Source organism: Paenibacillus sp. NAIST15-1 (assembly GCF_001894745.1).
GTDB lineage: Bacteria > Bacillota > Bacilli > Paenibacillales > Paenibacillaceae > Paenibacillus_B > Paenibacillus_B suaedae.
In genome coordinates, this window is the sequence record NZ_BBYF01000001.1 from 1 (window position 1) to 115,343 (window position 115,343).

Annotated in this window: 106 protein-coding genes, 2 tRNA genes and 1 other annotated feature (1 of these 109 running past the window's edge); of the genes, 43 read left to right on the forward strand and 65 right to left on the reverse strand. The window is 48.1% G+C overall.

The window, feature by feature from the left end; translation table 11 throughout:
* Positions 1 to 55 precede the first annotated feature (55 nt).
* Positions 56 to 448, reverse strand: a complete 393-nt coding sequence (locus PBN151_RS00005) for a spore coat protein (protein WP_021254573.1) — start codon at positions 446 to 448, stop codon at positions 56 to 58.
* Positions 449 to 475: 27 nt separating this feature from the next.
* Positions 476 to 745 (reverse strand): hypothetical protein, encoded by a 270-nt coding sequence (locus PBN151_RS00010; RefSeq protein WP_072727163.1) that lies wholly within the window; start codon positions 743 to 745, stop codon positions 476 to 478.
* Positions 746 to 852: 107 nt separating this feature from the next.
* Here PBN151_RS00010 and PBN151_RS00015 point away from each other — a divergent pair, with 107 nt between their 5' ends.
* A complete protein-coding gene (locus tag PBN151_RS00015; RefSeq protein WP_072727164.1) occupies positions 853 to 2,067 on the forward strand; it encodes an NAD(P)/FAD-dependent oxidoreductase in 1,215 nt (404 codons plus the stop codon).
* Positions 2,068 to 2,165: 98 nt separating this feature from the next.
* Here PBN151_RS00015 and PBN151_RS00020 read toward each other — a convergent pair whose 3' ends face one another.
* The 4 genes from PBN151_RS00020 to PBN151_RS00035 all read right to left on the reverse strand — a co-directional run bounded on the left by PBN151_RS00020 (position 2,166) and on the right by PBN151_RS00035 (position 7,046).
* The gene (locus tag PBN151_RS00020) at positions 2,166 to 3,371 is read right to left on the reverse strand and encodes an MFS transporter (protein WP_072727165.1); all 1,206 of its coding nucleotides are present in this window, start codon (positions 3,369 to 3,371) and stop codon (positions 2,166 to 2,168) included.
* Positions 3,372 to 3,458: 87 nt separating this feature from the next.
* Positions 3,459 to 3,977, reverse strand: a complete 519-nt coding sequence (locus PBN151_RS00025; protein WP_021254569.1) for a hypothetical protein — start codon at positions 3,975 to 3,977, stop codon at positions 3,459 to 3,461.
* A gap of 259 nt (positions 3,978 to 4,236) precedes the next feature.
* On the reverse strand, positions 4,237 to 4,656 hold the full coding sequence (locus PBN151_RS00030; protein WP_021254568.1) for a DUF350 domain-containing protein: 420 nt from the start codon (positions 4,654 to 4,656) through the stop codon (positions 4,237 to 4,239).
* Between the two features lie 26 nt (positions 4,657 to 4,682).
* A complete protein-coding gene (locus tag PBN151_RS00035) occupies positions 4,683 to 7,046 on the reverse strand; it encodes an endonuclease MutS2 (protein ID WP_072727166.1) in 2,364 nt (787 codons plus the stop codon).
* 154 nt (positions 7,047 to 7,200) lie between these two features.
* Here PBN151_RS00035 and PBN151_RS00040 point away from each other — a divergent pair, with 154 nt between their 5' ends.
* Both PBN151_RS00040 and PBN151_RS00045 read left to right on the forward strand, forming a co-directional pair.
* Positions 7,201 to 7,557, forward strand: a complete 357-nt coding sequence (locus tag PBN151_RS00040) for a phage holin family protein (RefSeq protein WP_021254566.1) — start codon at positions 7,201 to 7,203, stop codon at positions 7,555 to 7,557.
* A gap of 144 nt (positions 7,558 to 7,701) precedes the next feature.
* Positions 7,702 to 8,079: a cupredoxin domain-containing protein gene (locus tag PBN151_RS00045; RefSeq protein ID WP_072727167.1), complete on the forward strand. Its 378-nt coding sequence runs from the start codon at positions 7,702 to 7,704 to the stop codon at positions 8,077 to 8,079.
* Positions 8,080 to 8,178: 99 nt separating this feature from the next.
* Here the strand turns inward: PBN151_RS00045 and PBN151_RS00050 are convergent, their stop codons facing one another.
* The 4 genes from PBN151_RS00050 to pheS form a co-directional block, all read right to left on the reverse strand.
* A complete protein-coding gene (locus PBN151_RS00050) occupies positions 8,179 to 8,793 on the reverse strand; it encodes a CvpA family protein (RefSeq protein ID WP_072727168.1) in 615 nt (204 codons plus the stop codon).
* Positions 8,794 to 8,829: 36 nt separating this feature from the next.
* A complete protein-coding gene (locus PBN151_RS00055; protein ID WP_072727169.1) occupies positions 8,830 to 12,387 on the reverse strand; it encodes a cell division protein ZapA in 3,558 nt (1,185 codons plus the stop codon).
* A gap of 416 nt (positions 12,388 to 12,803) precedes the next feature.
* A complete protein-coding gene (pheT, locus tag PBN151_RS00060; protein ID WP_072727170.1) occupies positions 12,804 to 15,248 on the reverse strand; it encodes a phenylalanine--tRNA ligase subunit beta in 2,445 nt (814 codons plus the stop codon).
* A gap of 45 nt (positions 15,249 to 15,293) precedes the next feature.
* Positions 15,294 to 16,328, reverse strand: coding sequence for a phenylalanine--tRNA ligase subunit alpha (gene pheS / locus PBN151_RS00065; protein WP_072727171.1), 1,035 nt, complete (start codon positions 16,326 to 16,328; stop codon positions 15,294 to 15,296).
* 50 nt (positions 16,329 to 16,378) lie between these two features.
* Positions 16,379 to 16,658 (reverse strand) — a binding site (T-box leader).
* A 245-nt stretch (positions 16,659 to 16,903) separates the two neighbouring features.
* Here pheS and PBN151_RS00070 point away from each other — a divergent pair.
* Positions 16,904 to 18,232 (forward strand): NCS2 family permease, encoded by a 1,329-nt coding sequence (locus tag PBN151_RS00070; protein WP_175560578.1) that lies wholly within the window; start codon positions 16,904 to 16,906, stop codon positions 18,230 to 18,232.
* Between the two features lie 222 nt (positions 18,233 to 18,454).
* On the opposite strand, the gene PBN151_RS00075 is transcribed toward PBN151_RS00070, so the two are convergent.
* Genes PBN151_RS00075 through PBN151_RS00125 form a run of 11 tightly spaced genes read right to left on the reverse strand, consistent with a single transcriptional unit; the run spans position 18,455 to position 28,494 of the window.
* Positions 18,455 to 18,607: an XkdX family protein gene (locus PBN151_RS00075; RefSeq protein ID WP_072727172.1), complete on the reverse strand. Its 153-nt coding sequence runs from the start codon at positions 18,605 to 18,607 to the stop codon at positions 18,455 to 18,457.
* Between the two features lies 1 nt (position 18,608).
* Positions 18,609 to 19,220, reverse strand: coding sequence for a hypothetical protein (locus PBN151_RS00080; protein WP_072727173.1), 612 nt, complete (start codon positions 19,218 to 19,220; stop codon positions 18,609 to 18,611).
* A 12-nt stretch (positions 19,221 to 19,232) separates the two neighbouring features.
* The gene (locus tag PBN151_RS00085) at positions 19,233 to 21,797 is read right to left on the reverse strand and encodes a hypothetical protein (protein ID WP_072727174.1); all 2,565 of its coding nucleotides are present in this window, start codon (positions 21,795 to 21,797) and stop codon (positions 19,233 to 19,235) included.
* Positions 21,797 to 22,081: a ketopantoate hydroxymethyltransferase gene (locus PBN151_RS00090; RefSeq protein WP_072727175.1), complete on the reverse strand. Its 285-nt coding sequence runs from the start codon at positions 22,079 to 22,081 to the stop codon at positions 21,797 to 21,799. Before PBN151_RS00090 ends, PBN151_RS00085 begins: the two co-directional genes overlap by 1 nt.
* Entirely contained in the window at positions 22,078 to 22,665 is a 588-nt protein-coding gene (locus PBN151_RS00095; protein ID WP_072727176.1) for a putative phage tail protein, read from the reverse strand. The genes PBN151_RS00090 and PBN151_RS00095 overlap by 4 nt, the downstream gene beginning before the upstream one ends.
* Entirely contained in the window at positions 22,658 to 23,758 is a 1,101-nt protein-coding gene (locus tag PBN151_RS00100) for a baseplate J/gp47 family protein (protein ID WP_072727177.1), read from the reverse strand. The genes PBN151_RS00095 and PBN151_RS00100 overlap by 8 nt, the downstream gene beginning before the upstream one ends.
* A complete protein-coding gene (locus PBN151_RS00105; RefSeq protein WP_072727178.1) occupies positions 23,751 to 24,173 on the reverse strand; it encodes a DUF2634 domain-containing protein in 423 nt (140 codons plus the stop codon). Before PBN151_RS00105 ends, PBN151_RS00100 begins: the two co-directional genes overlap by 8 nt.
* Complete coding sequence (locus tag PBN151_RS00110) at positions 24,170 to 24,472, reverse strand: DUF2577 domain-containing protein (RefSeq protein ID WP_175460694.1); 303 nt, start codon at positions 24,470 to 24,472, stop codon at positions 24,170 to 24,172. Before PBN151_RS00110 ends, PBN151_RS00105 begins: the two co-directional genes overlap by 4 nt.
* A gap of 2 nt (positions 24,473 to 24,474) precedes the next feature.
* On the reverse strand, positions 24,475 to 25,452 hold the full coding sequence (locus PBN151_RS00115; protein WP_072727179.1) for an XkdQ/YqbQ family protein: 978 nt from the start codon (positions 25,450 to 25,452) through the stop codon (positions 24,475 to 24,477).
* 31 nt (positions 25,453 to 25,483) lie between these two features.
* The gene (locus PBN151_RS00120; RefSeq protein WP_072727180.1) at positions 25,484 to 26,167 is read right to left on the reverse strand and encodes a LysM peptidoglycan-binding domain-containing protein; all 684 of its coding nucleotides are present in this window, start codon (positions 26,165 to 26,167) and stop codon (positions 25,484 to 25,486) included.
* Complete coding sequence (locus PBN151_RS00125) at positions 26,164 to 28,494, reverse strand: phage tail family protein (RefSeq protein WP_072727181.1); 2,331 nt, start codon at positions 28,492 to 28,494, stop codon at positions 26,164 to 26,166. The genes PBN151_RS00120 and PBN151_RS00125 overlap by 4 nt, the downstream gene beginning before the upstream one ends.
* 110 nt (positions 28,495 to 28,604) lie before the next feature.
* On the opposite strand from PBN151_RS00125, the gene PBN151_RS00130 reads away from it, so the two are divergent.
* A complete protein-coding gene (locus PBN151_RS00130) occupies positions 28,605 to 28,811 on the forward strand; it encodes a hypothetical protein (RefSeq protein ID WP_072727182.1) in 207 nt (68 codons plus the stop codon).
* Here PBN151_RS00130 and PBN151_RS00135 read toward each other — a convergent pair.
* The 6 genes from PBN151_RS00135 to PBN151_RS00160 form a co-directional block, all read right to left on the reverse strand.
* A complete protein-coding gene (locus PBN151_RS00135) occupies positions 28,808 to 29,230 on the reverse strand; it encodes a phage tail assembly chaperone (protein WP_021262028.1) in 423 nt (140 codons plus the stop codon). The two genes, PBN151_RS00130 and PBN151_RS00135, sit on opposite strands and share 4 nt — an antisense overlap.
* Positions 29,231 to 29,276: 46 nt before the next feature.
* Positions 29,277 to 29,738, reverse strand: coding sequence for a phage tail tube protein (locus PBN151_RS00140; protein WP_072727183.1), 462 nt, complete (start codon positions 29,736 to 29,738; stop codon positions 29,277 to 29,279).
* 1 nt (position 29,739) lies between these two features.
* On the reverse strand, positions 29,740 to 31,056 hold the full coding sequence (locus PBN151_RS00145; protein WP_072727184.1) for a phage tail sheath family protein: 1,317 nt from the start codon (positions 31,054 to 31,056) through the stop codon (positions 29,740 to 29,742).
* A complete protein-coding gene (locus tag PBN151_RS00150) occupies positions 31,056 to 31,268 on the reverse strand; it encodes a hypothetical protein (RefSeq protein WP_072727185.1) in 213 nt (70 codons plus the stop codon). The genes PBN151_RS00145 and PBN151_RS00150 overlap by 1 nt, the downstream gene beginning before the upstream one ends.
* Positions 31,261 to 31,683 (reverse strand): phage tail terminator family protein, encoded by a 423-nt coding sequence (locus tag PBN151_RS00155; RefSeq protein WP_227774229.1) that lies wholly within the window; start codon positions 31,681 to 31,683, stop codon positions 31,261 to 31,263. The genes PBN151_RS00150 and PBN151_RS00155 overlap by 8 nt, the downstream gene beginning before the upstream one ends.
* Positions 31,684 to 31,977: 294 nt before the next feature.
* Positions 31,978 to 32,400: an ArpU family phage packaging/lysis transcriptional regulator gene (locus PBN151_RS00160; protein WP_021254542.1), complete on the reverse strand. Its 423-nt coding sequence runs from the start codon at positions 32,398 to 32,400 to the stop codon at positions 31,978 to 31,980.
* 272 nt (positions 32,401 to 32,672) lie between these two features.
* Between PBN151_RS00160 and PBN151_RS00165 the strand changes: the two genes are divergently transcribed.
* The 5 genes from PBN151_RS00165 to PBN151_RS32465 all read left to right on the forward strand — a co-directional run bounded on the left by PBN151_RS00165 (position 32,673) and on the right by PBN151_RS32465 (position 35,355).
* Positions 32,673 to 33,107, forward strand: a complete 435-nt coding sequence (locus PBN151_RS00165) for a helix-turn-helix domain-containing protein (RefSeq protein WP_072727186.1) — start codon at positions 32,673 to 32,675, stop codon at positions 33,105 to 33,107.
* Positions 33,108 to 33,146: 39 nt separating this feature from the next.
* The gene (locus PBN151_RS00170; protein WP_072727187.1) at positions 33,147 to 33,581 is read left to right on the forward strand and encodes an ImmA/IrrE family metallo-endopeptidase; all 435 of its coding nucleotides are present in this window, start codon (positions 33,147 to 33,149) and stop codon (positions 33,579 to 33,581) included.
* Between the two features lie 102 nt (positions 33,582 to 33,683).
* Positions 33,684 to 34,634 carry a GDP-mannose 4,6-dehydratase gene (locus PBN151_RS00175; RefSeq protein WP_072727188.1) on the forward strand — a complete coding sequence of 317 codons (951 nt, stop codon included), beginning with the start codon at positions 33,684 to 33,686 and terminating at the stop codon, positions 34,632 to 34,634.
* Between the two features lie 163 nt (positions 34,635 to 34,797).
* Positions 34,798 to 35,037, forward strand: a complete 240-nt coding sequence (locus tag PBN151_RS00180) for a DUF4318 domain-containing protein (protein WP_083544736.1) — start codon at positions 34,798 to 34,800, stop codon at positions 35,035 to 35,037.
* A 240-nt stretch (positions 35,038 to 35,277) separates the two neighbouring features.
* Complete coding sequence (locus tag PBN151_RS32465) at positions 35,278 to 35,355, forward strand: putative holin-like toxin (protein WP_227774339.1); 78 nt, start codon at positions 35,278 to 35,280, stop codon at positions 35,353 to 35,355.
* 291 nt (positions 35,356 to 35,646) lie between these two features.
* On the opposite strand, the gene PBN151_RS00185 is transcribed toward PBN151_RS32465, so the two are convergent.
* From PBN151_RS00185 to PBN151_RS00215, 7 genes are all read right to left on the reverse strand, one after another.
* On the reverse strand, positions 35,647 to 36,267 hold the full coding sequence (locus tag PBN151_RS00185; protein ID WP_072727189.1) for a hypothetical protein: 621 nt from the start codon (positions 36,265 to 36,267) through the stop codon (positions 35,647 to 35,649).
* Positions 36,268 to 36,431: 164 nt separating this feature from the next.
* Positions 36,432 to 36,677 (reverse strand): hypothetical protein, encoded by a 246-nt coding sequence (locus PBN151_RS00190; RefSeq protein ID WP_072727190.1) that lies wholly within the window; start codon positions 36,675 to 36,677, stop codon positions 36,432 to 36,434.
* Between the two features lie 400 nt (positions 36,678 to 37,077).
* Positions 37,078 to 37,151 (reverse strand) — tRNA-Gly (locus PBN151_RS00195).
* A 48-nt stretch (positions 37,152 to 37,199) separates the two neighbouring features.
* Positions 37,200 to 37,276 (reverse strand) — tRNA-Pro (locus PBN151_RS00200).
* Between the two features lie 123 nt (positions 37,277 to 37,399).
* A complete protein-coding gene (locus tag PBN151_RS00205; protein ID WP_072727696.1) occupies positions 37,400 to 38,056 on the reverse strand; it encodes a response regulator in 657 nt (218 codons plus the stop codon).
* 47 nt (positions 38,057 to 38,103) lie between these two features.
* Positions 38,104 to 38,922, reverse strand: coding sequence for a sensor histidine kinase (locus PBN151_RS00210; RefSeq protein ID WP_072727191.1), 819 nt, complete (start codon positions 38,920 to 38,922; stop codon positions 38,104 to 38,106).
* 122 nt (positions 38,923 to 39,044) lie between these two features.
* Positions 39,045 to 40,052 carry a LacI family DNA-binding transcriptional regulator gene (locus tag PBN151_RS00215; RefSeq protein WP_072727192.1) on the reverse strand — a complete coding sequence of 336 codons (1,008 nt, stop codon included), beginning with the start codon at positions 40,050 to 40,052 and terminating at the stop codon, positions 39,045 to 39,047.
* Between the two features lie 274 nt (positions 40,053 to 40,326).
* Between PBN151_RS00215 and PBN151_RS00220 the strand changes: the two genes are divergently transcribed.
* Positions 40,327 to 40,653: a YbjQ family protein gene (locus PBN151_RS00220; protein WP_021254534.1), complete on the forward strand. Its 327-nt coding sequence runs from the start codon at positions 40,327 to 40,329 to the stop codon at positions 40,651 to 40,653.
* Positions 40,653 to 40,913, forward strand: coding sequence for an HD family phosphohydrolase (locus PBN151_RS00225; protein ID WP_072727193.1), 261 nt, complete (start codon positions 40,653 to 40,655; stop codon positions 40,911 to 40,913). Before PBN151_RS00220 ends, PBN151_RS00225 begins: the two co-directional genes overlap by 1 nt.
* 99 nt (positions 40,914 to 41,012) lie before the next feature.
* Here the strand turns inward: PBN151_RS00225 and PBN151_RS00230 are convergent, their stop codons facing one another.
* A complete protein-coding gene (locus PBN151_RS00230; protein WP_072727194.1) occupies positions 41,013 to 41,978 on the reverse strand; it encodes an aldolase catalytic domain-containing protein in 966 nt (321 codons plus the stop codon).
* A gap of 273 nt (positions 41,979 to 42,251) precedes the next feature.
* On the opposite strand from PBN151_RS00230, the gene PBN151_RS00235 reads away from it, so the two are divergent.
* The 3 genes from PBN151_RS00235 to PBN151_RS00245 are packed head-to-tail and all read left to right on the forward strand — an operon-like array spanning position 42,252 to position 44,739.
* Positions 42,252 to 42,515, forward strand: coding sequence for a FeoA family protein (locus PBN151_RS00235; protein ID WP_083544738.1), 264 nt, complete (start codon positions 42,252 to 42,254; stop codon positions 42,513 to 42,515).
* Positions 42,512 to 44,548, forward strand: a complete 2,037-nt coding sequence (gene feoB / locus PBN151_RS00240; protein ID WP_072727195.1) for a ferrous iron transport protein B — start codon at positions 42,512 to 42,514, stop codon at positions 44,546 to 44,548. Before PBN151_RS00235 ends, feoB begins: the two co-directional genes overlap by 4 nt.
* Before the next feature lie 17 nt (positions 44,549 to 44,565).
* Positions 44,566 to 44,739: a FeoB-associated Cys-rich membrane protein gene (locus PBN151_RS00245; protein ID WP_021254529.1), complete on the forward strand. Its 174-nt coding sequence runs from the start codon at positions 44,566 to 44,568 to the stop codon at positions 44,737 to 44,739.
* Positions 44,740 to 44,915: 176 nt separating this feature from the next.
* On the opposite strand, the gene pepF is transcribed toward PBN151_RS00245, so the two are convergent.
* Together pepF and PBN151_RS00255 are read right to left on the reverse strand one after the other, a co-directional pair.
* On the reverse strand, positions 44,916 to 46,730 hold the full coding sequence (gene pepF / locus PBN151_RS00250) for an oligoendopeptidase F (RefSeq protein ID WP_072727196.1): 1,815 nt from the start codon (positions 46,728 to 46,730) through the stop codon (positions 44,916 to 44,918).
* A 234-nt stretch (positions 46,731 to 46,964) separates the two neighbouring features.
* Positions 46,965 to 51,623: an S-layer homology domain-containing protein gene (locus PBN151_RS00255; RefSeq protein ID WP_072727197.1), complete on the reverse strand. Its 4,659-nt coding sequence runs from the start codon at positions 51,621 to 51,623 to the stop codon at positions 46,965 to 46,967.
* Between the two features lie 390 nt (positions 51,624 to 52,013).
* Here PBN151_RS00255 and PBN151_RS00260 point away from each other — a divergent pair, with 390 nt between their 5' ends.
* From PBN151_RS00260 to PBN151_RS00270, 3 genes are all read left to right on the forward strand, one after another.
* Positions 52,014 to 53,759, forward strand: coding sequence for an ABC transporter ATP-binding protein (locus PBN151_RS00260; protein WP_072727198.1), 1,746 nt, complete (start codon positions 52,014 to 52,016; stop codon positions 53,757 to 53,759).
* Entirely contained in the window at positions 53,756 to 55,549 is a 1,794-nt protein-coding gene (locus PBN151_RS00265; protein WP_072727199.1) for an ABC transporter ATP-binding protein, read from the forward strand. The genes PBN151_RS00260 and PBN151_RS00265 overlap by 4 nt, the downstream gene beginning before the upstream one ends.
* A gap of 122 nt (positions 55,550 to 55,671) precedes the next feature.
* Positions 55,672 to 56,415 (forward strand): YwaF family protein, encoded by a 744-nt coding sequence (locus PBN151_RS00270; RefSeq protein ID WP_072727200.1) that lies wholly within the window; start codon positions 55,672 to 55,674, stop codon positions 56,413 to 56,415.
* 493 nt (positions 56,416 to 56,908) lie between these two features.
* Here the strand turns inward: PBN151_RS00270 and PBN151_RS00275 are convergent, their stop codons facing one another.
* On the reverse strand, positions 56,909 to 57,814 hold the full coding sequence (locus tag PBN151_RS00275) for a LysR family transcriptional regulator (protein ID WP_072727201.1): 906 nt from the start codon (positions 57,812 to 57,814) through the stop codon (positions 56,909 to 56,911).
* 203 nt (positions 57,815 to 58,017) lie between these two features.
* On the opposite strand from PBN151_RS00275, the gene PBN151_RS00280 reads away from it, so the two are divergent.
* Entirely contained in the window at positions 58,018 to 59,022 is a 1,005-nt protein-coding gene (locus tag PBN151_RS00280; protein WP_072727202.1) for a DMT family transporter, read from the forward strand.
* Between the two features lie 91 nt (positions 59,023 to 59,113).
* On the opposite strand, the gene PBN151_RS00285 is transcribed toward PBN151_RS00280, so the two are convergent.
* The 3 genes from PBN151_RS00285 to PBN151_RS00295 form a co-directional block, all read right to left on the reverse strand.
* Complete coding sequence (locus PBN151_RS00285; RefSeq protein WP_072727203.1) at positions 59,114 to 60,619, reverse strand: leucyl aminopeptidase; 1,506 nt, start codon at positions 60,617 to 60,619, stop codon at positions 59,114 to 59,116.
* Between the two features lie 133 nt (positions 60,620 to 60,752).
* Positions 60,753 to 62,093, reverse strand: a complete 1,341-nt coding sequence (locus PBN151_RS00290) for an ATP-binding protein (protein ID WP_227774231.1) — start codon at positions 62,091 to 62,093, stop codon at positions 60,753 to 60,755.
* Between the two features lie 347 nt (positions 62,094 to 62,440).
* On the reverse strand, positions 62,441 to 62,848 hold the full coding sequence (locus tag PBN151_RS00295; RefSeq protein ID WP_021254519.1) for a hypothetical protein: 408 nt from the start codon (positions 62,846 to 62,848) through the stop codon (positions 62,441 to 62,443).
* 180 nt (positions 62,849 to 63,028) lie between these two features.
* Here PBN151_RS00295 and PBN151_RS00300 point away from each other — a divergent pair, with 180 nt between their 5' ends.
* From PBN151_RS00300 to PBN151_RS00320, 5 genes are all read left to right on the forward strand, one after another.
* On the forward strand, positions 63,029 to 63,262 hold the full coding sequence (locus PBN151_RS00300) for a KTSC domain-containing protein (RefSeq protein ID WP_021254518.1): 234 nt from the start codon (positions 63,029 to 63,031) through the stop codon (positions 63,260 to 63,262).
* 124 nt (positions 63,263 to 63,386) lie between these two features.
* Positions 63,387 to 63,944: a DUF4912 domain-containing protein gene (locus PBN151_RS00305; protein ID WP_072727205.1), complete on the forward strand. Its 558-nt coding sequence runs from the start codon at positions 63,387 to 63,389 to the stop codon at positions 63,942 to 63,944.
* Positions 63,941 to 66,904: a 1,4-alpha-glucan branching protein domain-containing protein gene (locus PBN151_RS00310; RefSeq protein ID WP_083544740.1), complete on the forward strand. Its 2,964-nt coding sequence runs from the start codon at positions 63,941 to 63,943 to the stop codon at positions 66,902 to 66,904. Before PBN151_RS00305 ends, PBN151_RS00310 begins: the two co-directional genes overlap by 4 nt.
* A complete protein-coding gene (locus PBN151_RS00315; RefSeq protein WP_072727206.1) occupies positions 66,901 to 69,330 on the forward strand; it encodes a sugar phosphate nucleotidyltransferase in 2,430 nt (809 codons plus the stop codon). The genes PBN151_RS00310 and PBN151_RS00315 overlap by 4 nt, the downstream gene beginning before the upstream one ends.
* Before the next feature lie 4 nt (positions 69,331 to 69,334).
* A complete protein-coding gene (locus tag PBN151_RS00320; RefSeq protein ID WP_072727207.1) occupies positions 69,335 to 71,323 on the forward strand; it encodes a glycoside hydrolase family 15 protein in 1,989 nt (662 codons plus the stop codon).
* 74 nt (positions 71,324 to 71,397) lie between these two features.
* On the opposite strand, the gene PBN151_RS00325 is transcribed toward PBN151_RS00320, so the two are convergent.
* The 3 genes from PBN151_RS00325 to PBN151_RS00335 all read right to left on the reverse strand — a co-directional run bounded on the left by PBN151_RS00325 (position 71,398) and on the right by PBN151_RS00335 (position 73,942).
* The gene (locus PBN151_RS00325; protein WP_021254513.1) at positions 71,398 to 71,943 is read right to left on the reverse strand and encodes a peroxiredoxin; all 546 of its coding nucleotides are present in this window, start codon (positions 71,941 to 71,943) and stop codon (positions 71,398 to 71,400) included.
* Positions 71,944 to 72,170: 227 nt separating this feature from the next.
* Positions 72,171 to 73,250, reverse strand: a complete 1,080-nt coding sequence (gene leuB / locus PBN151_RS00330; RefSeq protein ID WP_072727208.1) for a 3-isopropylmalate dehydrogenase — start codon at positions 73,248 to 73,250, stop codon at positions 72,171 to 72,173.
* Between the two features lie 128 nt (positions 73,251 to 73,378).
* Positions 73,379 to 73,942: a CmcI family methyltransferase gene (locus tag PBN151_RS00335; RefSeq protein ID WP_083544851.1), complete on the reverse strand. Its 564-nt coding sequence runs from the start codon at positions 73,940 to 73,942 to the stop codon at positions 73,379 to 73,381.
* Between the two features lie 274 nt (positions 73,943 to 74,216).
* Here PBN151_RS00335 and PBN151_RS00340 point away from each other — a divergent pair, with 274 nt between their 5' ends.
* The 4 genes from PBN151_RS00340 to PBN151_RS00355 all read left to right on the forward strand — a co-directional run bounded on the left by PBN151_RS00340 (position 74,217) and on the right by PBN151_RS00355 (position 79,062).
* The gene (locus PBN151_RS00340; protein ID WP_072727210.1) at positions 74,217 to 75,308 is read left to right on the forward strand and encodes a glycosyltransferase family 61 protein; all 1,092 of its coding nucleotides are present in this window, start codon (positions 74,217 to 74,219) and stop codon (positions 75,306 to 75,308) included.
* Positions 75,309 to 75,550: 242 nt separating this feature from the next.
* Positions 75,551 to 76,192, forward strand: coding sequence for an acetyltransferase (locus PBN151_RS00345; RefSeq protein WP_072727211.1), 642 nt, complete (start codon positions 75,551 to 75,553; stop codon positions 76,190 to 76,192).
* 40 nt (positions 76,193 to 76,232) lie between these two features.
* On the forward strand, positions 76,233 to 77,339 hold the full coding sequence (locus PBN151_RS00350) for a DegT/DnrJ/EryC1/StrS family aminotransferase (RefSeq protein ID WP_065290410.1): 1,107 nt from the start codon (positions 76,233 to 76,235) through the stop codon (positions 77,337 to 77,339).
* 31 nt (positions 77,340 to 77,370) lie between these two features.
* On the forward strand, positions 77,371 to 79,062 hold the full coding sequence (locus tag PBN151_RS00355) for a DUF4214 domain-containing protein (RefSeq protein WP_072727212.1): 1,692 nt from the start codon (positions 77,371 to 77,373) through the stop codon (positions 79,060 to 79,062).
* On the opposite strand, the gene PBN151_RS00360 is transcribed toward PBN151_RS00355, so the two are convergent.
* Positions 79,059 to 80,234 (reverse strand): glycosyltransferase, encoded by a 1,176-nt coding sequence (locus PBN151_RS00360; RefSeq protein WP_072727213.1) that lies wholly within the window; start codon positions 80,232 to 80,234, stop codon positions 79,059 to 79,061. The two genes, PBN151_RS00355 and PBN151_RS00360, sit on opposite strands and share 4 nt — an antisense overlap.
* Positions 80,235 to 80,387: 153 nt before the next feature.
* Here PBN151_RS00360 and PBN151_RS00365 point away from each other — a divergent pair, with 153 nt between their 5' ends.
* On the forward strand, positions 80,388 to 81,497 hold the full coding sequence (locus PBN151_RS00365) for a glycosyltransferase family 4 protein (RefSeq protein WP_072727214.1): 1,110 nt from the start codon (positions 80,388 to 80,390) through the stop codon (positions 81,495 to 81,497).
* Positions 81,498 to 81,525: 28 nt separating this feature from the next.
* Here the strand turns inward: PBN151_RS00365 and mnmH are convergent, their stop codons facing one another.
* Positions 81,526 to 82,557: a tRNA 2-selenouridine(34) synthase MnmH gene (mnmH, locus tag PBN151_RS00370; protein ID WP_072727215.1), complete on the reverse strand. Its 1,032-nt coding sequence runs from the start codon at positions 82,555 to 82,557 to the stop codon at positions 81,526 to 81,528.
* Between the two features lie 166 nt (positions 82,558 to 82,723).
* Here mnmH and PBN151_RS00375 point away from each other — a divergent pair, with 166 nt between their 5' ends.
* The 4 genes from PBN151_RS00375 to PBN151_RS00390 are packed head-to-tail and all read left to right on the forward strand — an operon-like array spanning position 82,724 to position 86,776.
* Entirely contained in the window at positions 82,724 to 83,842 is a 1,119-nt protein-coding gene (locus PBN151_RS00375) for a mannose-1-phosphate guanylyltransferase (RefSeq protein WP_227774233.1), read from the forward strand.
* 18 nt (positions 83,843 to 83,860) lie between these two features.
* Entirely contained in the window at positions 83,861 to 84,961 is a 1,101-nt protein-coding gene (locus PBN151_RS00380) for a glycosyltransferase (RefSeq protein WP_072727216.1), read from the forward strand.
* A gap of 19 nt (positions 84,962 to 84,980) precedes the next feature.
* Positions 84,981 to 85,739, forward strand: a complete 759-nt coding sequence (locus PBN151_RS00385) for a glycosyltransferase family 2 protein (RefSeq protein ID WP_072727217.1) — start codon at positions 84,981 to 84,983, stop codon at positions 85,737 to 85,739.
* The gene (locus PBN151_RS00390) at positions 85,736 to 86,776 is read left to right on the forward strand and encodes a glycosyltransferase family 4 protein (RefSeq protein ID WP_072727218.1); all 1,041 of its coding nucleotides are present in this window, start codon (positions 85,736 to 85,738) and stop codon (positions 86,774 to 86,776) included. Before PBN151_RS00385 ends, PBN151_RS00390 begins: the two co-directional genes overlap by 4 nt.
* Before the next feature lie 62 nt (positions 86,777 to 86,838).
* On the opposite strand, the gene PBN151_RS00395 is transcribed toward PBN151_RS00390, so the two are convergent.
* From PBN151_RS00395 to PBN151_RS00405, 3 genes are read right to left on the reverse strand one after another with little or no spacing between them, the layout of a single operon-like run.
* Positions 86,839 to 87,471, reverse strand: a complete 633-nt coding sequence (locus PBN151_RS00395) for a DUF1796 family putative cysteine peptidase (RefSeq protein ID WP_227774237.1) — start codon at positions 87,469 to 87,471, stop codon at positions 86,839 to 86,841.
* A gap of 20 nt (positions 87,472 to 87,491) precedes the next feature.
* On the reverse strand, positions 87,492 to 88,142 hold the full coding sequence (locus tag PBN151_RS00400; protein WP_072727220.1) for a glycosyltransferase family 2 protein: 651 nt from the start codon (positions 88,140 to 88,142) through the stop codon (positions 87,492 to 87,494).
* Between the two features lie 47 nt (positions 88,143 to 88,189).
* Positions 88,190 to 90,565: a DUF4214 domain-containing protein gene (locus PBN151_RS00405; protein WP_083544741.1), complete on the reverse strand. Its 2,376-nt coding sequence runs from the start codon at positions 90,563 to 90,565 to the stop codon at positions 88,190 to 88,192.
* Positions 90,566 to 90,762: 197 nt separating this feature from the next.
* On the opposite strand from PBN151_RS00405, the gene PBN151_RS00410 reads away from it, so the two are divergent.
* Genes PBN151_RS00410 through PBN151_RS00420 form a run of 3 tightly spaced genes read left to right on the forward strand, consistent with a single transcriptional unit; the run spans position 90,763 to position 92,621 of the window.
* Positions 90,763 to 91,332, forward strand: a complete 570-nt coding sequence (locus PBN151_RS00410) for a class I SAM-dependent methyltransferase (RefSeq protein ID WP_072727221.1) — start codon at positions 90,763 to 90,765, stop codon at positions 91,330 to 91,332.
* Between the two features lie 23 nt (positions 91,333 to 91,355).
* The gene (locus PBN151_RS00415) at positions 91,356 to 91,904 is read left to right on the forward strand and encodes a CatB-related O-acetyltransferase (RefSeq protein ID WP_072727222.1); all 549 of its coding nucleotides are present in this window, start codon (positions 91,356 to 91,358) and stop codon (positions 91,902 to 91,904) included.
* 18 nt (positions 91,905 to 91,922) lie between these two features.
* Positions 91,923 to 92,621, forward strand: a complete 699-nt coding sequence (locus PBN151_RS00420; protein ID WP_072727223.1) for a class I SAM-dependent methyltransferase — start codon at positions 91,923 to 91,925, stop codon at positions 92,619 to 92,621.
* 69 nt (positions 92,622 to 92,690) lie between these two features.
* On the opposite strand, the gene PBN151_RS00425 is transcribed toward PBN151_RS00420, so the two are convergent.
* Positions 92,691 to 93,389, reverse strand: coding sequence for a class I SAM-dependent methyltransferase (locus PBN151_RS00425; protein ID WP_021254493.1), 699 nt, complete (start codon positions 93,387 to 93,389; stop codon positions 92,691 to 92,693).
* A gap of 174 nt (positions 93,390 to 93,563) precedes the next feature.
* On the opposite strand from PBN151_RS00425, the gene PBN151_RS00430 reads away from it, so the two are divergent.
* The 3 genes from PBN151_RS00430 (at position 93,564) to PBN151_RS00440 (ending at position 96,196) form a co-directional block, all read left to right on the forward strand.
* Positions 93,564 to 94,886 (forward strand): hypothetical protein, encoded by a 1,323-nt coding sequence (locus PBN151_RS00430; protein WP_072727224.1) that lies wholly within the window; start codon positions 93,564 to 93,566, stop codon positions 94,884 to 94,886.
* Between the two features lie 13 nt (positions 94,887 to 94,899).
* Entirely contained in the window at positions 94,900 to 95,394 is a 495-nt protein-coding gene (locus PBN151_RS00435) for a hypothetical protein (RefSeq protein ID WP_072727225.1), read from the forward strand.
* Between the two features lie 166 nt (positions 95,395 to 95,560).
* Entirely contained in the window at positions 95,561 to 96,196 is a 636-nt protein-coding gene (locus PBN151_RS00440) for a hypothetical protein (RefSeq protein ID WP_072727226.1), read from the forward strand.
* A 75-nt stretch (positions 96,197 to 96,271) separates the two neighbouring features.
* Here the strand turns inward: PBN151_RS00440 and PBN151_RS00445 are convergent, their stop codons facing one another.
* From PBN151_RS00445 to PBN151_RS00455, 3 genes are read right to left on the reverse strand one after another with little or no spacing between them, the layout of a single operon-like run.
* A complete protein-coding gene (locus tag PBN151_RS00445; protein WP_072727227.1) occupies positions 96,272 to 96,727 on the reverse strand; it encodes a M67 family metallopeptidase in 456 nt (151 codons plus the stop codon).
* A complete protein-coding gene (locus PBN151_RS00450; protein ID WP_072727228.1) occupies positions 96,699 to 98,324 on the reverse strand; it encodes a hypothetical protein in 1,626 nt (541 codons plus the stop codon). Before PBN151_RS00450 ends, PBN151_RS00445 begins: the two co-directional genes overlap by 29 nt.
* 35 nt (positions 98,325 to 98,359) lie before the next feature.
* Positions 98,360 to 99,655 carry a hypothetical protein gene (locus PBN151_RS00455; protein ID WP_072727229.1) on the reverse strand — a complete coding sequence of 432 codons (1,296 nt, stop codon included), beginning with the start codon at positions 99,653 to 99,655 and terminating at the stop codon, positions 98,360 to 98,362.
* A 107-nt stretch (positions 99,656 to 99,762) separates the two neighbouring features.
* Between PBN151_RS00455 and PBN151_RS00460 the strand changes: the two genes are divergently transcribed.
* Both PBN151_RS00460 and PBN151_RS00465 read left to right on the forward strand, forming a co-directional pair.
* Positions 99,763 to 100,425: a BMQ_0737 family morphogenetic spore coat protein gene (locus PBN151_RS00460; protein ID WP_072727230.1), complete on the forward strand. Its 663-nt coding sequence runs from the start codon at positions 99,763 to 99,765 to the stop codon at positions 100,423 to 100,425.
* A gap of 81 nt (positions 100,426 to 100,506) precedes the next feature.
* Entirely contained in the window at positions 100,507 to 101,490 is a 984-nt protein-coding gene (locus tag PBN151_RS00465; RefSeq protein WP_072727231.1) for a CgeB family protein, read from the forward strand.
* A gap of 161 nt (positions 101,491 to 101,651) precedes the next feature.
* Here PBN151_RS00465 and PBN151_RS00470 read toward each other — a convergent pair whose 3' ends face one another.
* Positions 101,652 to 101,999 carry a DUF1360 domain-containing protein gene (locus PBN151_RS00470; RefSeq protein WP_072727232.1) on the reverse strand — a complete coding sequence of 116 codons (348 nt, stop codon included), beginning with the start codon at positions 101,997 to 101,999 and terminating at the stop codon, positions 101,652 to 101,654.
* A 157-nt stretch (positions 102,000 to 102,156) separates the two neighbouring features.
* Between PBN151_RS00470 and ytxJ the strand changes: the two genes are divergently transcribed.
* Complete coding sequence (gene ytxJ / locus PBN151_RS00475) at positions 102,157 to 102,531, forward strand: bacillithiol system redox-active protein YtxJ (RefSeq protein ID WP_072727233.1); 375 nt, start codon at positions 102,157 to 102,159, stop codon at positions 102,529 to 102,531.
* A 136-nt stretch (positions 102,532 to 102,667) separates the two neighbouring features.
* Here ytxJ and selD read toward each other — a convergent pair whose 3' ends face one another.
* Positions 102,668 to 103,738: a selenide, water dikinase SelD gene (gene selD, locus PBN151_RS00480; RefSeq protein ID WP_072727234.1), complete on the reverse strand. Its 1,071-nt coding sequence runs from the start codon at positions 103,736 to 103,738 to the stop codon at positions 102,668 to 102,670.
* A 181-nt stretch (positions 103,739 to 103,919) separates the two neighbouring features.
* On the opposite strand from selD, the gene PBN151_RS00485 reads away from it, so the two are divergent.
* Positions 103,920 to 104,174 carry a helix-turn-helix domain-containing protein gene (locus PBN151_RS00485; RefSeq protein WP_072727235.1) on the forward strand — a complete coding sequence of 85 codons (255 nt, stop codon included), beginning with the start codon at positions 103,920 to 103,922 and terminating at the stop codon, positions 104,172 to 104,174.
* 86 nt (positions 104,175 to 104,260) lie between these two features.
* Here PBN151_RS00485 and PBN151_RS32210 read toward each other — a convergent pair whose 3' ends face one another.
* The 10 genes from PBN151_RS32210 to PBN151_RS00530 form a co-directional block, all read right to left on the reverse strand.
* Positions 104,261 to 104,395, reverse strand: a complete 135-nt coding sequence (locus tag PBN151_RS32210; RefSeq protein ID WP_021254482.1) for a hypothetical protein — start codon at positions 104,393 to 104,395, stop codon at positions 104,261 to 104,263.
* 101 nt (positions 104,396 to 104,496) lie between these two features.
* Entirely contained in the window at positions 104,497 to 105,189 is a 693-nt protein-coding gene (locus tag PBN151_RS00490; RefSeq protein WP_021254481.1) for a hypothetical protein, read from the reverse strand.
* A 272-nt stretch (positions 105,190 to 105,461) separates the two neighbouring features.
* Positions 105,462 to 107,012: a 2-isopropylmalate synthase gene (locus PBN151_RS00495; RefSeq protein ID WP_021254480.1), complete on the reverse strand. Its 1,551-nt coding sequence runs from the start codon at positions 107,010 to 107,012 to the stop codon at positions 105,462 to 105,464.
* Between the two features lie 138 nt (positions 107,013 to 107,150).
* On the reverse strand, positions 107,151 to 108,143 hold the full coding sequence (gene ilvC, locus PBN151_RS00500; RefSeq protein WP_072727236.1) for a ketol-acid reductoisomerase: 993 nt from the start codon (positions 108,141 to 108,143) through the stop codon (positions 107,151 to 107,153).
* Positions 108,144 to 108,328: 185 nt separating this feature from the next.
* Positions 108,329 to 108,829, reverse strand: a complete 501-nt coding sequence (gene ilvN, locus PBN151_RS00505) for an acetolactate synthase small subunit (protein WP_021262092.1) — start codon at positions 108,827 to 108,829, stop codon at positions 108,329 to 108,331.
* Positions 108,826 to 110,571 carry a biosynthetic-type acetolactate synthase large subunit gene (gene ilvB / locus PBN151_RS00510; protein WP_072727237.1) on the reverse strand — a complete coding sequence of 582 codons (1,746 nt, stop codon included), beginning with the start codon at positions 110,569 to 110,571 and terminating at the stop codon, positions 108,826 to 108,828. The genes ilvN and ilvB overlap by 4 nt, the downstream gene beginning before the upstream one ends.
* A 676-nt stretch (positions 110,572 to 111,247) precedes the next feature.
* Positions 111,248 to 112,744 carry an ADP-ribosylglycohydrolase family protein gene (locus PBN151_RS00515; RefSeq protein ID WP_227774239.1) on the reverse strand — a complete coding sequence of 499 codons (1,497 nt, stop codon included), beginning with the start codon at positions 112,742 to 112,744 and terminating at the stop codon, positions 111,248 to 111,250.
* Positions 112,745 to 112,854: 110 nt separating this feature from the next.
* Positions 112,855 to 113,835 (reverse strand): carbohydrate ABC transporter permease, encoded by a 981-nt coding sequence (locus tag PBN151_RS00520; RefSeq protein WP_083544744.1) that lies wholly within the window; start codon positions 113,833 to 113,835, stop codon positions 112,855 to 112,857.
* Between the two features lie 16 nt (positions 113,836 to 113,851).
* Positions 113,852 to 114,766 (reverse strand): carbohydrate ABC transporter permease, encoded by a 915-nt coding sequence (locus tag PBN151_RS00525; protein ID WP_227774241.1) that lies wholly within the window; start codon positions 114,764 to 114,766, stop codon positions 113,852 to 113,854.
* Positions 114,763 to 115,343, reverse strand: partial view of a DUF5696 domain-containing protein gene (locus PBN151_RS00530; RefSeq protein WP_139295246.1) — the end only. Its footprint extends 2,068 nt past the window's final position; 581 of the gene's 2,649 nt are visible here — the last part of the coding sequence; its start codon lies off the right edge, out of view; its stop codon occupies positions 114,763 to 114,765. Before PBN151_RS00530 ends, PBN151_RS00525 begins: the two co-directional genes overlap by 4 nt.

Sequence of the window (115,343 nt, forward strand, 5' to 3'; positions counted from 1 at the left end):
AACAAGGGGGCGTCCCAAATCTTTTTAGACTTTTGGGACACCCCCTTTCCCTGTATTACATGTACTGATTATAGTTGCCTTGATGATGCTCTTGTTGTTGATGCGCATGCTGCTGATAGTGACCATATCCCGCTTGGCCCAGCTTCTGCTGCACGAACTGGTTGGATTTCATTTGAAGCTGTTGATTGTCCTTCAGTTGCTTGTCCAACTCCTGGCGCAATGCTGGTGATGCGACGGAATACATATTGTTCTTCTCCATGAGCGTGAACAGCTGTCCTTGCATCGTTAACGTACTGTGAGTCAAGTCCGTAAACATCTGCCGAACTACCGGACAAGCCGCTTCTGTTACACCTGTTGTATACTCGCGAGAAGTTCGCTTCAAATCAGCCAAGATCGTGTACAACAAGTCTTCCTCTTGCATGAATTGATTTTGTTGTGAACCATTCATGTTGTCGTTCCTCCTTCATTACTTCGATTATTGAGATTGTTGTAGACTAGTTGGTGCCATATGTGTGTGCTGCTGCAGAGTATGTAGCAATACATTCATGTGCTGCTGATGAACACCGATCATGTGCGTCAGCGCTTGCTGAACACCTGGAGTTGTCGCCATTGCTGCGGTTGCCGCACACTGCTTAATAAGCAAATCCTCATTGGAGATCGAATCCACGATGTACTCCAATTCCTTCGCCGATAACGGCTTCATATTGCCTTGATGTGACTGTTGGTTATGCTGAGCATATTGCATCTGAGCATACTCCTTTCATCCTGTCTGGAAGTTATCGTTCTCTATGTATTATGAACCCAACATTAGGGAAATATGTAACCGGAAATCTGAACGAAAGGAGATGTCGCGTGGATCTACAATTTGGGTCGCTTCCATGGAAGAGTACGCTGCCATCTAGGCATGTGCATCCCCCATTATCTGAATCCATTCGCTGCGACGTGCTAGTAGTCGGATCAGGCATTAGTGGTGCACTTTGCGCCTATGAGCTGTGCAAGCGCGGATTCGATGTCGTTGTGCTGGAGAAGAGGCATGTCGGGGGCGGCAGTACAAGCTCCAGTACAGGATTGCTTCAATACATGAATGATCGTTCATTGACCTCATGCATCGGATTATTTGGTGAGCGAAGGGGACTTCGTTTCTATACACTGTGCAAGCAAGCAGCAGAACGTCTGCTTACGATCGCTTCCGAGCTCGATGAGGATTCTGAGATGTTCCCTCGCAGCAGCCTCTATTATGCAAGCAGCGAAGAAGACGTAAGAAGTCTTCGAGTCGAATACGATACCTTGCATCGCTATGGCTTCCATACAGAATGGTGGAACAGTCAACAAATTCGTCATCGGTTTGGATTCGATAAGCCGGCGGCGATTGTCACTCATGGTGATGCTGAGGTGAATCCATACCGGTTCACACATGCACTATTACATACTGCGAAAAACAAATATAAACTGCGAGTATTCGAGCATACCAAGGGCACCCAAGTGAGGCACGAGGGTGGTTTCATTCAGATACAAACGGATGGCGGATTTGTAGCAACAGCCAAGCATGCCGTATTCGCACTTGGGTATGAAACGAATGAAATGAAGTCGAATCCAAACACAAGAATTACTAGCTCCTTCGCGATTAAAACGCAAACTATCCCTAATCTGCTTGATGTATGGCATGAACGCTTCCTCATTTGGGAGACAAGGCGTCCGTATTTATATTTGCGTACCTCGACAGATAATCGGATCTTGGCGGGCGGATTTGATGAAGGAGATATAAGTACTGAAGAGCGGAATAAGCTGCTCCCAAGCAAAACCGCACAGCTTATCAAGGAAGTGGAGGCCCTATTCCCACAGTTGGCTCCGCTCATAGCTGAAAATGCTTGGGCGGGCGCATTCGGTGTCACGCAGGATGGATATCCCTATTTTGGCGAGGCTCCTCACCGTCCAGGATGCTTCTTCATTGAGGCCTTTGGCGGAAATGGCACTGTATACAGCACCATTGCGTCTCAAATTGTTGGAGATTTAATTGAATACGGCTTCCATCCGGATGCTGAACTGTTCAGCTACACGAGGAGATAACGGTGAACCCGGACGTTTAGTTAAACCTATACGTTCTATTCGTAAAAAGACAGGAATATAAAAGGCCCTGATGACTCATCCGAGCAGCAGGGCCTTTCTTATTTTCCTATTCGCTGATTCGATACTAACGTCCGGATACTTACTGCACTGATAATAGGAAGAGCCCCCAATACAGCCAAGAAAGCAACGACAACCGGCTCTGTCGTTCTCCATTGCACAACTAGCAAATACGCTGCAACCCCTGCCATTCGCCCGATCAACAAACCAAATTCGCGCAGAACCGTCAGCTCCACGCGTTGGGCTGCTGAACGCTCATCTACCCCCATAATGTCGAAAGTAGCGGTTGTCATCGGGATCACAAACAGTGGCGAGAATAGCGAGGTGATAATCCCGAAAAGAAGCAGACTTCCATAGTCAACACCGAAAAATAGAGGAATGACTGCAAGCGCCATTGCAATCGTCCCGATGAACAAGCCCGGTGCCCGGAAGGAAGGACGCATAATCCTGCCTATCACATAGAAGCTGCCTAATGCTACAGCAGATGTGATTAGGGTGTAATTGCCCAGCTTCATCTCATTGGTCGTTGCAATGTAGACCACAAGTCCGATCAGGAAGGTAAAGACCCCATCCTTGGCGCCTTGTGCAGCAAGCGCTGGCAAAGCATGCCGCCAAGGACTGCCCGCCTTCTTCCATGCGGTAAATGGCAATGCCCAATTATAGTGACCCTCAGGGGGACGCTTGTGCAGCCAAAAGCTGAATACGATTGCCCCAATAAACACGCAAAATGATACGGTAAAGATGATGCGGTAGCCCGTTCCATCGCCAAGCTTGGTGATCAAATATCCGGATGCCCACGGCGCGGCCATCCCGCAGCATGAGCCGATAAGCCCAACCCAGCCATTAAATAAATCACGATTGTCCGGATCAGTCACTTCGAAATACACCACATTAAAGGCGAGCCAAAAGGCACCGAACGCAGCACCCAATATAAATCCGAGCAGCCATATGTAATCGACCGCACCTTTACCAAGCCAGAGTACTACTGCATAAAATGCCCCCGCCAATCCAATGCCGAGCCGCAGGCAATTCATTTTGTTACCTTCCTTCACCCATTTGCCTGCACAGTAGAAGGTCAACCCGCTGGATATTTGCTGACTGAAGGCAAACCAGCCAATCAAGCTGTAATCTGATGCAGCCTTCCATAGAAAAACATTGACGAATGCTCCCGAAAGAGCATTCGCCAACGAAAAGAGACCAAAAACGATCAACAGCAATAGCGATTGAGCGTCAAGACGCGCTGTCACGAAGGGAACCCCTCCCTGCTTAATCGGGCATATAGCCCTCTTCGTTACAGCTTATAAGTTGCCCTAAAGCAGCCGTCTTATGATAATTTATTCAGACTGCGCACGGCGGACGACTTCCATAAGCGGCTCGCGGTGCGGCTCAGCCAGTACTTTGGATACTTGGAAGCAAGAAGTGCATACATATACATCCAAGCGGAATGGCGCTGTTACAACCGGCGCCTTCAAGGCTTCCGATACATGTGGCTCGAAGTGATTGGAACCTATCGTCTCTGTGCCAGCTAGTAACATATATTCTCTGCACTGAGGACATTCTGGCACTTCGGATTGCCCATGAAGCACCTTATCCACGCCTTCTTGGTACTGCAATGAACTCTCATCGCCGAACAAGGCAGCATCTTCTGTCCAGCCGAAGTTGGACCAGCCCTTCTCCTCGGATTCTTCCTCATGATCATGATCATCATGCTGCTTATCAGGATCGTGCTCAATATCCACATTCAATGTCCGATAAGCATTCAGCTCATTGTGGCAATGCGGACACTCTTCTTCTGGACCTAGCACCTCATCCCACACAATTTCCGTATCACACCAAGGACAAATCTGACTCATGTCCGTTCAACCTGCCTTTCTTATCAGAAGGCTCTGCAAGTCGATTACAGAGCACATTCTCCCCTATCTAGATGTCAATTCATAATGATCTGCACTTGTTCGTGCTGGTATCTCTATTATAGAGCATCCATTACAGATTCGCCCAATACACGATTCCAATAATAATAAATATCGCTGCCAATGCAAACAGTGTTCCCCATAAATACTTCATGCAAGACCTCCGCTGCCATAGTAACGAACCTGCTGTTCCTACGTAAAACTACTTAATGCTAGCTCCGATAATGTAGGACATGGATACGGAGATAACCATAGACAGCAAACCAACTGCACGGTTATCCTTCTGAATTTCATCGTCCAATTTGAAATACGGCATCAGAAATCCAAACAAAAAATATGCCATTAATAGCAGTACATATCCTAGTGCTGCCCATGTCAATGACGCATACAACGTATCCCGTGCTTCGATCCCGAAGCGGAATATGTTGCAAATTCCGAAGATTTTGCCAGAGGTAGCCATCGCGACACTAATATTGCCTTTGCGGATCTCCTCCCAGCATCTGTATCTTGTCACTAATTCAAAGATGGACAAGAACACGACAAGCGCCAGTACGGTTACAGAAAAGTAAGCACACATGGATACGTATGGGTTACTAAGCCATTGCTCAATAAATCGTTCCACATTCATCCTCCCCGGTTCGTTCGCTGTTACGAAAGTTCAGCAACCGTAATCCCTGTACCGCCTTCACCGTAGTTGCCGAGACGGAACGTCTTCACATGTCTGTGTCTTCGCAAGAACTCCTGAATTCCCGTTCTCAGAATCCCAGTCCCTTTGCCGTGAATGATATATACTTGACCCAAGTTCGCGAGCAGAGCTTCATCAAGGAAGCGATCGACCTCAATAATTGCCTCTTCTAAATTCGCTCCACGCAAGTCAAGCTCGGAACGTACATTGTCTGCTCGTGTTCGCTTCACATTTGTGCCTGTCTTCACGGACTTACTGCTCTGCTTCGAAGCGGATGAAGTGACAAGCTCCAAATCATCCATTCGAACCTTCATCTTCATAATACCCAGCTGAACAACAGCTTCGTTGCCCGCCAGTTCAACCACGCTGCCCTTCTGATTCAAGCTGTATACCATAACGTCATCCCCAGCTTCAATCTTGCGTGCTTGCTTCTTCACAGTCTTCGACTTGGAGGCTAGTTTGCTAGCCGGAGCAGCTTCATCGAGCTTCTTGCGAGCCTCGGTCAACAAATGCTCCTTCACACTCACGCCTTCCTGAGCGAGCAGCTTCAGTTCTGTAATGATATCATCTGCTTCATAACGCGCCTTCCGAACAATTTCACGCGCTTCCTCAGAAGCACGCTCAATTCGCTTGTCCCGCTCCGCCTGAAGCTTCGCTTCTTCTTCAACAATCGAAGCACGAAGGAGCTCTGTTTCCTTGCGAATCTTCTCTGCTTCCACACGCTCTGCTTCTGCGCGAAGACGGTTCTCCTCGAGCGATGCGATCATCGTCTCGATACGCATGTCTTCTTCTGTTACTTCGCCACGAGCGTGCTCAATGATGGAAGTCGGAAGGCCAAGACGTTCTGCAATCGCAAATGCGTTGCTTCGGCCAGGAACACCAACAAGAAGTCTATACGTTGGGCGCAATGTCTGCACGTCAAATTCCATGCTTGCATTAATGACGCCCTTGCGTTCATATGCATATGCCTTCAGTTCACTATAGTGCGTCGTCGCAACGAGTCTGCAGCCAAGACGATGAATATGCTCCAGAATCGCGATCGCGAGTGCAGATCCTTCTGCAGGATCCGTTCCTGCCCCAAGCTCATCTAACAGCACGAGGCTCTTCGGAGTCATTTCTCCCAATATGCGAATAATGTTCGTCAGATGGCTGGAGAACGTACTCAAACTCTGTTCAATGCTCTGCTCATCGCCGATATCAGCATAAATGGCATCGTATACACATAGTTGGCTGCCATCCTGAGCCGGTATGAACAAACCAGACATGGACATGAGACTTAGCAGTCCCATCGTTTTCAAGGATACCGTCTTACCGCCTGTGTTCGGACCGGTAACGATAATAGTCGTATAATCATTGCCAAGCTCTACATCGATCGGCACCACTTGTTCCCGATCAATAAGCGGATGGCGGCCCTTAATGAGCTTCATATACCCGCGATCATTCATGCGCGGCAGCGTTGCCTTCATCTCATGCGCTAGACGAGCCTTCGCGAAGATGAAGTCCAACTGTTCAATGCAATCCGTATCGCTTAATAGCAGATCAACTTGCAAGCCAACGTGCTCGGTCAAGCGGGACAAAATACGCTCAATCTCACGCTCTTCCTTGAGCTTAATTTCCCGCAGCTTATTATTAAGTGTCACAATCGCCTCAGGCTCAATGAAGAGCGTTGCCCCTGAACTGGATTGATCATGAACAATCCCGCCGTAATGGCCGCGGTACTCTGCCTTCACCGGGATTACGTATCGATCATTGCGAATCGTGATCAGCTGCTCCTGCAGCATCTTGGACGCGCTGGATGAACGAATCATGGACTCCAGCTTCTCACGGATGCGTGTCTCCCCGATGCGCAGTTCACGACGTGCCGTTGCCAGTTCAGCACTTGCCTGATCCAGCACCTCACCCTGCTCATCGATGCAGCGTCTAATCTCTTCTTCCAATTCTTTCTGCCAGCTCAGCGAATCCGCCAGCGCCATCAGAAGCGGTACAGGATTATCTTCATGTACACTCTCAATATGACGTCTTACGCGACGGCCTGCAAAGATAAGCGCTGAAATATCCCACAATTCATTGGCACTCAGCATTGCATTAATACGTGCACGCTTCACGGCAGGACGTATATCGGTAACACCGGAGAATGGAGCCCCACCCTTCAACCGATCTATCGTCATCGCCTCATCCGTCGCCTGCAGGCGTCGTTTCACTTCCTCTAGATCCGTGCTTGGCAGCAGAGACAAGGAAGCATGTTCCCCTAACGGGGTAGCCGCATGTCGCGCGAGCGATTGCAGTATTTTATGGTAATCCATTGTTTTTAAAATTTTCGAGTCCAAAACAAGTCACGACTCCTCTCGCTGTTCATTATAGCGGTATACCGAAATAATGGCTATCCAATGTCTGAACATGCCACTCATGAATATCGCGGATAAGGTTACAATAATTGTTGCACAAACCTATACCCTTCAAACGAGTAAGGAGGAAAAGTCCATGAGTTTTCTCGGTCATGTGGTTCGATTCATTGTGGCAGCCATCGTATTGATGGTTACGGGCTGGATTGTGCCGATGTTCACCGTAGGCGGTTTCTGGAGTGCCTTAATCCTCGCCTTAGTCATAGCCTTATTCGGCTGGATTGTCGAAGGCATATTTGGAAAACGAGTTACGCCGTTCGGACGCGGGATCGTCGGCTTCATCGCCAGTGCGGTTGTCATCTACATCGCCCAGTTCTTTGTTGGCGGTGTATCCGTCACTGTACTCGGCGCTATTCTTGCAGCGCTTGTCATTGGATTGATCGACTTGTTCATTCCAGTCGCAACGCCGTTCGAAGCTGGCCACGAGTCCAGATAACGGCGTGATCATCATCCAGGGCTGCTGTGCTCATTTCCATGAGTGAGCCCCTTGTATAGCTTCCTTCTCTTCGCTCCATATAAGTAATGGAAAAAGGATAAAATTTCCGTTACACTATATGGACGAGGAGAGGAGGAAATACGAATGTTGACTCGGGGTAGCCTAAGGTCGCTCATCTCATCCCTATTGCTCGCAGCGGTCATAGTATCCGGATGCGGGGGACAATCTGGACAAAAGCAAGATGACGATGTAAAAACAGACAAAGAGCTTATCATCAAGGCCACGAATTTCAAATTCGATCAGTCTGAATACCGTGTCAAATCCGGTGAACCCATACGCATCGTATTAGATGCCGTCGGCAATCACGGGGTTGCTATTAAGGCATTGAATTTGTCCCTTGATCCAACTCATCCGAAGCAAGTTATCACTCCAGAACAACCCGGTACATATGACATGTCATGCACAATTCTGTGCGGTCCGGGACACAATGAAATGACAGCCAAATTTATTGTCGAAAAATGAGCGGCCGCCGTTGATCCCTGCCTATTGCTGGGAGGACGGCGGTCTGCTCATTCATGTATATGATGATTCATGCATGCCACGCATTTATCAGTGATTCCATTACAGCCACTGAGCCCATTTTACAGCTTCAACCATAACATCTGGCATCCACTTCCCCGTTCTATCTACCCATATCGAAGCATCAACCCAGTCGCGAAATACACCAGCCGGCCATGCCCGCAATAGTACGTAAATCATACACCACAAAAAGACAAATTGCACCAATCCGAGAACTGCCCCTGTTACCCGATCTACGGTTCGTACCGGCGGTACATCCGTGAATTTCTTCAAGGCGAACCGGATTAGCCAGAGGCCTGCCAGTATAAAAGTGAACAGAAGCAAAAAGGCCACCACAGCGTGTACGGTATCCATAAATGTTCCCGCTAAGGGCGTACCGCCGCTGGCTTTCGCCCCTGATCCGCTGCTAACTGTTGTTGTAAATACTCTCTTCCTTACCCATGGTACAAAATCTGCATAAAACCGAGCCGCGACGATAAAGGCGACAATATAGCCAAAGAGGGAGAGTGCGATAGACTTGAATCCCCGCACTGCTCCCAGAACAATACATGCGATTGCTGCTCCCACTATGGCATAATCCAAGCCGTTCCATGACGCGAATACCGCCGCGATTTCCATCCATACGTTATTAATAAACTTCCCTATATCTTGCATCATTTATTTGCTATTCCTTTGTTCGCTCCTCATGTATATCTACTCGATCATTTCCAGCCATTCGTTGAATTCACTTTGGAGCTTCGCGTACTCATCCTTGAGCTTCGTGAGCTCATCAGTAAGCTTGGTATATTCATCAGTAAGCTTCGAATAAGCCCCTTGTGTCTCATCCGCTTGTCTGCGTTCTTTCTCCCGCTCCAGTTGGGATAAGCGGAATTGATGGGAGAGAACCTCGAATTGCTCCTGAATAACCTCCATCTCAGCATGAGACCGAACCTGCTCTTCTGTATGCTTCTTCGCTTCCTCAACTTCAGCCTTCAATCTCTCGAGCTGTTGCTGCAGTTGCTCACGCTCTTCACTCCACGTAGCCGCTGTCTCTGTCCATTGCTGCTCTTGCTGTACCCATTCTTGCTCACGCTGCTTCAAGAGAGACTTGGCTTCTTCATATTGTTCAAGCTCCGTGATGTATAGCTGCTGTTCTTCCTCCAACTGGTCATAACGGGACTGAACTTCCTCCGCCTGCTGTCTCGCCTCTGCAATAGTAGCAGCAGCTTCATGCTGCGCCTGCTGGATGCTTGTGAAAGCTGCTTGCAGCTCTTCCTTCTCAGATTCAAGCTGACGGCATTTATCTTCATATTCCGCGAGCTGATCGTACAAGGCATCCTGCTCTTGTTCACCCTGTTCTTTCCAAGCATGGCGTTCTGCTTCCCATTGTTCTTGCAGTGCGTTTCGTGCTTGTTCGGCTTCACGCATCCAAGCCGCTCGTTCTTGGTCAAGTCGCTCATTCAGCTGACGCTCGAATTGAGCACGAAGCGCTTCGAGCTCTTCTTCCTTGCTCTGTTCGATCGCTTCAAGCTGCTGCTGCAGCTCAGCAGCCTCAGCCTGCACATGATCTCGCACGCGTATGAGCCGCTCCATCTCCACCTGACGCGCTCGATCAAGCTCCTCTGCGCGTCCCAGATGTCCTTCGAGCTGATGGATGCGCGCATCCTTCTTCTGCACGTTCTGTTCAGCTTCTGCACGCAGAGACTGCTCAAGATCCGTCAGTTCCTTGGCATGTACAGCCGATGCTTCCTCCTGAAGTGCAGTCCAAGCATCCACATCCCCCTCATATTGGGCGCGCAATTCCTGCAATTGCCGTTCATGCTGGACTTGCTGCTCTTCATGCCGCTTCTCATACTGAGCGCGTTCTTCTTGCAGTTGCTTCTCGCGCTGAACACGTTCTTCTTGCAGCTGCTCTTCATACTGGGCAAGCTCATCTTGCAGCTGCTCTACATGTTGAGCACGTTCTGCCTCCAACTGCTGCCCATGCTCAGCACGTTCTGCTTCTAACTGCTCCTCATACTGTGCACGTTCTACTTCCAATTGCTCTTCATACTGAGCACGTTCAGCTTCCAGCCGCTCTTCATGCTTAGTACGTTCTGTTTTCAACTGCTCTTCACGCTGAGCACGCTCCACTTGCAACTGTTCTTCATACAGAGCGCGTTCTGCCTGCAACTTCTCCTCATGCAGAGCTCCCTGCTCTAGCTGCTGCTGCTCGGATTGTGCACGCAGCTCATCCAGCTGCCGCTCATACCGAGCAATCAATTCCTGCTGCTGTTGCTCATGCTGAGTAAGCAGTTCTAGCAGCTGCTCCTCATACTGCTCCGTCGCTTGCTTCAGTGCAAGTTCACGCTCTTGCTCAGATTGCTGGAGTTGCTCTTGGTAGACAGCCTCAACCTGTTGAACAGCCTTGCTCCGTTCAGATTCAGCTTGGGCTAACTCCTGCTTCCATTTATCCTCAAGTGCAGCCATCGAAGATTGCTTATCTGCTTCTGCTTGCTCCAACTGCTCCAGATGCTCGATGATCAGTTGATCCAGCTCTTGATCATGTCGAGACTTGGCATCTGCCAGCTCTGTACGCAATTGGGCAATGTCGCTCTCATATTTGGTCTTAGCTTCGTCCAATGCCTTCTGGTTCTGCGCTTGCGCTTCACCTAGCGCAAACTCTTGATTCGCAACCAGTTGAGCGAGTTCTTCTTCATACTTCGTCTTCGCTTCATTTAAGGCCTCTTGATGAAGCACCTGCATGTTGTCCATCGCTTGTTTCTGATCAGCTAGCAGTTGAGCTATGTCGCTCTCACACTTCGCTTTCACATCATTCAATGTCTTCTGATGCAGTGCCTGTGCTTCATTCAGCGCCTGCTTCTGCTCCGCTTGCGACTTCGCCAAATTCGAGCGGTGTTCCGCCTTAACTTGCTCGATCTCCTTCGCATGCTGGTCGGACAGCTCTTTGACTTTGGCAGCATGACGTTCTTCAGCCTGCTTGCGCTGATTGTCCTGGGCAGACTTCATCTGCTCGGCAGCCTGCTCATGCTTCTGCTGCAGCTGCTTGGTATTCGCCTCATGCTGCTGCTTGAGCAGCGTCAACTGCTTGTCTCGATCTTGAACGAGCTCTGCTTCTCTCTTCGACAAGCGCGCTTCCCATTCTATAGCCTGAGCTGTCAATTGCCCTTCCCATGCAGCCGTCTGTTCAGCAAGTTGTTCTTCCCATTCTGCAGATAACTGCTCTGCCTTCTGTTTCTCAGCGTCGAGCTGCTCTCGCCACTGCTGTTCCTTGGCGTCCAGCTTCTCTGTCCATTCCAGCTCCTGGAGAGCCCGCTCTTCTTCCCAGCTCTGTTCCTTGTTCGCGAGCTTGCTGGACCAGCTCTGCTCTGCTTCATCGAACTGCTTCTGCCAGCCTTGCTCTGTATCACTTAGCTTGCTCTGCCACAATTGTTCGTTCTCCGAATACTTCGTCTGCCACCCTTGCTCGGATTCCGTCAACTGCTCCTTCAAGCTTTGCTCGGATTCCGTTAGACGCTTTTGCCAGCTCTGCTCGGATTCTTGTAGCTGCGCCTCCCAGGTTTGATTCTGCTCATTCAGCTTCGTGCTCCACAGACGCTCTGTTTCCTCCAGCTTCTGCTTAAGGGTGCGGGCATGAAGCTGCTCTGCCTTCTGCTTTTCTTCCAAAACTGCCTTCAATCGTTCTTCTACTTGCTGCAGCTTCTTCTTCTGTTCATTCTCACGGGCTGTCAACGATTGAATCCGTCGCTCTGTCTCCTTCACCTGCTCAGTCAGCTTATGCACACGCTCTTCCGATGCCTTATGCTTATCGGCCAATTGCTGATTCGCTTCCTTCAACTTAGCCGTCTCAGCACGAAGATCAGCCGCTTGCTTCTCGGCCTTCGACTTCTCGTTGCTGAGTTCCTTCTGAAGCTGCTCCAGCTTCTGTGCAGACTCATTGCGCAGCTTCTCTAGTGACTGCTCCGACTCCGTCTGTACCTGAGTAAGCTGTCTCGACAAGCTATGATTCGTCGCTTCTATTTCCTTCAACGATGAGCTTAATTGCAACTGCTCATCCTTCACCTTCTGCACTTGCTCAGCAATATGTACAGCCGACAACACCGCAATTCGCGTTGTATCCAGCCGCGAGTTCGCAGTTGCAATACTCCGCATATGCTCATCGACCATTGCAGCTACGTTGCGCATATAATCCTTGCTTGTTGATCCTACCAATTTATATTGTGTTCCGTATATTTCAACCGCTACACGATGCTTGTTATCCGGACTAGTCATTCTTTGGTCCTCCTTACCTTAACGTGCCGCATGCTAGGGCTTGCAGCCTACATGTAGCAACAAATTAATCCATGTTTGCATGTCATACGCAAACTCTATTAGTAATTCGATATATTAGTGCCCTTCTCCTCCTACGCATAGAGGAAAGTCAAGTTTCATTTCATAGAATATTTAGGGGAAAAAGATCTGATATACCCTTCTATTACAGGGTTTCCCTATTATAGGGGTAGTAGTAAAGCAATTGCAAATATAGGTCCTTGCAAGAATTCTATCTATCACATTTATTTCCATAAAAAGGATGTTCACTTCGTTCCAACCCATAAAAAAAGTTGGGAGCGGAAATATCCGTCCCAACTTCAATGAACTTCTATTATAGAAGCAGTCTCCGTAATAAGAGAATCTGCTCTGGAGCAACCTTACTTCCGCAGCTCTGCGTTGAAGCTCGTTTCGATTGCCGTCACAACCTTGCCATGCAGCTCTGTAATTTCTTCATCCGTGAATGTATGCTCTGGATGACGGTATACGAGCGAGATAGCGACGCTCTTCTTATCTGCCGCAACATGATCTCCTGTGTATACGTCGAATACATTTACCGATTCAAGAAGTTCGCCTGCCGTTTCTTTAGCAAGAGCAACTACTTGCCCTACTTCTGTACCGCGATCCAATACAACCGCAATATCGCGGTCTACAGCTGGGTAGCGCGGAAGGCTGCGGTACTCAATATCGAAGTCTGCTGCATCGATCAATGGCTGTACCAAGAACTCAGCAACATACGTGTCAGCTACATCCTTCGCATGCTGTACCTCAGGGTGCAATTGACCGATGAAGCCGATGTACTGCTCTCCGTTCTCGCCTGTCAAATAAAGCGAAGCGGAACGTCCCGGGTGCAAGCCTTGCGGACGATCTGCTGCATAGCGTACACGTCCATCCAAGCCGAAGTGCGCTACGAGGCTGTCGAGCACCCCTTTCAAATCATAGAAATCAACCGGTTCTGCCTTCACATTCCATTGTGCAGCACTGCGCTTGCCAGTCATCAATAAGGAAGCAACAAGAACCTCTTCAGGTTGTGCTGAAAGCTGCTCTTCCTTCGTCAGATGGAGTGTACCCAGTTCGAAGATGCTTACATCTTCATGCTTGCGGTTGCGATTGTACACCGCTACATCAATAAGACCAGGAACCAGGTTCGTACGGAGCACGCTGCGCTCTTCACTCATTGGCATAGCCAGACGTACAGGTACTGCACCTTCCATGAAGGAAGGGAATACCGAAGTGTCGGCCGGATTCGTAAAGGAATATGTCACAACCTCATTCACACCGTTGTCTGTCAGGACGCGGCGAATCGCACGGCGAATGCGCTGCCCCTTCGTCAAATGGCCTGGTGTTGTTGCTCCTTCAATAGCAGTTACCGGGATGTTGTCATATCCAAAAATACGTGCAACTTCCTCGATCAAGTCTACATCGCGCGTAATGTCGCCACGACGAGTAGGCACAGTGATGTCGAAGATTCCTGCGGATTTCTCAACAAGCTCGAAGCCAAGACGGCTCATAATCTTGCGAACCTCTTCAGCTGTCAACGACGTACCGAGCAGACGGTTCGTTCTATTTAAAGTCAGTTCGATAACTTTGCGCTCCGCTGATGCAGTTTGTTGTTCCACGACACCTGCATATACTTCACCATCCGCAAGTGTACGGATCAACTCAGCCGCACGGTTCAATGCTGGGATGACCGATTCTGGGTTCACTTCTTTCTCGAAGCGAAGTGATGCTTCCGAACGCAGTCCCAATTGACGGGATGTCTTGCGCACGACACTGCCTGCAAAGTGCGCGGACTCAAGAAGAATGTTCACCGTATCCGAAGATACTTCCGAATTCTCTCCGCCCATAACCCCTGCAAGTGCAACTGGCTTCACGCCGTCTGTAATGAGCAGCATATGCGGCTCCAGCTTGCGTTCTTGGCCGTCAAGCGTAACCAGTTCTTCGCCTTCATTCGCAAAGCGAACGTCGATCGTTCCGCCGCCGTTCAGCTTATCCGCGTCAAACGCATGCAGCGGCTGGCCGTATTCCAACATGACGAAGTTCGTTACGTCCACGATATTGTTAATTGGGCGAACGCCTGCTGCAAGCAAGCGATTTTGCAGCCACAATGGAGATGGCTTAATCGTTACACCCGCGATATAACGTGCTGCATAGTGCGTGCAGCCTTCTGCCGCGCTAATGCTAATCTTCACTTTGCCTGAAGCTGCTTCCGCACTTTCCTTCACTTCCTGCTCAGGCAAGTGGGCAGGACGCTCCAGCAATGCACTCACTTCATGCGCAACGCCTAACATGCTCAGACAGTCAGAGCGGTTCGGTGTAAGATCCAGCTCCAGTACATGATCGTTCAGGCCGAGCACGTCTGCAATCGGAGTTCCGAGTTCTGTCTCTGCTGGCAGTACAAGAATGCCTTCCTGCATTTCCTTCGGAAGCAGCTTGTCATTCATACCAAGCTCCTTCGCTGAGCAGATCATGCCTTGCGATTCTACGCCGCGCAGCTTCGCACGCTTAATCTTCATGCCGCCTGGCATAACTGCTCCGATTGTTGCGACAGGAACCTTTTGTCCTGCATCTACGTTTTTCGCGCCGCACACGATTTGAAGCTTCTCTTCTGCGCCTACGTCTACTTGGCAGACGTTCAGCTTATCCGCATCCGGATGCTTCTCCTTCGATACAACATAGCCCACTACGATGTGGTCAAGTCCTTGATTGCGGTTCTCCACCGAGTCGATCTCGATACCGGCACGCGTCATGCGTTCCGCGATTTCTTCAGCGGATACGCCGGTCAAGTCGATATATTGCGATAGCCATTGGTAGGATACGTTCATTTCTCGCTCTCTTCCTTTCTTCTTTTAAAGGTAACCTTCCGTTCATTACATCCGTGCGAACTGCTGCACGAATTTCATATCGTTCGTATAGAAATGGCGAATGTCGTCCACGCCATATTTCAACATGGCAATACGCTCTACACCCATACCGAATGCGAATCCAGAGTACTCTTTCGGATCGTAGCCGCCCATTTCAAGCACGCGCGGATGAACCATACCTGCACCAAGAATCTCAATCCAGCCTGTTTGCTTACAGATACGGCAGCCACTGCCGCCGCACTTCATGCAAGTCAGGTCGACCTCAACGCTTGGCTCTGTGAACGGGAAGAAGCTTGGGCGCAAGCGAATTTGTGTTTTCGAACCGAACATTTCTTGTGCGAATTGAAGAAGCGTTCCCTTCAAGTCACTCATGCGGATGTTCTTGTCGATAACAAGTCCTTCAATCTGATGGAACATGAAGGAATGTGTTGCGTCATCATCATCGCGGCGATATACGCGACCTGGGCAGATTATCTTAACAGGGCCTTTCCCTTTCATCGCTTCCATGGTACGTACTTGTACAGGCGATGTTTGTGTGCGCATCAGGATATCTTCTGTAATGTAGAACGAATCCTGCATATCGCGCGCAGGGTGATCCTTCGGCAGATTCAGTGCTTCGAAGTTATAGTAGTCCTGCTCCACTTCTGGACCTTCTGCTACCGTATACCCCATACCGATGAAAATATCTTCGATTTGTTGAATCACCTTGTTCAACGGGTGAACCGCACCGACTGTCATTGGACGCCCTGGCAGTGTCACGTCAATTGTCTCTTCCTGAAGACGACGCTCCGTCTCTTCACGGAGAAATGCCGCCTGCTTCTCCTCGATGAATGTCTCAATGGCTCCGCGTACTTCATTCGCCACTTGACCAATGAGCGGACGCTCCTCTGCCGACAAGCCGCCCATGCCGCGCAGCACCTCTGTCAGCTCACCTTTTTTACCAAGGAATTTAACACGCAGATCATTTAGATGACCTGCATCCTTTACTTGCTGCAGCTTCTCCAGCGCTTCGGCGCGCAGTGCCTGTAAACGCTCCTTCATTGTGTAAGCCCCCTTCATTTCCACTCGAAATAAAAAAAGGCCCTCTCGTCACAAGGGACGAGAAGACCGTGGTACCACCCTAATTAGATCCGATCGGAACACTCTCCTGCTAGGAGGCCGTGAACCAAAACGTATCTCACTTGTTGCAGCGATAACGTGCCGCAAACCCGGGAACCTCTACTGTAGCAGCCTCACTGTGCGTGAAGTGCTTGTTCAAGGTACCTGCTCCGGAGTGAATTTCGACAGCCCTTTCTTCAGCAGCGCTCTCAATCTGCGGCGCCGCCTCCCTGGCAAGTGGTACTGTGTACTTGTCTCCATCTAAGCATGTGTTAATCATAGTTATGAACAATCAATTAGTTATTTATTATATGTAATTTTGCGGGTTCATGCAAGGTAGATCAGGGTACAAAATACAGGATGGATGAACATCACTTGATTATTTAAAGAGATCATGTGATATAATAACTGCTACTCATGCTCGGATTCAGTTCCGGACATGATTTTATTAGGGGTTGAATTTCCTCTATTTATGCAAAGGGATGGGTGAGGGGCTACGATGGAAAGCAGGTATACGATTGGTCCGCCAAAAGAAACAAATACAATCGAAGATAGAAGCACCGTCCTTAGATGACGCTTCAGCAACTGCACGAATTCAGTGGCGGCAAGAACTGCTGGCCGGAGTCGTGTCCTTCTTCGCTATCGTCTATATTGTAATCGTTAATTCTTCGATACTCGCAGATGCAGGCATACCGCAAGAAGCTGGCATTATCGCAACTGTGCTTGCTTCGTCTGTTGGCTGCTTGTTAATGGGGATATGGGGCAAGTCCCCCATTATTCTTGTGCCCGGTATGGGCATCAATGCGATGTTTACCTACACGCTTGTTCACGGCATGGGCATGACGTGGCAGCAGGCGCTGGGAGTTGTTGTGTTGTCCGGCGTTTGCTTTACGGTAATTAGCTTCACGTCACTCGCGGGGCAGCTACGGGCAGCAATCCCAGAATCATTGCAGGAAGCCATTTCTGTAGGGATCGGGCTTATGCTCGTCTTGATTGGCCTGCAAAAGGGCGGCGTAATCGTCCCCGATCAATCTACGATGATTGCACTGCAGTCATTTGCTGATCCGGGAGTACTTGTTACGCTCGTTACATTGGCGCTTACATGCATTCTGTTCATGCGCAACGTTCCCGGCAACTTGCTTATCGCCATTATTGCAGGAACGGCTCTCGCTTATGTAGTTGGCGCAGTGCCTAACGCTGGCGCAGCAACTGGCGGGACTTTTTCATGGGCTGCATACGGTGATGCATTCGGTCAGTTCACGTTTCAAGGCGTGTCGGCTGCTACGCTTGCTGTAGCAACGTTCTCGCTGACGCTCGTCATTGTGTTCGAAAATGTAGGACTTGTAAATGCGCACCTGCAAATGAGCGGGAATCCGGAACGATTCAGTCGATCCTTACAGGCCAATGCGATTTCCGTGATTACATGCGGATTGTTCGGCACAAGCCCGAATGTCGCGACGGTTGAAACGGCTGCAGGTATTTCTGCTGGTGGTCGCACGGGACTCACGTCTATCGTGACAGGAATCCTGTTTGCATGTACATTGGTTGCATTACCGGTACTGACGTTGGTTCCTGATCAGGCCGTAGCTCCGATATTGATCTTTATCGGCGGCTTGATGATGCCAAGCGTGAAGAAGATCGAATTCGATGCGATGCACAAGGGTCTTCCCGCGTTCTTCATTATCGCGTTCATCCCGCTCATGCACAGCATCGTCGACGGGATTGCAGTCGGGTTCATCAGCTACGCGTTATTCCATCTTGCCGTTGGCAAGGGACGCGAAGTGAAGCCCTTGTTCTATGGGATCTCACTGTTGTTCGTTCTGCACTTTGTGCTGCAGACGTTGTAGAGTTAATAAGGTAACTAAGGAGAATTAAGTAGGAAGCCTGAGTTCAAGGATTACTCGACGTCCTGCAACCTTTGAAGTTAGTCGGAGCAGAATAATAACTATGTATATAATTATCCAGTTATCCTTTACGATGAAATAGAAAAAAACAAGAAGAGTGTGAAAGGGCCGGCAAAATGTTGGCCCTTTTCATTTTAGTGCGAGGAATAGGTTGCGTAGTGGATATTACGTGGAATAAGTCTCACCCGTAATTTCTTTGAACTGTTCAGGCGTAATTTTGCCGAACTCACAAAACTTGCCCACGTATAATGGATCATTTGAATCCTTCTTATAAATCCCCATATCATAGTAACGTTTCACCGTAGTATACCAATCCATCTTAGATCACTCCTTTTTCGGCTAATTGTAGTAATAGTGTTGCATGATCCTGCGTAAGCGCTGCGTTATGAGATTGCAGTTCGTTCGTAGCTTCTATGTGTTTATCACTCTTCGCTTCCAGTTCGGCTACATGAAGCAACAGCTTTGCATTTTCGATCCGGAGCTGATCCAGTTCAGTAGGAACTGGCTTTGGCTGCAAGGCTTCAATTTCTTCCTCTGTCAGGCCGTTGCTCCAATAAGATGAAGAGTCTACTGGTGTAGGACGCTGCGGCGCAAGTTTTCCGCTTGCCGGATCATGCTTTGCAAGAGCCCCGAGATATTCGACGTAGGCGAGATCGTAGTCTGCTTTCGCTTTGCGATAACCGGGTACGTCGAAGGTTGGCTCGTAGAGTCCGTCAGGAAGTGGAATGGCTACTGTGTATCCGACTAGTTTCGTTTTAGGTTCAGTTGGTAGATTGTCGTCATTCTTCTGCGAAGCTATTAATTCTGCATCAACATCACTGGCGCCAGCCTGAACCGGCTCCATTCTATCAAAAACGCCCGTCACGGACTCCGCAACGAGCGTTGGTTCAATGTATCGACCGTTAAGGTCAGTTATAATTGCTTCTTTCAATGAAAGGCCTCCTTATTGTTCTGCTAGGAATGGAGAAATTGTATCTAACGCGATAAAATAATTGTCTCCTGTGATAATATACACTCCTCCATCTGCTGCAATATCTACTGCTGCATTGGACGACAAAGTGGTTATTGCAATTTTTGAAAGCAGTCTCTTTGGTCGGTATCCTACTGGCAAGAAGAAAGCAGGTTTACCAGTTACCCCAACTGTGCCTCCCGTGATAACCCCTTTAAGATATACAAATCCATCTCGATCCTTACAATAACCTGCCTCTGGTCTGCCTGATTCCCCGAACAGCTTCCAGTCATTTAAGAGTGTTGGTTTAATAAAATGTAGTTTTGTGTCATTCTCTGCCTTCTTCGTCTCCACAACACTCAATCTTCGCTCTGCATCGCCTGCCCACTGCACTACGTCAGTTACCGCGCTCCGCAAATTTGTCGATATACTGCCGTTAATAGGAGCCGCGAGCGTTGGGTCTAGAATCGTGTATGAGACGTGATAGACCGCAGTTGGATCATAATATTCCTTGACAATAGTTGCTCTATACTTGCCATACGGCAAAAATATATTTTTTTCCCAGTGGGCATAAGTCTTCTGATTTTTAAAGATACTTAAAATGTCCTCAGTGCGATAACGGAATGGTGTAGGAGCATCACCCGATCCTTCAGTCGTGTTCACACAATAGTGTGTATTAGCGGCATTTATGGCGAAATCCGCCTTTTCACGCAACACAACACCGCTACCGAGCTCGACCATGTTCCAGCCTTTTGATAGCATCAGACCAGTCTCGTAATTGCTGACGGGTTCGACCGTTGGCCTTGCTTTGAGATATTGGAGACGGTATGGTGTGTAACCTCCTTGCGTATTTAATTCAGTTGGAGTTGTCGTTGTTCCCGTTCCTGAAATAAGAGCCCCTTTCCCATCTATGCGTCCCCAAGCTTTTTCACCGGAACCATTATACGGTTTTGACCAATCGTTAGGCGATCCCATGCGCCAACCCAAGAAATACGCCTTGATTTCGTCGACTGTCGGCGTGTAGCTGTCGCCCCATCCACTATCTGTGTTGGATACGGATACATATACGTTAGATGTGAATAGACGAACTAGGTCACTACTTTCCCAGTCAACAACACCACTATCATCTACTGACAACAACTTCCCATCATATTTAAACGAGAATATCTTCCCCGCATCATCCCAATCACCGGGGGTAGCATTGTTTGGAGCAGCATTTGCCGCAAAGAGGATTTTAAAGCCGCTCTTTCTTGCCTCGACCACCACCTCCCACGGCAACGATCCGTCCAACGCAACCTTCGACCATTTTTCCAACACATACGGCAATCCTTCGTCTCCCACTTTAAGCACATCTGCATCGCTGCCGTCCACCGGATTCGCTGCAAGTTGGCAATCGGCCACCCACATACTGCGGCTTTGAGGTGCGAATGGCTGAGGCATAGCTGTCGGAGATAGAACAGGATTCTCAAATGAGATTTCACCGACTGTGTCATGATTTCCGAAATAAACGCCAATTACGTTTGTGTCGCTTTTAGTAGTAAAAGTTCCACCCTGTATCGGGTCAAATGTATGCTGCTTGGTATGTGGAATGCCAACAGAAGGCTGCTCGTTTACATACATTTTCGCAATGGCAGAGGCCTTTTCCGCTCTAATCGAATATGTTGAATTTGGTTTGACGCTTATATTAGCCCAGCCTAAGAATTGTGCAGTTTTTTCGGTTACCACCCTGCCTTTGTAAACCCCTTGTAAATCGGCTTGTGCTCCGTTGAGTGATGCTGAGTCATATCCATACAGCAACGGCAGTAGATTCCCTGATGTGCTAATAGCATACGGATTTTTCACATTTGTCATTGCATCTACGTATGGATATGCTGCAGCAACCTGCTCTGATGTCATTGCATTAATCTTCTCTACTTCAGACGTTGGAATCTCATAAACTCGAATCGCATCAAATAGACCGTACGATTCATTCATTTTGCCGAGGACAGCAAGATGAACTGCAAAGCGCGTTGCTTGATCCGATAATGTGAAAGCCATATGGACGGGGTGAAACTTGTCACCAGAATCCACATCCCGAGTCATATGGAAATGTAAAGACTTGTCACCATTATACTCAAGTGCCTCTATTCGAACCGTACCGGATCCTGAACTGTTCTTTATATAACCCATCAACACATACGACTTACCCGATGTTGTGTTTTCAATAAATCGAAAAGCATTTCCAGCCTCATAAATATTACCTAAAGTAACTTTTAAGCTCGATTCACCTTGAACTTTTTCAGATGTAAATTTTTCAGCAGTGACGGAATTTGTTTTCCATAGACTTGTATTTTCACAAGCTCCTGCATAACCAAGTAAATTAATCAACGTCCGCCCGCGAATCTCCCCCATGCGGAAGGGGGTATCCTCAGGAACATCCACAATCTGCACACCTGGCTTCAGCGTAATATCCTTATACTCCGCCACATGGGCGTCCTTTAGGCCTTGCTCGATGCGGTTTAGATCCTTTTCCGTGACGGTGTCGTCGTACTTCCAGTTTGTCTTCGCCTCGTATGGCATTAGGCCACCTCCTTCACTGTAATCGGCTGCTTGATGATCGTATCAGACGTGAGCGGGATGTAGACGTCATTCGACGTCAGTACCGTGCCGTCTGCAGCCCGAAGCTCGATCAGCGATACGCTGTCCACAGATCCCAGCGGAATCATATATTCCAGATTGACGACGCTCTTCGATACTTGCTTCACCGTAAACTCTGTAATCTCATACGTTTTATTCAGCACGACCTTGGCAATTCGTGTGTTGACATGGTTCGCCAGTTCTTTCAGCAACGTTGATTCGATCATTTGATCTGCACCTCCAGCCCGCGCTCGGCAAATGGCGAACGTCCCAGCTTCCACGTTGTCGAAAGCCTTGTCGTCCGCTTCAAATCCAAGCGGTATATGTTCTCATTTACTCCTACATTGGATAGCAGTGCCGTCTCCTGTTGATAGACCAAGTTGGCAGGCTTCACTGCGTATACCGTGTGCCCGACCTCCTTGAATACGGCGGCGTCCGTAATGTTGGCAACGATGCGAAGCAGGAAGGCGTCCGCATCTATAACAGCCCGAGCCTTGTCCTTGCCGAGCAAAAAATCCAGCTTCTCCTGCAAATACCGGATCGTAAACGGCGGCTTCGTCGTGTAGCGGTTGATAATCCGTCTGCGCCGGAAATCGATCGATTCCGCATCCCGATCCGGGAGAATATTCAGCATCCGCTCCCGCCTTGCAATCGCATCCTCGCTTGCTGTCATGACGAATTGATCGTCAAACAGCCTTTGCATGGCGGCCAGCAGCTTCTCCTTCTCTCCATCCTGCGTCTCCATAAGCAGAACCATTTCCTTCACGTCATGGTAAAAGTCTGGCAAACGCTTCAGTAACGGTTCAGCCATTCAAGGTCACCGTCCCCATGACCGGAAGCTCTTCCGTGTCCAGCTCCACATTGGCTCCCTTGCCGTTCAGCTTCGTATCCGCAATATCCGCGATACCCTTTACATTCAGAATACGCGCTTCCAGCTGACTTACACGCACGACGGTTCGGTCTTCCTCTTTCCAACTCATGCGCAACGTCCGCAGGTAATCGGCGATCACTTTTTCAACATCCTCCTTCACCTGTGACACGGATATTCCCGCTTCAAGTGTAAGCGTCGTCGATACATGAATGCTTACGGACTCTGCGCCCTTAATGGTGACGGTATGGCCGATAGGCGCGAAGCCCATCCCCTTCCCTTGATTCACCTCTGGGTCGATGATCGTCTGCACATCCTTCACCAGCTCAGCAGATGGAGATTCGAAGCTGCTCGAAATGATGGTGCACTTTACCGTGCCCCCGCCTTTCCATACCGGGAATATTTTCACGCCGCCAACGCCTAAAAGAGAGGTCACCTTCTTCTTGTAGTCGGCTGCATTGCCCCCGAATGGCTGTTCATTCACGGCCTCGAAGAAACGACGGCGCAGTGATTCATCCGACTCCGAATCCGCGCCTGGCGCAATCACCTCCGCTAATTCGGCTCGGGCAAGACCATCCACGTAATCCACCGGCATCAAGGAGCCGTAGTATTCATTACCTTTGGCGCCCTTCTCTTCACATTCGAGCACGAACACACCTGCCGATAATCGTTCGATGACTACATAATGAAGCTCAATCGTTGCAAAACGAGACCGCAATGGCACATCGAATGGCTTGCCTGCCGCATCATAAAACAGCCCCTTGCGTTTGGCTGTTTTAGCCGGCTTGCGCTTCACGCCATATTCAGCCGTGCGCCGCTCCAAATATTCGCCGCTTGATGTATCTGCATACGACAGCTCATTTTGAAAATGCAAGTCCGTATAAGCCTGTACCAATTCCAGAGCAATCGGGGCAAGCGCATCGTAAATGATACTGCCTTCCCGCTTGTCCACGTCATACGGAACGCGTTCCAGCATCCGCTCCATAATGTCCTCCAATCGAGGCACGTTCCAAGCACCTTGTTCCCATTCAGCCATCCAACTTCACCTCCTTCGTCATTGCTAACTGCCCTAGAACCGTCTCTACCTTAAAATGAACTTGTAAAGCGTCTCCCGTTTGTTCAAAGGCAAACTCGCCTACGCGCAAAATTCGATCATCCTGAAGCAGTGCTTCGGATATCGTGCGCTCCAGCTCCGACTTTATGAAGTCCAAACTGTAACCAATCTGCGCGCGAAGCTCAGAGCCATAATCTGGGCTATATATCAAATATTCAAATCGTTCGGTCAACAATATCTTAAGCACGGCTTGACGCATCGCTTCCAAGCCATCTGTCATTCCCAAAATGCGCCCTGCTTCCATATCCAGCCGATAGGTGCGCGTAGGCTGTTCCGTATACTCCAACATTACGGGTATATCTTCATTCTCCAACTCGAACCTTGACTTCGGGATCATGCCCCCACCACCCTATCAAGGGCAACATAGCTTTGTCCTCCCTGCATACGGACTAACAGCAGTTTGTCTCCTACGTACAATCCCTCACGAATCGTAATCTCTTCCCCACCGACACGCACCTTGTGCTCGGTAAGCTGTTCCGTAATGACGAGAGCGGACTCCGGCAAGGTGAAGCGCTGTTCTACCTGCACCTCCAAGGGTGACACACTGAGCACCACACCATACAACAGTGCAACCGGACTAGATGCCTCTACCGCTCCGACACCCGCTTTTTTAATAATGTCCAGCATCATCCTCATTGCTAAATCTCCTTCAACGTTAATGACATCGTATGCCCTGAACCGCTCCACTCCTGGGAGCACTCTTCAATGAGCTTGTTTCGCAGATCCACATTCTGTTCAGGCGCAAAAATAGGGATGTTCATTCCGGCTCGAATGCGCACATCCCCTACAGCGTTCACTTTTAATGTTTTCTTCTCATGGTTATGGAGCTTCAGCAAGTTATCTCCAAGCTGTTGGATTTGAGCCTGATTCATCTTGTCATCTATCTTTTTGTACAGCTGCAGATGTCCCCATTTCGCCATATTGTTACTATCTTTTGATATAAAAGTTTCACGTACACCTTTTTCCGGATTGTCCCGATACATTTTGATATAGTTATACGTCCCATCATCTATGCTGGCCTTATAGGATATGCTCGTCATCTGACTCTCTTCGCCAATCCCGTAATCCGGCATCCAACTTTTCGCTTCCCGCAGCGTAAGTTTGCCGAAGTCGTCATACAGCACATAGATGATTTTGGTAGAGTTTAGGGTGAAATCAAGCGCACGGAACATCATATCCAAGAGCTTCTTGTTGTCCTCCATAAAAGTTGGGATCTTATACTTCGTATCTGCTAACTCTCCAAGCTTGATATCGAATTTTTTGGCAATATATCGAATGATTTCAGTAGCGGTCACGTTTTTAAGCATGCACCAGTCGTTCACCATCAAATAGCGCATCTGATCATAAGCAGTCAGCTTTACAGTATTGCTCTCATCCGTTTCTATGCTGAACACATAGCCGTAAAATACAGGCACCCCATCTTCTTGCACTCGGATAATATCACCATTATTGATGGTAAAGCTGCGATCCTGAAATATGGCTCCCTTACTAAAGGAAATCGATATGCTGGCAGGCTTGCCAACACGGGAGGTCGACCACGTCATGCTCGAGATAAGCTGTGACATGTCCCACGCATTGCCATTACGATTATCGACCAACACTTCCAACCTGTTCATTTCAAATATTCACCTCCTACGTCGCTGTGTCTCATTGCTTTCGAGGAAGTCGCAGAATACGATTCGGTTCCAGTTCATGCAGAGCCTCATCTGCTGAGATGCCGTTCAGTCTTTGAATGTCGATTGCCTTTCTGGTATCGTTGAAAAACTTTTGGGCAAGCAAACTCAGCTTATCCCCCGGCTGCGTCATATACTCGCTTGTTCCTTTACGCTCATCCGGACGCGGCTGCGACGTTTTTGGCACATTAGTCGCACTTGTCAGCTTCCCATCCAGCTTCACCTTTTTGGCTGCATAAAATTTATACAGCTTCAAGGAAATGTCGTACTCCAAATCCCCAACACTGCCAGCAACTTCACGCCAAGTGAATTTATCAATGGCCATAGCTAGATTCATATGGAAGGTCGGCGTCGTAAGCACGAAACGAATCGGACGCTTCGTCTCCATCCATTCACGCAGTTGAATGATATAATCACTAGGCGGCAGCAGCTTCTCTGGCGAAATATGGACGTAGGGCCCATGATGAAGCGGAAAAATGCTGCTGAATTGAATATCAGCCAGCTTCGGCGTATGGATGCTCACAACTTCCCCGATACCGACAATATCGAAGGACTGCAAGTTCCCCGCTTCGCTGATTTCCAGCTGAGACGGATTTACAGGCAGCTCGATAACCTTCTCTTGATTGTTAAAACTCAAATAGATATGGTATCCGCTCATCCGTACACCCCTTCCGCCGTCGACACGAATTCTTCCTCCAACTTTTTCTCGATGCGATTGATTAATGTGTCCATATCGAAGCCTTGATGGATGTCACCAGTGTTCACCTGAACCGTCGGGGTCAAAGATACGAAGTTCTGGATGGCATCCATTTCCGCCAAGTCGCGCATCATTTCAATGCTTTCGTCCGTAATTTCGACTTTATTATCGATAGCGCCTACTTTGCCGACTTCGCCTACTTTCGGGATGTTCATTGTAGCGCCAGGATTTAATCCCGGCATGACTCCTCCGGTGGTGCCAGGCATTGTTTCCGGTGCCTTCGGCAATTCAGGCAGTTTTTCAGGTTTGTAAGAGTTATTCGACTTCGTAAGTTTAGTTAAGTTGTCAATTCCGAATTTCTTTTTGAAGTTATCGACAGAGAAATTTTCAACACCATCAGCAGCAGCATTAAAGCCCCCTTCAATCGTGGCACTAATGTCTGATTGAAACTCATCAGTTTTAATGTGCTCCAGCTTTATATCCAGCTTTTCTTTAATTCCAAGAATGCTGCCGATGGCATTAGCGACCCTGTTAACGCCTTCTAAGAGGAAATTAATCATGTCAAATGCCTTATTTACAAGCCAAGTAAAGGCTTGTATTGCTCCAGCAACAAATCCAGCTACCATTTGGCCCATAGACCGAAGTGCATTAGCAAACCCTTCGCGTACTGGTTCCATAACAGCAATTAATGCTAGAAAAGCTCCGATCAAAGCAACTAAAGCCAAGATAACGATCGTAACCGGATTTAGTGCCATAATGGCGTTCCACAGAGTCTGCATTGCTGCAGATATTTGTGTCACCACTACAATAATCGTCATTATCGTATAGTACATCATCAAAGCGCCAATAATGGCACCCAGTATCGGTAAGATTAACGGCAAATTATTATTAAATACATCGACCAACCATAAGAATCCCTCAACTACCCAAGAGGCCAATTGTGCAATAATAGCTAACCCTCCGCTCAGTATGGCAAAGAAGTTATCAAATTGCCCTGTCTGGAATGCTTGATTCAACAGATCCAGCATTGGGGTAAACATTTGCACAGCATTCTCTCCAGCTGCGCCCAACAATCCATTGAACCGATTAACTGTTTCTTCCCACTTACGAGCAGGACTATCCATCAACATTTCAAGAGAAGCCTTGCTCATGTTGGCTTTTGCCATTAGCGCATCAAAGGTTTGCAGAAATCCATTTAAATCCCCGCTTTTTGAAAAAGACTGTAATTTTTCTTGTTCTGTTTCGCTCACAGGAATTTTCAATTGTTCTATCAAACCTTCACTCTTTCCAAAATATGCCTCTTGCATTAACTTGGCTGTTTCTGTAGGGTCACCATTTACTTGAAAAGCTGATAAACGCTGTACCATTTCATTCATACGAGTTAAGTCCTGTGTGTTTTTGGAAACAGAAGTTAGTGTAAGACCCGACTCTAAAGATTTTGATACATCCTTGCCACTCAACAGTGCCTGAGCTCTGAGAGCCTCGTATACTTGCGTTCCTTCCTGGCGGTTTCCGTACTTAGCATTATATCGGGATCTGATATCTTCTGATTCAGTTGCCCCCTTAATCGCATCCACGCCCATATTCTGACCGAAGCCCAGCATCTTGGAACCTAGGCCACCAAACCATTTCCCAATATTCTCACGGACAGCAGCGTGAACGGCCGCTCCCTTTTTAATTCTGTCAGCCTTTTTACTTTCTTTTGTGGGTTTATTATCCTCACGAGCATCTTCCGTAGATGATTCAGTTGGAGATGCTCCATTAGAAGATCCTTGCCTTGTTTTCTGCTGCTGAATTCGATTGTATCCAGAGGTAGCACGATTCCATCCTTTATGGATGCCATTGTTAGCTTGCTGCCACGCTCTATTGATGTTGTTCCCTGCCTGCTTCCATCCGCGGTTTATACCTGAATTTGCACGCTGCCATATCTGATTCATGCTGGAACCCGTTTTCTGCCATGACTTATTGATGCCGTTACTGGTTCGCTGCCATGATTGTGAGATTTGATTCGCCGTCTTTTGCCATGCTTGAGATATCCCATTAGCTGCTTTTTGCCATGCCTGTACAATCGTATTTGATGCCTTTTTTAAAGACTGATTTATGGCATTCATCGCTTTTTGCCAAGACTGATTAATCGCAGTTGCAGTTTTCTGCCACGTCTTAGTGATGGCTTCCACCGATTTCTTCATAGCTTGATTCATCGTTGTACTCACTTTGGCAAAAGCACTAGCAAAAGTCTGAACTGACTTTGCCGCTATCTTTAAAGCCTGCAACGACTTTTCATCCATCGACTCTTCCCTCCCCCTGTCCGCAAGATGAAGAGAGCGATTCCCCATCTGCACCCAAGCTGCCCCAGCGGAGCTGCCATTGCCATGCCGACTGTGAAATCGCTGCTCTAATGTCCGCGGTTGTTCCAAAGCCTACATTACCGCTTCTTGCGCATACTGCGCTGTGCCTTGCGCTCCTCCTCCACACGAATGTCGATCATCGCGTAGACGGCTGCGCGTTCGCGAACCGGGAGCGCAAGCAGCTCATGCGGCAGGATGCGAAGCTTATGGAGGGCGTAATAGGCATAGTTCGCTTCGCCATCGCCCTCGCGAATTAGTTTTTTACGTCATTGACAAGCTCGTTCATGTCCTGATTGAAGCCGTTCAGCGTCTGCACCTGCTGCAGCAGCCCGGTATATTCGCCAGGCAGGAGCATCTTCCGCAAGAGCGCCTCCGCCCCCATAACGCCATAAGATTGCTGAAGCTCTGCATTTTTCAAGTCTGGATACACAACGCTTGCCACAATCAGCTTTGCCGTATATTCATTGAAGTCGATTTCCGGCGTAACAACTCCGCCCTTGCCCTTCACCTGCTTCGTTGCAGACTTGCGGCACTGTTCGTTTTCCACTTCGCTCATACTGCGAAGCGTCCAAGCAACCGGCTCCCCCTTGTCATCTTTGAAGCGTGGGGACACAATGAATGGCATCTCCGTATTTGGTTCCGCATTTTGGGCAAAGAAATAGCTTAATGTAGTCATCTTCAATCGCTCTCCTCATCTTGAATGGTAGTTAGGTTATTTTAAATTACACTATAGGCGCATTAAAGTTGCTTAAAATATCAACATCGTCAAATGTAAACTCCAATTCTTCTTCCAAAACATCGCTCTCTGTATCCAGCTTCGCCATAACGACACTGTTCAGATTCACGTTCTTCAACATGATCGTCTGCGTGCCTACTGAAGAAGTAGGATCTGAGTTTGTCACATTAATCGTAAAGTTCGTATCCTTGCCAGTCTTAATATAATCAAGCATCATCTTGCGGAATAATGGCGTCATATAGTAAATCGTCATGCTGCCTGTTCCCGACCAGCCGGAGGTTTTATGCTGTGTGGCACGGCTGCCGAGTGTTTTAATTTCTGCTTTTTGTTTTTCTATTTTCGCTTCCAGCGTTTTAATATAGAACATCTCTTCATTTTGACCATTAATTTGTGCAAAAGCTGTACCTTCACGTCCCGAAATCGTATCCTTCGCTTGTAAGAAACCCATCTTACTTCACCTTCACTTTCATGTAAATTTTCTCTACTGCATCGACCGGCTGCACATTCAACTGAATGACGATACTGTCCGAAGCCTCGCCCTTTGCAACAAGCACATCCGTCTGGGCATCGAACGGCTGAATTGCATTCAAGCGCTCAAGCTGATCCAAATACGCAATACACTCTGCACGGAACAATTGACGTCCTTCTTCATTGTTGTTCGTTTTGCCGACATACGTCGTTTCGAAAATACGCTTCATATCGTTGGCGATGCCGTCCAACACGCGAATAACGCGGTTTTTGGAGAACGGCTGCCCCTTGTCCGGCGTATAGGCCGTCAATGTATTGATATCCTGCTCTACCACTGCATGGCCAAGATGATGCACGAATACGAATTCACCTTTGCGCAGAGCTTCTTCAACCTGCGTATTCGTCATTCGAATATCAGCATCGACCGCATCTTCATAAGCAGAATACGTCAACGACTCATTCATCGCTGCCGCTGCTGTTGCCGCGGCCACCCATACTGTTGCTTGAGCCGCATTCAACACCGTGCCGTCTGCGAGCTTCACACCATTTTTAACGGAAATGACGCCTTCGTTATTCGCAGTTGGGTATTGAGCCATAACAGCCTGAATCTTCTTGCCTTCTTCTTCACGCATACGCTTCACGAACATCGCATAAACGGAACATAGCGCTGCATCAGTGGAAGGAAGCGCAACCGTATGGAAATCATGAACGGCAATTGCTTCGTGGAAAGATACATGATCCGCATTCACTACATTGCCGTCATCTCCACCAGTAAGCGGCAGACCAGCATTTGCTTCAATCGCTCCTGTACCTTCAAATTCAACCCACGCATTTGCGATCAGCTGTTCAGCCAGATTCACCGTCTGGTTGTCCACGGTACGTCCGCCAACCTTCGTAATTACATCTACCTTCGTATTGTCATTCACATTCGTCTGTACGACGAGCTGAATATCATTGCCGCGAACACCGCCAAAACGTGCTTTCACCTTCAATTGTTTGTGAGTTGCAGCCGCCTTCGCACCTTCATTCAATCGATACAACAGCACCTTCTTCGCGCGCTTGAATGCCTCGCGCACCAGCAGCAGTGCCTCATCCGTCAGCTCGTAGCCTAGCTTCTCGAATACCGGCTCCCCTGCATGCAATTCCAGCACCTTTTTCGCTGGTCCCCAGCTCAGCTTCAGCGGCAGTGCCACAATCCCCCGCTCGCCAACCGCTCCCGATGGAGCAGCCTCTCCTTGAAAGCGTACATATACGCCTGGTCTTACCTTGTTCTGCGTCGTCCATGTTCCTCCAGCCATTACTTTACCTCCTGAATTTGAAATTGGTGTAGCAGCGCATCGATCTGCGCCTTCGTGTACTGCTCATTGCCCGCCAGAAGCGCATGCAGCATGTCTCGCTCGCCTGCACTCCAGCATTTCGCTTCCAGCCACTGCTCCTTCGCAAAAGCGAATTCGCCCGCAGCCTCGGCATGTTCCACATTACGCTTGTCCTGCTTGTTTGCATTAGACATCTCGAATGCGTCCCTCCTGCTTCATGGCATTCATCTTGCTCATTTCCTCTCGAGAACGTGTCAGCATGTACTCATACTGCACTTGGAACCGCAGCTTGCGTTCCACGATCTCATGCTTCCAGCCTGTCCCCCTGCATAAGCTGCCGCCTGCTTCAATCAGTTCCAGCGCATCATACAGCGCATCCGCAACATCATGAACGGAAGCAGCCTTTGCCTCGGGATAATACTCGACCTCGATGGCTGCTCGCGCTTGATAACGGCCTTCGCCTGCACGAGTCCGTTCCCCTCGAACGAGCTTTACGACCAAGCAGGGCGCTAACTCATTCGTTCGTTCTTCTGACTCCAACACCGGGATGTCTGGGTAACGTTCCCGCACCCGACTCAGCACCCCCTGCCGAATCTCGCTGCTTCGCAAGCCTTCACCTCCTGTCCTGCGGTACAAAAAAACCGTTATACAGCTTCGCCGCAAACGGTTCTCCCTTCCTCCCTGCAAGGTTGTCCTGCCCCCATGCCCACAACCTCACACTATCATCTTAGCACCTTGTCCCGTCCACCAGTGTGCCAGCATCCGGCCAGCGGGAGGTCACTGCGATCTCATCATGCAATACATCTGAGTCCTTGTCCTTGCTCGATACGAGCATTCTGTTTCTGACTTACTCAGTATTCTTGATTAACGCGCAGAGCAAAGAATTATGAACCACGACTTACATCAATCTTCGAACACTTCGATTCCAAGCATAAATGCCAGCTCGGTAATTGCCCGTGCTTTGATTCTGCGAAATGTACGCTCACTTACATTCAAGTCAAAGCAGAGCAGATAATCTGGCTTCTGTACATGTGGATTGAGATAACAGTTCTCTATTAGTTCGCGCTCCATGTCGCCTAGATGTGCGACCGCCTTCATGACATTGTCGTGCACCATTTTCATATATGCTTCCTTATCCACATTGTGCAGGGCAATCTCTTCTACTGGCTTGCCTACCTGATTCGTCGCACCGTGGAATCTTGGTTCATAGGAAGTCGTCATTTTCATCTCTCTTCGTACGATGCCTGTTCTTTTGTATAAACGAGCCATAGATAAATACTGCTCCACCATTTTTCGCGTAGCCGACCGATTCACCGTTGCCAACATCCTCATCGCTCCTCATGTGAAAGTTATTAGTAATAACACAATTATGAAATATAGTTGTTTAAAATAACGTAAAATAAAAAAAGAAATGTCCTGATAAACTTGGCCTTGTGTTGTGTAAAACAACATTATAGAATGATGCTGTTCATTCTAAACAACTCACCGATAATTATTGCGAACACCTGTTCCTGTGTGATACACTGCAAGCATACCATGCTCATAAAATGAACGTCAATCTTGAATTTATGAACATATGTAAAATAAGGGTGGTAGCCATGTCCGTAACGAACAAAGAACTTGTAGGTTCCCGTATTAAGGAGCTGCGGCTCAAGCAAGGCTTATCGCAAGACGATGTTGCCTACGCGCTCGATATGAAGCGTGCCAATGTAGCCAATTATGAAGCGGGACGCACGACGCCGCCGAGCGATATCATTGGCAGACTAGCCGATCTGCTGCATACATCAAGCGATTACTTGCTAGGTCGTATCGACAATCCGATGCCGCTGGCCTTAACTTCTTCATCTGATTCTATTCCTGAGTGGGCCACATGGAAAGACAAGAAGGATTTCCGGCAGTTGCTGGAGGAAGATTCAGAAATTATGTTCGATGGCGTTCCCATCGAGGAGGAAGACCGTGAACGGGTGCTTCAAGTGTTGGAGGCCTTGTTCTGGGATGCGAAGAAGCGCAATAAGCGCAAGCCCCGGGGCTGAACATAGCTCAATGACTAACCTATCCGCGAGGTGCATCTCATGGATGTAGAGAAGATTGTACGATCATTAATTCGAAAATATAAAACGAACTGCCCTTTTCAGCTTGCGCAATATTTGAACATTCAAGTTAGAACAGCTGATCTTGGGAAGTCAACGCGCGGCCTCTATTTCCATAAGCTCCGGCGCCGCTATATTGTCATTAATTCGGAATTGCCGTTCGAATGGCAGCGATTCGTGTGTGCTCACGAGCTCGCCCATGACAGACTACATAAAGGCATCGGGCATTTCTTTACCGAACAGCATACGTTGTTCCATGTTGGCAAGTTCGAGCGCCAAGCCAATCAGTTCGCTCTTCTTCTGCTGCTGCATGATCAAGAGTGCTTACTTGGGGAAACCCGGGAAATGTACTGTGCGCGCAATGATATCCCAGCTGAACTAGCTAGGTTCCTTCCTACAGAGTCGGAGCAAGAATAAATCGGTACGAATGCCGTCACCATTTTCAGCCTACTCCACATAGTATAGGGTAATGCCGAACTATGGGTGTATGTTATCAACCTGAGAGGTGAGATCAGTTACATGAAGGCACTTGTCACCGGGATCTCCGGATTCGTAGGAAGTCATATGGCGGAATTTTTGCTGGACAAAAATGTAGAGGTAATCGGCACGATTCGCAATCGCAGCCGCCTAGAACACATTCGCCACATTCTGCCCGATATTCATCTGGCAGAATGTGAGCTCCGCGATGCATTCTCTGTAGAAACGCTCATTACAAATGAGAAGCCGGACCTTATTTTTCATTTGGCCGCTCAGAGCTTCGTCCCTACCTCCTGGAACTCGCCAGCAGATACAATCTACAACAACGTTGCGGGTCAATTGAATATCTTCGAAGCGGTAAGACGCGTTGATCTGGATTGTAAAATTCAAATTGCCTGCTCCAGTGAGGAATACGGTCATGTAGAACCGCACGAAACTCCGATACGTGAAGAAAACCCCCTCCGTCCGTTAAGTCCATATGCAGTGAGCAAAGCAGCTCAAGACTACCTTGGGTATCAATATCATAAGAGCTACGGCCTCCATGTCATCCGGACGAGAACCTTCAACCATACGGGTCCACGCCGTGGTGAACAGTTCGTTACGTCCAACTTCGCGAAGCAGATTGCCGAAATTGAGAAGGGCGTTCGTCCGCCTACTGTCCATGTCGGCAATTTGGAAGCGAAGCGCGATTTTACCGACGTGCGCGATATTGTCCGCGCTTATTGGCTCGCGCTGGAGCGGGCCGAAGCTGGAGACTGCTATAATATTGCATCCGGCTCCTGCGTAACAATTCGAGAAATGCTCGATATGCTGCTGGCTAAATCGGATATTACGATCGACATTGTGCCAGATCCAAGCCGCATGCGTCCATCCGACGTCGAAATTCTGCTTGGCGATCATTCGAAATTCACAGAACATACAGGCTGGAAGCCAGAAATCCCTCTTGATCATACCCTCGAAGACTTGCTGAACTACTGGCGCGAGCGCGTATAGACTAGCTGCAAGCCCCCGCCTAAGCCGATGCGACCGCTTCTTCCGTCCACTGAGGTCGGTCGCATATTCTTTCTCTTCGATCCATATGGAACGGATGAATATGGTAGAATAGAGGATAAGGAAAGGAATCATCTATTTATTTATGCAGAGGAGGACAAGCATCATGAAGAATGTTTGGAAGAAGCTAATGAAGAAAGGCTTTTCGGTTGAGCTCGACCAACTTCCACAAAACAAGCAGCAGTTTTTAGATGAAATTGAGCGTTATTGCGTACAAGAGAAGGTTAACTACAAGTTTATTGAATATGATCGACCTGCCGTTATTTCAATTGATGATGTCGTGTATAAATGCCATGTCGAGAATGCCGGAAGACCCGGTTTCGTCCTTCATTTCAAAGAAGTATAAATACAAGAAATACGTACATAGAGCGTTGAAATTGCGGCGAGCCTCTTTTTATCCGAGATCGCCGCTTTTGGTTAGTAATTACAATTAGTAAAAAAAGAAAAAGAGCCTCTAACAGACTCTTTTCATATAGTAAAATATGGTATAATCACTAGGACAACGAAAACGGTTTAAGGGCAGGAGGCGCCATCTTCAGAGAAAGAAGGTCCATCATTTTCTTTCGAGGAGGTGAGTGCCGTGACAATGTATGAGGCATTGACATTAATGCTGTCATTCGGAACATTTGTTATCCTGATGCTGTCCTTCCATAAAAAGAAGTAACCCGTCCGCCTCTTTCCAAGCCGCAGGTTACTTCCTACCTAAACGCCCCCGCTCTTATAGCGGTAGTTGTCACGGGGATCGTGTTCCAGCACGATCCCCTGTTATATTAGCATATTACAATTTATTCCTCAAGCGCTCTTATGATGCTCCTTTCACTCCAGAGCAAATAAAGTGCCTTTTGTCACAATTCTTTTGTATTGTAGCGGGCGATGGGAATACTCCGGTCGCTTCTGCCACACTTCCGAGGTAACTCTCGGTTGTCTGTCGAACACTCGCACCCTTTTGTTCGTTTCACTTACAAAACTCAATTGGATTACAATCAAAAATTTCATCTTTGTCACGAGCTACCGAAACAGATTCATTTTGATTTTGGTCATAAAAGACGAAAAAAAGCTTTCTACGTGGACTATTATTAATAATTAACTCAACTTCTTTTTGTTGAATTTTATCGCTATTATTTTTTCTCAAAATAATTACAATAACACCATCTGTTGTTTGTTTTTCACTTTCTCTCGAACCTAATGTATATGGTAAATCGTTTTCTTGAATAATTTTTTGAATCTCATTCTGTATAGACATCTGCGTTCTGTGAGTGGGTGTTACAAAGAAATCATGTATGTCCCCAGAGTATGTAATAATTACTGGGGTTACAATAAATGAGAATAAGAAACTGCAGAGAGCAGTCATAACTAGATAATAGTTCTTCTTGTTCCTGTTTAAAAGAAACAAATATACACTATATGCACTGATAATAATCAATAATAAAAAACATTGTACTCCTCTGGGGCCTGGATTATAGACTACAAATGGGCGCTTTCCGAAACTAATTAAAATATTTATGACTAAAGCACAGCTAATCGGTCCAAGACCAATACTAACAAGCACCGAGAATATCGCTAAAGCAATTCTCAACTTTTTATCCCCTCCTTCCATAGTGTTTATTCGGATAAAATAAATTAAAAATGAATAGACACTATACGTTTCTTAAATTTCCAATCATATTAGAATTCAGTGACATTGAAAAGGGGTACCCCAAATGAGTCTTATAGTTGGACAACGTTCGCTCGCGCATCCTTTCAGATTACTTTTCCGTTCCAAATAAAAAAAGCGCCTTGCGGCGCACTTTTTTCATTTGGAGCGGGTGATGGGAATACTCCGGCTACTTCCGCCACACTTATTTGTGGCTCTCGTTTATGCCGGACGCTCGCGCTGACTCGTATTTCACAGTAGCATTGCAGCGCGGTACTCAACATGTCTGATTGAAAAATGGAGCCTTCCGGCTCCAGTGGTTTATTGTTCATGTTGACGCTCGTCCTACTCATGTATCTCCTCGATGTCTTTACGGACGGTCGAACCCTGGGGTTCGCTCCCCATCCAACTTTCCGGTCCAAATAAAAAAGCGCCTCTCGGCGCACTTTTTTTAATTTGGAGCGGGTGATGGGAATACTCCGGCTACTTCTGCCACACTTCCGTGGTGGCTCTCGTTTATGCCGGACGCTCGCGCTGATTCGTATTTCACAGTAGCATTGCAGCGCGGTACTCAACATGTCTGATTGAAAAATGGAGCCTTCCGGCTCCAATGGTTTATTGTTCATGTTGACGCTCGTCCTACTCCTGTATTTCCTCGATGTCTTTACGGACGGTCGAACCCTTGGGGTTCGCTTCCCATCCTTTCTACGCTCCATAACAAAAAAAGCGCCCTTCGGCGCATTTCATTTGTTATGGAGCGGGTGATGGGAATCGAACCCACGCCGGCGGCTTGGGAAGCCGCTGTTCTACCATTGAACTACACCCGCATATAAAAAAACACTCGTTCCAGAATACCTGATAGGAGTGTAATAAGATGGTCGGGACGACACGATTTGAACATGCGACCCCCTGGTCCCAAACCAGGTGCTCTACCAAGCTGAGCTACGTCCCGACATATATTGCACGTCACATCAAGTGACAAGAATTAATATAGCACAGCCCATTCTGTTGCGCAATACGTTTTCACCTTCGGAATCATAATTATTTTCGATCAATGATCCATCATCATAGGGTTCTAATTATCTACAATGCCGTGCTTCAATGCATATCGCGTAAGCTGCACACGATTCTCCAAATGCAGCTTCTGCATAATGTTTTTTAGATGATTCTTCACGGTATGCTCAGATAGGGACAACTGTCCCGCAATGACCCGGTTCGATTCCCCCTTCGCTACACGCTCCAAAATTTCACGCTCACGAGTCGTTAACGGGGTCGATGACGGAATCTTGCTCTCGCCCTTCACAGAAAATTCCTGCAATAAGCGAAACGCCAGTTCCTTCGACATCGGCGCCTCATCAATGGCAATCGCACGCAAATACTCATGCCATGCGGAAGGCTGTAAATTTTTGAGCAAATAGCCCTGCGCCCCTTTTTTCAATGCCTCGAACAAGTGAGTAATATCATCCGATACCGTCACCATCACGATTTTCACATAGGGGAACTGCTCTTTGATCCGCTTGGTAGCTTCCAATCCGTCCATAACAGGCATGGAAATATCCATCAATATCAAGTCCGGCATGACTTGATCCGTCATACGAAGTGCATCTTCTCCATTCACAGCCTCACCTACAACGACGAATGCAGGATCAATCGCTAAAATATCCCGCATCCCCTCACGCGCATGGGCATTATCGTCGGCGATTAACACCCGAAAACAATGCTGCTTCTCCATCCCATGTTCCGCATTCACGCTAGTTCCCTCTCCTTCCGCCAACTTCATTAACTTGCAATACGCACTACCGTCACGTCACCATCTCGTTCCAAAGACAAGCTCCACCCCATATCGGTCGTGCGGTCGCGTACCATCTTCAATCCATACTTCCCCTTCTGTGCAAAAGGCTCTCCTGCAAATCCGATCCCATCGTCCCGAATGTCGCAGACAAATCCTTCAGCCACAGGCTGCGCTATGATCCATACTCGTTTCGCCTCTGCATGCTTGCGCACATTCAGCAGCGCCTCGCGGACAGCCGACAACAGTGCGATTTTCTCTTTCAATGACAATTGATCTTCAGGCAGCTCCCACTTCACGTCCAGTGTCCAATCCGTATCCTTTCGAATATCCTCGATCATCGTAACGAGTTGATCCGACCAGCATACATTCATCTCTTCAGGGACAGTTTGCAAATTAGCGATGGACAGGCGCACATCATCATATACATGACGAACCGTCTGTCGGAGCTTGTCCAGCTGCTCTGGCTGCTGTTCGGTTGAAGCTGTCTCCAGCCGATCAATCTTCACCGACAGCATGAACAATGATTGTGAAATTCCATCATGCAGCTCTTGTGCCAATTTGCTCCGCTCCTCCAAGGCCGCCTTCGTCTGCTGCTCACGCTGCAGCTTCTTATTCGTATCATCCAGCAGCTTGAATAAGCGAGTCAGCAGTGTGGCCGACACGATAAAAACAATGGCAGGGGCGAGCCAATTCCCAACCTCCATGGAAACGTAAGGGAGCAGGAACGAGTGGCGCATATATTCCCATAGTCCAATTGTAATCGTAGGAATCCATAGAATCAGATGTTTAATCGTACGATCCTTCAAGATAGTTTTCGCTCCATTCTATGTTCGGTATCATCCATGCGCATCTATTCCTATTGTAATGAAAAAAGCATGCGGTCACCAGTTCATAACCGCACGCCTATCTGTCTTACCTATTCATCATATTACGATTGCAATAATTTCGGTGCGCTCGTTGATTCTCGAATCACGATCTCCGACTCTAGACGAGCACTGATACTGCGCTTATTCGTTCCATTAATCTGCTTTATAAGCAAATCAACAGCAACTTTGCCGATTTGGTGAGCTGGCTGTCGCATCGTTGTCAACTGCGGACGCAGTTGGGAGGCGATGACTTGATCATCATAGCCGATTACAGACATATCATCTGGCACCTTGTAACCAGCCTGCCAGAGTGCATTGATGGCGCCAATCGCCGTGAAATCATCAGCCGCGAACAGCGCCGTCGGCATACAACCTGCATGCAGCCATCGCTGTACAGCATCATAGCCGGATTGAATGCAGAACTTGCCATCCTCAATTGCAAAAGGTTCGAGGCCTGCGTCACTCATTGCATCCCTGAAACCCCTTTCACGTTCAAGTGCACTTAAGAAGAACCGCGGCCCACGAATATGAGCGATCGATCGATGTCCCAAATCAATAAGATGCTTCGTTGCATCATATCCACCTTTATAATTATCCACATTCACGTTGGTCACAGAAGGCTGGATTGTCTGATTGTCAATAAGTACGAACGGGATTTTACGTTTTTTTAGTTCTACCACGTAAGGTTCCTCATGTACCGCAGATAGAATCAGCATTCCATCCACGCGATCCTCTTGGATTAAGTCCGTACCCACCCCTTGTTCCATCGGCTCTGATGCAACCGATAGTGCTAAGTAATAACCATGATCCTTTAACAGTGAGTACACCGATTGCACGATACTATCCAGAAATGAATCCTGCAAGGTAGTGACAATCATCCCTATGACACCTGTTTTCCCCTTCGCAAGGCTTCGAGCTGCTGCGTTCGGGTGGTAATCCAGCTCCTTCATCGCTTGAAGAACCTTGACCCGATTCTTCTCTCGAACCGTCTTCGCGTTATTTAGGACACGGGATACCGTCACTACAGATAAACCTGATTTCTTAGCCACATCAAATATACTGACCTTCATATCCTTCTCCCCTCATGATCGATCATTAGATATGGAAAGGCACAAATCTCTATGTAACCATCATAACTAACTTTAAAGCGTTATTCCATTAAAACTCCTGTGATATCCGCCATTTCACGCCTTTTTTAGTAAATCTTTAGCTAGGAACGGCCCTTCTTCTTACGGATTGAACTTCTTTATGAAACGAATAAAGAAAATCCCCGTATGAATAATACTAAAAGGGATTGATAATCCCCTTCAACTCTAGATAAGTGTTCAAAAGGAGCTGGCATTCATGATCGTAGTAACGACCGAACGCATTGCAAATTATGAGGTATCCGAAGTATTGGGAACGGCATTTGGCGTAGTTGTTCGAGCACGCGGTATCGGCGGGGACATTATGGCATCTTTGAAAGGTCTCGTGGGCGGTGAAGTCAAGCAGTACACTCAAATGATCGAGGATGCTCGCCGACAAGCAATGGATCGCATGATCGAGAATGCGCACGCAATGGGTGGAGACGGAATCATCATGATGCGCTTCGATAGCGGCGATGTCGGCCAGAATATGAGTGAAATTGTAGCTTACGGAACGGTTGTTAAGTTGAGAGCGGTGCATTCCTAATGGATGAGGTTGTACATTTCTTCAAAATCGCTCTTGTGGTGTACGGCCTGCCCTTGATCGGCCTTGTCATCCTGATCGTGATCGGCAAAAAATATTTCGACAAACGCTATAAGCAGTACGATAATCCATTGGATGCCATTGGGGTCTCAGGCGATTTTACGCCGACGAAAGAGATCTTTATCGATCCGAGGGATGGCTTGAAATATCAAGTGTATTACAACCCGAAGACAGGCGAACGCAAGTACGTTCGCATGCAGTAGTAGCCTATTCATATTTTATTTCTAACCTAAGAAAGACCGCTCAGCCATAGCTGGAGCGGTCTTTGTATGTTCTTATCGTGAAGGAGCTTTCACATTCCTTTACGAATTTTTCTTATGAATCGATACTTCAGGTGTCGTCATTTGATCATAGAAGTCCAAGTATTTGTCCCGATCATCAGAAGCAAGCAGCGCCATGGCGGAACGAGGATGTTCATCAAGCGTACCTGTAATCAAGTATGGAATCAGGTAACCCCATTCCCACTTATCACGCATCGGAATCATGTATTTCTCAAGGAAGCCAAGCACAGATCGAAGCTGGTATTTGCTGTTCTTCAAATGAGTCAGTAGAGCTTCTGTCGGACAGTTGCCCGCTCCACGCCCCATCCCGTATATGGAAGCATCCAGCATTTCAACCCCAAGCTCTGCAGCAACAAGCGTATTCGAGAAAGCAAGCTGCATATTATTATGGGTATGAACACCGATTCGCTTGTTCGGCAAATGCTCTTTAAATTTATTCACGAGGAAATGAATATCATTATGATCAAGGCTGCCGTAGGAATCTACGACGTATACCACATCAACGACACTCTCTTTGATCATCGAAAATGCTTCGATAAGATCATTCTCCATCACATTTGACAGCGCCATAATATTGATCGTTGTTTCATATCCGCGATCATGGAACGTACGTACCAAATCCAGCGCCTTGTCCACATCCTTGATGTAGCAAGCAACCCGGATCAAGTCCAACATACTCTCATTGCGCGGTAGAATGTCGTTCTCATCCACACGGCCGATATCTACAAGTGCGGATAGCTTCGTAGTACCCTTCTGCGGAATGACAGTACGTAAAAAATCGTCATTCAAAAATCGCCATGGGCCTGCTTCGTCAGCGCCTTTGAGCAGTTTAGGCGAATTTTTGTAGCCGATTTCCATATAGTCGACGCCAGCATCATTCAATGATGCGTATAAGCTTTGCACGAACTCGACGCTGAAGTCCCAATTGTTTACTAGACCACCATCGCGAATTGTGCAGTCGACAATTTTGCAGTGATTCGTTTTCATTCCGCTATCTCCTTTGCCAAATGTTTTCTCTCCATTCTAATGGAAACAAACTCATAAAGCAAAGCAAAAAAGCTTCATTTTCGTGTCGTTTTCATAGATTTCGATAAATTATCTACAATTTAATCCTTTTTCTATGAAAAAAATCACATGTAATTTTTCTTCCATTGTGCTACATTCAATGTAAATCCAATTGATACCGATTATCATTATAAATAAGAACATAACGAGTTAATCATAGATTGATATTGATATGTTGAAGAAAGAAGGATTAACATGCGCCCAACTAATTGTGAGATGCTCGGACAAAATGCCTCCTTATGCGAATTGAAGCCTGGCCAGCGTGCATGTATTTGTGATTTGTCCAAAGTCCATGCATCGGTCTGCCATCGCCTGCGTGATCTGGGCATTACAGAAGGAACCCATGTAGAGCTGAAGCGTACCAGCTTGTTCGGCGGCCCGCTTACCCTAGAAGCTAACGGCCAATTGTTCGGCATTCGCCAAAACGAGGCTCGCTCTATCGGGGTGAATGGCGCATGAGTACTTGTACCACCGCACTCGTAGGCAATCCGAATACAGGTAAGACTTCCTTATTCAATGCTCTCACCCGCTCTTACGAATATGTAGGCAACTGGACTGGCGTAACGGTAGAGAAGAAGGTCGGCCACCTGCATCGCAATTCAGGCACGCTCATCGACCTTCCCGGCATCTACTCGCTGCAGCCGATGTCGCGTGACGAGAGCGTCGCTGTAAGCTACCTGCTCCACGAACGGCCAGATACGATCTTGAATGTTGTCGATGCTTCACAGCTCGAACGCAACTTATATTTAACCATACAACTACTGGAATATGGACTTCCCGTGCACATTGCGCTGAATATGAACGACGTGGCACAGGGCCGCGGCATTCACATTCATACGCAGAAGCTGTCCAAGGCACTTCATGCCCCCTTGATTCCCGTCAACGCTAGACGAAAGCAAGGAATTCACGATATTTTGCAGCATATCAATCACCCCGCCCAAGATACAGCGAGGGAAGACGGAGATCCGTTCCAACTCGACTATGGGGAAATTACGGAACTCGCTATTCAGCGTATGTCGGAGTACTTACCACCTAAAGATGGGGTACCTTCAAGATGGATTGCGCTGCAGTATCTGGAACAGAACAATACCGTTCGTGAATGGGTTCACAGCGGATTAAATCAGGAGATGAATGATAAGCTCCTGCATATATGCAATGCAGCAGAACAGCAGCTACAACAGCAGGGCATCGCGCTGCACATGGCACAGCATATTCGTGCGGTGCGCACTGCCTTTATTCGTGAGGTCTGTGCAGAAGCGATTGACAGTACGAAGGAGAAATCCGTAACCTTGACGGAGCGCATCGATGCCATTGTTACAAATCGCTGGCTAGGCATTCCGATCTTTCTCGGCATTATGTTCCTCATGTTCAAGGCGACATTCGAATGGATTGGAACTCCAACGTCGGATGCATTGGATGCCTTCTTCTCCGGACCCGTAACGGACAGCGCAGCATCCATATTGAATGCGATTGGCGTGTCACCATTTACCCATGCGCTGATCGAAGAAGGGATTATTGCTGGTGTTGGCGGCGTACTCGTATTCGTCCCGCAAATCTTCATCCTGTTCTTATTCATTTCCTTTATTGAGGATTCGGGATATATGGCTCGTGTGACCATCGTCATGGACCGGCTTATGGAAGCCGTTGGTCTGAACGGCAAGGCATTCATTCCATTTGTCATCGGCTTCGGGTGCAACGTTCCTGGCATCATGGCCGCTCGTACGATTGAGCAGCCGCGCGAACGGCTTGTCACTACTTTGCTCGTTCCACTGATGTCATGCTCTGCCCGCTTGTCCGTTTATGCCTTGTTTGCCGGTGTCTTTTTTAAGAGTCATCAAGCACTTGTCGTGCTGTCCCTCTATGTGATGGGAATTGCACTCTCCCTGCTGCTGGCCAAGCTGTTCACCAAGCGGATGATGAAGGAGGAGCAGAGCATTTTCGTTATTGAGCTGCCACCTTATCGGCTGCCACAATGGCAGACTTTGTTCCGCAGCACATGGGAGAAAGGGAAAGGATTCGTACGCAAAGCAGGTACCTTCATTCTTGGAGGCTCCGTGCTCATCTGGCTCATGACATATGCAGGACCAGGCGGATTCGGAGTTGAGATGGACGACTCCTTCCTGGCGATGATTGGCGGCGTGCTTGCCCCATTGTTCGCTCCGCTCGGCTTCGCCACATGGCAAGCGGGGGCTTCTTTAATTACCGGGTTTCTTGCCAAGGAAGTCGTTGTGTCCACGATGAATATCATTTATCACGCACCAGACACGGCTATGCTTGAATCCCAGATCGCAGGGGCATTCACCCCGTTGTCCGCGTATGCCTTTTGTGCCTTCGTGCTGCTGTATGTTCCTTGTCTTGCAACAGTGGGCATTATTAAGAAAGAAACCGCATCATGGCGCTGGACATGGTTCTCCATCGGCTATGCCCTACTTATCGCCTATGTTGTCGCACTCATCATTACGGGAGTCGGTAGACTTCTCGGATTTTCATAGAACAGGTGGTGAATCGCATGTCGTGGCCGGAAATTGGCATTGTGATGATCATATTTGCGTATGCACTGTGGATGGTTGTACGCCACGTGCGTAAATCGAAGCAAGGAGCTTGTGCTTCATGCGCATTGAACCGCTCCTGCTCATCCGGATGCTCCACACAACCACATCCAAATGCAGCTGACGCTGACTAATAGCTGTAATGACAAGAACAGTAGCCGAGATGAACCTCGTGCTACTGTTCTTTGTTGTTTACCTCTATAATTGCTGCATGCTCCTCGCTCCATGCCCAGTCCCTAATTAGGCAGCATACACCTCATGCGAAGATAGCTGTTACCATTCCTTACTCTCTACCACAACAAAAACTCCATTACTCGTACAAGCTTATCAATTCATCAACAAGCTCGCCTACATACGATACAGCTTCTCGGATCGTATTCGTATCGGACATATCCACACCGGCCAGCTTCATCAGCTCCAATGGAGGCAAGGAACCGCCTGCCTTCAGCGCCGTCAGCCAACGTTCTACTGCCGGCTGTCCTTCCTCGCGGATGCGCTTGGCTGCTGCCGTCGATGCTGTTAAACCTGCTGAATACGTATATGGATATAAAGACATGTAATAATGCGGCTGACGCATCCAAGTCAGTTCCGAACCTGGATCCATCACAACGGCATCGCCCCAGAAATCGCTCTGGACCTGCCCCTTCAGCTGCGACAGCAGATCAGCCGTAAGCGGCTCTCCCTGTGAAGCAAGCTCATATACCCTGCGCTGCATCTCACCTTCGAGCAAATGCGTTACAAAATTATGATAATACGTATTCAGCAGCTGCGTAATAATCCAGCGTCTCATCCGAGGATCATTCGACGACTGACGGAACAAGTAGTCAGCCAGCAGCATCTCGTTCATGGTGGACGGAGCCTCGATAAAATAAAGCGATGGACGTGTATTGGATATCCGCTGATGTTTATGTGCCAGCATGAAGTGCCCCGCATGGCCCAACTCATGAGCCAGAGTGAATGCTCCTCGCATGCTTCCTGTCCATGTCATCAATATGTAGGAATGGGAATCATAAATTGATGAGCAGAATGCCCCTGTTGACTTGCCTACATTATCCGCATAGTCAATCCAGCGATTTTGGATGGCATCCTGCATAATTGCCATGTACTCCGGCCCCATGACCTGCAGCGCCTCTACTACCTGCTGCGCTGCTGTCTCGAACGAAACTTCCGGATCGTATTCAGGGTCGAATGGCGCCTTCAGATCACTAAAGCGGAGTTCCTCAAGACCGAGAACACGTTTCTTGAGCTTTGCCCATTTCCGCATGTGCGGAGCCAGCTCGGCTTGAATCGTATCTAAAATAGCGTGATACATCTGCTGTGTCACTTGTTGTTTATGCAACAGCATATCGGTTACATGATCATAGCCGCGAAGCTTCGCCAGCACGACTTGCTTCTTCACTTCTGTTGCATATGAAGCTGCAACCCCGTTGCGATATGAATGCAGCGTTTCGGAAAATGACCGGAATGCTTCTCTGCGCAAGTATGTATTCGGAGACTCCACATATCGATTCTCAAATAATGCAAAAGATAGCGGGTACGTCGTACCCTCCTGATCGGTAATTGATTCGAACGACATGTCCGAAAGCTTGATCTGATTATAAATTTTGTACGGAGCTCCTAAGACGTTGTCAAGCGCTGCGAGCGTCAATTCCGTCTCGCTGCTCAGCCGATATGGCTTCTTGCTTGCAATCTGATCCAAATAGGGCTTGAATTCCAGAAGCTTAGGCTCTTCTTCATAATATGCAGGCAATGCATCGTCGCTCATGTCACTAAATTCAGACTCGAAGAAGGATAGAGCAACGGACACTTCAGCCATCATATCCTGCGCACGGCTGTTATTTCCCTGATTCACTGGATTCGTGCTGTCTTCCGTCAACCGCAAATGTGCATAACTGCCGCATAACTGTGCACGGCTCCAAATGACATCCATTGCTTCCAGACAAGCCAGCAATGTACCAGCACCCTCATGCAATTTGCCTGTGAAGCGGGTGACTGAACTCAAATCAGCTGTAATCGCTTGCAATTCCTCAAGCCATTTTGCTTCGGATTCGAATAAATCCTCCAATCTCCATGTCGCTTCCAGAGGGACTTCTGATCGTTTCATACGCGTTGCTTGCGTCGCCATTCGTCCATCGCTCCTTTTCCCAAAAGTGGTAGTTGTGCATACTGTTATTCTACTACGATTCCTCCCTCCTTGCGAATCGAGATTGATTATAAAGGGCGCCTGTTGGAGGTTCGAATTCCCTCCATTGAAAGCCCTCCACACCAGCTAATTTGCAACCTAGGGTGAAGGGCTCCTTTTCAATTCCACATCATGAAACGGTTCGGGAAGGAATCGATCCTAACTCATTCCCTATTACTAACGATTGATATATGCGGATTGCTGCAGCAGTCTCTTCAGCAAAACGACGCCTTCAGCGCGCGTAGCAGTTCCATTCGGGACAAAAGAGTTTGTATTGCGCCCTTCCATAAGTCCTTTGCTCACGACCGCAGCTACAGCATCCTTAGACCATGCGGCAATCTCATTCTGATCCTTAAAGGATTGGAGAATTGCCTCCGTATTCACATCGGTATCCTTTACCCCAGAAATCTCAGCAGCTCGTAGTATGAGCACACTCATCTGCTCACGCGTGAGCAGCGCATTCGGGCTGAAGTGGTTGCTGTCCGTGCCTTGAATCAGTCCCTGCTCTACCGCTGCTCCTATTGCACCTGCATACCAATCTTGCGACTGGACATCAACGAATGGCATCACACCTGCCTTCTCCTTCATGCCGAGCGCTCGCACAAGCATCGCTGTAAATTGGGCACGCGTCAACGGCTCTCCCGGCGAGAAGCGGGTATCACTCGTTCCCTTCACGACCAGCTTGGATGCCAGCAATAAGATATCTTGCTCAGCCCAGTGTCCCTGTATGTCCGTGAACATTGGCGGCTGCACTTCTGCAGTGCCGTATATCCCCGTCCCCGATAGCTTAAGCAGCACTTCCAAATCCCCTTCACGAGATTCAAATAAGGCAGGGACGAACGCGTAACTTCGTGATTTCCCATCATAATCAATTGCCGTCATTCGATTTCGATCGACTGCAGTCGCTGGAAGCTTGAATCGATATTCCGCCCGTTCCCCCTTGAACGCAATCGCCTGCACTTCTTCCCCTTCCTTCAAGACTAATCCAATTTCGATCGCAGTCCCTATCTTCTTGGAACCATCCTGCATTAATCGTTGCTGGAGTGCTCTATCCTGTTCTTGCAATAACGTCCCGATACGAATCTGAATCTCCCCAGATTTCTGATTACTGATGCCTGTCAGCGCGGACTTCATCGCGGGAAGCGGCAGCTTCAGGACACCTCGCGGCGATTCGATGAGCAAGCTGGATTGTGGAAGCTCCTCCGCCGCTTGCACCACGCCTAGCACGGGAATGCTAATTTCAAGCACATCCTGCACATTCGCAATCGAATATTTCAGAATAGGGTCAGACAATGAAGAAGCTTGTTTCTTGAACTGTTCGATCTCTTCCTGCATCGGAGCAAGATTTACCTTCGCTGCGGTCACTTGACGACCATCCCGATCTTGTCGATAAGCAATGGACAGCCTCTCTAGTTTGTTCGGTGTCGCAGGCTGCTGCGAGACAGCTCCCGAACCGCTAGATGGATTCGAACCCGTGCCGCCTGAATCGGTGCGGATGATGTCAATCGTCCGACTGTTCGTCTTATATTTATCTACAAACACAGTAATCGTTACGCTGTTCCGGCCAACTGATAGCGGGATGTTGGATTTGAAGCCGCCGCTTGCGTCAATAATCGCGGGCTTACCATTCAAAAACACCTCAGCCTTCCCTGTGCCCAGCACCTCAACCTGACCCTCCACCACTATCTCGCGGTTCGAAGTCTGCCGCCCTTCATCGTCTTGCCATCCACTAAGTACAGCTGCCCGTATCGAGTTACCCACGTCGTACGCGTTCGCCACAAGCTGGCGCAGCGTTCGCGTCCCAGAAGGATCGACGGTTGTAATGACGAATCCTCCCTGCGGAATGACACTGTTGTTCTGCTCCGGTACAGCCCAGTTCCATTGGATCGCTTGTTTACGATTAACTACATTCGTCACTTTACCGCCGGCATCTACAACAACCTCGACCCCGAATTGATTCGTGCCCGTTGAATAACCGAACGCGTCAGTCAGCACATTCACATTGCCCTCGACTCGGTTCACATTATAATAGCTCCCTTCCATGAATGAATCCGGGCTGCCTGGCAAGCTGATGCCGAGCTGATAATTCTTCACATATTCCTCATCCCGGAGGGCCGCCGAAGCAATGGGCCAGTTGATCTGGGAGGCATCGAACAACATTAGGCCATTCGTTGTAGCCAATCCTGCCTGAAATACCTCCCGCTGCACAGACGGAGTCTGCACATTGACAAGGGATATCCCCGCATACAGCGGAATCTCTCCATTGGTCACGATATTGCCAAGCGTGATGTATTTCTTCACTTCCTTACTGGTCGTCTGGTAGGCGCCGATCATTAAGAAGTCTAAGTATTCAATATAGCCCGTATCATAATATTCCGGTGTATAGACGGATTGATCAGGCAGCCCTAAGCGTGCGTCATAGCGGAAATTACGGCTCCCCCAATTGACACCGTTCAAATAATACGTTTCATACCAAGAGCCTACATAGGAGGACACTTGGATCGTCCGTCCCGTTGAGACTTCATAGGAATCAACGAGTGCCTTCACTTCGGCAAAGAAGCTCTTGATCGTCCCGGAACGGAATTCCCACCAGTCTTGAATCAATGACCCGTATACCCGGACGTTCTGCTCATATCGGTAAATATCGGCCGGCCAGTTCTGCAACTGCTTGCCCCTTGCTTGCAGGAACTGCTCGAATTTGATCCGAGTGACGTCACTGAAATCAGCCGTTTCGTTATCATATCTCCCTCGATCATGGACGACTCCATCGACATCGTAGTTTTTGATCACCTCTTCGAACGTTTTTAATTGATACGCTCTCACCTCATCGTCTGAAGGATTGACGAATGCAACGAGCCCCTTTTTCGCGCTCTCCCGAAGACGTTTGATCTCCCCGTTGTTTTCTGGAACGTATATACGCTCCTCCCAATTCAAGTGCTGATCGAGCACTGCGTATTCGTTATGGGCGGTCGAACCTTCCGCGAATACATTCAGAGATGCGTGCACCTTTAACCCAAGCGCATGGCCATGCGTAATAAATTCCTGCAGCAGGTCGAGATTCGGATTCGAGCCCGCCTTCTCCGGCGCTTTTATCTCGCTGACGTACGGTCTTCCGGTCAGATCGTTCTTCTTATAGGATACGAACCCCTCTACCCCTTTCACATCGAAGACGACTGTCGTCACGCCTAAGTCCTTTGCCTTCTTCAGGAAGGCCAGCACTTGCTCGCTGGATTGGAACTTCCGAGCATTCGCTGCCTGATCGACCCATAGAATGATGTCCTTCTCAGGTGCAAATCCCGGTCTGCTGAACACGACCATATTTCGCTTATCCTGTTCCTTTCCGTTTTTCATAACCACAATATCCACATAGTTCGTACCCCTGCCCAGCGTAACGGGAACTGAGAAGGTACCATCCGCAGCGAAAGTCTCCTGCTTCCCATGGATCAATAATGCCGTTGACTCCGGATGATCGATATTTACAATCCGCCCAGTAACCACCGTCTGGTTGTCTGTTACGGTATACATCAGCTCATTATCCAGCATCAGTCTTGCAATCGCTCCATTGCCGCTTCTCACATCCTTAACAGAGACTACCTCTCCGTTTTTGCGAAGCTTAATCTGATCCCCCGCCTTGAAATGAACCGCTAGATACCGTTTGATGAAGTTCGTCGTATAGCTGTCGTCCTGTGCCATTAATACATAACCGCCATCTGGGATTTCCAGAGTAGTTGGCCCCGTCCAGACAGGAGGCTTGCCATTAATAGAAGGATTGACGACACGAAGCACACGATTATGTTCGTCTACTTGAACAGCAACATTGTATTGAGGAACGACAAGCGAGGAGCCATAATCACGTGTAAATAAGGCAACTACATTTCCGTGTGCGGCGATGTCTTCGTCTACAGCATCAATTTTATGCCGAGGCCCTTGAATTTCGATTGTGACATCGATTGGAGCAGCCTCAACCTCGATATAGTCTGAGCCCTGCCCGGAGCGTTCATAGGTTGCGGTGATGTTGGACACTGCCAGCTCTGTATCGCCTTGCAACAAGCGCACCGTGATAAGGTTAGCACCTAAGGTCAGATACACTTGCTGCAGAAAGCTACCGTTCGCGGTAATACTCGCCTGCTTCCCACCGATGACAACCTGAATATTCTGGTTCTCTCGATAATTCGCAACATAGCCTTTGACCGCAATCATGGGTACCGTTACCGTTGGATCCGAAGGGGTAACGAGATGCAGTTCAGGCTTCAGTTCAGGCTCAGGCTTCTGATTGCGGAAATCAGCTGCCGTCACTTCCTTGCCGCCTCTCATTAATCGAATGTGATCTCCAACGCCGTAATGATGGAATAGTGGTTTTTGATAAATCGAAGAGTCCCAAGTGGTTCCACCAGAGAGCACGATATAGCCCTCCTCTGGAATAGCAATACTTATGTCGTCATCCCATGACACCGGAGGATCAGCATCAGGGCCATATACAGCTTCTACAACACTGTGACGATTGACCACGAGGGCCACATCATATTTTTTGACGAACACTTCATTGCCGTACACCGTATTCGTCACACCGGCTCCACTCGTATATAAGGCCAAGTAATCGGTTTTGTTCGCTAATGAATCCCCGGGGGAATTAATATCGCTAATTACAAGCGACTGCGTTGCATCCTGCGAGACGATGGTGACAGGGTCTGCCTCACCCGATGGAAGAAGCAGTTGTTCGATTGGGGGCAGATCCGCCTCAGCCTGCGCATAATTAGGCACGGCCTGCAGCAGCGTGGAGAAAAGGAGAATGGCAACAAGCCAGATGGACAACGGTCTCAGCAAGATGTATCTCATTACGATTACCACCTTTCAGGAGAACAATTTAGGATCTATGCGCTGATACACGCATAGCAATCACGTGTGTATGTTCACCCCCTTTTGACCTTCTCGTTACAGTAATGATTGCCTCCACATTGTAGTGGTAAAACGCTTACATCATAAGCGGTTTCGCATTACCTTTTCTGGTAAAATCATGTTCATTTTTGTAGTCTTCCTATATTTGAAACCTTCTACTCGATGCGAATCCCGAACGCCCCTACGGAATAGTCAGAGAATAAACTTCTTAATTCATTTTTTATCTTGCAGCTGCCATTATTTAGTGTATGATAGAAATTATTTCATTCGACGCTTCTTCCTTCGCATGACGTAGAAGCCTCATGTCGTTCACAGATTGGAGGTCATCTTATGTCCCAGAACACATCCATATCAATGACTTGGCTGCTTCGGTATCTATATCCGGTAAGGGGCCGGCTGCTGCTGCTGCTGATTATGCTGCTCGTATCCACTGCATGTCAGCTCATTAATCCTCAGCTTGTGCAGCAATTCATCGATACTGCCGCAGCTCAAGGTGCAATATCCACCCTTCTCACACTTGCAGGCATTTATCTGCTCATTGCTGTTTTCACCCAGTTTATTACGGTTGCGATAAGCTATGTTGGCAATGATATCTCATGGCGCGCAACCAATACATTGCGCGGTGATCTCTTGCGGCATTGCCTCGGATTGGATATGCATTTCCATAACCGCAAGACGCCTGGCGAGATGATCGAGCGAATAGACGGCGATGTAACCGGCATGTCCAACTTCTTTGCCATGTTCATTGCGCAAGTCATCGGCAGCTTCATCCTGCTCATCGGTATTCTAGGCTACATGTTCACCGTTAATTGGCCGATTGCAGCTGTCATGACTATATTTACGCTTCTCTCCATCGGCTCTATGGTATTTATTCGCAACATGGGCGTGAATAGCTCCAAGGACGAACGTTCTGCAAGCGCCGCCTTATTCGGCTTGATTGAGGAACGAATCGCGGGTATTGAGGATGTGCAAGCGAATGGGGCTGTGCCCTATGTCATGAATCGATTCCATGGTGCGATGCGGAAGGTGTTCTTATCCGGCCGCAAAGCTTGGATGCTGCGGGTTATTCCATGGAATAGCACAGTCGTACTCTTTTCGATCGCTGTGACGGTTGTACTGTTATTGGGCGTCCATTACTATTTGATCGGTCAAATATCGCTCGGAATGCTGTTTCTCATATTCCAATATACGCAAATGTTGAATACGCCTATTGAGCAGCTGGGAGATCAAATTCAGGAATTCCAAAAAGCCAAATCCGGCATGCTTCGCGCTCGCGAGCTCCTCTCCCTTCGCAGTGAGATTGAAGATGGAACGAAGACGCAGCTGCCAGATGGAGCACTCGGTCTGGAATTCAAGCAGGTTACCTTCGGCTATAACGAAGATAAGGTCGTGCTTCACGACATCACTTTCAACGTTCAGCCAGGCCAGCGACTGGGCATCATTGGCCGTACGGGAAGCGGCAAGTCCAGCATTAGCCGTCTGCTGCTTCGTCTATACAACATCAACAGCGGAACCATTCGAATTGGCGGCGAGGATATTCGCAGCTTGAAGCTGGAGACGCTGTACCGCCGCGTAGGAATGGTGACGCAAGACGTGCAGCTCTTTGACGGAACGCTGCGCGACAATCTAACCTTATTCGATCCGAATGTATCGGACGAGAGCATCTTGGAGACAACCGCGAGGCTCAGTCTGCGGCAATGGATTGATGGACTGTCTAATGGACTCGATACCCATTTGTCCTCGGGGGGTACTTCGCTATCCGCAGGTGAGGCTCAATTGTTCGCCTTGACCCGTGTATTTCTGACGAATCCAAGTATTATTGTGCTTGATGAGCCTTCATCACGGCTGGATGCCGCAACAGAAGCAATGCTGCAAGTTGCAGTCGATCAGCTGATGGAACAGTGTACGGGCATTGTCATCGCCCATCGCTTGGCAACGCTCGAACAGGTCGATACAATCATGGTGTTACAGCATGGACGAATTGTCGAGTTCGGCTCACGCGAGGAGCTTGCGAGCACTCCATCCTCGCACTATGCGAGACTGCTTCGAACGGGAATGGAGGAGGAATTGGCATGACCGTAACGCGCTTTATCACTCGCTTGTTCCAGTTCCGACCGATGCTCTTTCTTGTAAACGGAATCATGTGGGGCATGTTTCACGCAATCCCCCTGCTCGTCGGGCTCGGCATGCAGTGGTTTTTTGATCGCGCCACTTCACAATCTCATGATTATATGTGGCTTGCGGTTCCGTTAATTGTTATCGCACTTGTACGCATACTGCGGGTTGGCGTGTTTTTTGCAGCATTCTACCAGTGGGTCACTTATATCTATCATATCCAAGCAGTACTGCGCACCAACATGCTGGCAGGCATTATGCGTTGGCCGGGACGCCATCTTCCGGCTTCCCCCGGAGATGCTGCCAGCCGCTTCCGCGACGATGTGAATGAAGTCGTGGATTACGTGGAATCATGGGTCGACTTCTGGGGGCGATTGGCCTTCACCATCGTATCCATCATCATTATGGCCAACATCAATTGGCAAATTACCGTAGTTGCAATCCTGCCACTGCTTGCTGTTACCGTGCTGAACAACCTGTCGGGCAATCGTGCACGGCGCTATAGTCAGCAGAATCGAGAAGCAACATCGAAGATTACGGGCTTCATCGCAGAGATATTCGGGGCAGTGCAAGCACTGAAGCTTGGGCAGGCTGAACGTCATGTGCACCAGCGCTTCGTCAAGTTGAACGAGGATCGTCGTCAAGCTGCCCTTAAGGATACGCTATTTACGCAATGGATGAAGTCGTTGAATCAGCATGTACTTACCATCAGCACGGGCGGAATTCTGTTGATGTGCGCAACAGAAATGCAGGCAGGACGGTTCTCTGTAGGAGACTTCGCCCTATTTACCTCCTACCTGACGAACTTTGCCTTTAGCATATCCTTGTTCGGCTTTATGGTTTTTCAACATAAGCGCCTGCAAGTATCTCTCGATCGAATGCGCATCTTGTTCCAGCCGGGAGAAGAGGATCGTGTCGTGGAGCACAGCCAGATTTATCTGGATGAAGATCCCCCGGCACCACCCGTTCGCACCCTTAATGATTCAGAACGGCTGCAATCCTTGGAGGTCGATCAGGTATCATTCACCTATCCGGATTCTGAACATGGCATTCACGATATTCAATTTCGCGTGAATCGAGGCGAGTTCCTCGTCATTACCGGTAGGATCGGTTCGGGGAAATCCACGCTGATGCGTACATTGCTTGGTCTGCTGAAAAAATCAGAAGGAACGATACGCTGGAACGGGAAGGAGATTGATCCTGCATCATTTCTCACCCCGCCCAAAGCAGCCTATACGCCGCAGGTGCCTCGCTTATTCAGCGACCCGCTGCGGGAAAATATCATTATGGGCAGTCATGATCGAGAGAAAGATGCATTGGAGCACGCCATTCGTCTAGCAGTCATGGAGCGGGATATGGAACAGCTTGAAAATGGTCTTGATACGTATGTAGGGCCTCGCGGGGTAATGCTCTCCGGCGGACAAATTCAACGGGCGGCAACGGCAAGGATGATGATGACACAATCTGATCTGTATTTGTTTGACGATCTGTCCAGCGCCCTTGATGTGGAGACCGAGCAGCTGCTCTGGGAGCGATTATTCACCGAGCGTGACGTCACCTGCATTGCCGTGTCGCACCGCCGCGCTGCCTTAAGCAGGGCTGATCATATTATCGTAATGAAGGATGGCCGCATCGAGGCAGAAGGGACACTGCATGAGTTGCTCGCAACATGTGCAGAAATGCAGCTGCTCTGGCAAGGCGAGCAGTCCTCTAAGGAGGAAGTGCCGAAGGAGGAACTGATCAGTTCCTAGTGGATTGATCATTAGTTACAACTTACTACGTAGTGCTTACTAATGGCTCTACCACAACTCATGCTTCATCTGCATAAAGAAACCTAGCAAGAATCCCATGTGAAAAGGAGGATGGCATCTCCATGTCTTGGTTCTCTCCACAGGCAGCAGACACGTTCAAGGCATTCTCTTCAGCACATATGGGGGCACTGTTTCTATTTATCGTGACAGTGCTCCTCTTATATCGATGGCGTCATTGGTTTCGACAGGAGAGACATAACCGATACGGCAGATGCATCCTAATAAGTTTGCTCGTCCTATCAGAAGTAACCTTGAATATATGGTATGTGGCAACAGGGATATTCCGTGCGGCGGATACACTCCCGTTCGAGCTATGCAGCATCTCCTTATACATGTGTGTGCTCATGCTCCTGTTCCGAAGCAAGAAGATATTCCATATTGTTTATTTTACCGGTATCGGGGGAGCACTCCAGGCTCTGCTAACACCAGCTCTGGACTATCCGTTCCCGCATTTCCGATTCGTCCAGTTCTTCATCGCCCATATCGCAATCATCCTCGCGGTGCTGTATATGGTCTGGGTAGAAAATGTGCGGCCTACGTGGAAATCAATCGGTTATGCAATGCTGTTCCTTAATGTTCTGCTCGTTGTAGTTGGGGGTGTCAACTATATAACAGGCGGGAACTACATGTTCTTGGCTCACAAGCCGGAAACTGCTTCCTTAATGGATGTGCTGGGGCCTTACCCGTGGTATCTTCTGTCACTCGAGGGCGTTGCACTAGGAATGTTCATTGTCTTGTATCTTCCATTTCTTATCGCAGGGCGACTGCGTACAAGCAGCAGTACGGATAAAAATCTGCGAGGCTGATTCAGAGTGCCTATTGGAGCAGCAGCCGTTGCGAAATGATCATGCATATCAAAAAAAGGACTGTGCCTCCGCACAATCCTTTCTCTTATTTTCATCGTAATCATCATATTCATCGCTATGATAGATTACAATTTATTCCTCTAGCTTGTATAATAGAAATGTACAACACACCTTGAGTGGTTGGCTCCCTCCGGAAAGGAGGTGAGTCTATGAACTTCTCCTTCTCCAATGTTATCATGTTCGCTACGTTTCTCGTCGCGCTACTGACGTACATGGATAGAAAAAAGAAGTAACCACTCATGGTTAGCCGCCGTGGGTTACTTCTCTATAGCTTTATGAAATTTATGGAGGGGAAAATCCACTCAAGATGTTTGTACTGGGAACGGATGGCAGTCCGTTCCTTATTTATTGTATCGCTCTTATTACATATTATACCTGATTGCCGCCACTAATCAATTGAAATAAACTACTAATTTCAAGTTTCCAGCTACTCTTATACAGACATATGCTCCTGTATCCGACGCTTCTCGCGTACTTCCTCCATCGTCTCCATAAAGCGGCGTTCCGCTTCCCCCATATACGTATCACTGCGGCGAATATAGACAACGGATACCATATTGAACGGTTTCGGTATGGTGAAAACTTGCAGCTCGCCTTCTTTCTCTAGACGTCTTACTGCGGCCCGAGGGACAACTGTTATGCCGAGCCCAGCTACAACCGTTCCGATAATCGTCTCTAGTGTCCCGAATTCCATCACCTTCGTTGGCGAAATTCCCTCGAGCTGCATCCACTGCTCCAGCTTCGCTCGATATCCGCAGCCTTTGCGGAAGACAAGCAGCGGGCGGTGCAGCAATTCCCGCACATGGAATAACGGCTGCTTCCCGTCTACGGCACTTTTGCCGCATACGAGCACCAATTCCTCATCGAACACTGGGTACTGTTCTACGTTCGATACCGTTACCGGACCGGATACGAATGCCCCATCCAGCTTGTATTCCAGCACTTCTTCCGTCAGCTTGTCCGTTACCCCCGCCATAAGCGACAGGTCAACCTTCGAATATTTCTGATAGAACAGACTTAATATATCAGGCAGTCCGACGACCGTCTCTACTGAACCGATCAGCAGGCTGCCAACAGGATCTTCACTGTCTTGGAACGCCTTCCTCATTTCACTCATGAGCATGGACATCCGCTCTGCATAATAGAGCAGCTTGCGGCCTTCCGCATTCAAGGTCATGCCCCTGCGATGGCGATGAAACAGCGGATGCCCAACCTCCTGCTCCAATGCACGGATGCGGGCCGTTACGTTCGACTGCACATACCCCATCTCTTCAGCCGCACGGCTGACACTTCCATGCTCGACGACGGACATGAAAATATGAATGTCACTCAAGTCCATCCTAATTTCTCCTTCACACTCTATGTTAGATATCATTATTAGTGATATCTTAAATCACTTTCAATTATTTTACAAGATATCAGAAAAGTCATAATATGAATTTCAGTTGTTATCGAACGTTACTATAAACGGAATTGTTAAGCAATCTCTATTACAGATACAGATAACGCTTGGCATCGTGTGGAGTGGGAGTGAGTGGCATCATGAGTAAGAAACATTTTTGGCAGGGAGCTATGTTTTGCCTCTTTGCAGCAGTAGCATGGGGAGCAATGTTCCCGATTGCCGAGAGCGCGCTGCATCATATCGATCCGTTCTGGTTCTCCGGAATTCGATACAGTATCGTCGGCCTATTACTAGCTGCACTGTTATTGTTCAAGGAAGGCAAGGCAGCATTCAATACAAAGGGACAAACCTTCAAAATATGGCTGCTAGGTCTGTTCGGGTTCACTATTTATAACTTCGGCGTATTCTGGGGACAACAGCAGCTCGGCAAATCAGGAGTTCTGCTCGCCTCCATCATGGAATCGTTCATGCCGATGCTGGCTGTACTGTTCGTATGGCTCGTAACGCGCAAAATGCCAAAGATGTCAACACTTGCTTGTGTGATCACCGCATTTATTGGAGTTGTCTTCGTCGTGACGAAAGGAGATCTACACTCCCTTGCAAATGGGGGACTGAAGCTGCTTCCACTCTTGTCTGTATTTGCAGGGATTACAGGGTGGGTCATATACACCGTTAGCAGCGGACAGTTCGCTGGATGGTCTGCACTTCGTTTCTCTACCTTGAGCTCGCTGTACGGCGGATTTACAACACTGGCCATCGTTCTCATCATGACTGCTCTAGGCATCGTCGATGCTCCATCTGTGAGCACGGTTGTATCGATTGCTCCGGAGATGAGCTTCATGATTCTCGTAGCCGGACTGCTCGCCTTGCTGAGCTGGATTCAAGGGGTTCAATTGTTGAAGCCGATTAATGGCATGCTGTTCATTAACTTCGTGCCTGCAACGACGTTCATTATCTCCGTCATACAGGGTTATGAGGTATCTTCTGCAGAGTGGTTCGGCACACTGCTTATCGTCAGCGCTCTAATCGTGAATAATCTGTTGAGCCGCCGTGCATCGGAAGAGGCGGAGACTAAGACAGCCAAATCAACAGCCGAAGTGCGAAGCCGTCTTCCGAAGAAGCGTTCCCATGCACCAACTGGTTAATCCATTCATTTGCACGAACTAACGTAGGCCCCGAACGAATAAAAAGGTGTACCGCGCAAGCGGTACACCTTCAAATAACAGTAATTGTAAATTACGACAGAATTGTCTCTGCAATTGTCCGAACCATAACTCCAGTTCCGCCCTTCGGATCAACGCCACGGCTGGATGCGAGGAATGCAGTCCCTGCAATATCCAAGTGAATCCAAGGCAATTCGTCAGCGAATGTTCCGACGAACAAGCCAGCTGTAATCGTTCCTGCTCCACCTGGAATAGCATTGCGCAGATCCGCAACGTCGCTCTTCAGCATATCCCAATACTCTTGATTGGAAGGAAGCTGCCATACGAGTTCATTTGTACGGGATGCAGCCGCTTTGAACGTATCGTAGAAGGCATCATCATTCGTTACAACACCTGTTGTAATCGAACCGAGCGCGACCCCGACAGCACCAGTCAACGTTGCTGCATCGATCAGCCTGCTTGCGCCAAGCTCCTTCGCATACGTCATGCCGTCAGCCAATACAAGGCGTCCTTCCGCATCTGTGTTGAGCACTTCAATGGTACGTCCGCTGTAGGATGTAATCACATCACCTGGCTTCAACGCATTGCCAGCAGGCATATTTTCTGCCGAAGCAATCACGCAGATCACGTTCTTCTGTGGACGAAGGCGTCCAATTACGGACATCGTGCCGAGCATTGCAGCTGCGCCGCCCATATCACAGATCATTTCATCCATTTTCGCAGAAGGCTTCAAGGAAATACCGCCTGTATCGAACGTAATTCCCTTGCCGACGATGCCATATACATCTGTCCACTCGTCCGTGCCTTGGTATTTCAGAACAATCATGCGTGGAGGATTCACGCTGCCCTTGCCAACGCCGAGCAGACCTCCCATGCCCTTCTCTTCGATCTGCTTCTCATCGAGCACGTGTGCTTCGAAGCCGAACTGTTCAGCCAGTTCTAACGCTTGTTCTGCGAGTGTGCTAGGAACAAGCACGTTCCCTGGCAAGTTCGTCAGGTCACGCGCATACGTTGTACCGAGCGCATAAGCTTGTCCCGTCTTAATGCCTTCGTTCCATGCTTCTGTCGCCAGTTCCGCTGCGTACAGGTTCAGGGATGCAAAGGTATGAGCTGGCTTCGCATCTTTCTTATAGGTAACGCGCTGATAAGCTCCCAAGAGGAAGCCTTCCACCATCATATGTGCGAACGATTGCGCTGCTGCCGCATCAGCCTGTACAAGCTGTTCCGGTACGATAACCGCTACACGGCTCAGGCGATGCTTCACCGCTACACGAGCAGCCTCAGCAAGGCTAAGACGTACTTGCTTCTCTGTCAGCGCTTCTTCCTTGCGTCCTACTGCAATCAGAACAGGAGTCTTCTCTTCTCCTGTAGCTACTACATAAGTCTTGCAGCAATCTGCCTCGAACAATCCGCTACGAACCGCTGCCGCACAGGCTTCGGCCCCTGGGAATCCAGATGCATTCTCGAATTCAGCTTTTGTACCAATGACTACAACAGCGTCTGCCTCAATCTGAGCAGATGCAAGTGCTTGAGCTTGAATTTGTACATCATTCATCCATGTTGCATTTGCTAGTTTCATAATGTGATCATTCCTTTGTATTAAAAAATGATGAATGCCAATGTCTCCCTTATTGTACCACAACCCTGATCGTTGTGGCTTCATAACGGCAGACATCGGCTGCGTTGGTGAGGCTTCTTGCCCTTACAAGTATTTATGCGAGCGGCAATCGAATCGTAAACAGCGTCCATTCTCCCTCTTGGCTGTCTACCTCAATTAACCCGCCGTGATTTTTAATAATTCGATAACTGACAGACAACCCGAGTCCAGTACCATCGGCCTTCGTTGTGAAGAATGGATCGAATAAGCGCTCCATCGTCTTCAGGGACATCCCTCTTCCGTTGTCCCGAATATGTATCTTCGCGAACCGATCGTCCCGCTCCGTCACGATGCGGATATGCCCTTTCCGTACAGCGGCCACATCATCAATCGCGTCAATCGCATTGCGTATCATATTCAATATAACCTGCTTAATCTGCTTCACATCAATGGATACAAATAATGAGCCCGAAGCGGAGTTGTCGACTAATTCAATCTCGCAGCCTTTCATAACAGCATCGCTTTCGGTCAGGAGAACAACCTCTCGTAGAAGGGATGAGACAGGAACTTCTGAGGTCATAGGAGCTGATGGTTTGGAGGAATTCAGAAATTCAAAGATGATATCATTGGCACGATCAATTTCTGCAAGAATAATCTTCGCGTACTCTTCCTTGCCAAGCTGCATCAGATGCGGCCTGAGCAATTGAATGAAGCCGCGAATCGAGGTTAATGGGTTGCGTATTTCATGCGCAATAGCTGCGGCGATTTTACCAAGAATAGCGAGCTTGTCATTTTGATATGCCGTTTGTTCGATGCGCTTGAAGTCAGATACATCTTTAATGCTAAATAAATAATCGCCATCCATCTGATCCCCGTAGGTGACGGTGACAAGATAATGTCGGTCCAGACGATCGGAGAATTCGTGATAGCGCTTTCTTTGGAGGATAGTATCTTTATAGAGACGGAGGAGCATTTTGCGCTTGTCCCTTTTGAGTAAAGGATGAAAAAGCATTTCACGCAAGGAACAACCTACAAGTGCTTTGCGTGGTACATCCAACAGCTTGGCGGTCTCCACATTAATGAAAGACAGTACGCCGCTGCAGTCAAATAATACGATTCCGCTATCCATATGCTGAAGCACGTTCTCGTATTTGTCACGAACGCTCTTGGTGGAAAATAAAGCTTGTGCGGACTGAATCCAAGGCTCACGTATCGGGTTCAGCGCCACTGCAATCCCCTCCTTGCCTCTCTCTTCTGTCTTTATAGCTATCATCCACTCTAAGAAATATAGGAACGAACGATGAAATGCCTTAACCCCATCATTCCAGTCAACATGGGCCAGAACAGTAAACATTGCATCCTCGTGCAAGCTAAGAAGATCCTGCTGCAGCTCCAGTGAATGTAGCTCCATGGCTAATTCCCTCGCCACATGCAGTTCCTTCTCGTCCCCGTTCATGATATAATTCCACAGCCCTCTACAATATCTTTGAATCCACTCATTCTCACTTCGCACTTGATGCTTGCAGTCCGTGGTCAATGTGGCTCACCTCATTTGTACGGTAACCGTATCCAGGTTCGTCCCAACAGCTTCATCATAGTAAACTTTTGGCAAAATCGTCAACACTAGATAATGTCGAAAATGGACAAATAAGCTCATTTCCCTTAAAAGTAAGCTAAAAGCCCATCTCATTGCACGACAAAGAGGCGCCATGCGCCTATCGCCCTACGATGAACGCGCCTCGGAGCACGCTGTTTGACGATCGGCTGCCGCCTCTTCCTCTTATCCTATATGACAGACAGCTTCTATTTTTGCTTCAGCAGCTTCGCTCTGCGACGACTCATTAGGGCTAATCGACGCTTCAGCTCCGCTTCCCATTGTGTATCTTTCCACTGCTTGGCCAATGCAAGTAAATCAAGCGCATTATCGATTTGTGTCTTCACTAGCTCTAGCGGATCATCATGCTCTTGATTAATACAGTTCTCGAACATACCTTCATCATCTGTGTGTACATAGTCACGGAAGTCAATTTCTTCCGCACCGTCATCTGATGAATATTCCGCCAGTATTTCGTATTCGCTTTCAACTAAGTAATGGACTTCAATGCGATGACAGACCGGACACAGCAGCAGGGGAACATTATGAATGCGTGTTCGATAATGCTGCAGGGTACCCGTTGTCCCGATCATGCTTGCTCCACAACAAAAGCTCATGTTCTCCCTCCTCGCTCTGCGGTAAGCTAAGATTATTGTAGTGTATTCGATAGCCCCTCTAATAATTCCTTTAATTCTGATAAAACTTCCTTCAAACGTCCTACCTTAAGCTCCCCGCGTATAACTGTGTGCCCATGGGCATATAGATGTAAATAATACAAAGAAGCGGGAGGCATACTTATGAAATCAAATGTACTGTTCATCGCCTCGAAGCAAATTCAATACGTACATTATGACGAATCAAATCTCAAATTAGTTGTGCACTATGCAGATGGGAAGCAAGACGCATTTTCATCCATATCGTCAAGCTGGTTCGAGCAGTTAATGCATTCTGACAATCAATACGACGATGTCATGAAACTTTCGGAAGGTCTGTTACATTCAAGCTTGAAGAAGCGTCATGAACATGTGTGAGCGTCAATATTGCCAAGTTTGAAATCAAATGTAAAAGCATTTTCATTTTCAAAGGTTCCAATCCTTTTTTCAAATATTCATAAAAGGAACAGACATGAAACACCGATTGCATGGATAGTATAGGTTGAAGCATGAAGTGATTTCCAGGAAAGGAGGAGCGCTTATTCCTGCTGCCGATGCACGGACGCCATCATCCTATCGTCAACATTCTGCCTTGCAATTGTTACTTAAAGACCCCTTTACCCTATTCGCCTATTGGTTCATCACAGCACGCACACAAGTAGCCGTAGAGCGACACTATCGAATGGGCTGGAACGAAATGACCAAAGCGATACAGCTGTATGAAGTACCGCGTGCCGATTTTCCTCACTGCAAGCTAGGCGCATCTAACCAAGTATTACTGCATCCCGTGGAATCGCATGAGAGCTCCGTATATCTGCATCCTGTTAAGCCGAATCGTTCATACATAGCTGATTATGGGATCATTCCGGTATCGCAATCCTTTGTACCACTTGCACGTTCAACATTCGTTCATACCCCCTACTTGCAATCATATGGCGAATTCCCTGAGCAGATGGGTGCCTTACAAGCCATACATTTGGAGCAAACAGAAGCTGGATCGCCATTTCCATCATTCTCATCTTATACGTTATATGAAAATCGAGAAGGAGTTTGTGAATGAACGCATTTGTCCCAGTAAGCTCTCATCCCAGCATGCACACGCAAGGATTAGTATCCCTCGTTCTGCATGCACATTTGCCTTATGTGCGCCACCCGCATGTACAGCGCACATTGGAAGAACGCTGGTTTTTCGAAGCCATGTTGGAGACGTACCTCCCACTGCTTCATACCTTCGGCCAGCTTGAGCGAGACAACATCCCGTTTCGCCTGACGATGACGTTAACCCCGACTTTGCTGTCCATGATGGACGATGCGGAGATGAAAGTGCGGTTTGAATCCCACTTGCAGCGTTCGATTGACTTGGCTGAATCCGAAGTAAAGAGATTGGCAGGCCACAATGGCCTGCAGGACGTCGCTGCAATGTATGTGGAGCGGTGGCATCAGTTGAAGTCCATCTACGCTCGGCTCGAAGGCAATGTCATTAATGGATATCGGCATTATGTCCAAAAAGGGAACTTGGAATGCATGACATGTGCTGCAACTCATGCCTTCCTCCCTCTAATTAAGCAGCCATCCCTAGCTTACCTGCAAATTGAGGTGGGGATGCGGGAACACGAGCGGCTGCTCGGCAGACGGCCTAACGGAATCTGGCTGCCAGAGTGCGCCTACGCACCAGAACTTAGCCCGCTTCTTCAGGAATGCGGGATTCAATATTTTATTGTTGATCACCACGGATTCGTCAATGCAATGCCGCAGCCAACAGCCATGCATTATGCTCCTATCGATACAGGAGGAGGGGTATTCGCCTTCGCACGCGATCCAGATTCCTCAAGACAAGTATGGAGCACGCACGAAGGGTATCCGGGTGACCATGATTATCGAGAATACTATCGCGACATCGGCTACGATCTTGGCTGGAACAGTGCAGATGAATGGGATTATATTCGTCCTCACCTGCTGGATAATGAAGCACGAATCAATACAGGACTCAAATATTATCGAATTACCGGAGTACATGACGTTCCTAAAGAACCATACCGACCAGAACGGGCCCTGCACAAAGCTAGGGAACACGCACGTCACTTCTTGACCAACAGAGAACTTCAACTTGAAGCGGCTCAAGTAGATGGGGATCGCCTTCCGATCGCCATCAGCCCCTATGATGCGGAACTATTCGGACATTGGTGGTTCGAAGGCCCGCTATGGATAGAAGCATTATTCCGAGAGCAGTCGGAACGAACCCGCCATCATACACAACGCATTGAGTTCGTAACACCAAGTGATTACCTATCGCGATACCCCAATCAAGAAAAGGCTCAATTATCGTTCTGTAGTTGGGGACGCGGCGGATATGCGGATGTCTGGCTGCAGCAGGGAAATGACTGGATGTATCCACGTCTTCATGAGACGGAAGATCGAATCCTGCACACTGTATCCCATGTCGATAAGGAGGCAGCTTCAAGCTTCCATGACATGCAAGAGCGCATTATCAATCAAGCTATCAACGAATGGATGCTCGCAGCGAGCAGCGATTGGGCTTTCATCGTAGATGCGGGGACGGTGACCGAGTATGCTGGGATGCGAACGACTCAGCATCTGGAGCGATGCCACAACCTGCTGGACATGATTGAGCGGGGCGTATACGACCAAGTACTTGTCGAGCGGATGGAGGGAGAATACCCTTGCTTCCCTACAGTTGATTATCGGCTTTTATCCAGCAGAGCTAGGCATTCAATCGAGCGAATGTACCATTTCAATGCAGCCTATCCCCCTACCAAACGAACTATACCATTCAACTGTCCCCAACCTATCTTGGCACATCATCCACAATATCGTTCCAACAAACGCATCTTAATGATAGCTTGGGAGTTCCCGCCGCTCGTTGTAGGCGGGCTGTCACGAGCCGTATATGATCTCTCCCGCCATTTAAGCAAGAAGCAATGCGAAATTCATGTAGTCACTCGCGAAGTGCCAGGCGCACCTGACTATGAGCTAATGGATGGGGTTCACGTCTATCGTGTCCCACTTATACAGACAGCTTCACCACTAGAGTTCATGGATTGGGTGTTCCATATGAACGCTGCCATTTCATCACTCGTTGATGATCTCGTAGATGCCGGTCTGACCTTCGACCTCATGCACGCTCATGATTGGCTCGTCTACCCTGCCGCAGCAGACTTGAAGCAGACTTACCATTGGCCGCTGGTTGCTACCATTCATGCCACCGAGCATGGCCGCAATCATGGCCGGCTGCACGGCGAGCTTCAGCAGCGAATCCATGACTTGGAAGCAAGCTTGACAGCAGAGGCCGACCATACCATTGTGTGCAGCCATGCCATGATTCAGGAGGTCGCATCTCTGTTCGATCTTACACGGCAGCGCGTTACCATGATACCAAATGGGGTTGACGCGATTGACACAGCTATACCAGCTGGTTCGATCAACAACCTAGAACATCGCACTGATCTAGTAGATTCCCAACTTCTCTTCTATGTTGGCCGCCTTGTCTATGAGAAGGGCATCCATATTCTCATTGAGGCAATGCCACTTATTATACAGTCTATTCCACAAGCGAAGCTGATTATCGCCGGTACTGGACCCATGAGACAGCAATTAGAGGCTCAGGCCGCACAGTTAGGACTGCAAGAACATATCCTTTTCGCTGGATTTGTACAGGATGAGGCACGGGATGCGTGGATTGCAGCCTCATCGGTATGTGTATTCCCCAGTCTATATGAACCCTTCGGAATCGTTGCGCTTGAAGCAATGCGGTTCGGAACACCTGTTGTCGTATCAGACACGGGTGGACTCGCTGAAATCATTGATCATGCTGTAGATGGATACAAAGCACTCCCAGGTCATATTGAATCATTAGCATGGCATGTAACGGATCTCCTCCTCCATCCTGAGCGAGCTGCTCAAATGGCTGTAAAAGCACAACAGAAGGTTCGAGCGCACTACGACTGGAATACGATAGCTGTGTCAACGAGACAAGTATATGAAGGAGTGATCGCTCGATGAAGGCAGTGATTATGGCAGGCGGCAAAGGTACACGGCTTCGACCGTTGACACTAGGCACACCAAAGCCAATGGTTCCCCTATTGAATCGTCCGTGCATGGAATACATTATTGAATTGTTGAAGAGGTACGACATTCATCAAATCGCCGTTACCGTACAATATTTGCCCGATGTGATTCGCAACCATTTCGGTGACGGCTCCAAATATGGCGTGCAGCTGCATTATTTCGAGGAGGACGCTCCTCTCGGTACGGCAGGCAGCATTAAGAATGCTGAGTCCTTCCTTAACGAATCGTTCATCGTCATCAGCGGCGATGCCTTGACCGACTTCAATCTGCGCCAGGCCATCCACTATCATAAGGAGAAGCAGGCAATCGCTACGATGGTACTGACGCAAGTAAGCTTGCCTCTCGAATATGGGGTGGTCATGACCGATGAAGAGGGCCGGGTCTCCCGCTTCCTTGAGAAGCCTAGTTACGGAGAAATATTCAGCGACACCGTCAATACTGGCATCTATATATTGGAGCCAGAAATATTAGATTGGATTCCGGAGCGGGAAAGCTATGACTTCAGTCTGCATCTCTTCCCAAGACTGCTTCAAGAACAGCAGCGACTATACGGATATACTGCTTCCGGATACTGGTCAGATATTGGAAACTTACAGCAATATCGGCAGACTCAATTCGATATGCTCGATCGCCGCGTAGATGTGCACATTCAAGCAGCAGAACCGATGCCAGGTCTATTCGTAGAGTCAGGCGTGAGGCTCCCTTCCCGTATTAGGCTAAGCGGACCTGCCTATATCGGATCAGATTCGATCCTCCACCCATCCTGCTCGATCGGACCATATACCATTCTCGGCTCCGGCAATATTGTGTTCCCGCACAGCTCACTTACACGCTCCATCTTGTGGAACGGAAACCGCGTTGCCAAGCACTGCGACATTGAAGATGCAATCCTGCTCCACCGCACGAACATCGGCAGTGATGTACACATTCAAGAAGGCGCTGTTATTGGAAGCGGCTGTACGATCGGCGATAAATCCCATATCCGTTCTCAAGTTAAACTGTGGCCGAACAAAGAGGTTGAAGCGCATAGCATCGTAAATGCTACGCTCATCTGGGGCAATGCAGCTGCCTCGCTGTTCAAGGGCAGCAAAATATGCGGAAGTCCGAATAGCGAGCTGACCCCAGAATTTATCGGCAAGCTGGCCTGTGCTTATGGATCGATCCTCAATCGGGAATCATCTATTGTTCTGGCTGCATCTTCGCATCCTTTTGACACCATAATGAAGAATGCCTGTGCAGCAGGACTTCAATCACAGGGCATTCATATCATTGATATCGGAGACGCTCCGCTGGAATGCTTGCGGCATGCTGTTACCACAATGAAGGCCGATGGCGGCATTCATTTCAAGGTACTGTCCGCTAGCGAGGATGCCAAGTTCGAACAAATGGTAATGAGCTGGATGGATGCAAGAGGAATGCCATTCGCGAAAAGTTTGGAGCGTAAGATCGAAAATGCCTACTTCCAAGAAGACTTTGCACGAACACCAATCGAATATATGGGGCGCAGAAGAAGCGAAGAACACGCGATAACCTCCTATTTTACAACACTATCCAAGGCCATTGACTTCAATCTAATTCAATCTGCAAGCTTCAAGCTCATCGTTCAGAGCTCAGGTGCAGAAGCAGCACTCGTTCAACAATGGTCTTCCCTGACCGGAGGCATCCTGCTGCATACCCAATCTGATGTGCCGTCCCCAGCTGCCGTTATTGAGCATATTCGAAATGTTCAGGCTGACATGGGCATCATGCTGACCGAAGATGAAGGGTTCCGCATCTATATGAGTGACGGCACAAGCATGCATCATAATCATCTGCTTCCGCTGCTGCTGCAGGCGCTTGTCCAAACGGGCGTTAACGCGAGCATCGGGGTGCCGATCAGCGCTCCTGTTACAGCAGAGCAGATTGTCAGTCGCAGCGGGGTAAGGATCGTACGGACGCAGGAGCCGCTTCGCTCCCAGATGGAAGCCACGAGCGGCATCGCCTTGTTGCCTGCGGCACATCGCTTATATGCGATTAGTCTGATTTTGCAGCTCATGGCAGACACCGGACAGCCGCTGCACGAACTTGTTGCGGATATTCCAACCCTGCATACCGCCATTGAAGAAGTGACCTGCCCCCGTTCTGACAAAGGCAGTGTCATGCGCGAGATGACCGAGTGGGTTCGCCAGTCCTCCTATCGCGCGGAATTTCTGGATGGAATTAAGATTGAGACGCCTGAGGGCTCCATTCTTATTCAGCCGGATCAAGAAGAGCCTTTGTTCCGCGTTATTTCACAAGCAGACAGTATGACCAAAGCGCGAATTCTAGCTCATGAATATGCAGGACGGTTAATCCAGACGCAGTCCCCGTTAAGGAAGTGATGACGTGCCGCGCCATCTAGTCGTCGGAAATGGCAAATTTCTCGTGAACCTTGACGAGCACGCCTATGTAAGGGATGTCTATTATCCGTATGTTGGTCAACTGAATCATACAGCAGGCTATCCCAGCCGTCTCGGGGTATGGGTGGAAGGTCAATTCAGCTGGCTAGGCGATCCAGAGTGGAACATTCGCCTGGCTTATCAAGAAGATTCGCTTGTTACCGATGTAACTGCCGAACACGAAGGGCTTGGTATTGTACTTCATATGAATGATGCCGTTCACCAGCGGGATTCGATCTACTTGAAGCGGATTGTCATCTCGAATGGTAATCCAAACCCACGTGAAGTACGCTTATTTTTCCACCAGGATCTGTCCATCAATGAAACGGAAGTTGGCGATACAGCAGGATATTACCCTGACAATGGCACGTTATTTCATTACAAAAAAGATCGCTACTTCATGTTCAATGGCTGCATCACCCAGCATCATGGTGAAATAGCAGGCATACACCAATACACGACAGGCATCAAGCGATTTCATCAGGCAGAGGGAACGTGGAAGGACGCAGAGGATGGGCATCTTATGGGAAATCCTATCGCCCAAGGCTCTGTTGACAGCACGATCTGCTTGCGCACGATCGTCCCCGGCTCAGACAGCCGGGAGAGCTATTATTGGCTCAGTGTTGGTAATCGACTTGATGAGGTGAAACAACTTGATCGATATGTACGAGACAGCGGCCCTGCACAACTGATCCAGCGTGTCAGCACCTACTGGAAGCGTTGGTCGAATCAGCGCCAGCTTGATTTCGCCGATCTGGAGCCCGAGCTGATACGCCTATTTAAGCTCAGCCTGCTTATCATTCGCACGCAGACAGACGTGAACGGGGCAATCATTGCAGCAAATGATACGGACATTATGCAATTCAATCGGGATCATTACAGCTACATGTGGCCTCGGGATGGCGCACTTGTCGCGGAAGCGATGTCCGCTGCGGGATACCACGGGATGACAGCCCCCTTCTTCCGCTTCTGTGCTGATGCGCTGACTGCGGAAGGATACTTGCTGCACAAGTATAATCCTGACGGCACCGTCGGTTCCAGCTGGCATCCCTATCTGCGCGACGGCAAATCGCAACTGCCGATCCAAGAGGACGAGACTGGACTTGTGCTGTGGGCACTGTGGAGATATTACGAACATCACCGGGACATTGAGCTCCCTCAATCACTCTATCAATCCTTAATCCGCAAGGCTGCCAAATTCATGATTCACTACCGCGATCCCGAATTGAGGCTCCCCCTGCCCAGCTATGATCTATGGGAGGAGCGGTATGGAATATTCACTTTCACCGCTTCAGCTGTTTACAGCGGCTTAGTGGCTGCTTCCAACTTCGCATCTCTGTTCGGGGATGAGGAACGAGCTGACCGCTTCCGCAGCGCCGCAGAGGAAATCAAGGCAGCGATGCTGGCCCATCTATGGAATGAAGAAGCCGGATGCTTCGTACGCGGACTGTACCGGAAGGAAGGGAAATGGGCTCAGGATTGTACGCCCGAGAGCAGCATTCTAGCCATTTATATGTTCGGTGTACTTCCTGCTGACGATGAGCGGGTACTGTCAACCGTTCGCGTATTGAAGAGCAAGCTGTCCATTCGCAGCCAGACTGGGGGGATTGCGCGCTACTGGCGAGATTACTACTTCCAGCGCAGCAATGATCCGAGCCTTGCTCCCGGCAATCCGTGGATCATATGTACCCTCTGGTTCGCAGCCCATGACATCGATACCGCCTCCAACCTGAAGGAACTGCAAGCCGCACATGATACCTTGCGCTGGGTGGAAGCACACAGTCTGGCAAGCGGATTGCTTCCTGAGCAGTTGGATCCATTTGATGGTTCTCCACTGTCCGTTGCACCCTTAACTTGGTCACATGCAACATACATTCATACCGTTCTGAAGTATATTGAGAAATACAAGCAATTGGAGGCAGCCTGTTTATCTTGAAATTGAATAAGCCCCGCAGATTTCTGCGGGGCTTTCCTTTCAGTTGCCTTGCTATATACCAATTGGCAGACCGTCTAGGCGTTCAAGTTCTTATCTCCAGGCTTCCAATTGATTGGGCACAATCCGCCGGACTGCAACGCCTGCAGCACACGAAGCGTCTCCTCTACGCTGCGCCCTACATTGTTATGGTTCACGACTTGATATTTCAGTTCGCCCTCTGGGTCAATAATGAACAAGCCACGCAGTGCAATGCCATCCTCTTCTATTAAGACGCCATAGTCGCGTGCAACATTCTTCGTAATATCGGAGGCGAGCGGGAAGTTGATTTTGCCAAGACCATTCAGCTCTCTTGGTGTATTGATCCATGCTTTGTGGCTGTGGATGGAATCAACGGATACCCCTAGGATTTCCGTGTTCAATGCTTTGAACTCTTCCGCAGCTTCGCTCAATGCCGTTATCTCGGTCGGGCATACAAATGTGAAATCGAGCGGGTAAAAGAAAAATACGAGCCATTTCTCCCGGTAATCCGACAAAGATGCTGCTCCAAATCCTTGTCCGTCACCTTTTGCAGTTTCCATATTGAATTCTGGAGCAGGTCTGCCTACCAAACGTTCTGCCAAGCTAAATTCCTCCTAAGTACTAACTGAATTGGTGTCATTTATTATATCATTCTACCCGTTCGATTCAAAAATGACACGCCCCAAACCAACCTGCATGCAATCAACGGCTTACTGGAGCTATTGTCATCATATAGAGCTGATCATTCCCAGGAATGTCTGTCCAAAATGACTGGCAACAAAGCAAAGGCCAACTCATCCTTCTAAGAGTTGGCCTTATCATCATCCCATTATTTTGTCATAGCTGCCACAATCAGATCGCCCATTGCTTCCGTTCCGATCGCCATAGACTTATCTGTAGCGATATCGCCTGTCCGATGTCCGCTATCCAGCACTTCCTTCACTGCATCTTCAATGGATTGTGCCGCATCTTCATAGCCGAATGTCAATCGGAACATGAGAGCAACCGATAGAATGGTCGCAATTGGATTCGCAATTCCTTGCCCTGCAATATCCGGCGCCGAACCATGTACGGGCTCATACAGACCGAAGCTGCCTTCCCCTAAGGAAGCAGAGGATAGCATGCCGATAGAACCGGTGAGCATGGCTGCTTCATCACTTAAGATATCACCGAACATATTCTCGGTGACGATAACGTCGAAGCTAGCCGGACGACGCAGCAGCTGCATCGCGCAGTTATCCACCAATACATGCTCCAGCTCCACATCTGGATATTCAGGTGCAACGCGGTTCACCGTCTCTCTCCACAAGCGCGAAGTCTCAAGCACGTTCGCCTTATCTACCGAAGCCAGCTTCTTGCGGCGCTTCTGAGCAACCTCGAATGCTTGGCGTACAATGCGCTCGACTTCCTGTACATTGTAGACACAAGTATCAACGGCTTCCTGTCCATGTTCGCCCTCGCGGCGGAACTTCTCTCCGAAGTAAATCCCGCCTGTCAGTTCACGTACGACAATTAGATCCGTACCTTCAAGCACTTCAGGCTTCAATGTGGATGCATCCTTCAAACAGTCAAATACGACTGCAGGACGAATATTAGAGAATAAACCAAGCGCCTTGCGAATGCCAAGCAATCCTGTCTCAGGACGAAGCTCCTTCGGATTGTTGTCCCACTTCGGCCCTCCAACTGCTCCTAACAGAACCGCATCTGCATCCTTGCATAGAGCCAGCGTCTCCTCAGGCAGCGGCGTTCCCTTCTCGTCTATCGCGACTCCCCCGAACAGTCCATGACTCGTCTCGAACGAATATCCGAAAAGTTCCTCCGTACGCTTCAATACCTTCTCCGCTTCTCTTACGACTTCCGGTCCGATTCCATCGCCAGCAACAATCGCTATCTTCTTCACTTCTGCCATGTCTGCCACTCCTCGTTCAAGTAATGTTATTCTTGTTGTATCACAAATGAACGAGTCTGACTAAGATATAAAAGCTATTGTTTTTATAGGTAAAAACTATTAAAGGATCTTCCATGTCGTTCTTTGCATTATTTGACTTTAAGCAAATAGCCCTTCGGATTGAAGGTCAGGAAAAATTTATGCTGGTTGCTATCAATGATAAATTGATCATTTTCCAACAGGAATTTTTGAACCGCCTCCATCGGCCCTGGCCCGAATGCAGGCATTATCGGATGGCCGTTAACCAGAGTATCCTCGACGATTAGATAACTGCCTTTGGTTACTAACTGGTTATATAAAGAGAGTTCTTGAAATACATGCTCTTCCGTATGCTCTGAATCTAGTATGACTAACACTACATCTTCAGGAGAAATTTGTTGTTTCACTTGATTGATGATCTCTGGCGAGATCGTATCCCCTAATAGATACGTAATTCTCTCATGTTGCGGGCGTGCTATTTCCACAATATCAATCGTAATTACCTTTCCCGATCCTAGCAAATCACACATATGTGCTAAAAACAGAGCACTTCCGCCAAGGTTGGTTCCACATTCAACGATAACATCTGGCTTAACCCGAAATAATATTTCTTGATATAGAAATAAATCCAACGGGCATTTATAAATGTGTTGTCCCATCCAATATGTGTTCATCCATACAAGACTATCATAATAATGAGAGGTAAAATCAGCAACGGTAGAGTTCAAATCATCATCTCCTTATGTGCAGCCATGTAGATGTACGATTTCAATATATGAATACGGAAAAGGAAATGTGATAGGAATACGAATCTAATCTAGGATTCTTATATAAACTCCGCAGAATTGTACTTTTCCATGTCATGATCTGCCGTCTCTTCTCATTCGAGAGAGCCATAGAATGAAATAACTAGCAAGAAACAAGTCTTTCATAGGGAGGGAAGATGAGATGTACACCATCCCCGATCAATACTATGGCCGAACCAAAGAGTGGGCGATTTCCTATGCGAATGAACACCGAATTCCAATCGAAGGGATTTACAAAGTGATTCACCCGCAAGAGACGCTCGCACTACGACCAACAAAGGGATTCGATCCTATGAGATGGCCGATAACATGCAACTATGAGGAAGCCTTCGTAGCTACCGTGCCGTACGGCCGTCTTGCTACGGGGAACTGCTATGTCATCACACCGGATAACAAACGCTTGCTCGATGTCGAATATTTTTACCCCTATGACATGTTATCACTTTCACCACCCGTCTACCAATCAGGTACGGTGGGCACTGTCGTATGGGGGTGGAATATTCCTGAGCTGGTGTTCACACAAGCCATTTTCGGACATTGGTTTTTTGACATATTGCCGCGATTTCACTTGCTCCAGCAGAGCGGAATACCAATTGACAAATATGTCATCGGCAAACTAACGCATTCCTTCCAATATGAATCGTTGGACATGCTGGGTATCCCGCTTGAGCGGCTTATTCAGGCCGATCGAAATGAATTCCATATCATGGCCGAGAGACTTCTTGTCCCTGCAGTACCGTGGATGACAGGCAAAGGTCCTCGCTGGGCATATGAGTATATACGGAGACAACTGAAAGACAACCATCCGGTTCAGCCTATCAGCGGGTATGAACGAATTTACGTCAGTAGACAGGATGCTTTCGCTCGCTACGTGATCAATGAAGATGAGGTGCTAGAACTGTTGCATTCCAAAGGATTTACCAAAATTGTGCTTACTCCGCTAACAACTGCTGAGAAGATCGCGATATACTCTTCTGCTCAAGCAGTCGTCGCCCCCTTCGGGAGCGGGAATATTAACTTTGCCTTCTGCAATCCCGGAACGAAGGTCATTGAACTGACGCCGCATACTGTTACGGACGATTACTTTTGGAAAATAAGCAATCATGCAGGGCTTGACTACTATGAAATCATCTGCGACATTGAGTACCCTGCAAAGCCGGTCGGAGGTGCCGATAACTTGTATGTGGATGTGAATAAGCTGCGGCACGTGCTTCATCTGGCTGGAATCGAATAGGAGATGTTAATATGAGCCAGCTTAAACAGACTCTTGAATTAGCCGGGATATAAACCCCCGGCTTTCTTTATTTTGCAGGGATAGCCTTCTATCGAATGCGGCCAGACTCTCCAACCTCTCTTTTGGCACGAACGTCTGCATTTCACCCATTTTAGACGCAATCATTTGTTATGCCTAAGTCGTCCCCCTCACAATCATCATAATGTATCAGTACAGACTCTGTGGTCAGGAGGAAATGCTTCGTGTCAAGCAAGCAAAAGACTGTAATTATTGGTGCAGGCGGACATGCAAAAGTGATTATCGATATTTTGCAGCATGATTCATCGATAGAGATCATTGGATGTACGGACAAATCGGAGAAGCCACAGATTATGGGAATTCCCTTATTAGGCGATGATTCTATCTTGCCTACTTTATTCGCGGATGACATACGCCATGCCTTTGTAGCAATCGGAGACAACAAGTTGCGTTACAAAATAGCAGTTCAAGTAGAGAAGCTGGGCTTTACCCTGATCAATGCCATCAGCCCGTTCGCTTATGTTGCCCCCTCTTCACAGTTAGGATCAGGAATTGCGATCATGCACAACGCGGTCATAAATTCAGAAGCTCAAGTCCATCACTACGCAGTCATTAACACAGGTGCCACAATCGATCATGAATCCGTGATAGAGCGAGCGTGTCATATTGCTCCTGGCACCACACTCTCTGGGAATGTACATGTTAAAGAAGGAAGCTTTCTCGGCACAGGCTCCAAAGTAATCGACGGGGTTACCATTGGAGCATGGTCTATTTTGGGGGCTGGTTCTGTTGCCATTCGCAATATTCCAGAATCCTGTGTTGCTGTTGGGGTTCCAGCTCGCGTCATTAAGCAGATTCACATTTAAATCGAGCTAATTGCAGACATGAATGTTGGAGGGAAATAACATGAACAAATACTACCCTATAGCAACCCCTGTCTTGAATGGAAATGAAACGAAATATGTGCTGGATTGTTTGAATACGACCTGGATCTCTTCCAACGGCCCCTATCTGGATCAATTCGAGCAGCAATTCGCTGCCTTCTGCCAATCGAAGCATGCAATCGCCTGCAGCAATGGAACAACAGCACTGCATCTTGCCCTGCTTGCTCATGATGTCGGGCCAGGTGACGAAGTCATCGTACCTACACTTACGTTCGTTGCGACAGCAAATGCGGTGACGTATTGCGGCGCACTACCTGTATTCGTTGACGTTGAAGCCGATACGTGGAACATGGACATTCGAGCAATCGAGCAAAAAATCACTTCCCGTACGAAGGGCATTATCGCGGTACATCTATATGGGCATCCCGCCGACATGGATCCAATCATGGAGATTGCTCATAAATATGATCTGTTTGTCATTGAAGATGCTGCTGAAGCGATTGGGGCGCAGTACAAAGGGAGAATGGCAGGAGCGCTGGGACATACAGCGACATTCAGCCTATTCGGCAATAAAGTCATTACAACTGGGGAAGGCGGTGTTGTCACCACAGACAACGAAGCCATTGCGGAGAAAATAAGATTGCTGCGAGGCCAAGGGATAGATAAGAACAAAAAGTATTGGCATCCGGTCATCGGTTACAACTATCGGATGACGAATATTCAAGCCGCTATCGGATGCGCCCAACTGGAGAAGGTTGAGTGGCATATTCGAGAGCGAATTCGGGTAGCAATGCATTATTATGATTACTTGCAGCATGACAGCAGACTGACACTGCCTGTACAACGAATATGGGCCAAAAATGTATTCTGGATGTTCAGTATTGTGTTGAACGGCCGTTCCGAGCAGCAGCGAGATCATGTCATGCAGCAACTGAAGGACAAAGGAATTGAAACCCGGCCATTCTTCTATCCGATGCACATCCTTCCTCCCTATCGCGATGGTCAGCTGTATGAAGAATATCCGATCGCCAACCGAATTGCATCGCAAGGCATGAATCTTCCCAGCCACGGCGAATTAACCAAACAGGATATTCAGTATATCTGCCAATCCCTGCAAGACATACTGTGACGAACAAATGAGCTGTTAGGAGGAGACATTATTGGATCTGCAATATCGACTCATCCATTTCATACAAGCAATCTGGAGGCAGGATGGTCAACATTTCATCACCGAGCTGTTTCGACAGTTCCTTAACCGCGAACCAGGAGCGGTAGAGAGTCAGCACTATATGAGACTGTTGACTTCTCGGCAGACCAAACTAGGTATTATCGAGCGAGTCATGTGCAGTGAGGAGGCAGAGCAGAACTACCTTAGGCCCCCTACAAGTTTTATTCCTACTCAAGCTGTTTCCGCTGCTGGTCTTATTCGGCGATTTTACGCAGCAGAGCCCTTTTTTTTCGTCCATTCTTTATATGATGAACTGTTGTGCCGCAATCCAGACTCACAGGGCTTGCGAGGCCATTTGAAGGGATTAATGGCCAAACATAGTAAGAAACTAATGCTTCGGCAATTTTTGAATACCACAGAATTTCAACAATTGCTTGCACATCCGCATCCACCGTTGAAATCGGATCCCAACGCTTCTTCTAGTCTAACAGCATTCCCGCGAACTGTTCAGCATATTGGGATTTTCTTAGCTTATCCGCACCCGCTAGCCATGGATGGTGAAGGAATTGGCCGCTTCCTCTATCGGCTTACGAGAGGAATGTTGTCCAACTTTCCACACGTGCACATTCATATTGCTGCTACTGGCTATAATTACGCCGATGCAGAACAGTCTTTCTCACCGTTAAGACCAATGTTTCCGGGCAGAGTTCATATCCACCATTCCAATAATGTAGAGCATTTCAATACGAATGTACCCGCTGAGATATGGATCGTCCCCATTATCTCGCTCGATTTGGCCATGTTTTTAAAAAAGCCGTATATTTTATGTCTGCATGATCTCGTTCATCATCAGTTTAAAGAGCTTTATTTCTCTACCTACCCAGAATTTTGTCACCGTGTGGATCGAAATGGCTATTATATTTTGCATAAAGCCGCGGCGGTTGTATCGAACTCGAATTATGTACGAACTCACCATGCAATTGGCATTGCTGGGCTGCCTGCACACAAAACGCATGTCATCCGACTTGCTCCACCTAGTGACGAGTATCAAACCTTTTCATTTATGGATCAGCAGCATTTTAGAGCGAAATATCAGCTTCATCATGAATATATCGTATTTCCAACCGTACTTCGCCTTCACAAAAATTTCGAGCGGCTTCTTGCTGCATTTATTCAATTCCGATTAACGATAGACGGATACCATTCGCGTCTGCGACTCGTCTTCACTGATCAATTGTCCAGCAGTCCAAAAGAAGCCGATGTCATGCGCATGCTGCATCATGTTCAAGATCCTGAAATTTTAAATAGTCTCATGTTCATCGGCAGAATTCCGACCTCCGACATGCCTTCTCTCTACAAATATGCAATCGGCACAATCGTGCCTACCTTGTTTGAAGGCAGCTGTCCTTTCCCTATTCTTGAATCCTTAACAGTAGGAACACCTGTCGCTGCGGCCAATCTAGAGGTGACGAACGAAATTATTCCCAATATGAGCGCCTTCCTGGCCTTCAATCCATACTCCGTAGACGAGATCGAAGCCAGTCTTCGCGCTCTATGGGTATATCGCCATACCTTAGTGCCAGGACAACAGGCAGTGATTCAAGGAGCAATGCAGCGAAGCTGGTCGGATGTTGCGAACGAATACTACGCCCTTCTCCAACATGTTATATCGAACCCGGTCTAAATCATGCCGTAATATTTCAAATAGGCAACACGGAAGACATGAATATATTGGCTTGCAATATAATCCCACGTGTCTGTTGGATCATTCATGCCTTGCACAGCAGACGATTTGTAATGACTGGAATGTTCAAAAAATAAATTCAGTGCTTGTGCGATGGAATCAGGGGATTCCGGATCGAACCAGATGATCTCCGCGCTATGTCTTGCCATATGCTCTCTCATCACAGGAATATCCGAGCACAGCACCGGTACACCAAGACGCAGCGCTTCTTCTACGGGGTAGCTTCCTCCCCCCTCCGACATGCTCGGCATAATAAGTGCTTGCGCGTTGCGAACTAGAGGAATCACGTTAGAGTCATGAATGAACCCCAGCGGATAGATGTCTGCATCCAAGCGAAGCCCTGTCCTTGATAATAAAGAAATCAGCGTAGGCACATACATTTGTTCCGGCCATTGTGGAGGGACAACTCGCAGCAATTCTGTATGATGTCCAAACAGTACGAGCGGGACTTTGTTAACTGCGGTGCACCTGGAATATCCCAACAGCAGATTATAGTGATTTTTGTGCGGAGATATATTACTTGGGTAGACCACATATTGCGGCGGGAGACGGACGGCCACATCAGGGCTCACGTTATCGCTGACGAGATGACTTATCGGATCTGCTGGCAGTATGGCGTGCGGAATAATGGTCGCGCTGTTGCCTACCTCTCCGAAATGATGGAGCAGCCTAGTCTGTACATGGCGTGAGGATACGACAATTGAGGTCATGTTACTAAGCCATTCCTTCGCTTCCCGCCAAGCCTGCTCAATAACGGCGCCTGACACATAGGGTGGTACAAAGTCAAAGACAGTTGCATCATGAAAGGTGCATATCGTCGGAAGATCTACCTTCACATAAGCAGGCCCATGCGGCCAGAAGAAATACACAACATGGCAATCTGCTAACAGCACCCTCGCTTCTGGCGATTGAATGCTTCCGTTAAAATACACAATGTCGATATTCGGGTAGCTGACCGTATCGGTTCTCTCTTTGAACTTCGTGTCAGGTGCAATGACTAATCGTACGAGATCAATATCAACCTGCCGAGCCATCGCAGGCAGCATATTCGATAGCAATCTTGCTCCGCCGCCTGCCGATATCATATTCGCGCACCATATCATAATTCTCATTATCCACACTCCCTCGGAAGCGATATCTTGTTGAACGCAGCAATCAGTTAATCCTTATGCTGCATTCTGCACTAAGATTCGTGGGAGTAGCCGTGACGCATGAAGCATGCTTCCGAGTACAATAACGATAGCTAGATTGGAGGGAATATTAGGATGGCGCAAGTTATATGGCATGGCACAGTATTCGATTCCACTGGATATGCTAAGGCAACCAGAGAATATGTACTCGCATTGCATGCTGCCGGCGTAGATGTGAGCCTTGAAACCTATCAAGGACTACCGCAAGTAGGACTTCCCCCAGATCAACGTTCTGTACTGGAGCACTTGCTGAGAAAGCGACGCAGCGCTGGTCGCCGCGTTAGTGTATATCATTATATTCCGGATCTCTGGCGGAGAAAGCTTCGGGCTTCATTCGGATTTACCTACTGGGAAACGTCGAAGATACCAGATAATTGGATTAAACAAGCAAATCAAATGAGCGGCATCCTGCTGCCTAGCATTCATAATATCAATGTTTTTCGCCAATCCGGCGTTAATGTACCGCTGCATTACGTTCGGCCCTGTCTCTCCGAACCCTATCATCCACCTTCTCCTGAGCATACACCGCAGTACGTGAATCATTTACCGCCATTCCGATTTTTGTCCGTATGTTCTTGGATTGATCGCAAAGGAATAGACATCTTGCTCAAAGCCTTCTGGAGTGAATTTACGGCGGCTGATCCGGTATGTCTCATTATTAAGACAGCAGGTACCGCAGAGGTATATCACATGATGGAGCATTGGAAGAGAGAACTGCAGCTGACACATCATCCTGCTCAGGTCTATATCGATTTAGAACTGCGCAGCGAGATGGAGATGGATGCCTTATATCGAAGCAGTCATGCATTTGTGCTGCCGAGCCGTGGAGAAGGTGTCGGCTATCCCGTATTGGAAGCCGCTATGAGGGGAGTGCCTATCATTGTAACCGGCTGGGGTGGTCATCTTGATTTCTTGAATGAATATAACAGTTACTTAATCCCCTACCACCTCGTACCCGTAAGGCCTCAGCCTTATTACCAAGGATACCAGAGTGATCAGCTGTGGGCTGAGGCTTCAGTAGACGCCCTGCGCAGCCAGATGCGGCATGTCGTTACCAATTATGCGGAAGCATCTACCAAAGGCCAAATTGCTATGCACCATACGCTCACTCATTTTTCACCTGATAAGGCAGCTCAGGATCTCATTACTGCCCTATCACGTACAACGGGCTTCACCTTTACCTAGAAGGTGAAGCCCGTATTTATTGCCTTTATTACTCCGGTCTTCCGAGATGTGCCCTAATCTGCTTCAATGCGTCTTCCAGATGTTCAGCTTTAATGGAATAGATCTGGCCTTCATAGCCCATCGAAGCATGATCATACCTGGAATCATAGTAATGCTCCAGCATGAGCGACACCGCTTCTCCATAGTTCTCCAGGCGAAGTGCTTCTGCAATTGCGTTAGCATGCGGGGTATGCATGCGCCGCTGAATGCGGGCGAATGCTTCACGGATTGCAGTCGGGTGCTTGGACGGCTCATATTCCTTCACAATATTTCTAACCCGTACCTGTATCGGCAGCTGGATATCAAGCACCGTTCCCGCCTTCTTCGCATCCATCAGAAATTCTGGCAGTATGACCTTCCCGATTCGACGACTCTCCGCCTCCAATAGGAGGCAAGGTACTCTTGCTGACTTTAACTCCTCCAGCTTCTCAAATAGCATCGCATCAAACATCTTCTGATTGTTCGGGACTTGTCCAATATGCCCAAATACAGAGCCTCGATGTCCTGCCATCTCCTCAAGATCAAGGACGGGATACCCTTCCGCTTGAAGCTGCCGAAGCATATCTGTCTTCCCTGTCCCCGTATGTCCGGACAGGACAATGCACGGTATTCGCCAGTCATAGTTCACCAGCGACTCTTGTATCCATTGTCGGTAGGTGCGTATTCCCCCTGACAATCGGTATGGCTTCAATCCCATTAGAGACATCACAGTAGCCATCGTACGGCTTCGCATGCCGCCCCGCCAGCAGTAGATGATGGTCGTCCCTCGAAGCTCCTTGAACTGCTTATATAATGATGGAAGCTTGGCTGACGCGATCTCTAACCCACGTTCCTTGGCCGCTTCTACACTTACTTGCTTGTATATCGTTCCGATCTCCGCCCGTTCTTCATTCGTGAACAAAGGAATATTGATGCTTCCCGGTATTCGGAATTCCTCGAATTCTCCTGGCGAACGCACATCAACAAGCGTTGCCTCCTTGTCCCGCAATGCCATACACTGCTCTAATGAAATATCGTGCATATCTCTCACCTCTTGTTGTCTCTTACAATCTCGTGATATCGAACTATTGTTAAGACTATAGCATTCCGCCCAAGAAATCCACTCTGACAATCGCCGTGCCCTTTTTTACGTTAGGTACATATGTAGTAATAACCCATGATTGCCATCATTGTCTGTTTCCCAGGAGGTGTTTCACATCACGACCGTTAAGGCAGTTATATTAGCTGGCGGAACTGGAACTCGTTTCTGGCCTTTCAGCCGCGCAGATTACCCAAAGCAATTTTTGCCGATTCTTCATCAACAATCGATGCTTGCTGACACGGTGCAGCGAATGCTTCAATATTTACCGCTGGAACATATATATATCGTATCCCTTGAAGAATACATCCCTATTATCCGAAAGCAGCTTCCTGCCTTCCCGCTGCAGAACATTATTGTGGAGCCTATGGCGAGAGATACCGCTGCATGCATCGGTCTTTCCGCGCTTCAATTAAGTGCAGATGACGAAGATCCCATTCTGATTACCTTACCTTCCGATCACTATATTTCGGATCCTGATGCTTTTCACGAAGCACTGCGCACCGCCGTCTATCGTGCAGATCAGGAACGATGTGTTGTTACTTTGGGGGTGAAGCCAACACGCCCTGAGACGGGATACGGATATATCCGTATCCAACAGAACAGCCCTACCCCTACTAACGGAAATGAAGCAACCGATATATCCACTCCACTTACCCCAGTTGAGAAATTCATCGAGAAGCCAGAACTGTCTGTTGCAAACAATATTTTTGCTGATGGCTGCCACTATTGGAATACAGGGACGTTCATTTGGAAAGCTTCAACCATCATGCATCTGATCCATCTGCACCTACCTGACCTGTATCGTTCCTTGTTTGATATGAAGACACTCTTAAACGATTCACATAACGGTCAACAACAGCTCGCAGCCGCATACAGTAGTCTCAAGAAGCAATCCATTGATTATGGCGTTATCGAAAAATGTGAATCCATCTACATGATTCCTGTCCATTACGGCTGGGACGATCTCGGCAATTGGAATGCACTTGAGCGCATACACCAGACCGATGAGCTCCTGAATATTGTTCATGGGCGTCATGAGGGGATCGATACGGAGCGAAGTATTATCTACGGTGCAACAAAGCAGTTAATCGCGACGGTAGGCATTGAAGACATCGTGATCGTCGCCACGGATGATGTGGTTCTCGTCTGTCCGAAAGAACGAACACAGGATATAAAAAAGATGGTGAAGCACTTGAAGCAGCGCGGATACGACACGTTCTTATAGAAAGGTGGATACGACTCGATGTTTCTTCATAATATCGGTACCATCTACGAACCAACAGGATATGCAAAGGCCAATCGGCATGTCGTGCTTGAATTGATGAAGCTGGGGGTGCAGTTTCACTATACGCCAGTTCATTCCGAAACAGTCAGGGTTCCTATGACCCCCGATATCGAGGCGGCCTTGCAGGCGATATCGCACACTCCATTGCCAGAGCCCCATATCGTATTTACGCATTACCCTGCGATCCAATTTGTGAAGGACATTCGCCATTACTCAATCGGAATGACGATGTACGAATGCAGCCGTCTCCCGTTCATGTGGTCTCGAAGATGCAGCAATATGGATGAAGTATGGGTACCGTCCACCTTCAATCGAGATACCTTCCACCGGTCTGGAGTCCCGCTGCACAAGATTCACGTCATGCCTTACGGAATCGATTCGAACTTGTTTGCTCCCGGTCACCCCCCATTCCCTATTCCGGGCCAACGAAGCTATACCTTCTTATCCGTCTGTTCCTTCGATGACCGCAAAGGCATTGATATCTTACTTACCGCCTTCCTTGAAGAGTTCGCAGAGTCCGAGGATGTATGTCTCATTATCAAAACGCGTGCAACCACTGAAGAGGAGATCGGCAGACAGCAAGCCTATATTGACGCTATCGCCTTCAAGACAGCCGGAAAGTCTCGCTCATCTGTCATTCTCATCTCAGCGATTCACAGTTGGAGCGAGCAGCAGTTAGCTATGCTCTATAACAGTGCAGACAGCTATGTGCTTCCTACACGTGGAGAAGGATGGAGCTTAACCGTAATGGAGGCAATGGCCTCGGGTCTCCCTGTCATTACAACGCGTTGGTCAGCTCATCTTGATTTCGTCAACGATGCGAACGGATACCTCATCTCCGTACAGAAGTTCGCTCCCGCCCACCCTACGAATTCCAGAATGCTGTGGGCAGTTCCAGATGCTATGCATCTAAGACAGCTGATGAGGCATGTATATATGAACCGGGAAGAAGCAGCAGCTAAGGCTGCCCTCGGCCGAAATACGGTAAAGGAGCAATTCACATGGCAAGCAAGCGCAGCCCGCATGCTTCATCGCTTGGCGGAAATAGCCGCGCGTTAAAAAGGGAGATGGCAACGCTATGATCAGCGTCATTGTTCCTACGATCCATCACACCGATCTCGTTAAACATTGTGTGCACAGCTTCATCCATACCGTACATGAGCTGCCCTACGAGATCATCGTTGTCGATGATGGCAGTCCTGCCGCGATTCAAGAAGAACTGGCACGATGGGCTGCTCCGCTCCAGGTGCAATTCATTGCAAAGCCTCATAATCATGGATTCAGCCATACTGTCAACGCTGGCATCCAGCATGCCAAGGGACAATATATTCTGCTCGTCAACAATGACGTGTTCTTCCACGAGCCCGGGTGGCTCCATCATATGGTTGCAACCATGAACAGTGATGCAGCAATCGGCATCGTAGGAGCGAGGCTCCTCTATCCTGATATGACCATACAGCATGGCGGTGTTATCCCGACAGCGAAGGGGCATTTTGACCACCGCTACCGCCGACAGTCAGCTGATTATGAGCCTGCATTAGCCGTAGAAGATATGAATGCCGTAACCGGTGCATTAATGCTAATACGCAAGCAGCTCCTCGACCAGATTGGGCTATTGTCCGAGGAATTCTTCATCGCCTTCGAGGATGTTGACCTCTGTTATCGCGCTAAGGTGCACGGCTCCCGTGTCGTGTATTGCGGAACGGCTAGTGCCATCCATGCGGAAGGGTATACCCGCGGTACGACAAAAGCGAACAAGAATCTATATTGGAGACAAAAAGAAATGGAAGCTCGAAAAAAATTCTGGATGAAATGGGGAGGGAAAATCATCCGATGACAGCTCCTCTGGAAGTCGTATATGTGCTTGAACTGACCGGATTGTCTGGCGGCATCCGCAACGTATTCGAGCAGGTCAACCGCCTGCATGATATGGGGGTCAACGTACAATTATTCGCACTCGATAAGCAGCCTACTTGGTTCCCGCTCAAGGTGCCCGTACGGCGCTTCGGCAATTATCCATCCATGATGCGTGCGCTGACGCCAATGAATTGTATTAAGGTAGCCACCTGGTGGAAGACGCTTGCTGCCGTATGGCATAGCTGCGATCGCAAGCGCGGCGGCAACGGTGTGCCGGTATATCTGGTGCAAGATATTGAGGAGAGTTATTACCCGAACTGGAATGATATGCAGGAGCGAGTTCGCAATACGTACCGTGTGCCCGTGCATATGCTGACGATAGCGGATTGGACGACCAGACAATTGCTGGAGCGGTTCCAGAAGCATGCAAACAACATTTCCATTGCAGTTGATTTCGACCTGTATAAGCCGAATCGCACTCATGACTATGATCCATTCCGTATTCTTGCCTGCAGCCGCCGCAGCCAACACTTGAAGGGATTCGACATTACGGTTCAAGCTGCGAAGGATGTGTGCTCCAGACTGCCACAAGCATCTATGGTCACCTTTGGCGTAGAACCTCCCCATCTGCACGGCATTCCTCATGGCCATTTCTCTCATCCGGATGACCACCATGTTGCCTACTTATATGCCAACTGCGGAGTATTTGTCCAAACCTCCTATCACGAAGGCTTCGGGCTTCCAATATTGGAGGCTATGGCTTGTGGCGCCCCTGTCGTGACCACGAAGGCGGAAGGAAATGAAGAATTCTGCCATAATGAATGGAATTGCATCCTTGTAGACAAAGGAGATGTTGCCGGGGTTGCACAAGGGATCCTGCGCATATTAACCGATCCACAATTCGCCGCACATCTCACAACGAATGCCATGACAACGGTACAACACTATAATTGGCCGCGTGTGATGCATAATCTGCTTACGGTATTTCACGCCGTGACACCTCAATTGCAGCAGTGAATGCATATGAAATAAGCCCCCTCCGAACCTCGGAGCGGGGCTTACTTTATGTGCAGCATATCCTAATTCCTTATTCCCACTTGATAGTGAATGCCGGCAAATACCTCATTCCATACTTGATCACAAGCAGCATCCCATCCGATGGGCAGCTCTAATCCGCATGTATTCGCAAGCGGCCATTCCTTGTCGATGATCCGATGCTCATTTCCGGGATTGACAACCAGCAATCTGAATTGATGCTTCACAAGAGATGCCAATGCTGCTTCCAGTTCCGCTGCCTCGTCATATGATGCATTAAATCGGAAGTAGAAGATACGCTTGCTATGCTCCGCCTTATCTAGAAATCGATGAATTCTCCGCTGAATCGTCTCAATAAATTTCGGATATTTCAACGCGATCCCTCTCCGACGTTCTGTGTACAAAAAATCATGAACTGATTGTACACCATACACCCGGTCTAATATACAATAATTATGACGTTTAAAAATGATGCTCTCCACCACTAAATGATCCGGATGCATGAACTTGGCAAAGCGATTTCGAAGCAATAAGCTTACACCAGGTGTCCAATTGGAGTACATCCAATCCACGACACCACTGTACGGCCGCAAGCCATAGCGTTCCAGCCGTTGAGCCGTATAGCAGTTCGACCCCAAACTGTACACGGCATCGTATACGCCTTTTACATCAGACAATCGCAAGGCAATCTCCTCCACTACGTAAGGTTGAACGGTGTCCTATAGGTTTCCTCGGCCATTTTGCCGCCCCACTTCAACTCATAATACCGCTCGTACAAGGGCCAAGTCGTATCAATGATAAAATTGTAATGAGCATCCGATTTCCTCGTTGAGCTTCCATGATGATCGACAGGCAAGCCCGTGAACACTTCATCATATCCTGCCAACCTAAGCCTGCGATGATAGTCTATATCGGCGAAATAACTGCTGAATACCGTGTCCCATGATCCCGCTGCTCTAACTGCCTCCATATTGTAAGCAGCAAGCGCATCGAAGTTCGTTAAGGCAAGCCCCCACTTCCGCCCACTGTTCTTCAACTCCTCAAGCACTCCTAGAAATGCTTCTGGCGTACCCGAATGAGCCTCCGCATCGTTATGCATATAGAACACAGAATCGGCCCCCTGATCGAGAGCCACCCTCTGAAACCAATTCATAGATTGGGTAAACGTCAGCGATACAGGGGGCTCATATACGGTTACGCGCCGAGATAATTCAGAATCATATCTCAAATCGTGCGCGGGAGAGTTATCCAATACGTAAGTATGCTTCCAATACAGTTCGATACTGTCCAAAGCCCGATACAGCAGATCCTTACGGTTCACGTACGGAATTCCCACAACGTAACGCAATGCTGATCACTCCTCATATACAAATTCATTAAGCTTTCCTTATACCTTTATAGATAGCGAATCCGCTCCGCTATTTTCTTCGCCGAGTTCTCCCACGTCCAGTGCGACAGCACAAGCTGGGATACGGCCAGACTTCGCTCTTTCACCACTTCTTGATTCTCGTACACAAAACGCATGACATGAGCTAGATGCTCAAAATCCGGCTCCGCCCATTGAAATCCTGTATAATACGGACATTTCGCCACGGCCGGAATCAATCGCTTCACTTGAATGGGGAAGCCCGTTTGGATGTTCAAAAAGTCCCGCTGCGCACTCCAATCCGTCGCGATAACAGGAATGCCGCAAGCCATCGATTCCAGTATTGGCATTCCCCAGCCTTCTCCCCTTGTAGGCAGCACGAAGCAATCCGCTGAACGATACAAGCTGCCAAGCAAATAAGAAGGAATGGTCTGATTTTCGATAATAATGATTTTGGACTCTGCATGCTTTAGATTCAGCTTGCGAATCTCGGCACGCACGTTTACTTCCGGGTCTTTGTTCGTAATTTTGCAGACAAGCACCACATCATCGAAGGCGAATTCATTGGCGAACGTTCGCAGCATTTCTTCCGGTGCTTTGCGTTCCCCCCACTCGAATACACTTAAGAATGTAAACTTCTCAGAGAACCGGAAAGCACGAATATCCGGGTTGAAATAGTTAGGATCAACCCCTAATGGGATAACATGAATCGGAACATGCACGCCGCTGTTGCGGAAGGTTTCTACATTGAAGCTGGATGGAACCCACACTTCATTCATGCGGTTGCACTGACGCACCCACTCTTCAGGCAGGCCGTCTACTTCCAGCATCGTATAGCCGATCTTGTACCTGCCTTCATTTTTGAAGAACACATCTCCCTGCCCGTACACTACTTCAGGTGCTGATTCATTCCTCTTTCGCATGCTAAATAGATTCACACGATAATCATCGCTCATATTCGGTTCCTTCGTATGGAACGGTGTTCCAGGGCCGTATACATAGCGATAATGCATCTTCACACGCTGTTCGTCGAGAGCAATCATGAGGTTGCGGGAGGAATTCGCATAACCGCTTGGCAGGTTCACAATCGAATGCCAATTCAGCTGTGTATGATACTCTCCTGCAAGCTGGTGGCCCCACTTGCCATGGAAGATGCCCTGCGACTGCAAGAATAATTGGTTGAAATCGATGTTGTTTACCTTCGTAGAGGTGTTCTGCGCATGAACGAGCGTTACTCTTCCATCATAGACAACCCGGAAACCAGCGGCTAATGCCCGCAAGCAATAATCGGTGTCCTCGAAATATGCAAAATAAGCGGTATCCAATGAACCGATTAGATTAATCAGCTCACGCTTTATATAGGCACACGCAAATACAACCCCTTGCACATCACGTACACCTTCATATTGACGAATATCTGTCTGTTGTCCACCAATCTGTTGTCCCCAACATGTATCCTCGAAAATATATGTCCCTGCATGCTGAAGCTTCCCGTCTTCACCACGCAATCTGCAGCCTACAACACCGATATTGGGAGCTTGAAAGGCCGTCTCCTGCAAGCGCTCCAGCCAATCTGCCTGTGTAATCAGAATGTCGTTATTCAGCAGCAGAATATCACTGTCTAGATCACAATGAGCAATTGCCAAATTGTTTCCAGCCGTAAACCCTATATTTTGTGGACTCTCAATTAACGTAACCCACTTCAAACCTCGAAGATAGTCCACACTTCCATCCGTGCTTCCATTGTCCAGCACCACAACATCCACCAATTCATGCGCAGCCAATGGGGAAAGCGAAGCGATGCATTGCTTCGTATGTTCCAGTCCATTCCATGTCAGGATGACAATTGATACTTTGCGCCGCAGCGGCGGAGCCGGAGCACGATTGCCGATCGTCTTGGCAGGAGGGTATTCCATAATTTCGAATCGTTCAAAATCAACCGGACCATTATGTCTTGGGGCCTGTGGGGCATGGAGCAGCATCTGACATTCCGGCGATACCAGAATCCCCATTAAGATTGACATTCGCGGCTTCCCCTGTCTCAGCATGAAGTAATAGTGCCGGAAGGCACCGTCCTCCACCTCTCTACACAGCATCTCTCGGTACAGCTCATGCGGAAATTCGTTTGGATCGATTGTCAATAAGGTATAAATTCGATGAAAGATACGAAACGGAGTGCCGACCATGTCGACGGCAACTTCACCAGCGAATGTCTGTTTCAACTCTTTGCTTTTCAGGAAATGGGTAACAATGGTCATCTTCGTGTGCCCTGCGCGAAGCAGTGCAGTAAAATGGCTCAATCCTGGATAATCCGGCTCTCTATTTAACACCTGTCTATATAGCTCCGACACAAATGCTTCTTCTTCCAAGCGGAACATCTGGTGTAACGTCTGGATGATATTCAAACTCGATCCCTCCATACACATTACGGATGATACGGTCATTTACATTAGTGTATTAGCACAGGTTCCAATTTGCCTGTGTATTTGACAGAAACGGGCGCGAAATAACAATTGGATGTACGCCTAATCAACATCTCCATCATCGCTGAATACAGTGAGTACTAGATTTAGGTGATGGTACATGAATAAGGAGTGAAGAAATGAGACAAATCGTTAAAAATTTGGTGAAAATATGTTCGGACATTCTTCCATATGAAGTGCCAGTATATGAATTTGGAGCGTATCAAGTGCAAGGTCAGGAAGGATTCGCTGATTTGCGCCCCTTCTTCCCTGACAAACCTTATGTCGGCTGTGATATGCGGCCAGGTGTGGGTGTAGATGCGATTTTGGATCTTCATCATATCGACCTCCCTGCGGAGACGGCAGGGCTTGTAATCTCCTTGGATACGCTTGAGCATGTGGAAGATCCCCGTCTTGCCATGCAAGAGGTTCATCGCATCTTAAAACCAAATGGCATTGCCATTATTACCTCGGTCATGAATTTCCCAATTCATGATTATCCAGCCGATTATTGGCGCTTCACACCCCAAGCATTCGCCAGCATCTTGAAGCCATTCGATACGGTAATAACCGACTATGCCGGGGAAGAACTATTCCCTCACACCGTCATCGGTATCGGCATTAAGGGCAATGCCGTACCTGCCGAGACGATTAACTCGCTCCAGCAATACTTGGACATGTGGAGAGCTGCAAGCTATCACCAGCATTAACAGCTCGGGGGAGGGGAAGTTCAATGAGCTACTTTTTGAACCAAAATCCAGCTTATCAACAATACCAAATCGGCGATTGGTCCTACGGCTACCCTAACGTACTCACATGGGGTGAGAAAGCAACATTAACGATTGGAAAATTCTGTTCCTTCGCTTCGAATACGACGATCATGCTGGGCGGAGAACATAATGTGGACTGGGTTACTACCTACCCCTTCAACCCAATATTCCCCAATGCAGCAGGCTTCCTTGGACATCCCAAAACAAAGGGTGATGTTACGATTGGCCACGATGTATGGATTGGCTTCGACTCGCTGATTCTCTCTGGAGTATCAATTGGAAATGGTGCAGTCATTGCAGCAAGGAGCATCGTTACGAAGAGCATTCCTGCTTATGCGATTGCCGGCGGCAACCCGGCTCGTGTGATTCGTTATCGCTTCCCACCTTCCATCATTGACGATTTGCAGCGTATCGCATGGTGGGATTGGCCACTAGAGTACATCACAGTCGCTTGGCCCCTCCTTCTCTCCAATAGAATCGAGGATTTCATTCGCACGTACAAAACGTGGTGATCATGGGAGGCAACAGAAGTGATTTATTTCTGGAATCAGGTCGTACATCCTATTCTTCAGCTGACAAGGCCGAAAGTGATCGTAGAAATAGGATGTGCCCAAGGATATAACACCGTTAATTTGCTCGAATATGTAAAGCCGATGGAGAACGGTCAGCTAGTGGCAATCGATCCCTCTCCCCTGTTCGATATTGAACGAATGAAGCAGTTATATGGCCATAAATTCCTTCTCGTGCAAGATTACAGCCTGAAAGTCCTACCGCACATTCACACATGCGATGCCGCGTTTATTGACGGGGATCATAATTGGTATACCGTGTACAACGAACTGAAGCAATTCGAGCGCATCAAGAAGTTCCCGATCATCTTCCTTCATGATCTGGAATGGCCTTATGGCAGGCGAGATATGTATTATTTCCCTGAATCAATTCCGGCGGAGTTCCGCAAGCCGAGCGCTAAGAAGGGAATCTTGCCAGGAATCAATGAGCTTGTAGACAATGGACATAATGATTCTGTCCACAACGCGGCATATGAAAATGGAGATCGTAACGGAGTATTGACTGCAGTAGAAGATTTTATGAAGGGAGCCCAAATCCCGCTCCAGCTGCATCGCGTACGCAGCCAGTTCGGACTAGGCATCATTGTGCCAGACATTACAGAAACACATCATTACTTCAATCGCGAAATACGCCGAATAATTGAACAATCCGGTCTGTAATGCAACCGTTCTATGTATCTCTAGCCACAGATTCTCCTTTTATCTGCGGCTAGAATACACCCTATGCTATTATAATCCCGAAGCTGCAAGAATCGTTTGGACATGTATATCGATCGATGGGTGCTTCGGTGCAATAATACCTAGCCCGCTATTGGACAAGGCTTGATGATAGCTGACGTACCAAGGCGTCTGCTGCAGGAAGTCCTCAACAGCAGTCAACACGCCATTGCGAGCTCCTCCTTCATAGAGTGCATTATTCAGTAAATTGTTTGCCCCTGCGCCATGAACGAGCTGCGATTGACCTGATACCATCCCCATCTTCGCATAAGGGTGCACAAAACCTGCGGGAATCGATTCCGGGAAATAATACATATCTCTTCTACCATACGGCCATTGTGTGTCATGCAGAAAAACTAGCGGGAACCGTTCCTGCTGCTGAGCCATTATCTCAACTAACTTCAGTTCATGATATACGGTATACCAATTATGATCCCCATCAATTAGGATACAATCAAATTGCTTCAGGTGCGGAAGAATCTCTAAACTATAGTCCAGCAGCATATGAAATTCCTTGTGGAAATGCATCTTAAACTGCTGAATATCAAATCTCGGTGCTGGATCTATAACAAATAATTCACCATTCACCGCACGACAATACTGCAATAAGTTGCTCGTATTTAAACCATGCTCCGCACCAATCTCTACGATTCTCTTCACACCAAATGATTGCAAAAGTGGAAGTATAATTTTTTCCCAAAATGCAAGCACCTTACTCACCTCCGTATATCACTATATGCGATTCAACGAACTTGGTATAAACATTCTTCCCTAGACGATCAAAATGGGACTCGCTATGTTCGAGCGAGAATTTCAATCCTAGATGTGAAGATGATTGAATACATTGAAATGAAGAGCTTGTGCGAACCTAGGGGGTGTAATCCGATGACGCGTATGTTGTTATCGAACCGATATCATTTCTCCTCGTTGCAGATGAGAGATGGCAGCTTAGTATTCGAACCACAGGAGCATTGTCTCCTTGAATGCCCTAAGCCGGTGATATACCACGATGCGGCCGGTCCGTTTGGCGTGTGTCAGGATGACGCACATTATGTTCATCTCGTGTATGTGAATAGGGATGACCAGCTCATTCATGTCTCAATCAATCCCTATTCACTTCAGACGCACAAGCGCGAAATAGCAGGCCTGTTCAAGCACGTCCTGCATATTCAACTGACGAATTGCCACAATCAGCTTCATGCTGTGATTCAATACCGTTCCCGTATTGAGTATGTATCGTTATCTGGCATTCATTGGTCAACCGCAGACGTCCTATATGATGGCGAAGAGATCCATTCCCTCCGTCTATTCGCACATCAAGATCATATCTGGCTGTGCACTGCATTAATAACGGCGGCGCCTCCCCATCAGCAACTACGTCTGCTCTTGCAATCGTTCCATACAGCATCCAGTCGATGGCTGCCTTCGACTTCATTGCCTGTTGTCCCACTGGAATCGAGGGAAGATTTCTTAGCCTATGATCTCTACTCTGTACAAGGGCGACTTGGAATGTTCCAGTTTCAGCGCATTGGGAACAAGCTCTTATTTGCAGCATATGAATGGAATAAGCAAAAGGAATGGACAATGACGGCTCATAGCCAAACAATCATCCCTCCCACTCTAGCAGCACAAGTCATATGTGCATACGATCATGGTTTGTACCGCTTAAGCTGGGTAACAGAAGACTTGCTGTTCCGCATTCATTACAGCATCCATCAAGAAGAATGGAGCGACTTATATACAACAGCAATTCCGTGTCCTGCAATCTCGACATGTATCTATGACAAGCAGCCAGGTCGCGATGGCCCTACCGTATGGATTGCTTCTGACCAGCAAACAACGCCCGACTTCACCGGATTTGCAGCACCCGCAGTCATGCAGGGATACCGAGCAACACGCGACCTCACTCACAGTATCGATTCAGCCGAAGCAGTCATCGCTTCTATCGTACACATGAGAGAATGTTGCAGAATAAGAAAGAGGGAACTTGTCCAATTGAAGCAAATCCAGAAGGAGCAGCAAGCCACAGCGGACCGACTGACAGAACGAATCGCTGCCTTGCAGGAGGAAGTTCAAGTGCGCCTTGCCATTCAGGAGCTTAGTGAGAAGAATACATTATTAATGAAGAAAGAAGATAAGATAGTCGCTCGAAGCGGCATGAAAGAACAATTATCACGCATTGTATTCAAACTATCGAACCCCCGCTAAGGAGGAGCTTGTGATGATGAATAATCCGGAAACTTCCATTGATGTGATCCTGCAAACTGCAGCCGATGTTGATCTGGAGACGCGCAGAATCTGCTTGATTACCCATATCAAATTTCGCAATATTTCAGCTCAGCCTGTGTCGTTGTCTCATATTTTGCTAACGCTATCTCCAAGCCGATTCTCAGTGGTGAGCGGGAAAATTGTACCCCCGCAGCATGCTCTGGTGTTTGGTCTCCATAAGAAAGGCAATCAGCAAACGGGCTGGAAATTCGATCGGGATGATTGGTTCTCGAACGGACGCAAAAACGGGGAGTACCGGATTGAGCCTGTCCAGCCTCTTCTGCTCCCCCCACGAATCTGGTCAGACATAAGAGATATTCATATAGAATGCGATATCGATCACCTCATCACCCCGCTCCACATACACGCTTATGTATGTGCAGGAGGCAAGCAGTTCCCTGCCGCGAATCCAAGCAGTATCAGCTTCCGAGCTGCTGTTCATCCATAATTGGTCTATTCTAAACTACATGAATGACGAGTATCTTGACATAAGTTTGTACGAATGAATCTAGTAATTCATCCAATCTTATGACGAGTCCCTTTCATACATTAACAGTGTAGAAAGAATTCTAGCAGGTTCTTTCGCTCATATGATGAAGGGGAGGTTTACTAATATGGTTCTTATTCCCATTCAACGGATCGTAAGCAGCACAACTAACGTAGTTACTGCTCCTACAAGCGCAACTGCTGCGACTCTAGCACTCGCAGGTGCAGCACCGAATGTAGTGAACGTAGGGAATGCACCGCGTATTTGGCCTCAGATAACAAAATTCGACAATGATAACGGTCCATTTGCAGCAGTTCCGAATCCGGAATTCATCTGGTCACAACCCACATTCGTTCCGGGTGAAACGCACGGTTTTGCTACTGCTTCAGTAGCAATTCCACTTACTATTGGAGTTGCCGCTGACTTTGTCATTGCGATGGCTGTATTTGCCGACAATGCTGTGGTTGCAACGATTCAAGCTTTCAGCCCATTGCAAATCAGCTTGTTCCCAGTTCCTGGACTGAATGTACCATTAATTGGAGGCTCCTTGGATCCAACTACTGGCTTAACTACAGATGTTGCGAATCCATATAACTGGCAAAATGTGCGCTTCTATACGATTCCAGCATCACTTGGACTCATCTCACTTGCGCTTAGCGTACGGTTTGTATTCCAATTCCAAGTGACAAACTACTTCACAACTGGCGCTGTCAACACAGCTGGCTTATCTTTCATTGCTGACATTTATCAGTCCTTGCTGTAATTGCTGCTGCTTGCCTCTAGCAAACCAGTTGAATAGCTGAAACGAATGAAACAACATGAAGCATGATGCGATTCCTTAGAGCGCATCATGCTTCGTGCCTTGTGTTACGATTCTTATTGATTCTGGCTGTGCTTGACGCCCCTCAATCCGATAACTGCGTACGCGGGGACGAAGCCGTGACAAAGATACAATGATGTACGAGCACGGATATACGGCATGCTCAATGTCGAAGATGGACGGGTATGGAACAGAGGCAGGATGAGAGTGAAATACGGCGATGAGCTGTTCTCCACTACGCTCCATTTGCTTCAGTGCATGATCCAGTTGCTCCATATCCATCGTAAATGATACTGGACTGCGGTCAATATTATCGATGATCCAGCAGCGGCTGGCAATCCCAGCGTTTCCTGACAGCAGTCCACAAGCTTCCAATGGCTTCTCTTGCAGACAATGCCCTACCATCTCTCGATATGTGTTCTCCGTTAGCTGTAGTCCCACAGCATTATGATTTGTCGGTAGAGGATTGTTCACGTTTTGCCCGCTCCCTCTGCATGAGCAATAGATCTTGAGCTGGATCTTTCGGTATGCGAGTATGGCTCGTTAATGATTGTTGATTCAAATAACTAAGCAGTGAGCCGGAATGCTTGCTTGCTCCGTCTGCACGATTTACCGTATTGGCATGAAGCCATGTAAACGTCGAATATGCGGGAGCTTGCCGCTTCCTGTCCTCCACCTGTTCCTGCTCTCCGACATTCAACTCCTCCGACTCAGTTTGCAGTTCACGGTTTGCCCCTTTCTCATGGAGAGGATTGGACATCTCGCCAGCCTTCTGATTGTGTCTCCATCTGCCACCTAGTGATATCCCTGACCCTTGCTCCTTACCCCCGATCGACCGGCTATCTGATTGCTCTCCCTTATACAGTTCATCGGCTTCATCCACCGTAGGAGAGTCGTGACTTTTCTCTTTATCCTCCCATTCATATTCCGCGACCAACACGCTTCTGTTCACGAACATATCGTCATCATAACCGGTGTCATTAAGGCTCTCCTCAACGATATCTACAGCTTCTTCAACATCCTCTTCCTGCCAATCGTCTCCTGCGGGTTCCTCATTATCCTTATACTTTTGCCAATACACTTGCTCATTCAACTCATCCCCATGCTCAAGCTCATGCACACTTACTCGTTCTTCACTGTGCTCAATGGTATCTGTCCCTGAACCCTCATAAGCGGAACGCACTTCTTGAGCAAGCCGCGACTCTTTATCCCCCCGCTGCTGCGAATGTTCGTGCGGTTCCAGTTCATCCCTGCGTGAAGTTTCTACAGACTGATGCAAATTGGAGGCATCCATGAATGAAGTCTGCACATGCGGAGCCGTCGCCTCTTCCTCCCGCGATGCAACGTCTTCAGCGTGCCGCACCTCAGTAGTAACGGGACTTATTTCCTTCTTCCTATCCAATTCAGCTCCTTCGCCATTATCCATCGCTCGAAGCTTCTCAATGACATCTAGAATCGGAAGATACGAGAAGTAGGAGGCAGCTGCACGAGTGATTCCATTGCCGAGCTGCACGAGCTGTTCCGTAGACAATCGCAGGAATCCGCCGTATGTGAGCGCCACTGAAGTCCAAGATTGCCCTGTCAGCGATAACTGATAATTCGACCGATCCTTCCAATTCAAGCTCGCTCCACGGATAGGCAGCTCACCGTGCTTCAACATATTCATAATAAGTAATTGGGCCAACTGTTTGCTCTGTTTGCGATGATGGAAATAATAATGAACACTTACCTCCATTGCATCATCCGGTACTGCTGATATCCATATCCCCTGCCGCTGATGATTCGATTCGCTTAACAGCTGCTTGCGCGTATCCTCTGAATCCACAATCGTGACTCTCAATCCGGCTTGGGACAGCGTGGACTGTATCGGGTACCACAACCGATCCACAATCTCCGTCATCTTGCTCTCTAGTACAACTCGGCACCCTTCAAGCGGGTTCATAATATCGAGCATGCCTTGTCGTTTGTCCAGATGAAATGTGAACGAGTACTTGCCCAGCAGCTGGTATACATCAACTAACCGCGTCTCCGCAATCTTGCATAATGGCTTGCCATTCAATCGAATGTGCATTCCATGCCCCTCCCTCCTGTATGTACTGACTAACGTCATTGTATGAGGCGAATTCCGAATGGTGCCAAATTGGAACCAACGGCATGCAACTGCTCCAATACGCGAACCTGCTCCCGCTCCATCTCTTCGATAAATGATTCCAATCGCTGCATCTCATGCTCCTCTTGCAGCAGACGTTCTTCAAGCAGCATCATCTCTTCTTGCCATGCAGCAATTCGCCCAGATGCAAATTCATGCAGTACGCCTAACTGCAGCTTGGCATAATGCAGCAATACATCATCCTGTATAGAAGGACCCATTGTATTCATGGTCAAGAATGGATGGAACAAATCAATGAGTTCGATCGGTCGGAAGCATGGGTACCCGATGCCAAGAAGCGGGACAGGCACATGAGCCTGTTCAGAACAACGAACCCCTTGGATGATGCGAAGCCTCGATTCCCGGACGAACGGTACTTCCATAAAGGATCCCCAGTCCCTGCCTCCGTTGCTTGAATATGCACAGGCTAACCATGAGGAACCTGTAATCGAGAGAAACAGACCATGTTCTCCTGCAATAGTAAGTCGAGGAACGGAGGATTGATTCTGAAAAAACACTTTCAATGGGGTACAGGAATTCGTAACTTGTATGCCTCGCGCACAATATACCGTAGCTGTGACTCCGTTGTGTACGACCCACGCGAGATATGGATCTCCTTCCCTCGCCGCGGATATTGTAATGCTCCAATTCTGCCCTGCTTGCGCAGAAGAGAAGACGTGTTGCCATTTTGCCTCCTCTGATTCCATATCGAGCTCGAGCAGCATCAGCTGCTGTCGATTCGTATCTCCATGTCGAATCAGGAACAGCCCATAAAGAGTCCCTGATTCACTTATATCGCAGCTTGCTTGTTCAATATGTACATTGACGCCATAATCTTCGTGAACATAGGAAAAAGCCCTCTCTCGCCACCTCCCCTGCTCAACCTGTCGAAGCACATACGTAAACTTCTTGTTCAGTATTGTAGTGAAGCCGAAATAGAGGGTTCTGCCAAGGTTAAAGAGATACGGATTCGATGAGCTGGGATGCCTGCTTATTCGCAATTCTTGCTTTTCATCTGCACGCGCATTCACGCTGCAACGTGCATAATAGATACCCGATTCATAGGCCATCAACATATGTAAATGGCCATGAAGCAGAATGGCGCTGAACTGCTTCACGGTACTGCTGAACCTCCATAGGTGCTGCTTCACCTGTTCAACTCCGCGGTATAAGGAATGAAGCAGCGACCCATCGGATTGAAGTTCTACCCAATGCACGCCTTCTGAGGAATATAAGCAAACTTCTTGCCTCACTGCGATCCCCTCCAAATTATTTTATGGGGGTGTCACCTTTTCTAGATCGCCCCCATAGACTGTATTGAATTTGAATTCAGATTCTATAAAGGAGGCAGGAAACATTCATGGAGAGCAAGTTAGTTCAAGGGCAAACAACGCCCCCCGAATATTTGCCACTACCCTCTTTGGAATGTATAGAGGTTCCTAAAGTATTCGATTGGGTGTTGTTAACGACGCAAATTGTTGATGAAGCATGCATTGATCCAGCTCTGTGCTTGCCATTGCCGGCTACATTCAGCGCTCAAGCAACGTTACTGACAGTAAGCTGCGGAGAGAAAGTCGGTTCTATTAGAGAAAATGTAGTGGTTACTGTTGGTGGCACACCAGTTACTCTACAACGTGTTGTCATTAAGAAAACAGGAACGTTTGAAGTCACGATCATTGATACTACAGTCGTCCCTAACGTAGTACATTGCACATTTACAAAAACCTTTGTACGCTTCGAGAAAGTTCTGTTGTGTGCGCCTCCGGGAACTACAATTGATTGCGAAATCGTTCCGAACACATCAACGATTGAAGTTCTCGATATTGTCGACAACTCTTGTGTCAACGTGGACATCGTGATTTGCCAAAGCATTCAGGTAAAAGCGAATGTCAAGTTAGTTGTTGAAGCTGAGCTGTGCCAACCGCGTGCAGTGATTCCAGTCCCTGAAAACGCTTGTGTTGTCACATTCCCGAAACAATGTCCTACTATCTTCCCTGGTGCACCTTATCCGTTCCCATCATAATCAAAATGCTGATCGGCTTGGGGTGGTGGCTAAAACCATCCCCTTTTTTATTCTCTCGATGACAGGAACGAGGAGGGGCTAATGCGGCTATACTATATCGCTTCCGGTTATCGGAGGCCAATTGATATCCTCGATAATGCGCTCATGAAGGCTCTGTACGGCCAGTGTCATGAGAGCAAAATATTTCTGTTGAATCGTGCACCAATTCAGCAGCTTCTTCCCGATATCCGCGAATTCAGGCCTGATTTCGTCTTGACCATTTGCGGTCCGCGCTCTTTTCTGCCTGTTGATCTGGTTCGCAGCATACGGAGGATGGGCATTCCGATTGGCGTATGGTTCGTTGATGATCCCTATGCCATCGACAATGCGCTGCAAGTAGCGGCCGAATACGATATCATCTTTACCATTGATTCTGGTTGTGTCCCTTACTATGAGCGCCACGGCTGCAAGCGAGTTCACCACTTGCCGCTCGGAACAGACATTGATATCTTCCGTCCCTTCAACGCTCATCCTTCTTATGAGAGCGACGTCTGTTTCATCGGCACTGGGTACGATAACCGACTGCGTATGATGCAGCAAATGCTGAAGGAGCTTGATCCTGGCTTACATGTGAAGCTTGTCGGACATTTCTGGGACACCGTCAATTGGTCGGGTGGTTGTATCCCTCACCTGCGAACCAAGTGGGTCAACTTCTCTGAGACGCCTCGTTATTACAACGGTGCCAAGTTTGTGCTGAATATTCACCGCAGTGAGGATGATACGTTAATTGATAAAAATAAGACAGGTGCTCCCGGTCACACCATTAACAATCGCACCTTCGATATTGCGGCATGCCGGCGTGCACAGATCATTGATTATCGCCCAGATCTTCATATGTTCTATGAACCAGGCGAGGAATTGCTATGCTTCGAGTCGCCGAAGGAATGTGCTGAGCTTATTCACACGTACCTCTACGAAGATGCCAAGCGGAGCTCCATCGCCTCTCAAGGCTATGAACGAACTCGGGCAGAGCATACGTTTGCGAAGCGTCTAGAGCATTTGTTGAGTAGAGTGCGGGAGCTATAGATAACTAGTTCTCCACTTCGATTCGCAAGTTCTGAACTTCCTATCAGCTCTGCTATATCTTATGATGCGTCTTCCGAAATCTTGAGAGACAACAGCCTGATAGACGAGGAAATGTGCAACAAGCCCGTGGATAGAAACCTAGCATATAGAAGAGGGTGCGATTACCCTTTGACAAATGACTCCATAATCCCGGCCGCACCTGCAATAGCAAGCAGAAGGATAACCGGAAATGCATAGGTGGGGATGAGAAGGTAACAAGCCGTGATAAATGCGGCAGACCATACTCCCGTGCACCAATAACAGGTGAGCAGTTTGCGCATAAAGGCATGAAAACGGCCGCCTTTTTCTTCGATCACTGCAAATATAGCTCCATTCTCATCCGTATGATACCGCTCCTCTACAAAAGGTTTGCGAATGAAAGAAGTAATTTCATCGAATACGATGAGTCTAGTTAGGCGATAGCTCGCCAAAATAAGCAACGTCAATGACAACCAGGTTATGTTATGCATAGCAGTCCCCCTTAGCCGCTTGTATCACTCATTCGATCAGTTTCATTGTATGGACTTCTTGACAAGGATAGAACTGTTCCCTACTACTGCCTTGGACATTACATAGCGCCACCCTTCCTTGCAGCGGGAACAAAAATCAGAAGGAGGAAGAAGATATATGCAGGCACTCCCCATCATCGCTACCGAGGATCATCTTATCAGCTTGATTCAACAGACAGATGAACGACCGTTGTGGCTCTATAAACACAATACAAACTGCGGCTCGAGCAGAGTAGCTCACCTCGCGCTGAACCAATTTATGAACCGTTATCCGCATTTATCTTCCCGCTTCTCCTATGCTGTCGTTCGTGTCCTCGAAGAGAAGGCTCTCTCAGGCAAAGTAGCCGAATTATTGCAGACTCCTCATAAATCCCCGCAAATTCTGCTTGTTTACAAGCAGAAAGTCGTATGGAATTCGTCTCATCAGCAGATTAACTCTGTACAGCTGTCACAGCTTGCACAGCACTTTCTACAGCAGAATCCTTCGCTCTAAAGTAAGTTGCCATTTCCGTTGGCGCCTTGCCGAATTCACTTGCTTACATCAAAATACCGCCAGGAATGGAGGATAACCTCTCCTCTTCTCCTGGCGGTATTTGGTACACGTATTCTCTATTTAACTCTGATTGTTGTTATCTACCGACGAAGCTGCCCACTACATGAATCTTACCTGGATGCGCGGCCACCACTTCACCGATGCACACCGCTTCTACACCACGAGCTTGCATCTCATGAATCATCGCTTCCGCATCGCTAGCTGCAACAGACAAGAGCAGTCCACCTGATGTGACTGCATCACACAGCATCCACTGTGCAATCTCATCAAGTCGCTCGTCGAATACAACTTGATCCTTCACATGATTATAGTTATTCTTCGTTCCGCCCGGTACAGCACCGTTCTCAGCCAGTTCACGAACGCGTGGCAAGAATGGTACGTTCTCCGCGTGAATAACAAGTCCTGCCTCGCTGCCTGCTGCCATCTCTGTACTATGGCCGAGCAAGCCGAATCCCGTAACATCGGTACATGCGTGGATCTCGTATCCGGCCATTACTTCAGCTGCCGTCTTATTGAGTGTCGTCATCGTCCGTGTTACCAGCTCAATTTCTTCTGGCTGAAGCAGCTCACGCTTCAAGGAAGTTGTCATGATGCCGACACCAATCGGCTTCGTCAACACCAGCTTGTCGCCAGGTTTAGCCCCCGCATTCGTCAGAACCTTGTCCGGATGAATGATGCCCGTTACGGCCATGCCGAACTTCGGTTCCGCGTCATCAATGGAATGACCGCCAACGAGTGTTGCTCCCGCTTCCTTCACTTTATCTCCCGCTCCGCGCAAAATGTCTGCCAAGATGGACTTGTCCAGCTTCGAAATCGGGAAGGCCACAATATTCAATACCGTGAGCGGCTTGCCTCCCATTGCGTAAATATCGCTAAGTGCATTCGCAGCGGCAACTTGACCGAACGAATAAGCATCATCGACAATCGGCGTAAAGAAATCAACCGTTTGCACTAATGCCATGTCGTCATTCAGCCGATACACACCCGCATCATCGCTTGTATCCAATCCTACGAGTAAATCCGGATGCTTCTCTGTCTGCGGTAACATGCGCAATACTTGAGACAGATCGGACGGCCCTATTTTGCAGCCGCATCCTCCTTTGCTTGACAAGGTTGTTAATCGAACCGTTGATTGTTGTTGATCCATCACTTTATCCTCCCATCGCATAAGGCGAATTTCTTCCATTTCGTGCGTATCATACATAACTCTTTTATTGTAACATATCCGCACAATGCGATCGTCCATACGGACGCAAAAGCTGGTTCTGTAAATTCGTCCATTCGCTAGCAAAGCAAAAGCTGTCCATTTGGCCAATGATGAATGAGATGTGCAACCAAAATATATTAATTTGTTGGGAGGAGCGCTGATATTACAGGCAGCAGCGATCATAAAAATAATCGGAGAACTCATCCAAGACACTAGATGTGCATCGATTATAATAATTACGTCATTCTCGAAATTATCAGACATTAACAAAAGTACGATATCGAGAATAGTAAGCAGTGAAATAAAACGACCCGAGTTCTCAACTTTAGAACCATTGGCAACAGCATTGGATATCACCTATAAAATATTGGCTTGATTATAATAAAAATAACTTTGGCCTGTTAAGCGCCAAAGCTATAATTCCATGGTCATTTAAATTACCTTGTGTTATCTATCGACTGCTTACGAAGAAAATGAACTTGTACTGTTGACATATGTAACTATACCAATAACAACCGAAATGACAACAATAGCTATTATGGCACCGATGATAACTTTCTTCCTTGATTTTTTTTTGTTATCGTTCTGCTCATTCATAAGGACACCTCCTACATTAAATATATTAAATAACGGACAACATTATGAGTTGCCCGTTATTTAATTTACAGTAATAACCAGATATTCAAGATATTTTAGATTTAGAAGCTCATGTAGCACTCAAGCTCTTTGGTTGCCACTCTTCCAATGCCGTCAATAATGATGTACAAAGATAACTCTCCGACAATTGTAGCACTTCCACCAGTTCGCTGACTGTTGACGTTAACACTTGATCTCGAACTTTTATGCTCCCATGAATTTCCAGGATGGAATCCGTACAAACCACTATCAGTAGTTGGAGTGCCAATAATTTTTCTGTCTTTATTATATGTTGCAATAACATATGCTTTCATCCATGAAATCTTGTTGTCATTCCACGTTTTCTCATGTTTAATTGTGTAATCGCCGTCAGCCATGGTAGCAAATTCGCTTGAAATACTTGTTGTGGCAGTATTTTTTGCAGAAGAGAATTCATTGTAATAATTTAACAGAGCAGCATATTCATCGACCGTATTGATTTTGACATAATTTGCGACTGTGTCAGAAAGCACTCCTTGCCTTGTCTGCGATACCTGGCTTACCGCAAATCCTGCTGCGTTTGCTGCTTCTTCGTAAGACTTGTACTTTCCAGCGTATTTAGCAAAATACTCAGACGGCACAACATCATGCACAGACACTTGTGACGACAAAGAAATGGCAGCATTAGGAGCTGCTTCTGCACCTGCCGAAAGTGCAAATACATTAAATACCATAGCACAAGCAAGAACAATTTTCCATGTACGAATTTGTTTCATGTTTTAGAAACTCCCTTCATATTTGGATTATTCTTATGTAATATACATGATGTTGTTATTAATGTAACATATTTACATCAAGTAATCTACGATAAAATCTATTTTTACGAAAATAAAAGAGAGCGCCCTTCAATCAGGCACTCTCTCTGTTCTACAATAACAAAAACACTTTTGTCTTTTGTCGCTTCACGGGAAAGTATAGCTAACTAATCGCATACTTTATACCACTTGTTTTAACCGTCGTGGAAGCTTTGCTTATTAGCTGTCGTCCATTATACGAGGCCGATCTTGTCGCGACGACTGGCTGTACCTTGCTTGCGCTTCTCAATCAGTCGATTGAGCGCATCGACATAAGCACGTGCGCTCGCTTCGAGTATATCTGTACTTACACCACGGCCAAGCACAGATATTTCATTTTGTGCGAGAACGACATGCACTTCACCGAGTGCATCCTTGCCGTGCGTGACCGACTTAATGGAATAGTCAACGAGCTCAACATCTTCCTGCGTAGCCTTGTCGATTGCCTTATAAATCGCATCAACAGAGCCATTGCCTTCCGACTCTTCCTCAAGCACACTGCCTTCCCATGTTACGATACGCACTTTCGCAGCCGGAATTGCTTGGTTCCCGTAAGCGACGTATATCGTCTCGAGCGAGTACACCTCAGGCGTATCGATCAGTTTCTCCTCGAGAATGGCCCGGATGTCCTCATCCGATACTTCTTTCTTCTTATCTGCCAATTCCTTGAACTTGGCGAAAGCTCCGTTCAGCTGTTCTTCATCCAAGTCATAGCCAAGATCAATCAACTTCTCACGGAAGGCATGACGGCCGGAATGCTTGCCAAGCACGAGTTTGCTTTCCTTAAGTCCGATCGTCTCTGGCGTAATAATCTCATACGTTGACCGTTCCTTCAGCATGCCGTCTTGATGAATGCCGGATTCATGCGCGAAGGCATTGGCGCCCACGATCGCCTTGTTGCCTGGGATCGGCATGCCTGTCAGCTTGCTGACGAGTCGGCTCGTACGCGCAATCTCAGACAAGACGAGCGAAGTCTTAGCCTCATAGAAGCTCGATCTCGTATCAAGCGCCATCGCAACCTCTTCAATTGCAGTATTGCCTGCACGCTCCCCAATACCGTTGATCGTCCCTTCGATCTGATCTGCACCGTTCAAGATTGCAGCGAGCGCATTGGCAGTCGCCATTCCCAAATCGTCATGGCAATGTGCACTAAGCTGAATCGTCTCAATTCCCGGTACATTCTCCTTCAGCGTCTTGAATATATTTCCGTACTCATACGGCGACAAGTATCCAACCGTATCCGGAATGTTCACAACGGTAGCGCCTGCTTTAATCGCCATCTCTGTCATTTGGCATAAGAAGTCGATCTCCGTACGGCCCGCGTCCTCTGGAGAGAACTCAACTTTGCTGAAGTACTTCTTCGCATAGCGAATAGCTGCTTCAGCTGTCTCAAGTACCTGCTCCTTCTCCATGCGGAGCTTATGCTTGCGATGAATTGGCGAAGAAGCAAGGAAGAGATGCAAGCAAGCATCCTCTGCACCCTTCAGCGCTTCATAAGCTGCATCAATATCCGGAATACGGGAACGGGACAGGCCGACAATCGTAGATTGCTTCACCGCTTTCGCCACTGCATTCACGGCCGCCAAGTCACCAGGAGATGCCGCAGGGAATCCCGCTTCGATGCGGTCGACGCCTAGGCGCTCCAATTGAAGCGCGATTTCAAGCTTCTCCTTCGTATTCAGGTTCACGCCAGGGGACTGCTCTCCATCCCGAAGCGTCGTGTCAAAAATATAAATTTTGCGCACCGGCTGCACCTCCTTCTGTAGTCTGTGGAGCTTTACAAGTATCAGTTTATGTTCAAAAAGCCCATGAATAGCACCGAAAAGGCTGCAGTATGGACTTTTTGAACTATATATATGAGATTAAAGCTTACTTTTTACTTCTTATTTTTTGATCCAGTGCATCAATTCACGCAATTGACCGCCAACCACTTCGATCGGATGGTTTGCTTCGTTGCGGCGAGTTGCTGTCAGGAACGCACGGTTCGCTTGGTTCTCCAAGATGAAGTCGCGTGCGAACTTGCCTTGTTGGATGTCGGACAATACTTCCTTCATCGCCTTCTTCGTCTCTTCGGTTACGATGCGAGGACCTGTAACATAGTCGCCGTATTCAGCCGTGTTGCTGATGGAGTCGCGCATTGTAGCCAGGCCTCCTTCATAGATGAGGTCAACGATCAGCTTCAGCTCATGCAAGCACTCGAAGTAAGCCATTTCAGGAGCGTAGCCTGCTTCTACCAATGTTTCGAAGCCTGCTTTGATCAGTGCGCTTACACCGCCGCACAATACTGCCTGCTCACCGAACAAGTCTGTCTCTGTTTCTTCCTTGAAGGAAGTCTCGATAACGCCTGCACGTGTACAGCCGATGCCCTTCGCGTATGCAAGACCGATTGCCTTTGCATTGCCAGTTGCATCTTGCTCGATTGCGATAAGACCTGGAACGCCGAAGCCTTCTGCATACGTACGGCGTACAAGATGTCCTGGAGATTTAGGAGCTACGAGCAATACATCGTTGTCTTTCGGTGCTACGATTTGACCGAAATGTACGTTGAAGCCGTGAGAGAACATCAAGGCTGCGCCTTTTTTCAAGTTCGGCTCGATTTCATTTTTGTATACAGATGCTTGCGTTTCGTCCGGCATCAAGATTTGAACCACATCAGCACGGGAAGTAGCTTCGCCAACGGACAACACTTCGAAGCCGTCTTGACGAGCTTTGTCTGCAGATTTGCCTTCACGAAGACCGATTACCACTTGAAGACCGCTGTCACGCAGGTTTTGCGCTTGAGCATGTCCTTGGCTTCCATAACCGATAACGGCGATCGTTTTTCCTTGCAGTACGTTAAATTCAGCGTCATTTTCATAGTACATTGTAACTGGCATAAGTATGAGTCCTCCTCTTTCTTCCTATATAAATAGTGTGTAGTAATCTCCCCCGAATGAGGCGGGTATATCAAGTGACAATCATGGGCCTCTTACAGCTTCCGCTTGTCCCCTGAGATACCCCCTCATTCGAAGGCCGTTATTCGATTCAATCCATACGTGTAGCAAAAATTCCAAACGATTCCTTACTTATCTGTTACTTGACCGCGAATCAAGGCTGTAACACCTGTGCGGCTAACCTCACGAATTCCGTATGGCTCCAGCAATTGAACCATCGCTTCGATCTTCTGCGATTCGCCGACAACCTGCACCATAAGCGTGCTTGGCCCAATGTCGACGATGGAAGCGCGGAACGTCTCCACGACGCCAAGAATCTCTGGACGTACGTGTGGCTCAGCCTTCACCTTAATGAGTGCAAGTTCACGAGCAACCATTGGCTGGGAGCTTAAGTTGAGTACCTTGATCACGTCAACGATCTTGTACAGCTGCTTCTCGATCTGCTCCAGCATATGGTCATCTCCCGTGGTCACAATGACCATGCGGGAGAGACCTTGCTCCTCAGAAGCACCTACAGTAATACTCTCAATGTTGAATCCTCTGCGGCCAAATAGACCGGAGACACGCTGCAGAACACCTGGCTGATCGTTCACGATGACGGCAATGGTATGTTTGGTTATGTTCATCATTCACAATCCCCCATTATCATTTGGTCAATCGTGCAGCCCTGCGTTACCATCGGGTACACATTCTCGTGCTTGCGAACAACGAATTCCACAACCGCTGGCCCCGGTGTATTCAGTGCTTCCTGCCATGCCTGTTCTGCTTCCTCTTTGTTCGTCGCGCGGAATCCTCTTACCCCGTAAGCTTCCGCGAGCTTCACGAAGTCTGGGCTTCCAGCAAGGTCAATATGGCTGTAGCGATTGTCATAAATAATTTCTTGCCACTGGCGAACCATCCCCAGCACGCGGTTATTGATGATCGCTACCTTGACCGGTATATTGTTAATCGCACAGATTGCAAGTTCCTGCGCACACATTTGCATGCCGCCATCGCCATTGATCGATACAACGGTACGATCCGGGAAGGCCATTTGTGCTCCGATTGCGGATGGGAATCCGAATCCCATCGTTCCAAGGCCGCCAGAAGTAATCCAGGAGCGCGGATGATTGAAGCGATAATATTGCGCTGACCACATCTGGTGTTGTCCGACATCTGTCGTAACGATGGCTTCCCCTTTGGTCGTATCATTGATCAGCTGGATGACCCATTGCGGCTTCAGTTCTTCATCCGAATCGATGAATCGAAGCGGTTTATCCGCCTTCATCTGCATGATGCGAGCGCGCCATTCATCCGCATGGTTTGCACGTGCTGCTGTCTTATTGGCTAGTTCCAATGTAGTACGAATATCGCCTACAATCGGAATGTCCGTTGGGACATTTTTGCCGATTTCTGCCGGATCGATATCGATATGGACGATTTTCGCATGTGGCGCGAAACCTTCAAGCTTCATCGTCACTCGGTCATCGAAGCGAGCCCCGATGTTAATGAGCAAATCCGCCTGCTGAATCGCATTGTTCGCTGTATAGGTTCCATGCATGCCAGGCATGCCCATCCACAGATCATGACCGCTTGGGAATCCGCCAAGTCCCAGCAGCGTTGTCGTTACTGGAATTTGTGTCTTGCTCACGAATTCATACAGTTCTTCATGCGCTCCAGAATGGATAACTCCAGCTCCCGCGAGAATCACAGGTGACTTCGACTCTTCGATCGCTTTCAGCATTTTATCGACTTGATATTTGTTCGGCTGAACGTTAGGGTTATAGCCGCGAATATTTACAGTTGATACCGGTTCGAACAGCGTCTTCGCCGCCGATACATCCTTCGGAATATCGATGAGAACCGGCCCCTTGCGTCCTGTGTTCGCAATGTGGAATGCCTCGTGAATGACACGCGGCAGATCCTTCACATCGCGTACCAGATAGCTATGCTTCGTAATCGGCATGGTGATGCCTGTAATGTCTGCTTCCTGGAATGCATCGGTGCCAATCAAGGTCGTCGCTACGTTGCCTGTAATAACAACGAGCGGAACCGAATCCATATAGGCAGTAGCAATTCCTGTAACCAGGTTTGTCGCGCCTGGTCCCGATGTTGCGATACATACACCGACCTTGCCGCTTGCACGGGCATATCCGTCCGCTGCATGAATCGCTCCTTGCTCGTGCCGGGTCAGAACGTGGTGGAAATCCTCACAGCCGTGCATGGCGTCATAAATATAGAGCACCGCGCCGCCTGGATATCCGAACACACACTCCACACCTTCCAACAACAAGCTGCGAAGCAAAATATCCGAGCCTGTAATGACTTCAGGCTGCATCCATTTCTGTCTTAATTCTTCTTTTGACCTCATTGCCGTACGATGTGAGCTCATTCGACATCCTCCTTACGCATATTTACTCATTTCCATACTCGGGCTCTAGGTTACATTTGTGAAGATATGTCTTGCCTGGCCAGGCACATACTATGCCAACTCATCACATGAAGATGAGAAATGAGAGAGTCGGCAAATACAAAAAAACCTTCCATCCCCACGCAGCAAACTGCTGCATTAGGGACGAAAGGTTGTGCTTCCGTGGTACCACCCGCATTCATTTCATATCTCGCGATATGAAATCTCAGCAAGTATCCGCATGCAAATAAGATATACGAATACTTATAGCGTCTAACGCGCGCCCTACGATTCTCCCTACTCGCATGATAGAACGATATAGCGTCCTAATCATCTGTTCAGGAGAACAGCTCCGAGGTGAGCTCGCATATAAGGGGTTAAGGCGTCGGTTTCAGCAGAACCTCCGACCGCTCTCTGTTCATAAGAGCCCTTACTACTTCGTCCTCTTCATTGCCGTTGGTATTATGTGACATGTTTCAAATGTTTAGAAACATTATATGCCTCCACCTACCAGGAGTCAATAGGGCATTCTTTATTTTTTTGTTTTGTGAATCATTATGGATTACTGCTTATTTTTGCATGAATGTTCCTGTTTTCGCTCAGTGGACAATTAATATCCGAACCTTATACTTACAAAACAATAGTAATATACGCCTTTTCACTTCCCTACTAAAGCGTTTTCAATACCCCGGAACAATACAACGGAACGATGCGCTAACGCAGTAAAATCAATAGGATGGAACCCTTCGACATCCGCATATAAAGTATCGTTCAATGGCTGCACGAAATGTGCGGGAAGTTGCTGATGTCCCATAGAAGCTCCTAAAATGGAACCTACTGTCGCTCCATTGCAATCCGTATCGAATCCACCCAGCACGGACGTTGTTACACCGCGCGCGAAATCCCCTTTAGAAAAAATCAACGAAGCGGCAACGAGCGCAGCATTATTATTGGTGTGTACCCACGAGTAATGACCGAACGAATTCCAAACTCGCTCTGCTACTTCCTCTTCACTCCTCGACGTCTTGCCAATCTCAATGGCTTGGGCGATATCAGCAGCCAGGCGTGACGTGTCTGGAATCTGAGCAAGTCCCGCCTTAACGATGCGTTCAGGATCCGGTTCATAGAAAGCCGCAGCGATCATTGCTGCTACGAACATGGAACCATAAATACCATTCTTCACATGAGATAGGGAGGCATCGTGCCAAGCCAGCTCTGCTGCTAACTCCGGTCGCCCAGGAGCAGAATAGCCGTATACATCCGCGCGTATCTGGGCGCCAATCCATTCCCGGTAGGGATTCAGGTGCATACGCACTCGTTCCCAGTCTACTTCCCGCTTATTACTCGAAGCTGACATCTTGCAGTCCTGCACGGCGGCCAGCTCCTGCTCTAAATTCACGAAGGTCATGCATTCAGCAGTGAATACCTGCTTTAGACTGAGCCGTTCCAGCCATACCGCTGCGACATGCTCCGTCTTCAGTTTCAATCCATGGCGTTCCATTAAGAGCTGACTAAGAACCGCGTAACGCATATCGTCATCCGTCTCCATGAAGCGAATCTGCTCGAGCTGGCTGTCTGGAAAGAAGATCCTCAATTTCTCACCTGGACGAAACTCAATCGATGATGCACGCGAATATCCCGGCACGTAATTCCGAAATGGCCAAGCATCGGCATCTTGAAGCCATGTTCGAATCCACTTCCAACCCGGAATTCCACCCGCTCCGTCGACAAATGGAGGCACCTCTAACGGTTTGCCGAGCGCACAGCCGATTGCGCGCCCAACCCATGCCCCATGGAAACGATCATGCCAGAACTCGTCATCCCGCAGTGCCGATTCCCGTTTGAGCTCCTCTTCTGAGCGAAATGGAGCGTTCGTAGGTCTCAGCTCCCGGATGCTCTCCAAGTCAGATGGCTCAGTAAAGGGGAAATCGCTGCGAATGCGGCGATTGGACATGTCGCAATACAGCTTTGCGGCAGCCTCCTCATCATGCGAATGATGATGGATCCAGTCCTCTAAGGCTTCCGCAATGCCCTGTGTCTCCTTGCCTTCTTCGATCATCTGCTTCCATTCCGCCTGCAGCAGCTCGCTCCAGCTTCCATGCGCCCAATTGTGCTGGATTTCCTCAGCCTGCATATGCATATTCCCTTTGCACATAACTCCATCTCCTCTTCTTCTAAGGCAGTAATCCCATTATATAGTAAACACCCCATCATTTCTCGTGCATGCACATTACTCGTGCTGCGGAAAAGGTATGGTTTGTAATACTATCCGACAAGCCCCGTACGCTCAACACTCTCAACAAAATACTTCTGGGCAAATACATACAAAATGATCATTGGCATCATGACAAGCAGTGCTCCTGTATTCATAAGCTGCGAAATATAGGAAGGATCTGTCGTAATCCGCCCTAATGCCCCTGGCATGCTGGCAAGCGTCGAGGACAGCACCTGCGTATAATTCATATATAGAGAGACATAGTAGTTGTCATTCCACTGCCAGACGATAGAGAACAGCAGCACCGTTACGATTGCCGGCACGGTATTCGGAATAATGACTCTCCAGAACGTACCGAGAACCCCTGTTCCATCCACATAAGCGGCTTCCTCTAACTCCTTCGGCAGGCCGCGGAAAAATTGACGGAAAATAAAAATGAACAGCCCGTTTTTCATCCCCATTGCTAATGTAGAGGAAATAAAGAACGGCCAATAGCTTTCCAGCAAGTTAACCCCTTTCTTGCCTGTGAACAGCTCATAGAGACCAAATATATCGAAGAATCGATAATTCAAATACGTCGGGATCATAATGGTCTGCGGCGGGATGACAATCGTGAACACTACTAACGTGAACAGAATCCCCCTTCCCCTAAATTTCAGCCGCGCGAAGCCGTATCCGGCTAAGGCGCAGGAGACCATTTGCAGAACGGAAGTCCCTAGACTCAGCATCGCGGAATTCCAGAACGCGGCGGGATATTCCAGCATATCAAATGCCGTCTTGAAATTGTCCCATGTAAAATGACGCGGAATCCATACGATCGTCGTATCAAACAAATCCATCCGATCCCGAATCGCCATGGACAGCTTCGTAATGAGCGGGTACAGGATGATGTAGCAGATCCCAACGATAAGCAAGGTTCGCGCACAAATCCACAGCCACTTCTTCAACTGGTCAAGGGGACGAACTTCCGCATTCCATCGTTCCATACGTCGACCTATTGCGTCTGCCTTTTGTCTTGCGGTAGATGACATGCTTCTCTCCCCTTTCTCAGTCATAATAGAAGACACGTTTGGAAATAAAGTAGACACACGCTCCGAGCATAATAGATACGATAAAGAAATATGCCCAAGACATTGCTGAGCTTAAGCCAAAGTTATTCTCCCTAAACGCCATCCGATGAATATAACCTGTAACTCCATTATTCGTGAACGAATCTACGACCGTATAGACCGTATTTGTCAAAATAAGCGGCGACATCATCGGGAATGTAATCTTCCAAAATGCTTCATAGCCCGTTGCTCCTTCAATCTTGGAAGCCTCATACAAGGAAGGCGATATGGACTGCAGCCCAGCTAAAAATATCAATATCTGCACACCCGACGCCGCTACAATGTAATAGATGCGATCAACAGCGCTAGTCAGATAAAATACAATATCGCCGCTCATCCCCATCTCTATCAGCAAAGAACGCAGTCCCATACTGCGAAGTCCTGAGAAATTGCCCTCTACGCCTGATACAACATCCCCTAGCATCTGGGCAAGATAGTTCGAGCTGTCTATGCCCTGAATAACACCGGATGCAAGTACGACCGGCAGGAAGAAGATTGCACGGGCAAGCATTCTCCCGCGGAACTTCTGAGAGAGCAGCACTGCTGAAAATAAGCTAAAAAAGATAATTAGCGGCACATTCGCAAGCATGTTCATTGTCGCTTCAATCAAGAGCCGATTGAAGTTGGGATCAACGGTGAATGCTTTTGTATAATTCTCAAATCCAACAGATGACAGCTTGTAGCCCGTCTCTGTCAGACTCAAATGGCTTATGCTGAAGAGCAGCGATCGTACGAGCGGGACAGCCATGAGAAGCAAAAATCCGATCAACCATGGTGCGATAAAAAGCCAGCCAAACATCGCCTTCTTTCGTTCAAGCGAGGGTCTTCTTCGTTTTCTAATCGACAGCTTCACTTGCTCCCCTCCTCTATGCGATAGTTGGCCGCTTCCACTGCCGCCCCGCCTACCTGAACAGGCGCATTGCTGTAGTTGACGATGACGCGCACACCATTGCTGTAAGTTGTCTGCACTACCTCATCCGCCAGGCGCTCATGCTTGATCATGAATGCATCTCCAGCCTTATGGTGCAGCTCATTCAGCTGCCGGTACGCAGAAGCTGCTTCGTCGAGCCATTGCGAATACTCTGCGGCGAAGAAGTCATCCCACATCGTATCGCGGAGCTGTTCTGTACTCGCTGCAAGCCAGCTGAAGAATACGTTAGAACCTGTCTCTACCGCTTGCAGCATCCGCCTGTTCACATCCTGATTCTCCACTCCGTTAAATGCTTCACCTGCATAAGGAATCAAGCCATGCATAACCATCGAATAGAAAGGAATCATCTCGTCCGTTATCTGAAATCTGTTGCTCTGCATCGGTGCGCGGATAATCTGGCTCGCATAAGGAAGCACATACGCATTGCCGCCTTGCAGCATGACCTTGCCCCGATCCGCCGCTTGCTTCAGCGCCTTGCTGACGAAGGCAATCGACTTCT

Coding starts and splice junctions, on each gene's coding strand:
- PBN151_RS00005 (WP_021254573.1), bottom strand. CDS start 448: ATGAATGGTTCACAACAAAATCAATTCATGCAAGAGGAAGACTTGTTG.
- PBN151_RS00010 (WP_072727163.1), bottom strand. CDS start 745: ATGCAATATGCTCAGCATAACCAACAGTCACATCAAGGCAATATGAAG.
- PBN151_RS00025 (WP_021254569.1), bottom strand. CDS start 3,977: ATGAGTCAGATTTGTCCTTGGTGTGATACGGAAATTGTGTGGGATGAG.
- PBN151_RS00040 (WP_021254566.1), top strand. CDS start 7,201: ATGAGTTTTCTCGGTCATGTGGTTCGATTCATTGTGGCAGCCATCGTA.
- PBN151_RS00045 (WP_072727167.1), top strand. CDS start 7,702: ATGTTGACTCGGGGTAGCCTAAGGTCGCTCATCTCATCCCTATTGCTC.
- PBN151_RS00050 (WP_072727168.1), bottom strand. CDS start 8,793: ATGATGCAAGATATAGGGAAGTTTATTAATAACGTATGGATGGAAATC.
- PBN151_RS00055 (WP_072727169.1), bottom strand. CDS start 12,387: ATGACTAGTCCGGATAACAAGCATCGTGTAGCGGTTGAAATATACGGA.
- pheT (WP_072727170.1), bottom strand. CDS start 15,248: ATGAACGTATCCTACCAATGGCTATCGCAATATATCGACTTGACCGGC.
- pheS (WP_072727171.1), bottom strand. CDS start 16,328: ATGAAGGAGCGTTTACAGGCACTGCGCGCCGAAGCGCTGGAGAAGCTG.
- PBN151_RS00075 (WP_072727172.1), bottom strand. CDS start 18,607: ATGGATTGGTATACTACGGTGAAACGTTACTATGATATGGGGATTTAT.
- PBN151_RS00085 (WP_072727174.1), bottom strand. CDS start 21,797: ATGCCATACGAGGCGAAGACAAACTGGAAGTACGACGACACCGTCACG.
- PBN151_RS00090 (WP_072727175.1), bottom strand. CDS start 22,081: ATGATCGAATCAACGTTGCTGAAAGAACTGGCGAACCATGTCAACACA.
- PBN151_RS00095 (WP_072727176.1), bottom strand. CDS start 22,665: ATGGCTGAACCGTTACTGAAGCGTTTGCCAGACTTTTACCATGACGTG.
- PBN151_RS00100 (WP_072727177.1), bottom strand. CDS start 23,758: ATGGCTGAATGGGAACAAGGTGCTTGGAACGTGCCTCGATTGGAGGAC.
- PBN151_RS00105 (WP_072727178.1), bottom strand. CDS start 24,173: ATGATCCCGAAGTCAAGGTTCGAGTTGGAGAATGAAGATATACCCGTA.
- PBN151_RS00110 (WP_175460694.1), bottom strand. CDS start 24,472: ATGAGGATGATGCTGGACATTATTAAAAAAGCGGGTGTCGGAGCGGTA.
- PBN151_RS00115 (WP_072727179.1), bottom strand. CDS start 25,452: ATGAACAGGTTGGAAGTGTTGGTCGATAATCGTAATGGCAATGCGTGG.
- PBN151_RS00120 (WP_072727180.1), bottom strand. CDS start 26,167: ATGAGCGGATACCATATCTATTTGAGTTTTAACAATCAAGAGAAGGTT.
- PBN151_RS00125 (WP_072727181.1), bottom strand. CDS start 28,494: ATGGATGAAAAGTCGTTGCAGGCTTTAAAGATAGCGGCAAAGTCAGTT.
- PBN151_RS00130 (WP_072727182.1), top strand. CDS start 28,605: ATGTCCGCGGTTGTTCCAAAGCCTACATTACCGCTTCTTGCGCATACT.
- PBN151_RS00135 (WP_021262028.1), bottom strand. CDS start 29,230: ATGACTACATTAAGCTATTTCTTTGCCCAAAATGCGGAACCAAATACG.
- PBN151_RS00140 (WP_072727183.1), bottom strand. CDS start 29,738: ATGGGTTTCTTACAAGCGAAGGATACGATTTCGGGACGTGAAGGTACA.
- PBN151_RS00145 (WP_072727184.1), bottom strand. CDS start 31,056: ATGGCTGGAGGAACATGGACGACGCAGAACAAGGTAAGACCAGGCGTA.
- PBN151_RS00150 (WP_072727185.1), bottom strand. CDS start 31,268: ATGTCTAATGCAAACAAGCAGGACAAGCGTAATGTGGAACATGCCGAG.
- PBN151_RS00160 (WP_021254542.1), bottom strand. CDS start 32,400: ATGTTGGCAACGGTGAATCGGTCGGCTACGCGAAAAATGGTGGAGCAG.
- PBN151_RS00165 (WP_072727186.1), top strand. CDS start 32,673: ATGTCCGTAACGAACAAAGAACTTGTAGGTTCCCGTATTAAGGAGCTG.
- PBN151_RS00170 (WP_072727187.1), top strand. CDS start 33,147: ATGGATGTAGAGAAGATTGTACGATCATTAATTCGAAAATATAAAACG.
- PBN151_RS00175 (WP_072727188.1), top strand. CDS start 33,684: ATGAAGGCACTTGTCACCGGGATCTCCGGATTCGTAGGAAGTCATATG.
- PBN151_RS00180 (WP_083544736.1), top strand. CDS start 34,798: ATGAAGAATGTTTGGAAGAAGCTAATGAAGAAAGGCTTTTCGGTTGAG.
- PBN151_RS32465 (WP_227774339.1), top strand. CDS start 35,278: ATGTATGAGGCATTGACATTAATGCTGTCATTCGGAACATTTGTTATC.
- PBN151_RS00190 (WP_072727190.1), bottom strand. CDS start 36,677: ATGAGTAGGACGAGCGTCAACATGAACAATAAACCACTGGAGCCGGAA.
- PBN151_RS00205 (WP_072727696.1), bottom strand. CDS start 38,056: ATGGAGAAGCAGCATTGTTTTCGGGTGTTAATCGCCGACGATAATGCC.
- PBN151_RS00215 (WP_072727192.1), bottom strand. CDS start 40,052: ATGAAGGTCAGTATATTTGATGTGGCTAAGAAATCAGGTTTATCTGTA.
- PBN151_RS00220 (WP_021254534.1), top strand. CDS start 40,327: ATGATCGTAGTAACGACCGAACGCATTGCAAATTATGAGGTATCCGAA.
- PBN151_RS00225 (WP_072727193.1), top strand. CDS start 40,653: ATGGATGAGGTTGTACATTTCTTCAAAATCGCTCTTGTGGTGTACGGC.
- PBN151_RS00230 (WP_072727194.1), bottom strand. CDS start 41,978: ATGAAAACGAATCACTGCAAAATTGTCGACTGCACAATTCGCGATGGT.
- PBN151_RS00235 (WP_083544738.1), top strand. CDS start 42,252: ATGCGCCCAACTAATTGTGAGATGCTCGGACAAAATGCCTCCTTATGC.
- feoB (WP_072727195.1), top strand. CDS start 42,512: ATGAGTACTTGTACCACCGCACTCGTAGGCAATCCGAATACAGGTAAG.
- PBN151_RS00245 (WP_021254529.1), top strand. CDS start 44,566: ATGTCGTGGCCGGAAATTGGCATTGTGATGATCATATTTGCGTATGCA.
- pepF (WP_072727196.1), bottom strand. CDS start 46,730: ATGGCGACGCAAGCAACGCGTATGAAACGATCAGAAGTCCCTCTGGAA.
- PBN151_RS00255 (WP_072727197.1), bottom strand. CDS start 51,623: ATGAGATACATCTTGCTGAGACCGTTGTCCATCTGGCTTGTTGCCATT.
- PBN151_RS00260 (WP_072727198.1), top strand. CDS start 52,014: ATGTCCCAGAACACATCCATATCAATGACTTGGCTGCTTCGGTATCTA.
- PBN151_RS00265 (WP_072727199.1), top strand. CDS start 53,756: ATGACCGTAACGCGCTTTATCACTCGCTTGTTCCAGTTCCGACCGATG.
- PBN151_RS00270 (WP_072727200.1), top strand. CDS start 55,672: ATGTCTTGGTTCTCTCCACAGGCAGCAGACACGTTCAAGGCATTCTCT.
- PBN151_RS00275 (WP_072727201.1), bottom strand. CDS start 57,814: ATGGACTTGAGTGACATTCATATTTTCATGTCCGTCGTCGAGCATGGA.
- PBN151_RS00280 (WP_072727202.1), top strand. CDS start 58,018: ATGAGTAAGAAACATTTTTGGCAGGGAGCTATGTTTTGCCTCTTTGCA.
- PBN151_RS00285 (WP_072727203.1), bottom strand. CDS start 60,619: ATGAAACTAGCAAATGCAACATGGATGAATGATGTACAAATTCAAGCT.
- PBN151_RS00290 (WP_227774231.1), bottom strand. CDS start 62,093: ATGAACGGGGACGAGAAGGAACTGCATGTGGCGAGGGAATTAGCCATG.
- PBN151_RS00295 (WP_021254519.1), bottom strand. CDS start 62,848: ATGAGCTTTTGTTGTGGAGCAAGCATGATCGGGACAACGGGTACCCTG.
- PBN151_RS00300 (WP_021254518.1), top strand. CDS start 63,029: ATGAAATCAAATGTACTGTTCATCGCCTCGAAGCAAATTCAATACGTA.
- PBN151_RS00310 (WP_083544740.1), top strand. CDS start 63,941: ATGAACGCATTTGTCCCAGTAAGCTCTCATCCCAGCATGCACACGCAA.
- PBN151_RS00315 (WP_072727206.1), top strand. CDS start 66,901: ATGAAGGCAGTGATTATGGCAGGCGGCAAAGGTACACGGCTTCGACCG.
- leuB (WP_072727208.1), bottom strand. CDS start 73,250: ATGGCAGAAGTGAAGAAGATAGCGATTGTTGCTGGCGATGGAATCGGA.
- PBN151_RS00335 (WP_083544851.1), bottom strand. CDS start 73,942: ATGAACACATATTGGATGGGACAACACATTTATAAATGCCCGTTGGAT.
- PBN151_RS00340 (WP_072727210.1), top strand. CDS start 74,217: ATGTACACCATCCCCGATCAATACTATGGCCGAACCAAAGAGTGGGCG.
- PBN151_RS00350 (WP_065290410.1), top strand. CDS start 76,233: ATGAACAAATACTACCCTATAGCAACCCCTGTCTTGAATGGAAATGAA.
- PBN151_RS00360 (WP_072727213.1), bottom strand. CDS start 80,234: ATGAGAATTATGATATGGTGCGCGAATATGATATCGGCAGGCGGCGGA.
- PBN151_RS00365 (WP_072727214.1), top strand. CDS start 80,388: ATGGCGCAAGTTATATGGCATGGCACAGTATTCGATTCCACTGGATAT.
- mnmH (WP_072727215.1), bottom strand. CDS start 82,557: ATGCACGATATTTCATTAGAGCAGTGTATGGCATTGCGGGACAAGGAG.
- PBN151_RS00380 (WP_072727216.1), top strand. CDS start 83,861: ATGTTTCTTCATAATATCGGTACCATCTACGAACCAACAGGATATGCA.
- PBN151_RS00385 (WP_072727217.1), top strand. CDS start 84,981: ATGATCAGCGTCATTGTTCCTACGATCCATCACACCGATCTCGTTAAA.
- PBN151_RS00390 (WP_072727218.1), top strand. CDS start 85,736: ATGACAGCTCCTCTGGAAGTCGTATATGTGCTTGAACTGACCGGATTG.
- PBN151_RS00410 (WP_072727221.1), top strand. CDS start 90,763: ATGAGACAAATCGTTAAAAATTTGGTGAAAATATGTTCGGACATTCTT.
- PBN151_RS00415 (WP_072727222.1), top strand. CDS start 91,356: ATGAGCTACTTTTTGAACCAAAATCCAGCTTATCAACAATACCAAATC.
- PBN151_RS00430 (WP_072727224.1), top strand. CDS start 93,564: ATGACGCGTATGTTGTTATCGAACCGATATCATTTCTCCTCGTTGCAG.
- PBN151_RS00435 (WP_072727225.1), top strand. CDS start 94,900: ATGATGAATAATCCGGAAACTTCCATTGATGTGATCCTGCAAACTGCA.
- PBN151_RS00440 (WP_072727226.1), top strand. CDS start 95,561: ATGGTTCTTATTCCCATTCAACGGATCGTAAGCAGCACAACTAACGTA.
- PBN151_RS00450 (WP_072727228.1), bottom strand. CDS start 98,324: ATGCACATTCGATTGAATGGCAAGCCATTATGCAAGATTGCGGAGACG.
- PBN151_RS00460 (WP_072727230.1), top strand. CDS start 99,763: ATGGAGAGCAAGTTAGTTCAAGGGCAAACAACGCCCCCCGAATATTTG.
- PBN151_RS00465 (WP_072727231.1), top strand. CDS start 100,507: ATGCGGCTATACTATATCGCTTCCGGTTATCGGAGGCCAATTGATATC.
- PBN151_RS00470 (WP_072727232.1), bottom strand. CDS start 101,999: ATGCATAACATAACCTGGTTGTCATTGACGTTGCTTATTTTGGCGAGC.
- ytxJ (WP_072727233.1), top strand. CDS start 102,157: ATGCAGGCACTCCCCATCATCGCTACCGAGGATCATCTTATCAGCTTG.
- selD (WP_072727234.1), bottom strand. CDS start 103,738: ATGGATCAACAACAATCAACGGTTCGATTAACAACCTTGTCAAGCAAA.
- PBN151_RS32210 (WP_021254482.1), bottom strand. CDS start 104,395: ATGAATGAGCAGAACGATAACAAAAAAAAATCAAGGAAGAAAGTTATC.
- PBN151_RS00490 (WP_021254481.1), bottom strand. CDS start 105,189: ATGAAACAAATTCGTACATGGAAAATTGTTCTTGCTTGTGCTATGGTA.
- ilvC (WP_072727236.1), bottom strand. CDS start 108,143: ATGCCAGTTACAATGTACTATGAAAATGACGCTGAATTTAACGTACTG.
- ilvN (WP_021262092.1), bottom strand. CDS start 108,829: ATGATGAACATAACCAAACATACCATTGCCGTCATCGTGAACGATCAG.
- ilvB (WP_072727237.1), bottom strand. CDS start 110,571: ATGAGCTCACATCGTACGGCAATGAGGTCAAAAGAAGAATTAAGACAG.
- PBN151_RS00515 (WP_227774239.1), bottom strand. CDS start 112,744: ATGTGCAAAGGGAATATGCATATGCAGGCTGAGGAAATCCAGCACAAT.
- PBN151_RS00520 (WP_083544744.1), bottom strand. CDS start 113,835: ATGTCATCTACCGCAAGACAAAAGGCAGACGCAATAGGTCGACGTATG.